This is a genomic window from Pseudomonas sp. ICMP 3272 (genome assembly GCF_001466905.1).
GTDB classification, from domain to species: domain Bacteria; phylum Pseudomonadota; class Gammaproteobacteria; order Pseudomonadales; family Pseudomonadaceae; genus Aquipseudomonas; species Aquipseudomonas amygdali.
In genome coordinates, this window is record NZ_LKEK01000044.1 from 1 (window position 1) to 106,242 (window position 106,242).

Consider the following 106,242-nt stretch of genomic DNA (forward strand, 5'->3'; position numbering starts at 1 on the left):
CAAAGCCCCGTAAAGTACAGGGCTCAGGCGGCAAGCTAAACCGTCCAACTTTTGGGGGGCAGTTCACGGAGCGTGCGGAACGATAACCTCAACTATCGTGCGACATTGAGCGTTAAAAGCTCGGTAAATGCCTTGGCCATTGGTGACTGTTCGTCCTTGCGCTGCACCAGCCATACCGCGCTGGTCGCGCCGGGGTCGAGGACGTTGCGATAGACCACGCTGTCGATGCGCATTCGGCGGTAGGACGCTGGCAGCACGGTGACGCCCAGTCCAGCTGCGACCAGGCCGATGATGGTCATCACTTCGCCCGCCTCCTGAGTGATCAGCGGGCTGAAACCCGCGGCGCGTGCCAGACTCAGAACCTGCGCATAAATGCCGCTGCCATAAGTGCGCGGGAAGAACACGAACGGCTCGGCGGCCAGTGCCGACATATAAATCCCGTCCTCGCTTTCTGCCGCCAGCGGATGGTCGGCACGCATGATCGCCACCAGCGGCTCGTTCAGCAGCTCAAACACCACCAGCGAATCGGGTAACGCCAACGGGCGCATGATGCCGACCTGAATGGTCTTGTCTTCAAGCCCTGCTGCCACTTCCTGGCTGGTGATTTCGGTCAGGGTCAGGTGCACATCCGGATAAGCCTGACGGAAAGCAAAAATCGCCTGCGGAATGCTGGAAGTGAACGGTGCCGACGACGTGAAGCCAATCTTCAGCTCGCCGATTTCACCCAGTTGCGCACGCCGGGCAACATCAGTGGCTTTATCGACCTGCGCCAGCACCAGACGCGCCTCATCGAGAAACAGCCTCCCGGATTCACTCAGTTCGACACGCCGGTTGGTGCGGTCAAATAGACGCGTGCCCAGCTCCTGCTCCAGCGTCTGGATCTGCTGGCTCAGCGGCGGTTGGGAGATACCCAGCGCCTGGGCTGCACGACCGAAATGCAGCTCTTCGGCAACCGCGATGAAGTAACGCAGATGACGCAATTCCATGCGGCCTCCATTAAGTCGTTTTACCTATCAAACAGGTCGAACAATATATTGGATGGAATGATTGGCGGGCTATATGATTTTTTCATTGCCTGCCCAATCGTGCTCCGAGGTCTACCTTGAATCCTGCCGTCGCCCCGTCCACCACAGACCTGAATGCCTCCGCTAAAACGTCTGGCGACACTTACATCGAGAAGAACACACCGCTTTTCAAACGCACCGCACTGGCGTTGTTCGCTGGCGGGTTCTCGACGTTCACCCTGCTGTATTGCGTCCAGCCGATGATGCCGACGCTGTCCGGCGAATTTTCCCTTTCAGCAGCCCAGAGCAGTCTGATTCTGTCCGTCGCCACGGCAATGCTCGCCATCGGCCTGCTGATTACCGGACCGATATCCGATCGGCTGGGGCGCAAATCGGTGATGGTCATGGCGCTGTTCTGTGCATCGCTGTTCACCATCGCCAGCGCACTTATGCCCAGTTGGGAAGGCGTACTTATCACACGGGCACTGGTGGGCCTGTCGCTGAGCGGTCTGGCGGCAGTGGCGATGACTTACCTGAGCGAGGAAATCCACCCCACGCATCTGGGCCTGGCAATGGGGCTGTATATCGGCGGCAGCGCGGTCGGCGGGATGAGCGGACGGCTGATCGTCGGGGTCATGATCGATTACGTAAGCTGGCACGCGGCGATGCTGGTGGTCGGTGGGCTGGCCCTGATCGCAGCTATGGTATTCTGGAAGATCCTCCCGGAATCGCGCAACTTCCGACCCCGCTCACTGCACCCTCGCAGCCTGCTGGACGGCTTTGTGGTGCAGTTCAAAGACGCCGGGTTGCCGCTGCTGTTTCTGGTCGGGTTCCTGCTGATGGGCGCATTCGTCACGCTGTTCAACTACATCGCCTACCGTTTTTTGAGCGCCCCCTACAATCTGAGCCAGGCAGTGGTCGGCGTGTTTTCCGTGGTGTATCTGTCGGGTATCTATAGCTCGGCAAAGATCGGCTCATTGGCCGACCGTCTTGGCCGCCGACGGGTGCTATGGGCCGTGATCGTGATGATGCTGGCTGGTCTGCTGCTGACCCTGTTCACACCGTTGCCACTGGTTATCGCAGGTGTGCTGATATTCACCTTCGGCTTTTTCGGTGCGCATTCGGTAGCCAGCAGCTGGGTTGGGCGCAGAGCCACAACAGCCAGAGGTCAGGCTGCTTCGCTTTACCTGTTCTGCTATTACGCGGGCTCAAGCGTGGCCGGAACCGGCGGCGGCGTGTTCTGGCATTACGCGGGCTGGAACGGCATCGGGCTGTTTATCGGGGTGTTGCTGTTGATTGCCCTCGGGGTAGCGTTGCGGCTGGCTAGGTTGCAGCCGCTAGGGGCGAAGGTTTAGTCACATATAGGGCGATGGCGGATAGAGTGAGCCAAGGTACACTGGCGCATCCGCCAGTTCTGGTAAAGGAAACCGACATGCGCCTCGACCATCTCCACCTGCAGAATTTTCGTTGCTACGAAGATGCTCATTTTGATTTCCAGCCGGGGTTCAATCTGGTGGTGGGGGTTAATGGCAGTGGGAAGACGTCGCTGTTGCTGGGGGTGGCGGGATGCTTCGGGAATTTACTTGGAAGCATTGGCGTCCATCAGCCATCGATAGCTGAGTCCGATGTTCGGTTCGCGTTAGTAAAGTTCGAAGACAGGATTCGTTTCGAACGCAGCTATCCTCTTGTACTGACTGCCCAAGGTGGCGCGTTTGAGCGTCAGGAATGGCACGTATCGCTAGAACGCAGCAGTCTTCAGACAAATTTCAGCGCGCTGAACAGTCTCGCGTTTTCGGAAAATCTAATTAGCATCGATGTAAGTACCCACGGGGATTTGCCTGTATTCGCCGTCTATCAAGCCAATCGACGCTGGCTGACGATGAGTGTAACCGCTGAGCTTGCTGCACAGAGCAAACCATCAAGACTGGATGCTTACACCTCTTGGTTCGATGCCGCCTCCAATTTGAAAAACTTTGAGACCTGGTTCATCGGCAAAACACTGGAGCGCTTTCAAAGGCTATCCCGAGCAGGTTCTTCCAGCGTTTTCAACGACGAACTGACCTGGATAAACTCAGCCATCCAATGCGCACTACCCGACGCCAAGGGAATAGAGTACGACATGGAGCTACGTGCGTTGGTAGTCGATATGGATGACCGAAAAATCCCGTTCAACGACCTGAGCGACGGACAACGCGGAATGGTCGCACTCTTCGCCGATATCGCTCGCCGTATATGCCTGCTCAACCCGCACATGGGGAAGGATGTGCTAAGCAAGACAAACGGCATCATCGTGATCGACGAACTAGACATCCATCTGCACCCCGGCTGGCAACGCACTATTGCTCCAGCGCTGAAAAAAGCATTTCCCAGCGTACAGTTCATCGCCGCCAGCCACTCCCCACAGGTCATCGGCAGCCTGCAACCGGGCGAGGTCATCCTGCTGAATAACCATGACGGCTCTCACCCAAGAGCAACCTACGGCCTGGACTCCAGCAGTATTCTGGAAGAAGTCATGGGGGTACCGCAGCGCGAGCCTGAAATTGAAGCACTGCTCGACGAGCTATTCAGCACACTGGAAAACAACGAACTTGAAAAAGCCAGACTGCAGCTTGATGCGTTAAAACAGAAAGCGCCCGATCTGCCCGAGTTCGCAGGTGCCGAAGCGTTGCTCAAACGCAAGGAGCTCATTGGCCGATGAGACGCGTTATCAAGGGAACTGAGCCTGCGTCACTCACCGAATGGAAAGCCAGCGCAAACGAAGACTGGACGCCCACCTATCCAAGCCTGCAGAACCCGCAAAAACGCGACTTGCATAATTGCTTGCTGCAAGAGCAGAACTTCTCATGCTGCTATTGCGGCAGGGAAATAGAGCTTGATAGCAGCCACATCGAACATTTCAGACCGCAGGATCATTATCTGCCATTGGCACTGGAATACAGCAATCTTCATGCGTCTTGCCTGCGCGAGACCACACCAGGAAACCCGTTGCACTGCGGCCACTATAAAGGCAACTGGTTCGATGAGGAGCTGCACATTTCCCCGACAGAGGACGATTGCGAACAGCGCTTCCGTTATCTGCTCACAGGGAAAATCCAAAGCACGTCCCACACAGATCTTCCCGCCACGACGATGATCGAAAAGCTGGCACTCGATATCGCGTATCTGACTAAAAGACGTCAGGAGGCCATAACGGGTGTGTTCGATGAACAATTCTTATCCAGCGCCAGCGATGCTGAGCTTAGGCACCTTCTGGAAAGCCTGCGATCGCAAGCTGCCAACAATCCGATCAGCTTTGGTCATGTGATTGCACGTTATGCGGAACAATTACTGGCGTAGAGGCAGTCAGTCCGGAAAGCAGGGCTAGGGAGACGCATTGCGCGTCCTCCCATCGGTCATTCACAACATTGGGCAAGAAATTTATTTTCATATATTTGTTTATATTTCTTTTTCGTGTAATTTATTTTCATCACGAAAACAGAGATAAAAATAATGAATACCTGTGATCGCCTCGAAACCTGCTTCACTCCTTTTCCTGCGTCATCCCTGCCGAGTACCCCCGAGTCGCCTTCCGGCTGACGGCTTCAGCCGTTGGTATTGCGCGCTCGCCTACCCATTCTGCAAGGAACCGCCGCTATGTCGCCGTCACCCGGTATTTCGCTGTTGGTCTACGCCGCTGTCGCCATCATTGCCTTGATCGTGCTGATCGCGCGCTATCGTCTCAATCCGTTTATTGTCATTACGCTGGTGTCGGTCGGTCTGGCGCTGGTTGCCGGGATGCCGGCCAGTGGCGTGGTCGCCTCTTACGAAGCGGGAGTGGGCAAGACGCTGGGGCATATCGCGCTGGTCGTGGCGCTGGGCACCATGCTCGGCAAGATGATGGCCGAGTCCGGTGGTGCCGAGCAGGTGGCGCGCACTCTGATCGACCGCTTTGGCGAACGTAACGCGCACTGGGCTATGGTCTGCATTGCGTTTCTGGTGGGCTTGCCGCTGTTTTTCGAAGTGGGTTTCGTTCTGCTGGTGCCGATTGCCTTTACTGTCGCGCGGCGTGTCGGGGTGTCGATTCTGATGGTCGGCCTGCCGATGGTCGCCGGTCTGTCGGTAGTGCATGCACTGGTGCCGCCGCACCCTGCGGCAATGCTCGCCGTTCAGGCTTATCAGGCGTCGGTAGGGCAAACCCTGTTCTATGCCATTCTGATCGGCATACCCACGGCCATCATCGCCGGTCCGGTATATGCCAAATTCATCGTGCCGCATATCCATCTACCGGCTGAAAACCCGTTGGCCAAGCAGTTTCTCGACCGCGAACCAAGAGCAAAACTGCCCAGTTTCGGCCTGACCATGGCGACCATTCTATTGCCGGTGGTGCTGATGCTGCTGGGTGGCTGGGCCAACCTGATCAGCACACCGGGCAGTGCGTTCAATGGCTTTTTGCTGTTCATCGGCAACTCGGTGATCGCCCTGCTGCTGGCCACCCTGCTGAGTTTCTGGACGCTGGGCATCGCTCAGGGATTCAATCGCGACTCGATCCTGAAATTCACCAATGAGTGCCTGGCACCGACCGCCAGCATCACGTTGCTGGTCGGTGCCGGTGGCGGTTTGAACCGTATTCTGGTCGACAGCGGTGTCACCAACCAGATCGTTGGTCTGGCGCAGGACTTTCACCTCTCGCCCTTGCTGATGGGCTGGCTGTTCGCTGCACTGATGCGTGTGGCGACAGGCTCGGCGACGGTAGCAATGACCACCGCATCGGGGATCGTTGCACCAGTGGCGATGGGCCTGGGTTATCCGCACCCCGAGTTGCTGGTGCTGGCGACAGGCGCAGGCTCGGTGATCTTTTCCCACGTCAACGACGGCGGTTTCTGGCTTATCAAGGAATACTTCAACATGACCGTAGCGCAAACCTTCAAGACCTGGACGGTACTGGAGACGCTGATCTCCATCGTCGCCTTTGCTTTGACGCTGGGACTGGCGCAGGTGCTCTGAGTGGACATTCTGTACCAGATACGTGCCCGTCAGGATTCACTCAGCGCGGGAGAAGGCCGGATCGCCAGGCTGGTGCTCAGCGATATCGCCTTCGCCGCAAGTGCCAGTCTGGACGAGCTGGCCAGCCGCGCCGAGGTCAGCAGCGCTACGTTGTCACGCTTCGCGCGCAGCATCGGTTGTCGGGACCTGCGCGACTTGCGCCTGCAACTGGCCCAGGCGAGCGGCGTGGGCAGCCGATTTCTCAACCCTGAACCGGCCCCGGAGCAGTCGGCCTTTTTCACCCGGATTGTCGGTGACATAGAAGCCACTCTGCATCAGCACCTGGCCGGGTTTGATGAGTCGCGCTTTGCCGCAGCCATAGCGTGCCTCAGCGATGCACGCATGATTCATGCGTTCGGCATGGGCGGTTGCTCCAGCCTGTGCAGCGAGGAGCTGCAAACCCGATTGGTACGTTTGGGCTACCCGGTGGCGGCCTGCCGCGACCCGGTGATGATGCGCATGATTGCGGCCACGCTTGGTCCGCAACACAGCCTGATTGTCTGCTCGCTCAGCGGGCGCACGCCGGAACTGCTCGACGCAGTAACTCTGGCGCGGAGCTATGGTGCTCGCGTGCTGGCCATTACCTTGCCCGACTCCCCTCTGGCGCAACTGGCCGAGGTGGTGTTGCCGTTGCAAATTGCTGAGACCAATTTCATTTATAAACCCACCGCCGCGCGCTACGGCATGCTGCTGACCATTGATGTGCTGGCCACTGAACTGGCGCTGCTGAGCCCTGAAGACAATCAGGAACGGCTGCGTCGGATCAAGCTTGCACTGGATGAATACCGTGGCGGCGAAGACGGCCTGCCGCTGGGAGACTGAAGCATGATTTACGACTTGATCATCCACGATGCGCTGGTCATCGATGGCAGCAATACGCCCGGAGTACGCGCCGATGTAGCGATTAGCGACGGACGCATCCAGCGCATCGGCAACCTGATCGATGCCACTGCGCAGGAAGAGGTCAACGCTGCCGGCCGCGTGCTGGCCCCAGGTTTTATCGACGTACACACCCATGACGACACGGTGGTGATTCGCAAGCCCGACATGCTGCCCAAGATCAGCCAGGGCGTAACCACGGTTATCGTCGGCAATTGCGGAATCAGCGCATCACCGGTCTCGCTGCGCGGCAACCCGCCTGACCCGATGAACCTGCTGGGCGACGCGGCAGCGTTTGTCTATCCGCGCTTCGCCGACTATCGCGCAGCCGTGGATAACGCCAGGCCTGCCGTGAATGTGGCCGCTTTGATTGGCCATACGGCCCTGCGCAGCAACCACATGGATGACTTGTTTCGCAGCGCCAGCCCGGAAGAGATCGCCGCGATGCGCGAGCAGTTGCGCGACAGCCTCGAAGCCGGCGCGCTGGGTTTGTCGACTGGCCTTGCTTACGCTTCGGCCTTCTCGGCCGAGACCAGCGAAGTCAAGCAACTGGCTGAAGAGCTCAGCGCTTTTGGCGCGATCTACACCACTCACTTGCGCAGCGAATTCGAGCCGGTATTGGAGGCGATGGCGGAGGCCTTCGACATAGGCCGCCATGCGCGCTCGCCAGTGGTGATTTCCCACATGAAATGCGCTGGCGCGGGTAACTGGGGCCGCAGCCCGCAACTGCTGGCGGCCTTGGAAAAAGCTGCGCAGGACCATCCGGTCGGTTGCGATTGTTACCCTTATGCAGCCAGCTCTTCGACGCTGGACCTGAAGCAGGTCACCGACGCATTCCGTATCACCATCACCTGGTCAACGCCGCACGCGGATCAGGGCGGCCGGGATTTACAGGACATTGCCGCCGACTGGGGGTTGTCATTGCTGGACGCCGCACGCAAGTTGCAGCCTGCGGGTGCGGTGTACTACGGCATGGATGAGGGCGACGTCGAACGCATCATGTCTCACCCGCTGTCGATGATCGGTTCTGATGGCCTTCCGGAAGATCCGTTTCCGCATCCGCGCTTATGGGGAGCATTCCCCAGAGTGCTCGGCCATTTCAGCCGCGACAAAGGGTTGTTTGCGTTGCACACCGCGGTACACAAAATGACCGGGCTTTCGGCAGCGCGCTTTGCCTTGCACGAGCGCGGCTTTATTCGTGAGGGCTATTGGGCGGATCTGGTGCTGTTCAACCCGCAAACCGTGCGCGATGTGGCAGATTTCAAAGACCCTCAGCGAGCGGCACAGGGCATTGACGGCGTCTGGGTAAACGGCCGATTGAGCTATGCCGAAGGCAAGCCGCAAGGCGAGCGACAGGGTAGATTCCTGCCGCGCAGCGGTTCGCTGCTGGAGGGCTTTACGGATGGAAAAGCGCCGACGTAAGCGTCGGCGCTGAAAAGAGCCGATGCGCCCTGATGTATCGACGCATCGTCAGCCGGACAATTACTGGTGATACTGCGCCGACAACTCATGTACTGCGTTGATGAACGCACCAGCATTGGCCGGGTCGACTTCAGGGGTGATGCCGTGGCCGAGGTTGAAGACGTGACCGGTGCCGCTGCCATAGCTGGCGAGGATGCGTGCGACTTCCTGGCGGATGGCTTCCGGGCGGGCGTAAAGCACGGTCGGGTCCATATTGCCCTGCAGCGAAACCTTGCTGCCGACACGCTGACGCGCTTCGCCGATGTCGCAGGTCCAGTCCAGGCCCAGAGTATCGGCGCCGATGTCGGCGATGCTTTCCAGCCACAGACCGCCGCCTTTGGTGAACACGATGACCGGCACCTTGCGCCCGTCGTTTTCGCGAATCAGGCCGTTGACGCTCTTGCGCATGTAGGCCAGCGAGAACTCCTGATACGCCGCCGAAGACAGGCTGCCGCCCCAGCTGTCGAAGATCTGCACGGCTTGCGCACCGGCCAGAATCTGGCCATTCAGGTAGGAGGTCACTGACTGCGCCAGCTTGTCGAGCAGCAGGTGCATCGCTTGCGGGTTGTCGTAGAGCATGGCCTTGGATTTGCGGAAGTCCTTCGAGGAGCCGCCTTCGACCATGTAGGTCGCCAGGGTCCACGGGCTGCCGGCAAAACCGATCAGCGGCACACGGCCGTTGAGTTCGCGACGGATGGTGCTGACCGCGTCCATCACATAGCCCAGGTCCTTCTGTGCATCCGGGATGGGCAGAGCTTCGATGTCAGCCAGCGTGCTGACGGTTTTCTTGAAGCGCGGGCCTTCGCCGGTCTCGAAGTACAGGCCCAGGCCCATTGCGTCGGGAATGGTCAGGATGTCGGAGAACAGAATCGCCGCATCCAGCGGGTAGCGATCCAGTGGCTGCAGCGTGACTTCACAGGCGAACTGCGGGTTCTTGCACAAGCTCATGAAGTCCCCGGCACTGGCGCGGCTGGCGCGGTATTCAGGCAGGTAACGGCCTGCCTGGCGCATCATCCATACCGGCGTGACGTCTACGGGTTGCTTGAGCAAAGCGCGAAGGAAACGGTCGTTCTTCAGGGCAGTCATGTCGGCATCCGCAATAAAAGTGCCGGTATTTTCTCAGAGCGCGACGCAAAAGGCACGGCAAGAGCCGTGCCTTTTGTCTATCGTGCCGATTTGCTGTGCCAATACAGCTCCGCGCCCGGCGTAAGACTGGGGCGGGCCTGCGCTATTTGTGGGGATCTATGACGTCAAACGCCTTGATAACGCCTTTTTCAGCCGGGGCAAGTATCAGGCGCCAGGCACCTCTGCCGGTGCTCCTGCCTATACCGGGAAGGTCCAGCGAGAACTGGCTTTTACCATACTTGTGCAGACTGCCATTGCCATCCAGCACATATCTATCAACTGCTTTTTTGACAGCAGCTTCAAGGTCATCGTTAGGGAGGTCATTTTCTGCATGCCTGAAACGCCTACTTGCAAAAAAGCCATCGGTGCCCACTTTGTATCTTTTTACCCGATTGCTATCCGAGGAATCGCCATCACTCCCCGAGCCGCTCGATGGTCTGCCTTTTAATCGTTTGTTGCCGCCGCGCAACCCTGCCGACGCATGTACCCAGACCCCTTGCCTATCAAGCTGAATCGGCAATTGATAATGCGCATCTGGCCGTCGGGGATCGATCACCCTCCATGCTGCGAAATCAACATCGTATCTGACGGCATAGGTCTTACCTTGTTGCACAGCATAAAAGCGGCTTGGCGCACCTTCATGAGTCTTTTCATAAACGCCGTTGTAAAACCCGCTGTCGAGCAGTTTCAATCCACCGGGTGTTTTGGCCACTGCTGTTTTCGGATCAAGGACAGAACGGCCGATTGATGTTGTCGACGATGTCTGGACCCTTCGTGCTCTGGGCAGCGTCAAACCATCAGCCAGCAGCAACGCCGCCTGGACAAAATACAAGGGGGCACCTTGCTCTTCACCGCCAGCTTTTGCGACGCCCTGCCAGATGGCATAAAAGCTGCGCAATGCTGCAATCGGCAGCCTTACCTTGAAAGGCGCGAAGGTGAGCACGATGTCGCCAACGACTTTGGTGATTTCCCAAGCACTTTCCCAATAGGTTTCCCAGTTGGTGTTGGTCTGTTCATCGACAGCAGAAATCACCCTCCCGACTTCAGAGTCATAGACTGCCTCAAGAAAACTTCCAGTGCAGGGCTGCAGTTCCATGAACAGCGTTTCACGGCGGACGGTCAGAATACGCCTGACATCGTCCCGGGAGGCCAAAGGCGCCCTGCCCACCAGATAGTCCAGCAAACCCGGTTCAAGCAGTATCCGCTGCTGAAACTCCTGCGGATCGCTCATTTCCCGGAAGCATATTCCGTCAGGAGCCTGCGGGGTAAAAACCACAAAAGCGGCGACGCTCGAGCGCGACTCTGCGCCGATCACCAGTACGCCGCTCAATGACACGTCATTGATGGATAACTGGCTGACCTGAATGCGATGCCCCTCTACCGTTGCGCGGTCATCACTGTCAGTTGGGTGATCGAGCACGGCAGCAACCCATTTGTAGCCCCTGCTCGCCAGCTCGGGAGGAAGTCCACCATGGCCCAGAAAGTCACCCGCCATCTTCGCCTCTATCACATCGAGGCGCATTTGCGCGCGCATGACGCGTGCATAACGTTCACGGTGCCATTGCCCTGACGCCGACGTGGACAGTACTGTGCGGAGGTATCTTGAATAATCTTCGCCAATGTTCAGATCACGAATCAGGCCGAACAGATAACCGGCGTTGAGGAAACTGACCAGTTGCCCCTGATCGTCAAACGCGCGGCTGGTGAGCAGAAAGTTGATATTGGTGAGTGCAATGTTTTCCAGCGACAGATCTGTAAGGCTGCGCTCATGCGTTTCATAATGCGGCTCCAGTTCTGAAGGGCCGATATATTCGTAATCGGTATCAATAATAATGCCTGGATCAATCTCGATGCTGACGGTATGCACGCTGATATGGTCAGGATCCACTGCAATACCGTGGTCGAGCAAAATCCGTTCCTGCAGCTTTTGCCGTGCATATTTGCGCAATTGGTCGGGCTGTGCGTAGCCGGAAGGATCCAGCAGGTCAGGTGCCTGAGCTTCGAGCAAGGCTTGGCTGTAGTCCTGCACCGCCATTTTCCAGCTTTGTTTTTCGGCAGCCGTCGCGTTCGCGAACCAATCAGGCAGAAACCCGCTTTCGATTTCGGTTGGTTTGCCGGGGTCGAACCAGCCGCGATTTTCCTCGATCGCGCGCCGCGTCAGAACGTCGCGAAAGCCCTGTACGTCCTGCTCGAATTGCATACCCAGCGATGCCCGCTCGTCAGCCTTCAATTGCGAACTGATTGCCAGATAGAAGCTGTCAGTGCCCTGTTTGAATGAAGTTATCTCACCGTTGCCGGTGTCCTTTGCGCTGTAATTTCCGTAGTTGTCGTGCAGCAGAATAATACGGTTATCGTCAGTATCTGCCGGGGCGTAATTGCTCGCACCAGCGTCGAAGATCAACACGTCCCGACCCGATTCGGCCGCCAGTAATTCCCGGACGATACTGCGGGCCAGCTCATCCGTGTACGAATTGAAGCTTCGCGTTCGCGACAGCCCGTCGATAGCCAGACTGTTGCTCCACTCATCCAGCGAAATGTTCATTGCCTCGCCAAAAGCGTCCGGCAGAACAAGATTGTTCAGGAAATCGGCCTCTTCCTGTTCTGTCAGCGGCATCTGCTGCAACAGCTCTTCGAGACGTCCTGCCGGAACCTCGGGGCATAAGGCGCACAGCACGCTCAGGGCCGGAGACAGCGGCGTCTGCTGACGAACCCAAAGAGGCAGGAAAGGATTGTGTTCGCGGGTATCCAGTTGGCCCTTTGAGGTGCCTTCATCAGCTGCAACCAGCGCATCGAATAACAGCGGTCTCTGGTCTTTTGCCAGCCCCGCTATTTGCTCACGCAGGGTAACGATTCGTCCGGCATCACTGCCACTGCCCGGAAAGTTACCCCCCATTCCAACGCTGGAACCTGCCGGCAACTGACTGAACACCCAGCGCAGTAACGGCTCGTCATCGGCGACCTGAACATTGTCCGGGACGATGTACGCGTCGCCATTTTGCGTCAGGACAATGCTGTCTTGAACGACGCTTTCATCACTGCCTTTAAGAAAAACCGCGAGTACTTCATCGTTTTCGTTGTGAATCCTGATGGACAGGTCTGCTGGCCAGTCTGGCAACTGAACCAGCAAGGAGAACAGCGCGCCTTCACCGTCTTCAGGAAAAAAATCCTTTTCTGTAAAGCGCTCGACGAACTGGTCGATTATCCGGTCTGCGCGTTCTCGGGTCCGGTGTTCGCGCACGGCAACCGTGCTGGGCGTAAACCTGTCCGGCCCGAGAGATTTCTGCTCATTGGATCGAGCAAGTTTGCCCATGGGTGCTGCTTTCAACATGGCTATTTCCTTATAGCGACATGGATGGCGGGAGTATCTAAGGCGATGAACTCCCCAAAAGGATCAGGAGCCTAAACCTTTTTAAGAGCAGGTACAGAGGGCGGAAAACAGCTGTAAACAATCGCTTGTCGCAGACGCCGGAACAGGCCTTGATCGGGACCTGGACAAGAGGGTTGAAACCTTGATGCGCCGCCTCTGGCGGGGCGACGCAACTTAATGAAAGGCGGTTGTAATACCGGGACCGGATTATTTCAAAACGTCACAACACCGTTTTCCGAGGCCCGCCCCTGACATCCAGGCCTGGCCTGCACCAGACTGGAATATGGAATCAATCAGCCTGGCTGATACCCGAATGAACCAAAGCTGCAGATGTTGCAAGCGCCTGTTCAAGTGCGTAGGCATAGCTCAGCAAAGCACCTTCATCCCAGGCAGTGGAAAGGAAATACAACCCTCTTGGCAGGCCATTCTCTTCGAGCCCGACAGGCACGGTTATTCCCGGATAACCTGCGATAGCGCCAACCGCTTTGAAAGAAACCTCTGACCAGTCAATGAGCACGTCGAGCGAGTGTTGCTGCAAGAGCCCATCAATCAATTGTCGATGAGCAGCACGCAAGTTGGTTGCAATCGACAGGTAATCCTCCTGATCTACAGACACGCTGGAGGAGTCAATCAATAAATCCTGATCATAGGCTTGCGCTCCAGGAAACGCGGTGTTGAATGCAATGATCTCATCCAGCGTGCTGACACCCAGCCCGGTGCGTGTGCTCAAGTAAGCGTTAAGCTCGCGCTTGAAATCATGCACCAGCACTAAATACTCTGAAGTGCTATCAATCGACGGAACATCGACGGGAACCAGTATCGCCCCGGCAGCACTCAGACGACGCTTCACCTTTTGGAATTCAGGATCGTCGTCCATTGGCATGCCGTCATGGGTGTGACTTGGATAGCCCAGGCGCTTGCCGCTCAAGGCGTCCGTCCTGAGGTGGTCGACATAGTTCACTACATCGGTGGAGGCTCGGGCGGTGGCTTCGTCGAGAGGGTCGTTGCCGCTCATCGCCGTCAGCAGGATCGCGGTATCCGTGACCGTTCGCGCCATTGGGCCGGGGGTGTCCTGACGACTGGAGAGCGGAATCATACCGGTACGACTGAGCAGACCCAGCGTAGGCCTAAGCCCTATGACACCACTCGTGGCGGCGGGTTGAATGATCGAACCATTGGTCTCGGTGCCTACCGCCAAAGGTGAAAATCCAGCTGCAAGACCCACTGCCGAACCTGAGCTGGAGCCAAGCGGATCAGCGCTCAAGTCATAGGGATGACGCGTCTGCCCGCCTCGGCCGCTCCAGCCGCTAGGTACCTCGTACCCACGGAAATGCGCCCATTCGCTGAGATTGGCCTTGCCGATAATGATCGCGCCGGCATCGCGAAGCCGCTGCACCACAAAAGCATCGCGTGGAGCAGGCAATCCGACCATTGAGAGAGCGCCCGCGGTGGTCTGCATCTGATCGCCCGTATCAAGATTGTCTTTTACCAGTATGGGGATGCCATGCAGCGGCCCACGTTTTTCCCCGCGAGAACGCTCCCCGTCCATTTGCGCGGCTATCTGCAGAGCGTCGGGGTTGATTTCAATGACAGCGTTGAGCGCCGGGCCATTTTTGTTCAGCACTTCGATGCGCTGGAGCAAGCCTGTCACCAGCCCGACAGAGGTCAGGTTGCCTGCACTCATGCGTCGCTGAAGCTCGACACCGGATTCAAAGTAAACGGCCTTGTTTTCGATGATCGAACCGAAAACGGGTCCATCGAAGTTGGCGGGTGTCTGGCTGGCAAATGCAAAGGGCGCTATCGAGAGCGCGAGGCAGAAACCAAACTGATTTTTCATGATGTCCTTCCCTGGTTGATAAAACGCTCGTCTTGAGCGAGTTACACCGAGCTTAGGAAGGAGGGCGCAGAAGGGATGTCAGAAGAGTCGGTAAATCACCCGTGATGGGTAGACGCCTGTTGTCAGAGCGCGCCTCAGTAACGGCGCGCTCTGGCAACACAAGGCTTAGACGCCCAGGTAATCCAGAATCCCTTCAGCCGCATTACGGCCTTCGAAGATAGCGGTCACCACCAGGTCGGAGCCGCGCACCATGTCGCCACCGGCGAAGATCTTCGGGTTGCTGGTCTGGTGCTTGTACTGTGCTTGTTCCGGGGCCACCACACGGCCCTGGCTGTCAGTACTGATCGTGAACTGCTCGAACCATGGCGCAGGGCTTGGGCGGAAGCCGAAGGCGATGACCACGGCTTCGGCCGGGATGATCTCTTCGGAGCCCGGAATCGGCTCCGGGCTGCGACGACCCCGAGCATCAGGCTCGCCGAGACGCGTCTCGACCACCTTCACGCCTTCGACCTTGCCATCGCCCACGATGGCGATAGGCTGACGGTTGTAGAGAAACTTCACGCCTTCTTCCTTGGCGTTTTTCACTTCCTTGCGCGAGCCTGGCATGTTCTCTTCGTCGCGACGATAAGCGCAGGTCACCGACTTGGCACCCTGACGGATCGAGGTGCGGTTGCAGTCCATCGCCGTGTCACCACCGCCCAGAACCACGACCCGCTTGCCCTTCATGTCGACGAAGTCTTCCGGGGCCTTTTCAAAGCCCAGGTTGCGGTTGACGTTGGCGATCAGGAAGTCGAGCGCATCGTGCACGCCCGGCAGATCCTCACCGGGGAAGCCGCCTTTCATGTAGGTGTAGGTGCCCATGCCCATGAACACCGCATCGTATTCTTCGAGCAGTTGATCGATGGTGACGTCCTTGCCGACTTCGGTGTTGAGCCGAAACTCGATGCCCATGCCGGTGAACACTTCGCGACGATGGCTGAGCACGGATTTTTCCAGCTTGAACTCGGGGATGCCGAAGGTCAGCAAACCACCGATTTCCGGATTCTTGTCGAACACCACCGGCGTCACGCCGCCACGCACCAACACGTCGGCACAGCCCAGGCCCGCAGGCCCTGCACCAATGATGGCGACGCGCTTGCCGGTCGGCACAACTCTGGACATGTCCGGACGCCAGCCCATGGCAAACGCGGTGTCGGTGATGTACTTCTCGACCGAGCCGATGGTGACCGCGCCGAAACCGTCGTTCAGCGTGCAGGCACCTTCACACAGGCGATCCTGCGGGCACACGCGGCCGCAGACTTCCGGCAGAGTGTTGGTCTGATGAGACAACTCCGCCGCCGCGAGAATATTGCCCTCGGCGACCAGCTTGAGCCAGTTGGGAATGAAGTTGTGCACCGGGCACTTCCACTCGCAATACGGGTTGCCGCAACCCAGGCAGCGATGCGCCTGATCGGCGGACTGCTGGGGCTTGAACGGTTCGTAGATTTCCACGAACTCCTTCTTGCGTTGACGCAGCAGTTTCTTCTTCGGGTCTTTACGTCCGACGTCGATGAACTGGAAGTCGTTACTGAGACGTTCAGCCATTCTCTGGAGCCTCTTTACGGCAGCTTCAGGTTACAAGCCTGAAGCTGCAAAAAATCGTGATCGCAGGCAATTCGCGCACTGCCGTTGGCTTGCGGTTTGAAGCTCACCGCTAGCAGCTGCTTTTACTGTGGATTCGCCCGAGTGCTGGAGAGCAGCGATTTCAGGTTGGCAGCCTTGGGCTTGACCAGCCAGAAACGACGCAGGTAGTCGTCCAGGTTTTCCGCAAGATTGCGGCCCCATTCGCTGTCGGTTTCAGCCACGTACTCGTTGAGAACGCTCTGCAAGTGAGTGCGATAGGCTTCCATCGACTCGCCGCTGATGCGCTGGATCTCGACCAGCTCATGGTTGACCAGGTCAACGAAGGTGTTGTCCTGATCGAGCACGTAGGCGAAACCGCCAGTCATACCGGAACCGAAGTTGTAGCCGGTCTTGCCCAGTACACAGACGAAACCACCAGTCATGTATTCGCAGCAGTGGTCGCCAGTGCCTTCCACAACAGTGTGAGCACCCGAGTTACGCACCGCGAAACGCTCGCCCGCCGTGCCCGCCGCAAACAGCTTGCCGCCGGTTGCGCCGTACAGGCAGGTGTTGCCGATGATAGCGCTCTCGTTGGTCTTGAACGGGCTGCCCTTGGGCGGCACGATCACCAGCTTGCCAGCGGTCATACCCTTGCCGACGTAGTCGTTGGCATCGCCTTCCAGATACATGTTCAGGCCACCGGCGTTCCACACCCCGAAGCTCTGACCGGCAGTGCCTTTGAAGCGGAAAGTGATCGGTGCCTTGTTCATGCCCTGGTTGCCGTGCAATCGGGCGATTTCACCGGAAATCCGTGCGCCAATGGAACGGTCGCAGTTGCAGATGTCCAGTTCATACTCGCCACCGCTGAGGGATTCAATGGCCGGCTTGGCCATCTCCACCATCTGCTCGGCCAGCAGGCCCTTGTCGAACGGCGGGTTGCGATCCACCAGGCTGAACTGAGGCTTGTCAGCCGGAATATGGTCGCTGCCCAGCAACGGTGTCAGGTCCAGATGCTGCTGCTTCTCGGTTTCGCCCGGCAGGATATCCAGCAGGTCGGTACGACCGATCAGCTCTTCCAGCGTGCGAACGCCCAGCCTGGCCAGCCACTCACGGGTTTCTTCAGCTACGTAGGTGAAGAAGTTGATCACCATGTCGACGGTGCCGATGTAGTGGTCCTTGCGCAGCTTTTCGTTCTGCGTCGCAACGCCGGTAGCGCAGTTGTTCAGATGGCAGATACGCAGGTATTTGCAGCCCAGCGCGATCATCGGCGCGGTGCCGAAACCGAAGCTTTCAGCACCGAGAATGGCTGCCTTGATCACGTCCAGGCCGGTTTTCAGACCACCGTCGGTCTGCACCCGGACCTTGCCGCGCAGGTCGTTGCCGCGCAGGGTCTGGTGAGTTTCGGCCAGACCCAGTTCCCACGGCGCGCCAGCGTACTTGATCGAGGTCAGCGGCGATGCACCGGTGCCGCCGTCGTAACCGGAAATGGTGATCAGGTCGGCATAGGCCTTGGCCACGCCAGCGGCAATGGTGCCAACGCCCGCTTCTGCCACCAGCTTGACCGACACCAGCGCCGCCGGGTTGACCTGTTTCAAGTCAAAAATCAGCTGCGACAAGTCTTCGATGGAATAGATGTCGTGGTGCGGAGGCGGCGAAATCAGCGTCACGCCCGGCACGGCATAGCGCAGCTTGGCGATCAGGCCATTGACCTTGCCGCCCGGCAGCTGCCCGCCCTCACCCGGCTTGGCACCCTGTGCAACCTTGATTTGCAGCACATCGGCGTTCACCAGGTATTCTGGCGTGACACCAAAGCGGCCAGTGGCAATCTGCTTGATCTTGGAGCTGCGGATGGTGCCGTAACGCGCCGGATCTTCGCCGCCTTCACCGGAGTTGGAGCGCGCGCCCAGACGGTTCATCGCCTCGGCCAGCGCTTCATGAGCCTCCGGCGACAAGGCACCCAGAGAAATACCGGCCGAATCGAAGCGCTTGAGGATTTCGCTCAGCGGCTCGATTTCGTCGATGTTCAGCGGCTGCTCAAGCGTCTTGACCTGCAGCAGGTCGCGAATCATCGACACCGGACGCTGGTCTACCAGCGAGGTGTATTCCTTGAACTTGCTGTAGTCGCCCTGCTGCACGGCGGCTTGCAGGGTGCTGACCACGTCCGGGTTGTAGGCATGGTATTCGCCACCAAACACGAACTTGAGCAGACCGCCTTGCTGGATCGGCTTGCGCGTGCTCCAGGCTTCGGCTGCCAGCGCTTTCTGTTCGGCTTCAATATCGACGAAACGCGCGCCTTTCAGGCGGCTCGGCACACCGCGGAAACTGGTGTCGCAAACTTCCTCGGACAGACCGATGGCTTCAAACAACTGCGCGCCACGGTAGGACGCAACGGTCGAGATACCCATCTTCGAGAGGATCTTGAGCAGGCCCTTGGTGATGCCTTTGCGGTAGTTCTTGAAGACTTCGTACAGATCGCCCAGCACTTCGCCAGTACGGATCAGATCGCCCAGCACTTCATAGGCCAGGAACGGATAGACCGCCGACGCGCCGAAGCCGATCAACACCGCGAAATGGTGCGGGTCACGCGCGGTTGCGGTTTCGACCAGGATGTTGCTGTCGCAACGCAGGCCCTGTTCGGTCAGACGGTGGTGAACCGCGCCGACCGCCAGCGAAGCATGCACCGGCAGTTTGCCCGGTGCGATGTGTCGGTCGCTCAGCACGATCAGGGTACGACCGGCACGCACGGCCTCTTCGGCCTGATCGGCAACGCTGCGCACAGCGGCTTCAAGACCCAGGCTTTCATCGTAGTTCAGGTCAATGATGTGGCGTTCGAAACCCGGACGCTCCAGGTTCATCAGCGAACGCCATTTGGCTGGCGAAATGACCGGCGAACTGAGGATTACGCGCGAGGCGTGCTCTGGCGATTCCTGGAAGATATTGCGCTCGGCCCCGAGGCAGATTTCCAGCGACATGACGATAGCTTCACGCAGCGGGTCGATCGGCGGGTTGGTGACCTGCGCGAACTGCTGGCGGAAGTAATCGTAGGGCGAACGCACACGACGCGACAGCACGGCCATCGGCGTGTCGTCACCCATCGAGCCCACAGCTTCCTGGCCCTGTTCACCCAGCGGACGCAGCACCTGATCGCGTTCTTCGAACGTGACCTGATACATCTTCATGTATTGCTTGAGCTGCTCGCTGTCGTAAAAAGCCGAACCGTGGTCGTTGTCTTCCATGGTGGCCTGAATGCGCAGGGCATTCTTGCGCAGCCATTGTTTGTACGGATGACGCGACTTGAGACGGTTGTCGATAGCGTCGGTGTCGAGGATCTGACCGGTTTCAGTGTCCACGGCAAAGATCTGCCCAGGACCGACGCGGCCCTTGGCGATAACGTCTTCAGGCTTGTAGTCCCACACGCCGATTTCCGACGCCAGGGTGATGTAGCCATTCTTGGTCGTGACCCAGCGCGCCGGGCGCAGGCCATTGCGGTCAAGCAGGCAGACGGCATGACGACCTTCGGTCATCACGATGCCGGCCGGGCCGTCCCACGGCTCCATGTGCATGGAGTTGTATTCATAGAAGGCGCGTAGATCCGGGTCCATGGTCTCGACGTTCTGCCACGCAGGCGGAATGATCATGCGCACGCCACGGAACAGGTCGATGCCGCCGGTCACCATCAGCTCAAGCATGTTGTCCATGCTCGATGAGTCCGAACCCACGCGGTTGACCAGCGGGCCCAGCTCGTCCAGGTCCATCAGATCGTTGGTGAACTTGGTGCGTCGCGCCTGCGCCCAGTTGCGGTTGCCGGTGATGGTGTTGATCTCGCCGTTGTGGGCGAGGAAGCGGAACGGCTGCGCCAGCGGCCATTTCGGCAGGGTATTGGTGGAAAAGCGCTGGTGGAACACGCAAATGGCAGTCTGCAGACGCTCGTCGCTCAGGTCCGGGAAGAAGGCCGTGAGATCGGCCGGCATCATCAGGCCTTTATAAATGATGGTCTTGTGCGAAAAGCTGCAAATGTAATGATCGGTATCTGCGGCGTTGGACACTGACGAACGGCGGCGTGCGCTGAACAGCTTGATGGCGAATTCCTGATCGCTCAGGCCTTCACCGCCAATGTACACCTGCTCGATTTTCGGCAGACGCTCCAGTGCCAGACGGCCCAGGACGCTGGTATCGATCGGCACCTGACGCCAGCCGACCAGTTCCAGGCCCTCGGCGAGGATCTCGCGGTTCATGTTTTCGCGTGCGGCGTCAGCCTTGGCGTCGTCCTGATTGAGGAACACCATGCCCACAGCATATTGGCGGGGCAGGTCGGCACCGAAGTGCTCTTTGGCCATCGCACGCAAGAAGCCATCGGGCTTCTGAATCAACAGACCGCAACCGTCACCGGTCTTGCCGTCGGCGTTGATACCGCCACGGTGGGTCATGCAGGTCAGGGCCTGAACGGCCGTCTGCAACAGGTGATGACTGGGCTCGCCCTGCATATGAGCGATCAGGCCGAAGCCACAGTTATCCTTGAATTCATCTGGTTGGTACAGACCTGCTTTCATAGACACTTTCTCACCAGGCTGCCTCTATGCGAGGCAAATTTCCTTTTAATTCAACCAATTACCTGTCACGCCGAACGTACGCCAGCTTCGGACAGGCAAAACGGAGGTCATTGTACACAGCGACACAAGGGCTAACAAATTTAACGACGACTGGTTGATAATCAATGTCGCAATTATGAAAGTTTTAAAACGGGTCGCTGTGCTAGTCAAAGCATTTCTTCAAGTATCTGACTGACGCGACGGGAGACTGTAAAGCGCTTGTAACGCAGACGCCGCAAGGCGCGCACCAATCAGGTGGCGCGCTTTGCGGGTTAAGTCAGGCTGGCTGGGTGAAGCGGCCCGGATAAGGCCGCTGCGACTTCAGCGACTGGCACCAAGCTCTTGTTGGACGCTGGCGACAGTACGGGGCCAAGGTTTACCAGCCTGAACCTTGGCTGGCAATACCTTGATGGCTGCCAGGGCGGCAGCACGGTCAGGAAAGTTGCCATACGTGATGACGTACAGCGGCTTGCCCTGCAGGGTTTTCTTGAAATAACGGTACTCGCCACCTTGCTCTGCGATGTAGGCCTGAGCGGTCGCTTCGGAGCTGGTGCCCAGAATCTGTACCACATAATGGCCTGGCGCCTGACTGCTGTACCAATTGCTACCGGCAGCCGGTTTGGCGGCTGCTGGCGCAGGTTTTTCCGCAGGCTTGGCGGCCGGGGCCGGAGCTGGCTTGGCTGTGGCGACCTGAGCAGGTGCAGGCGCAGGCGCTGGCTTGGCGGCTGGCGCAGGAATAGACGAGCGTGGCGTCTGGGCGGCAGCCTGACCGGCAGGCACGCCCGCAGGCGGCGCAGTGGTGGTCACGGTCGGCGGCTGGGCAGGCGAACCTGTCGGCACCGCGTCTTCGTCGGAATCAGTCGACCCGGCCGCTTCAGCCAGCGGGCCGCGCATCACCGGTTGCGAGTTGCCATTCATCGGCAGCGGCATCGGCTGGGAATTGCCCGCGAACTCGATGGCCGGGCTACCGTTGTTCGATTGCTGAGCAGTTGGCTTGCCCTCGCCCAGCGGCAATTGCGCCTGAGCAGAAGCAGGGGCATTGGCTGGTGTGCCCGTTTTGTCACCGCGACCCGGGATCAGCACTGCTGCTGCCACGGCCACTATGACGACGGCACCCAAGGCCAATACGTGTTTTTTCGGCATGTTGAACCCCACACTTGGACGCTTGACCGCGGAACGACTCGCGATCATCGCCTCGATCATTGAATCGCGGGCTACCTGGTTGATTGCCCCAGGCCAGCCATCGGACTGTTCATGAATATCGGTGATCTGGTCGGCAGTGAACAACGCGATTCCTTGCCCTGCACCCTCCAGACGCTGAGCCAGATACTCCCGGGTTTCCTCTTCCGTATAGGGTTGCAGCTCGATGACGTGAAAGCGTTCGCCTTCGACATCGCCCTGCAGGTCGGCACACATCTGATCGAGACGATCGAGCAGCGATGGCTCTCCGAACAGGAATACATGCGGACGCCCTTCAGGCGTTCCCGCAGCAAGACCCAGCAACGCTTCGAGCGCCGAATCGCCCAGTTGTTCCGCATCGTCAACCAGCAAGTAGACTTCCTGGCCGGTCAGCCCGAGCTGCACGACCTGCGACAGGATCGCCTGCATTTCAGCCTGGGCAACGCTCAGCGCCTGGGCAACCTGCTGCAGCACACCTGCCGCATCGCCGGCACCGCGTGCAGAAACCACAACGCTTTGCACCGATTGCTTGTTGGTACTTGCTACCAGCGCCTGACGCAGCAGGGTCTTGCCACTGCCCTGCGGCCCGGTCACTGCCAGCAATAACTGGCTGTAACGCGCCAGATGATGAAGCTGACCCAGTACAGGCTTGCGCTGGGCAGGAAAGAATTTGAAGCCAGGTACCCGCGCCGCAAAGGGGTCATGACTCAACTGATAATGGCCGAGGAAGGCCTCGTCGGCATGCAAACTAGTCATGGGTTTTCCGTTAACCTCTAAGCTGATCCACCAGGGCGCGATAGTCCGCAACCAGGGTGGCCTGTAATACTTCTTTTGGATAATCGTCCGTGATAACCGCTTCACCCATCTGGCGCAACAGCACCAGACGCAAGCGACCGTCGATGACTTTCTTGTCGATCGCCATGTGTTCGAGGAAATTGTCTTCCGTCATGTCCTGTGGTGGCACCACCGGCAGCCCGGCGCGCTGAAACAGGCGAATACCGCGATCCCGATCCTGCGTGCTGATCCAGCCCAGACGCGAGGACATTTCCAGCGCCATGACCGTACCGGCAGCTACTGCCTCGCCATGCAGCCAGACACCATAGCCCATATGCGTCTCGATGGCGTGACCGAATGTGTGACCCAGGTTCAATGTGGCGCGAACACCGGACTCACGCTCGTCGGCGCCGACCACCAGCGCCTTGGCCGCACAGGAGCGTTCGATGGCCACGGTCAGCGCTGCCTGATCCAGCCCGCGCAGCGCGTCGACGTGCTCTTCAAGCCAGGTCAGAAACGGCTCGTCGCAGATCAGGCCGTACTTGATGACCTCTGCCAGCCCGGCGGACAGTTCACGCTCGGGCAGGGTGTTGAGCGAAGTGGTATCGATCAGCACGACGCTTGGCTGATAGAAGGCTCCCACCATGTTCTTGCCCAACGGGTGATTGATGCCGGTCTTGCCGCCCACCGAAGAGTCCACCTGGGACAGCAACGTGGTCGGGATCTGGATGAAATTCACGCCGCGCTGATAACAGGCGGCAGCAAACCCGGCCATGTCGCCAATTACACCGCCACCCAGGGCGATGACCGTGGTGCGACGATCATGACGAGCGGTCAGCAGGCCATCGAAAATGGTCTGCAGGGTTTCCCAGTTCTTGAACGCCTCGCCATCGGGCAGAACAATCGGAAGAACGTTGTAACCGGCCAGGGTCTGCGTCAGACGCTCCAGATACAGCGGTGCCACTGTCGTGTTGGAAACGATAGCCACCTGACGCCCGACGATATGCGGGGTCAGGAGCTCTGGCTGATCCAGAAGGCCTTCGCCAATATGGATCGGGTAGCTACGCTCACCAAGCTCGACCTTAAGTGTCTGCATGTGTCCCCACATTGATTACCGGTTGGACGGTTTGTGCTTCAGCAGGTCATGACGCAAGGCCATGCACCGTCGCTGTTTTGCTGGTCGACGAGAATAGCGCATTTTCGCCCGCGCTTTAACGGGGAGGAAGCTCTGCAAGACGCGCCAATATCTCGAGAACCACCATTCGGGGCGGCCGCTCATCGGTTTCAATCACCACGTCGGCGATTTCCCGATACAGCGGGTCGCGGATAGCCAGCAATTCGCTCAGCACCCGGGCCGGATCGGCGGTACGCAACAAAGGACGATTTCTGTCACGCGCGGTGCGCCCGACCTGCTGTTCTATAGAGGCATGCAGATACACCACGCGCCCACCGGCACGCAGCGCCTGACGGTTTTCACTGCGCATGACGGCACCGCCACCGGTGGCCAGAACCAGGCCATCGGCTTCGCACAGCTCGGCAATCATGGCCTGCTCGCGCTCACGGAAACCCGGCTCACCTTCCTTGTCGAAGATCCACGGGATATTGGCACCCGTGCGCAACTCGATCTCCTTGTCGGAATCCTTGAACGGCAGTCGCAACTCTTTGGCAAGCAAACGGCCGATGGTGCTTTTGCCAGCACCCATCGGCCCCACAAGTATTAAATTTCGCACAAAATCAACGACTCACAGAAATCGCCTGGTTGTTCATGATACGCGGAGTCAAAAATACCAACAGCTCGGATTTGGACTCGGATACCACATCGCGCCTGAAAAGCCGGCCAAGATACGGTACATCGCCAAGAAATGGCACTTTATCGACAACTTTACTTTGCGTATTTGAGAACACACCACCAATGACGATGGTTTCGCCATCGGAAATAAGCACTTTGGCGTTGACCTCGTTTTTCTTGATCGGTGGTACGCCAAGCACCGCATTCAGGTAGTCCGGCTCATCCTTGGTGACCTTGACCTCCATGATGATGCGGTTATCCGGCGTGATCTGCGGCGTTACTTCAAGCGACAGCGAGGCTTCCTTGAAGCTCACCGTGGTTGCACCGCTGGAGCTGGATTCCTGATACGGGATCTCGGTGCCCTTGAGGATCTTGGCGGTTTCCTTGTCGGAAGTGACTACCTTGGGCTGGGAGACGATTTCACCGTTACCGGTCTTCTCCATCGCGCTCAGTTCAAGGTCCAGCAACGTATTGTTGGTGACGAAGCCCAGGCCAATGCCGGAGGTTGCGCCAGATGCGCCCATATCGACAAACGGCACGTTGGAGGTCACGTTGCTGCCAGTGTTACCTGCCTCATCGCCATTATTATCAAGGCCATAGGTTGTCCATTTTCCATTGCCGCTGGTGTTGGTCGAGCCGCCCCAGCGCACACCCAGTTGCTTGTTGTAATCGACGTTGGCCTCGACGATGCGCGCCTCGATCATCACCTGACGCACCGGAATGTCCAGTTGCGAGACGATGCGACGCAGTTCGTCGAGCCGGTCCTGGGTTTGATAGGCAATGATGTTATTGGTCCGGTCGTCCACAGTGATCGAACCACGCTCGTCGGTCTTGGACTCGGCGCTGGTCACCGACTGGAACAGCTTGGCGATATCGGCAGCCTTGGCGTAATTGACCTGCAGCAGTTCGCGACGCAGGGGCGCCAGCTCGGCGATCTGCTTGAGCGATTCAAGCTCCTGACGCTCGCGGGCAGCAATTTCATCGGCGGGCGCGACCAGCAGGACGCTGCCGACCTTGCGCTTGTCCAGGCCTTTGGTTTTCAGCACCAGGTCCAGCGCCTGATCCCATGGCACGTTCTGCAGACGCAGGGTAATACCGCCCTGAACCGTGTCGCTGGCTACCAGATTGAGGTTGGTGAAGTCGGCAATCAGTTGCAGCACCGAGCGTACGTCGATGTCCTGGAAGTTCAGCGACAGCTTTTCACCGGTGTACACCGGTTTGTCAGCGGCGCGGCGGTCCAGATCCTCATTGGTCAACGGCCGCACACTGATGGTCAGCTTGTTTTCGGTCTGAAACGCCGAGTAGTCGAAGGCACCCGACGGCTCGATCAGAATACTGGCCTTGTCACCCGTAGCCGACGCACTGACAAACTGCACCGGCGTGGCGAAGTCCTTGACGTCCAGCCGGACGCGCAGCGGTTCGGGCAGTTGGGTCTTGGCGAAGTCGACACGGATCTTGCCGCCCTGCTCCTGAATATCCGGGGCAATGCCGGGGTTGCTCAAGTCTATGATCACATTGCCTTCACCCAGCTCGCCGCGCTGGAAATCGACATTCCTGATGGCCTTGACGCCCGCAGGGATAAACGGTTTGGCAGATGCCGGAGTGGGTGGCGGCACCGCTACCCGTTGCGCGCCCATCGCGGTGGTTGGCTGGGAAGCCTGCGCAGCGGCTGCGCCCTGGCCGATAACCACGTACAGGTTGTTGCCGTCGACGCGGGAGCTATAGGGCGAAAGCGTGGTCAGGTTAATGATTACCCGCGTGCGGTCCTGAGCCTGTACAACGACCACGCTGCGTGCGTTACCGTTACCGAGTTCACGGCTTTTGGTCGCCAACTGACTGGTCACGCCCGGCAGGTCCAGCGCAATACGCGCAGGTTGCGCCGTGGTGTAACCGCGCGGCGCAGGCACCGGCGAGTCGAATGCCAGCTTGAGCTCGATGCGATCACCCGGCAGGGCGGCGACATCCAGAGTCTTTAGGTTGGCAGCCTGGAGAACCGGCGAAAGCATCGCGATGCATAACGACACGCCGATAATCGAGAAAATCCGGGTCATGATCAATTTCCGTTGAGCGCTACTGTGCATACTTGGCCTTGCCCACTTCATGAGCGTTCTTTGAGGGCGATAGTGCGCGGCCTTTCCAGCCAGGCCCCCTCTCCATCAGGAACAATTTCAATGACATCTACCTGCGCATCACCGATTGACACTACCCGGCCGTTGTTACGGCCCAGGTAATCGCCCACCTTGACGCGATGAACGCCTCCGGCACCGCGCAGCAGGGCAAATGTCCCTGACTCGTTGCCAATCGTGCCGACCATCTCGAACGACTCGATATTGAACCCTTCCAGGAACTGCCTGACCCGGTGCTCGTCCGGTGCTACCAGCCGCGAGCCCTTCTGGCGGTTGAGCAGGTCGATCTTGACCGGCGGCTGAAAAGGACTGCGCAGCGTTGAGGCGTTGTAGGTGAACGCTTCATACGGACGAAACTTCGGCAGGGCCTCGATAGTGCCGCTCGGGCGCGCTCTGGCCTGATCCATGAACGCCGACAGGTCGGCAAAATCATTGTCATTACCGCAACCGGCCAACCCTGTCATAACCACACTGACGCACAGCAATCGCGCCGCCCTCATTTCTTCAGCCCTTCATCGTTGTAGCGGTAGGTCTTGGCCAGAATGCTCATGCGCAACTTGGTCGGCACCTTCGGGTCGACCGGCTTGATCTCGAAATCGTGCAGCGTGACGATGCGCGGCAGGCTGGCGACACCGCTGACGAAGGTCGCCAGGTCGTGATAACCACCGACTACCGTGATCTGTATCGGCAGCTCGATGTAGAACTGCTGGACCGCCTCGGGCAGCAGTTTGATTTCCTCGAACTCAAGCCCGCTTCCCAGCCCGGTCCGGGTTATATCCTCAAGCAAGCCAGGCACTTCGGTGTCGCTGGGCAATTGCCGCAGCAGAGCACCGAAGGTGTTTTCCATTTCTTCCATCTGCTTCTTGTAAGGCTCAAGGTTGGCAGCCTGGAAGGCCTTGTTGGAAAACTGCTCCTTGAGCGTCACTTCACTGTTCTGTGCGCTTTCCAGCTGGGTTTCCAGATCCTGAATAAAGAAGAAGTAGCCCAGTGCGAAAATCAGTACCGCGACCAGCACGCCGGCAATGGCCTTGACCGCTGCGGGCCAGGAACCCAGGTTGTTCAGGTCCAGCTCGCTCAGGTCAACCTTGCGAAGCCCTTCCAGCCATTCAGACATATTCATGGCTTGGCTCCTGTAGCGGGCGTGGTTGCAGCGGGTGCAGCGGGTGCAGCCGCGGCAACCGGCGGCTGGGTCTGACGCACTGTCAACTGAAAGACGTTGGCCTGATCCACGGCCCCTGCAGTCGTGGCCTTCACTTCAGTCAGGCTCGGCGCTTCCAGCCAGTCAGAGGCTTCAAGGTTGCGCATCAGGTCGGAGACCCGGTTGTTCGATTCGGCAGCGCCACTGATGGCAATCAGCTTGTCGGTCATTTTGACCTGCGAGAAATAAACGCCATCCGGAAGAGTGCGCGCCAGTTGATCGAATACACGCCCTGTGATCGGGCGGTTGCCTTGCAGGTCCTGAATGATCTTCATGCGCTCAAGCAACTGTTTACGACGCGCCTTCAGGTCGCTGATCTCCTTAATGCGTATATCGAGCTGAGCGATCTGCGTCTGCACAAACGCGTTGCGCGCCATCTGATGCTCAATGGCGTTGCTGACGTAACGATCAATCAGAAACAGAATACCGACTGACACCACCAACACGCCGACCAGTGCGGTCAGGAAGCGCTTTTTACGTTCTTCGCGAAGCTCTTCGCGCCACGGTAATAAGTTGATCCGCGCCATCAGTCGAAGCTCCTCAACGCCAGACCGCACGCGATCATCAATGCGGGAGCGTCACTGGCCAGTGCCCCGGCATTGACCTTGGAGCTCAGGGCCATGTCGGCAAACGGGTTGGCGACCATCGTCGGGGTGCCGATGCGTCGTTGAATCAAATGCTCCAGCCCTGAAATCGAAGCCGTGCCGCCTGCCAGCATGATGTGATCCACGGAGTTGTATTGACCGGCCGCAAAAAAGAACTGCAAAGAACGGGAGACCTGCTGCACCAACGCATCCTTGAAGGGGTCCAGCACCTCGCTGACATAGTCGTCGGGCAACCCGCCCTGCTTCTTGGCAAGCCCGGCCTCCTCCATGGAAAGCCCGTAGCGACGCTGGATTTCGTCAGTCAGTTGGCGGCCACCGAACAGTTGCTCGCGGGTATAGATGATCCGGCCATGATGCAGCACGCTGAGGGTGGTCATGGTGGCACCGATATCGACCACCGCCACGGTAAGCTCGTCATGACCGTTACCCAGTTGCGCAGCCAGCAGGCCGAACGAGCGTTCAAGGGCGTAAGCTTCGACGTCCACCACGCGCGCGGTCAGCCCGGCCAGCGCCAGCGCTGCCTCGCGCACTTCGACGTTCTCTTTGCGGCAGGCAGCCAGCAATACTTCGACGCGTTCGGGATTGCGCACCGAGTAGCCCTGCACTTCGAAATCGATGGCGACTTCTTCCAGCGGATAAGGGATGTACTGGTCAGCCTCAAGCTTGAGCTGGTTTTCCATGTCGTCGTCGGAAAGACCGGCGTCCATTTCAATCGTCTTGGTGATCACGGCGGAACCGGCTACGGCGACCGCCACAATCTTGACGCTGGTCTTGGCCTTGGCGAGCACGCGAGACAGCGCCTGGCCAACCCCTTCGAGCTCGGCAATATTCTTTTCGACGACAGCGTTGGCCGGCAACGGCTCGACTGCGTAAGACTCGACCTTGTAACGAGTGCCGGAACGACTCAATTCCAGGAGTTTTACCGAGGTGGAGCTAATATCGATCCCTAGAAGGGTGTTGGCCTTCTTACTGAAGAGTTCGAACACAACCTGATTCCTATGAGTTTCCGCCACTTACGGAGTTATTTCGGGTCAACGTCACTGTCGACAGCCTTGACAGTAGCGCAAATCACGCTCGTGGACGAAAAATGCTTATAATGCCCAGCGATTTTTTCATTTAAGAAAGCTTCAAGGCGTGTTCATTTGTAAATGCCTGCGCTTAACCCATTATTTTTTCTGGAAATCCAAAAGCCTTGATACGCCTGCTGAAGTTTTTCTGGTGGTCCCTCGTCGCGGTATTCTGCTCGCTGTTGCTTGGCCTGAGTGGCGCGTTTCTCTACCTGAGCCCGACCCTGCCATCGGTTGAAGCGCTGCGAAGCATTCAACTGCAAATCCCCCTGCGCGTATTCAGCAGCGACGGCAAGCTGATTGCCGAGTTTGGCGAGATGCGCCGCACGCCGATTCGCTTCGCGGAAATTCCACCCAATTTCATCAACGCCCTGCTATCGGCCGAAGACGATAACTTTGCCAATCACTACGGCGTCGACCCGAGCAGCCTGATGCGCGCTGCCACACAACTGGTAAAAAGCGGCCATATTCAGTCAGGCGGCAGTACCATCACCATGCAGGTCGCGAAAAACTTCTTCCTGACCAGCGAAAGAAGCTTTTCACGCAAAACCACCGAGATTCTTTTGGCCTTGCAAATCGAGCGCCAACTTACCAAAGACGAGATTCTCGAGCTGTACGTCAACAAGATTTATCTGGGTAACCGCGCCTACGGAATCGAAGCGGCGGCGCAAGTCTACTATGGCAAATCGATTCGCGATGTAAGCCTTGCGCAAATGGCCATGATTGCCGGTCTGCCCAAGGCACCGTCACGCTTCAACCCGCTGGCCAACCCGACCCGCGCCAAGGAACGCCGCGACTGGATCCTCGGCCGCATGTACCGCCTGGGCAAGATTGACCAGACCGCTTACCAGACAGCCTTGAACGAACCGCTCAACGCCAGTTATCACGTGCCAACGCCGGAAGTGAACGCGCCGTACATTGCTGAAATGGCGCGCGCCGAAATGGTCGGCCGTTACGGCAGCGAGGCCTATACAGAGGGCTTCCGCGTCACTACCACGGTGCCGAGCGACCTTCAGGAACACGCCAACAAGTCCATCCAGCAGGGCCTGATAGATTACGACCAGCGCCACGGCTATCGCGGCCCGGAAAGCCGCTTCCCGGGCATGACCCGCGCCAACTGGGTACAGGAACTGACCAAACAACGCATGATCAACGGCCTCGAGCCCGGCATCGTGACCCAGGTCGACAAGACCGGCTTGCGCGTGCTGACCCGCAACGGCGAGAAAGAAGAAACGGTGGACTGGGCCACCATGAAGTGGGCGCGGCCTTACCTGAATACCAACAGTCTGGGGGCGAATCCGAAGCAGCCAGGCGATGTTGCGAAGGTGGGCGACCTCGTTCGTCTGCTGCGCCAGGACGACGGCTCGCTGAAATTCAGTCAAATTCCCGTCGCGCAGAGCGCCCTGGTCTCGCTTGACCCGCAAAACGGTGCCATTCGTGCACTGGTCGGCGGCTTCGCTTTCGAGCAGAGCAACTACAACCGCGCCATGCAGGCCAAGCGTCAGCCGGGCTCCAGCTTCAAACCGTTCATCTACAGCGCTGCACTGGATAACGGCTACACCGCCTCCAGTCTGGTGAACGACGCACCTATCGTGTTCGTCGACGAGTATCTGGACAAGGTATGGCGTCCGAAAAATGACACCAACACCTTCCTTGGCCCGATCCGCCTGCGCGAGGCGCTGTACAAGTCTCGCAACCTGGTATCGATCCGCCTGCTCCAGGCCCTCGGCATCGACAGCACCATCGACTACATCACCCGTTTTGGCTTCTCCAAGCAGGACTTGCCGCGCAACCTGTCGCTGGCACTGGGTACGGCTACGTTGACCCCGATGGAAATCGCCACCGGCTGGGCCACCTTTGCCAACGGCGGTTATAAGGTCAGTCCTTATCTGATCCAGACCATCGAGAACCGTGACGGCCAGACTCTGTTCGTCGCCAACCCGCCAAGCGTACCGGCCAACGACGTCAATACTGCGCCCAATACATCGACCTTTGCCGTGCATGACAGCCCGAGCGTGGTCGCAGGCCCACCGGGCACACCGGCCCAGCCGCAAGCGCCCGCCGTTGCAGAGCGCATTGTAGATGGCCGCACGACCTACATTCTGAACAGCATGCTGCAGGACGTAATCAAGCGCGGCACCGGGCGGCGCGCTCTGTCCATGAACAGGCCGGATATCGCCGGCAAGACCGGTACCACCAACGATTCCAAGGATGCGTGGTTCTCCGGTTACAACGCGGACTATGTGACAACTGTCTGGAGCGGCTTCGATCAGCCTGAAAGCCTTGGTCGTCATGAATTTGGCGGTACGGTCTCCCTGCCGATCTGGATGGACTACATGAGCGCTGCACTCAAGGACAAGCCACCGCATCAGCAGGCCGAACCGCCGGGCATCCTCAGCCTGCGAGTAGACCCGTTGAGCGGCCGCGCTGCCACACCTAGCACGCCGAACGCGTTCTTCGAACTGTTCAAAAGCGAAGACACACCGCCAAGCGTCAACGAACTGGGCGGCAGCAGCGCACCGGGCAGCCCGTTGCCAGCGGATGAGTCAGCACCGATCGATTTGTTCTGATAGCACTGCGCAGGTAAGTGACGCAGCGCGTCACATGGACCGTGAGGAACGATCATTTCAACTATCGTGCGACGCTCCGCGTCGCATGCCGTTCTGGACGCTCCGCGTCCTCTTTTGATTCAGCGGTGCCGCGCAGATTTGTGACGCAGAGCGTCACCCAAGGCATGCCCACGCTGGAGCGTGAGGAACGATAATCCCAACTATCCCGTTAATCCCAACTATCGTGCGACGCTCCGCGTCGCATGCCGTTCTGGACGCTCCGCGTCCTCTTTTGATTCAGCGGTGCCGCGCAGATTTGTGACGCAGAGCGTCACCCAAGGCATGCCCACGCTGGAGCGTGAGGAACGATAATCCCAACTATCCCGTTAATCCCAACTATCGTGCGACGCTCCGCGTCGCATGCCGTTCTGGACGCTCCGCGTCCTCTTTTGATTCAGCGGTGCCGCGCAGATTTGTGACGCGGAGCGTCACCCAAGGCATGCCCACGCTGGAGCGTGAGGAACGATGATCTCAATTCCAGGCATAAAAAAACCCCTGCATCGCTGCAGGGGTTTTTTATTGCGTCAAGGATCAGCCCTTGAACACATCATCCACGCTGGTCAGCGGGTAGTGCTTCGGATAAGGCAGGGTTGCAACACCGCTCTCGATGGCTGCCTTGGCAACTGCGTCGGCGATCAGGCCCAGCAGGCGGGTGTCCATTGGTTTCGGGATGATGTACTCACGACCGAATTCCAGTTTGATACCGCCGTAGGCATCGCTGACTTCCTGAGGAACAGGCAGTTTGGCCAGTTCGCGCAGGGCGTTGGCTGCAGCGATCTTCATTTCTTCGTTGATACGCTTGGCGCGAACGTCCAGAGCACCACGGAAGATGAAAGGGAAGCCCAAAACGTTGTTGACCTGGTTCGGGTAGTCCGAACGGCCGGTCGCCATGATCACATCGCTACGGGTGGCGTGAGCCAGCTCCGGGGAGATTTCCGGGTCCGGGTTCGAGCAGGCGAACACGATCGGGTCCTTGGCCATCAGCTTGAGGTTTTCAGCGCTCAGCAGGTTAGGACCTGACAGGCCCACGAACACGTCAGCACCATCCAGTGCGTCGGTCAGCGAGCGCTTCTCGGTCGCGTGAGCGAACACAGCCTTGTACTGGTTCAGGTCGGTACGGCCAGAGTGAATGACGCCGGTACGGTCGACCATGAAGATGTTTTCGATCTTCGCGCCCATGCTCACCAGCAGCTTCATGCAGGAGATGGCTGCAGCGCCAGCGCCCAGGCAGACGATCTTCGCGGAATCGAGGGTTTTGCCGACAATTTCCAATGCGTTGATCATACCGGCAGCAGTCACGATAGCGGTGCCGTGCTGGTCATCGTGGAAAACCGGGATGTCGCACTGTTCGATCAGCGCTTTCTCGATTTCAAAGCACTCAGGTGCCTTGATGTCTTCCAGGTTGATACCACCGAAGGTGATGGAGATACGCTTTACGGTGTCGATGAATGCCTGTGGGCTTTCGGAATCGACTTCGATATCGAAAACGTCGATACCGGCGAAGCGCTTGAACAGAACCCCTTTACCTTCCATGACCGGCTTGGAGGCCAATGCGCCCAGATCGCCGAGGCCGAGAATCGCGGTGCCATCGGAAATAACTGCTACCAGGTTGCCTTTGCCGGTGTACTTGTAAGCCAGCTCGGGGTCACGGGCAATTTCACGCACGGGTTCAGCAACGCCAGGGCTGTAGGCCAGAGCCAGGTCACGAGCGGTTGCAGTCGGCTTGGTGAGTTCGACGCTCAGCTTCCCCGGACGAGGATTGGCATGGTATTCGAGCGCGGCAGTTTTCAAATCTGACATGTATTGGATTCCGCTTTTTTTACTGTGGGACAGACGGACCGCCGAGGATACGCAAGATGCATAGTCCTAACAAGACTGACCAGTCACTGCTGTCAATAGGCACAGGATTAGACTTTACGCTTAGATACCTGAAACGTGAACACCCGGTCACCCATCGCCAGACAACTGGCCAGAAGGCAGTTTCTATCGACCTGAAGGGCTCAGCATCGCAGGGTGGGTCAGTGGCAGCAGCCAGCGTGCCTGCCCTGATTTCAGAGCACCGCGCCGGGACCGATCGACCACCCAGCCGCGCGCCTCGACCTGCCGGCCCTTGAGGCGCTCCAGCATTGCCGTGTCGAATGAGTTCACGTTAGCCGGGGCAACACGCAGGACCAGCGAGCCTTGCAACTCGATCCAGATACCGCCGCGATTGCGCTGCACGCTCTTGACCTGACCGGACACTATCGCAAAGCCGCTTTTGCTCAGCCTGGTCGAGGGCTGAACCGGCGAGTCGCGCCACACACCCAATTGCGCCTGCCGCGCTGCACGTTCGGCAACTTGCTGGCAATCGACCAGCGCAACATTGGGCGCAACGGCCACCAGATACCCCAACCCTTCGCTGAGCAACTGCGCCTCAAGGTTTGCACCCTTGCGATCGTAAACGTTGGCCAGAGTCCGACCGTAATGGTCCTTGCCCTGCTGGCCGACACGCAAACCGACCTGACCGCCGCTTTCATCCACCAGCGCCTGCAAGCGTCTTTTCGCAGCCTCGGCAAACGGCTCGGCAGACTGGCCTTTCTTGCCGGTCTCAGGCGTGTTGAGCCCGATCATCCGCACGCTGCGGCCATCACTCAGGCGCAGCGTGTCGCCATCGACCACGCGCTGCACCTGCGCAACCGGCAACGAGGCAGGTGCCGGGCAGAAGGCCTGCGCGCCGGAAACCCAAATCGCGGGCATAAAAAAGACGCCCACAAGGAGCGCCTTTTCAAGCAGCCTGGAGATGCCCATGGGGCAGCCAGTCTTACTTCGCTTTGGTAGCGCCGAACGCACCGAAACGGGATTTGAACTTGTCGACACGGCCGCCAACGTCAAGCGTCTTCTGCTTGCCGGTGTAGAACGGGTGGCACTCGTTGCACACGTCCAGGCTCAGCGGAGCGGCCAGGGTGGAACGGGTCTTGATGACATTGCCGCAGCTGCAGGTCGCGTCAATGGCTTCGTAAACTGGATGGATATCAGCTTTCATCGGTACTTCCTCGGTCTAACGCGCCGCCATCCAACACTATTGTTGAATACCGCACGGAAATAGGCTGCGGATAGTACCAGACAATTGCAACGACGCAAGCGAACCTTCACACCGGTCGTCTGCTAAGATCGCGCCTCCGTCATCACTCATCATCACAGGGAAACACCGCGTGCCCGACGCCATCCTGCGCCTTGCCCTGCCCTCGCCGCTTCGCCGCCTGTTCGACTACCGCGCTCCTGCGGGTGTGTCGCGCAGCGCCTTGCAGCCTGGCATGCGTCTGCGGGTGCCGTTCGGGCGACGGGAAATGATCGGCATTCTGGTGGAAGTGGTCGATCACAGCGAAGTGCCTGCCGACAAGCTCAAACCGGCCATTGCCCTGCTCGATAGCGAAGCGCCATTGCCGCCCGCGCTGTTCAAGCTGTGTCTGTGGACCTCGCAGTATTATCAGCACAGCCTGGGCGACACGCTGAGCTGGGCCTTGCCGGTGCTGTTGCGTCAGGGCGAACTGGCCGAAAGCCGCCAGGAACGCTTCTGGCACGTTGCACCGGGTGCCAGCGTCGATGACCCGCGCATCGCGCGAGCGCCCAAGCAACGCGAAGCGCTGACCACCCTCGCCCAGCATCCGCATGGCGTGGCGCATCAGTTGCTGAGCAAGCTGATGCTTAATAAAGACAGCCTCAACCTGCTGCTGGCCAAGGAGCTGGTATACGTTGAAGTGCGCAGTCACGCGCCCAGCGCACGCCATGAACACTGGCTGGCCCAGCCTGAATTGCCGCTCAACACCGAGCAGCGCGCTGCTTACGAAGCGATCCGTGCCGGGTTCGACAGCTTTCATGCGTTTTTGCTGGCTGGCGTCACCGGCAGCGGCAAGACTGAAGTCTATCTGCAACTGATCCGCGAAACGCTTGAGGCCGGCAAACAGGCGCTGGTGCTGATTCCGGAAATCAACCTGGGGCCACAAACCCTGGCGCGTTTCGAACAGCGCTTCAATGCCCGCATCGCGCTGCTGCATTCGGCAGTCAACGACCGCGAACGACTGGATGCCTGGCTGGCGGCTCGCGATGGCGAAGCCGACATTATTATCGGCACGCGCTCGGCACTGTTCACGCCGATGAAGAACCCCGGCCTGATCATCATCGACGAAGAACACGACGGCTCCTATAAACAGCAGGAAGGTCTGCGCTATCACGCCCGCGACCTGGCACTGGTGCGGGCGCGTCAGGAAAACATCCCGATTGTCCTCGGCTCGGCCACGCCTTCGCTGGAAAGCCTGCACAACGCCTACACCGGACGCTACGGCCTGCTACGCCTGAACCAGCGCGCAGGCGGTGCGCAACAGCCGCGTTTCATGCGCCTGGACGTCAAGAGCAGGCCACTGGACAGCGGCATCTCCGGGCCGATGCAACAGGCCATCGGCCAGACGCTCGCGGCAGGTCAGCAGGTGCTGGTCTTCCTTAACCGTCGCGGCTTCGCACCCACCTTGCTGTGTCACGACTGCGGCTGGATGTCTGGCTGCCAGCGCTGTGATGCGCGCATGACCGTGCACCAGCGCTCGGGCGAGCTGCGCTGCCATCACTGTGGGTATGTCGAACGTGTACCGCGCCAGTGTCCGTCCTGCGGCAAAGTGGATTTGCGCCCGGTAGGCGCGGGCACCGAACGTGCCGAAGAGCGCCTGGCGATTCTGTTTCCGGACTACCCCGTGCTGCGCGTGGATCGCGACAGCACCTCGCGCAAGGACGCCATGAATCAGTTATTTGCGACCATCCAGCGCGGCCAGCCGTGCATTCTGGTGGGTACGCAAATGCTCGCCAAAGGGCATCACTTCCCAAGGGTAACGCTGGTGTCGATTCTGGATGCCGACGGCGGGCTGTTTTCCGGTGACTTCCGGGCCAGCGAGCGCATGGCGCAGTTGATCGTGCAGGTTGCAGGGCGTGCCGGCCGCGCCGAAGAGCCGGGCAAGGTGATCATCCAGACTCATCTGGCCGAACACCCGTTGCTGATCCAGCTGACCGAGCAGGGTTATTTCGCCTTTGCCGAGCAGGCCTTGAGCGAGCGCCGCTCGGCTGGTTTGCCACCTTTTTCGCACCTCGCCCTGCTGCGCGCCGAAGCACACAAGCCGGGGCAGGCCGAAGCCTTTCTCGATCAGGCCTGCAGTGACGCCGAGCAACTGGTTGCGCAAATGGGCCTGGGCGGCATCGAGCTGCTGGGCCCGGTTCCGGCACCGATGGAACGCCGCGCCGGGCGTTATCGTGCGCAACTGCTGGTGCAGTCCAGCGCACGCGCGCCACTGCACAAATTACTTGCCACCTGGTTGCTCGCGCTGGAGCAAATGCCCAGCGGACGACAGGTCAGATGGTCGCTGGATGTGGACCCGGTGGATCTTTATTAAGTCACGCCGTTGGCAAGCAGGCTTGAGCAACGGATAATGCGGAGTTTTTCCACCCGCGCATCGAAGCGCCACCGCGCTTGCGGTCGAAGAGAGCACAATGAAAGACACCATTCGCCAGCTGATTCAACAAGCCCTGACCCGTCTCGTCACCGAGGGCGTCTTGCCAGAAGGGCTGACGCCGGCGATCCAGGTGGAAAACGCCCGTGACAAGACTCACGGCGATTTCGCCAGCAATATCGCGATGATGCTCGCCAAGCCTGCCGGGATGAAGCCGCGCGACCTGGCTGAAAAGCTGATCGCCGCCCTGCCTGCCGACGAGCAGGTCAGCAAGGTCGAAATTGCCGGTCCGGGCTTCCTGAACTTCTTCCAGAACACTGCCGCACTGGCTTCGCGCCTCGACGCAGCCCTGGCCGACCCGCAGTTGTCGGTACGCAAGGCGGGTGCCGGGCAGCGTGTGGTGGTCGACCTTTCGGCACCCAACCTGGCCAAGGAAATGCACGTTGGCCATTTGCGCTCGACCATTATTGGCGACGGCGTGGCGAACGTTCTGACGTTCTTGGGCGACACAGTCATTCGCCAGAACCATGTGGGCGACTGGGGCACCCAGTTCGGCATGCTGCTGGCCTATTTGCAGGAAAAACCGGCGACCAGCGACGAGCTGTCCGACCTGGAAAACTTCTACCGCGCCGCCAAGCAGCGCTTTGACGAGTCCGAAGAGTTCGCCGAGCGTGCTCGTGGTCTGGTGGTCAAGCTGCAGGCCGGCGATGCCGAGTGCCTGGCGCTGTGGACGCGCTTCAAGGACATCTCGCTGTCGCACTGCCAGGAGACCTACGAGCGCCTTAACGTCAAGCTGACCCCGGCCGACGTGATGGGCGAAAGCGCCTATAACGATGACCTGGCCAATGTGGTCAACGACCTGAAAGCCACTGGCCTGCTGGTCGAGAGTAACGGCGCGCAATGTGTGTTCCTCGAAGAATTCCGCACCGCCGATGACACGCCTCTGCCGGTGATCGTGCAGAAGGCCGGTGGCGGCTACCTGTATGCCACCACCGATCTGGCCGCCATCCGCGACCGCAGCAAAGTGCTCAAGGCTGACCGCGTGCTGTATTTCGTCGATCAGCGTCAGGCCCTGCACTTCCAGCAGGTATTCGAAGTCGCTCGCCGCGCAGGTTTTGTCCACGACGGCATGCAGCTGGAACACATGGGTTTTGGCACCATGAACGGCGCCGATGGCCGCCCGTTCAAGACCCGCGACGGCGGCACGGTCAAGCTCATCGACCTGCTCGATGAAGCCGAAGAACGTGCCTACACGCTGGTGAAGGAAAAGAACCCGGAAGTCGCCGAGGCCGAGCTGCGCAGTATCGCCAAGGCCGTGGGCATCAGCGCGGTGAAATACGCTGACCTGTCCAAGCACCGCGCCAGCGATTACAGCTTCAACTTCGATCAGATGCTGAGCTTCGAAGGCAATACCGCGCCTTATCTGCTGTACGCCTACACCCGTGTGGCCGGTGTATTCCGCAAGCTGGGCAGCGCGTTTGACGCCAGCAAGGGCCAGATTGTCCTGGCAGCACCGCAAGAGCAGGAACTGGCTGCACGTCTGGCGCAGTTCACTGAAACACTGAATAACGTCGCAGAAAAAGGCACACCGCACGTACTTTGTGCTTACCTGTATGACCTTGCGGGTCTGTTTTCGAGCTTTTACGAAAACTGCCCGATCCTTGGTGCGGAAAATCCCGATCAGCAGCAAAGCCGTCTGCGTCTGGCTGCCCTGACCGGCCGCACCCTCAAGCAAGGCCTGGACCTGTTGGGTCTGGAAACTCTGGAGCGTATGTAAGTTGGCAGTTGCAAAGAAGAAACCGGCACCCAAGCGGGGCGCCAGCCGTTATCAGGCACCCGCGAAGAAGCCGATTCCAGGATGGTTGTGGCTGGCGATTGGCTTGACCGTGGGCGCGTTCGTGGTCTTTCTGATGAAGCTTGAACCGGGCGGCGAAGACGTCAAGCGGGTCAAGGCGGACGCCAAGGCCGCGAAGATCGCCGAGGCGAATAAAACACCACCGAGCCCGACGGCTCCGGTCAAGCCGAAGTACGACTTCTACACATTGCTGCCGGAATCGGAAGTAATCGTGCCGAACGAAGCCGTGCCGGAGAAGACCCCGCCGCCTGTGGCACCGACCGCACCGGTCTCGCCGGAACAGGCTGCCAAGATCGACACGGCACGCGCCCAGGCAGCACTCAGCGGCCTGACGCCTCCGCCAGCACCACCGGTTGCCACGACCAAGCCGGCAGCGGTGACGACGTTCTTCCTGCAGGCGGGCTCGTTCCGCAAACAGGCTGACGCCGAGAAAGTCCGCGCGCAGATCATCCTGCTGGGCCAGACGTCTACCGTCGAGTCAGGCACTGTGAAGGATGAAACCTGGTACCGCGTACTGGTCGGCCCGTTCAGCAACCGCGAACAACTGACCACCGCCCAGAAACAACTGGCAAGCGGTGGATTTAGTAACCTGTTGTTGCAACAGCGCCAGAGCCGCTAGCTGAAACAGAGCGCGCAAAGCGCTCTGCGCTACAGGTGGGAGTGAGCTTGCTCACGAAGAGGCCGTTACAACTGCCGGAGATTTATGCCTCCGGCAGTCAGCTGCCAGTTATCCCCGCTGTTCATCCTCAAGGTTGAAATACTCACCCACACCCCCATATGAGTTTGCATCAGGGCATTTTCGCCCCGCAGTGTGGAGACTCTCCCTTGACCACCATCGTTTCAGTGCGCCGCCACGGTAAAGTCGTCATGGCTGGCGACGGCCAGGTTTCTCTGGGCAACACCGTCATGAAAGGCAACGCCAAGAAGGTGCGCCGTCTTTATCACGGTGAAGTAATCGCCGGGTTCGCTGGCGCGACCGCCGATGCATTCACGCTGTTCGAACGCTTCGAAGCCCAACTGGAAAAACACCAGGGGCATCTGGTTCGTGCAGCTGTCGAGCTGGCCAAGGACTGGCGTACCGATCGCTCGCTGAGCCGTCTTGAAGCCATGCTGGCCGTCGCCAACAAGGACGCCTCGCTGATCATCACCGGCAACGGCGATGTGGTCGAGCCCGAGGACGGCCTGATCGCCATGGGCTCCGGCGGCGCATTTGCTCAGGCCGCCGCACGCGCCCTGCTGCTCAAGACCGACCTGTCGGCCCGCGAAATTGCCGAGACTTCCCTGCATATCGCTGGCGACATTTGCGTGTTCACCAACCACAACATCACCATTGAGGAGCAGGACCTCGTCGGCTAAGCCGTTGCCGGGCCGCACAGTCTGCGGCCCCTTCGGCTTCACCGTACCAGAGGACCGTGAATTACCATGTCCATGACTCCCCGCGAAATCGTCCACGAACTTAACCGCCATATCATCGGCCAGGACGATGCCAAGCGCGCCGTCGCCATTGCCCTGCGCAATCGCTGGCGCCGCATGCAACTGCCCGAAGAGCTGCGCGTTGAAGTGACGCCCAAGAACATTCTGATGATCGGCCCGACCGGTGTCGGCAAGACCGAAATCGCCCGTCGTCTGGCCAAGCTCGCCAATGCACCGTTCATCAAGGTTGAAGCGACCAAGTTCACTGAAGTGGGCTACGTAGGCCGCGATGTAGAGTCGATCATCCGCGATCTAGCCGATGCGGCGATCAAGCTTCTGCGTGAACAGGAAATCATCAAGGTTCGCCATCGCGCCGAAGACGCGGCCGAAGACCGTATTCTCGATGCCCTGTTGCCGCCTGCCCGTGTCGGTTTCAACGAAGACCCGGCGCAGAGCAACGATTCCAACACCCGCCAGCTGTTCCGCAAGCGTTTGCGCGAAGGCCAGCTGGACGACAAGGAAATCGAAATCGAGATCAACGAAGCCGTAGGTGTCGATATCTCCGCGCCGCCCGGCATGGAAGAAATGACCAATCAGCTGCAGAGCCTGTTTGCCAACATGGGCAAAGGCAAGACCAAGAGCCGCAAACTCAAGGTCAAGGACGCGCTCAAGCTGGTACGCGAAGAAGAAGCGGGCCGTCTGGTCAATGACGAAGAGTTGAAGGCCAAAGCGCTGGAAGCGGTCGAGCAACACGGCATCGTGTTCATCGACGAAATCGACAAGGTTGCCAAGCGCGGTAATTCGGGCGGTGTCGATGTGTCCCGCGAAGGCGTACAGCGCGACCTGCTGCCGCTGATCGAAGGCTGCACCGTGAATACCAAACTGGGCATGGTCAAGACTGACCACATCCTGTTCATTGCATCTGGCGCGTTCCATTTGAGCAAGCCAAGTGATCTGGTCCCCGAGCTGCAAGGCCGTCTGCCGATCCGCGTTGAACTCAAGGCGCTGTCGCCGCAGGACTTCGAACGCATTCTCAGCGAGCCACATGCGTCGTTGACCGAACAGTATCGTGAACTGCTCAAGACCGAAGGCCTGAAGATCGAGTTCAAGCCTGAAGGCATCAAGCGTCTTGCCGAGATTGCCTGGCAGGTCAACGAGAAAACCGAGAACATCGGTGCCCGTCGCTTGCATACGCTGCTTGAGCGTCTGCTTGAGGAAGTCTCGTTTAGCGCTGGCGATCTGGCTATCAGCCCTGACGCAGCACCGATTGAAATCGATGCAGAATACGTCAACAGCCACTTGGGCGATCTGGCCGAAAACGAAGACCTCTCGCGGTATATCCTTTAAAACTGCAAGTGTTTAGCTACAAGCTGCAAGAGGTTCTCCACCCTTGCAGCTTTTTTGCTTCTGCCTGTAGCTTGTAGCTGCTCTTCCTTGAGGCTGCTTTCAATGCTCCCCACCGCCATCCAGCTGCACAAAGCTTCCAAAACCCTGACGCTTAAGTACGCGCCGGATGAGGAATATCATCTGCCCGCCGAATTTCTGCGGGTGCATTCCCCTTCTGCCGAGGTTCAGGGCCATGGCAGGCCGATCCTGCAATTCGGCAAACTGGGCGTCGGTCTGAGCAAGGTCGAGCCGGCTGGGCAATATGCACTGAAATTGACCTTTGATGATGGCCACGACTCAGGACTGTTCACCTGGGAGTACCTGTACGAACTGGCAAGACGCCAGGAGTCCCTGTGGGAGGACTATCTGCAAGAGCTGAAAAAAGCCGGCAAATCCCGCGATCCCTCCGAGCAAGTCATCAAGCTGATGCTCTGACCCCTGCCGCCCGCGCGATCCTCACAGAACATTCAAACCCGTGCAGCCTCACCGCTCGCCGTTTTAGGACGCGCTTTCTAATCGTTTTTGTTTCAATGTTCCGCGCAGCGGCCAATGAGTGGCTGACGCTGCTTGCGATTTTTTGAAATCTCGCGTAACCAATAACCTTGGCAAGTTCCCTGCATCGAAGTCGATGCGAGAAACAGCCTGCAAGGCATGAGTTACACGAGCAGTAGTGCTGGCTAACCGCCTGTGTCACTGGTTCACAGGCAAGGAATGTCAGTGTTCGCATCAAGACAATGGAGCGTCGTAGATGAGTAACGCGAAAGACGATGACCTGCAGCGCCAGGCTTCCGAGCACACCCTGGGCCTCAACCCGGTCGTTGGCCTGCGGCGCAAGGATTTACTGAGCACCGCGCGGATGGTTTTGCGTCAGGCTTTCAAGCAACCGATCCACAGCATCAAGCACGTCGCGCACCTTAGCGTCGAACTCGGCAACGTGATCTTCGGCAAATCTGCCTTGCAGCCAACACCGGAAGACCGTCGCTTCGCTGATCCGGCCTGGAGCCAGAACCCGCTGTATCGCCGTTACCTGCAGACTTACCTCGCCTGGCGCAAGGAACTGCATGACTGGATCGGTGGCAGCGATCTCACCCCGCAAGACATCAGTCGCGCGCACTTTGTGATCAACCTCATGACCGAGGCCATGTCACCGACCAACTCTGCCGCCAACCCGGCCGCCGTGAAACGCTTCTTTGAAACCGGTGGTAAAAGCCTGCTCGATGGCCTGTCGCACTTGGCCAAGGACCTGGTGAACAACGGCGGAATGCCGAGCCAGGTCAACATGGACGCGTTTGAGGTTGGCAAAAACCTGGGCACCACTGAGGGGGCCGTGGTGTTTCGCAATGACGTACTGGAATTGATCCAGTACAAGCCGATTACCGAGCAGGTTCACGAGCGACCGCTGCTGGTGATCCCACCGCAGATCAACAAATTCTATGTCTTCGACCTGAGCCCGGAAAAAAGCCTGGCGCGCTTCTGCCTGCGCAGTAACGTGCAGACCTTCATCATCAGTTGGCGCAACCCGACCAAGGCACAACGCGAATGGGGGCTGTCGACCTACATCGAAGCGCTCAAGGAAGCGGTCGATGTGGTACTGGCGATCACCGGCAGCAAAGACCTCAACATGCTGGGCGCCTGTTCCGGTGGCATTACCTGCACAGCGCTGCTGGGCCACTACGCAGCCCTGGGCGAAAAGAAAGTCAACGCCATGACCCTGCTGGTCAGCGTGCTCGATACCACGCTGGATACCGAGGTCGCGCTGTTCGTCGACGAGCAGACCCTGGAAACTGCCAAGCGTCATTCCTATCAGGCGGGTGTGCTGGAAGGTCGTGACATGGCCAAGGTGTTTGCCTGGATGCGCCCTAACGACCTGATCTGGAATTACTGGGTCAACAATTACCTGCTGGGCAACGAGCCGCCAGTCTTCGACATTCTGTTCTGGAACAACGACACCACACGCCTGCCCGCCGCCTTTCACGGCGACCTGATCGAAATGTTCAAGAACAACCCGCTGACCCGCGCCAACGCGCTGGAAGTCTGTGGCACGCCGATCGACCTCAAACAGGTCACGGCCGATGTGTTCTGCCTGGCCGGCACCAATGACCACATCACGCCATGGGCCTCCTGCTACAAATCAGCACGGCTGTTTGGAGGCAAGACCGAGTTTGTACTGTCCAGCAGCGGCCATATCCAGAGCATCCTCAACCCGCCGGGCAACCCCAAGTCGCGTTACATGACTCACGACGAGCTGCCAGCAGACCCGGCGGCCTGGCAGGAAAACGCTACCAAGCACACCGATTCCTGGTGGCTACACTGGCAAGAGTGGCTGGCCACGCGCTCGGGCAAGTTGAAAAAGGCGCCTGCCGGGCTTGGTAACAAAGCCTATCCGGCAGCCGAGGCAGCGCCCGGAATCTATGTTCACGAGCGTTAGACCCGTCAGTCTTGAAAAAACCCGGGGTGCGTTCCCGGCGGTTAAATCAACAGGGCTTAGCGCATGCCGCAACCGTTTGTTTTTCGCTCCATCGACCTGAACGGACACACTATTCGTACGGCGGTGCGCCCAGGCAAGAGCCATCTGACACCGCTGCTGATCTTCAACGGCATCGGTGCCAACCTGGAACTGGTGTTCCCGTTTGTTGAAGCACTGGACCCGGACCTGGAAGTCATCGCCTTCGATGTGCCGGGGGTCGGTGGTTCGTCGACACCCAATCGGCCTTATCGCTTTCCGGGACTGGCCAAGCTCGCAGCGCGCATGCTCGATTACCTCAACTACGGGCAGGTCAATGCGATCGGTGTTTCGTGGGGCGGGGCGCTGGCTCAGCAGTTCGCTCATGACTACCCGGAGCGCTGCAAGAAACTGGTGCTGGCCGCCACGTCGGCAGGCATGGCGATGGTGCCGGGCAAGCCTCGCGTGCTGTGGTTGATGGCCAGCCCGCGCCGCTACATTCAGCCGTCGCATGTGATCCGTATTGCACCGGAGATCTACGGCGGCGCGTTTCGACGCGATCCCAATCTGGCGGCCAATCATGCTGCCAAGGTGCGCTCGTCCGGCAAGCTGGGCTATTACTGGCAATTGTTCGCGGGCATGGGCTGGACCAGCATTCACTGGCTGCACAAGGTTCACCAGCCGACCCTGGTTCTGGCCGGTGATGACGACCCGCTGATTCCGCTGGTGAATATGCGCCTGTTGGCCTGGCGGATACCCAATGCCCAGCTACACATCATCGATGACGGGCATTTGTTCCTGATCACGCGTGCCGAAGCCGTGGCACCGATCATCATGGGTTTTCTGCAACAGGAACGGCAGCGCGCAGTCATGCACCCGCAGCCAACGCCGCCCAGAACGCGCTGATAGCGCCAGCACGCCCGTTAATATGAACAGCCCGAGAGAAACAGCGTCACCCACTGCGCAACACACTGGAGTTTTGACCGCGCAGAACGACGCCAGCCCCTTCGCAAGCGGACTGGCGCCAACCCATGAGTTGCCTGACGAAGGAGTGTTGCCCTCATGCAAGAAAAATCGGCAAAGGTTGCCAGCGCTGCACCCACAAACTTCATCAACGCGCAGAGCGCCATCACCGGCCTGCGCGGGCGAGACCTGTTTTCTACCTTGCGCAACGTCGCAGCCCAGGGTTTACGGCACCCGGTTCGCAGCGCTCGCCACGCGCTGGCGCTGGGCAAGCAGTTGGGACGAGTGGTGGTGCTGGGCGAAACACCCTATCCGCACAACCCCAAAGACCCCCGCTTCGCCGACCCGACCTGGAGCCTCAACCCGCTTTATCGCCGGGGTTTGCAGGTGTATCTCAGCTGCCAGCATCAGGTCAGGCAGTGGATCGATGACAGCGATCTGTCCACTGAAGACCGGGCGCGGGCGCACTTTCTGTTCACACTGATCAACGATGCGCTGGCCCCTTCCAATACGCTGCTCAACCCGCAGGCCGTCAAAGAGCTGTTCAACTCGGGTGGTACCAGCCTGATCAAGGGCCTGAGCCACATGGCCGATGATCTGTTGCACAACAGCGGGCTGCCCAGCCAGACCACCAAGGACGCTTTTGAGGTAGGCCGAACCGTAGCGACCACGCCTGGTGCGGTGGTGTTTCGCAACGAAATGTTCGAGCTGATCCAGTATCGGCCCATGAGCGAAAGGCAGTTCAGCCGACCGGTCCTGATCGTGCCGCCGCAGATCAACAAGTTCTACATCTTCGACCTCAGCCCAACCAACAGCTTTGTGCAATATGCGCTCAAGAACGGCCTGCAGACCTTCGTCATCAGTTGGCGCAACCCGGATGTCCGTCATCGGGAGTGGGGGCTGTCCAGTTATGTTGAAGCGACCGAGCAGGCGATGAATATCTGCCGGGCGATTAGCGCAGCACGCGAGGTCAATCTGGTGGGCGCCTGCGCGGGAGGTCTGACCGTTGCCGCGTTGCTGGGGCACTTGCAGGCCAAGCGCCAAACCCGCCGCGTGGCCAGCGCAACCTATATGGTCAGCCTGCTGGACAGCCAGATCGAAAGCCCGGCCACGCTGTTTATCGACGAGCAAACCCTTGAAGCTGCAAAGCGCCGCTCCTATCAGCGCGGCGTGCTGGAGGGCAGCGAGATGAATCGGGTGTTTTCCTGGATGCGCCCCAATGACCTGATCTGGACTTACTGGATCAACAATTACCTGCTGGGCAAATCGCCACCGCCGTTCGACATTCTTTACTGGAACAACGACACCACGCGCCTCCCCGCTGCGTTGCACGGTGATCTGCTGGACTTTTTCAAGCACAACCCGCTCAGCCATGCGGGCGGCCTGGAGGTCTGCGGAACACCCATCGACCTGCAGAAAGTCACGGTGGACAGTTTCAGCATCGCTGGCATCAACGACCACATCACGCCATGGGACGCAGTGTACCGTTCTACGCTTCTATTGGGTGGTGAGCGGCGCTTCGTGCTGTCCAACAGCGGCCATGTGCAGAGCATTCTCAACCCGCCGGGCAACCCGAAAGCCAACTATGTCGAGAACAGCAAGCTGAGCAGCGACCCGCGCGCCTGGTACTACGACGCGCAGCATCATGACGGCAGCTGGTGGCCGAACTGGCTGAAATGGGTTCAGGAGCATTCCGGGGCCGAGCACGACACCAGGATGGGGTTGGGCAACGCTACTTATCCGCCAATGGAGGCCGCGCCCGGGACCTATGTGCATGTGCGCTGAAACGCTGGATTGCGCCCTGCCCGATCAGGCAAAGCCGACCCTTTGACTTGTGAACAAGAAGACTGGATGAAAACCCGCGACCGTATCCTTGAATGTGCCTTGACGCTGTTCAACCAGCAGGGCGAGCCCAATGTTTCCATGCTGGAAATCGCCAATGAAATGGGTATCAGCCCCGGTAATCTGTATTACCACTTTCATGGCAAGGAGCCGTTGATTCTGAGTCTTTTCGAGCGGTTCCAGGCAGAGCTGGCACCGCTGCTCGATCCGCCTTCGGATGCCAGGCTTGAGGCCGAAGACTACTGGATGTTTCTGCACCTGATTGTCGAGCGATTGTCGCACTATCGTTTCCTGTTTCAAGACCTGTCCAACCTCGCCGGACGGCTGCCAAAGCTGGCCCGCGGCATTCGCAACCTGCTCAACTCGATCAAGAAAACCCTCGCCTCACTGCTGGCCCGTCTGAAATCGCAAGGGCAACTGGTCAGCGAAACCCAGGCGCTGGGGCAGCTGGTGGAGCAGATCACCATGAATCTGCTGTTTTCACTGGATTACCAACGCATTCTGGGTCGCGAGGGTAATGTGCGGGTGGTGGTCTACCAGATCATGATGCTCGTGACCCCACACCTGCTGCCCACCTCAAGGCAGGCAGCCGAACAGCTGGCGATGGAGTATCTGGGCAGGTAAACCCGGGCACGATAAGAAAACGCATCGACAGGCTGAACGCAACCCCTTGTGGGAGCGAACTTGTTCGCGAAAACGGTGGTTCAGGCGATACATATTCGCGGAATGTACAGGCCCCTTCGCGAACAAGTTCGCTCCCACGGCCTTCGGCCAGAAGCATTGGCAGGAGAGGTGTTCGGAATATCAAAAAAGCCCGGGCTGCTTGGCAGGCCGGGCTTCGATGTTGCAGCTGTCTGTCAGGACTGGCTGGCGGGTGTTGCCGATGCAGCGGTCGGGGCTGATGCAGCGGGGGCCGAACCGGTTGCCGGAGCCGCCGATGCAGCGGGCTTGGCGGCAGGCTTGGCAGCCGGTTTTCTGGCTGCTGGTTTCTTCGCCGCGGCCGGTTTGGCAACTGCCTTCGCCTTGCTGGCGGTGGCAGCAGCGGCCTTGCTGGCTGCATCGACCGGTTTGGCCGCAGCTTTCTTGACTGCTGGCTTGGCCGCTGCGGTTTTATCCGCTGTTTTGGCGACGGTTTTAGCCGCGGCCTTGACCAGCGGTTTTGCCGCAGTTTTCGGCGCAGGTTTGGCCGCAGCAGTACGCGAAGCGACCGGTTTGGCTTTCTCACCCGTCAACAGCTCGATCTGCCGGGTCAACTGGTCGACCTTACTGTGCAGCGCCTGAACCTCATTGCGGCTCGGCACGCCCAGACGCGAAATGGCACTGTTCAGGCGCTTGTCGAAGGCCCCTTCCAGCTCATTCCATTTACCCACCGCGAGGTCTTTTACGTCACCGACCCGCGACTTGGCGGTCTTGGCGGTGTCCTTGACCTCATCCAACTGCTTCTGCGCCTCGACCTTGGTCTGCTTCTCGGCTTTCTCGCCGTCTTTGACCAGTGTCTCGAAAAGCTTGCTGCCGTCATTGCTTATCTTGGAATAAGCGCCCAGGCCCGCCAGCCAGATCTGGCGAGAGTATTTCTCGACCTCACCAATCCATGAGCTGCCGTCTTTGTCGGTTTTTTTCTTGCCAGCCATCCTGCTCTCCTTATTGTCCAGACTCTGAACGTTCGAATCGTTTCGACCCGGAGCGTTCAAGCTTTTTAGGCACGACACGTTCAAGCAATGCCGTCAGCTCGTCGAGCTTGGCAGAGAGCGTGTCAACATCATGTTTAGACGGGATTGCGATGCGGTTCAAGGCTTTTGCGACACGACGGTCGAAAGCACTCTCGATTCTGCCGAGTTGCGCCTCTACACGACCTTTGGCGTAAGACACCTCGCCCTTGATCGAGTCGATTTCGCTGTTGGCCGCAAGACGTTTCTCATCGACCGTTTTGACGACTTCCTTTTCGGCCTGCTCGCCAGTCCTGATCAGGTCCCTGACGTACTGTGTGCCTTCTTCGTTGACCCTGGAATAGGCTCCCAGACCGGCCAGCCAGATCTTGCGGGCATACAGCCTGACGTCGGAAAGCGTGGAGGATTGCTGGTCTTCGATGTTTTTCTTCGTGTTCGCTCTGGCCATGGTGCACCTCATGCTCGAAAGTTGAAGGAACCGCCCAGCTATGGGCATAAGCGCAACGTTACGGAGAAAAATTAGAATGCTCACCCTAGGGCGAAGATTCAGGCGGCCAGTGCTTTATCCAGGACGCGCTCGACTTCAGTCTTGATGGAGCCGCTCATGGCCGACAGGATGAAGTTCAGCTCGATGTTGATACGGATCAACGCCTCTTCGACTTCAACCTTGCCCTTGGCCCCCTTGCCTTCCAGTTTTACGGTATCGCCTGCCCATTCGTGGGCCAGCCCGTATTTGTCGGAAAGCTTCTCGACCAGTTGCTCGGCCCTCTCGCGAGCCTTTTCCCGGCCCAGTGCGTGCCGGCGTTCAACGGTTATCTTGGCCATGCAGGCTTCCTTGATGATCAGATGAAATGCGGCGCAACTATATAGACCCGCCTGCATCCAAGAAAGCGTTGCCGGTGAGCCTTGTCAAGACAAAGCCGGCCCTGGCGATTAGAATGGCCCGCACTCTATTCCGGTGAAGCGATATGAACGATCAGCGCAAAGGCAGCGATGCCGAACCTACGACTCACTTCGGTTACAAAAATGTACCGGAAAGCCAGAAGGCAGAAAAAGTCGCTGAGGTTTTCCATTCGGTTGCAGCCAAATACGACCTGATGAACGACCTGCTGTCCGGTGGCATGCACCGTCTGTGGAAGCGTTTTGCAATCGAGCTTTCAGGCGTTCGTACCGGCAACCGCGTGCTCGACATTGCCGGCGGCACGGGCGACCTGACCCGTAAGTTCTCGAACCTGGTCGGCCCGACCGGGCAAGTGGTTCTGGCTGACATCAACGCCTCCATGCTCAAGGTCGGCCGTGACCGCCTGCTGGACCTTGGCGTGTCAGGCAACGTCGAGTTCGTCCAGGCCGACGCCGAGAAGCTGCCGTTCCCGGACAACCATTTCGACTGCGTGACCATCGCCTTCGGCCTGCGCAACGTGACGCACAAGGAAGACGCTCTGCGTTCCATGCTGCGCGTGCTCAAGCCCGGTGGACGCCTGCTGGTGCTGGAGTTTTCCAAGCCGACCAACAAGCTCATGTCCAAGGCCTATGACGCCTATTCGTTCGCGTTCATGCCGTTGATGGGCAAACTGGTCACCAATGACTCGGAAAGCTACCGCTATCTGGCCGAATCGATCCGCATGCACCCCAACCAGGAAACCCTCAAGTCGATGATGGTCGAAGCCGGTTTTGACCGTGTGACCTACCACAACATGACGGCGGGCGTCGTGGCCTTGCATCGCGGTATCAAACCCTGATGTTGCTCCGGGGGCTGCTCGCCAGTATCGAGCACGGCATCAATCGCGTGTTGCGCCTGGACAGCACCGCGCTACCGCGTATGGCGCGCTTGTCCGGGCATGTCATTGCCGTGGACTGTCGCGATCCGTCCCTGAAAATCTTTATCCTGCCCAGTGACGAAGGTCTGCTGCTGGCCGCAGACTGGGCTGCCGACGCCGACTGCACCTTGCGTGCGCCAGCCTCCAGCCTGCTGCGTCTGGCCCTGAGCAAGGACAAGACCGCCGTGCTACATGGCCCCGACGTCGAGCTGGACGGTGACAGTGGCGTACTGCTGGAACTGGTCGGCATTCTTCAGGACCTGGAACTGGACTGGGAACATGAACTGTCCAACTGGGTCGGCCCGGTGGCCACTCAGTTGTTCAGCAGCCGACTGCGTAGCAGTGGACGCTGGACACGTGAAAGTTTCACCAGCCTCAGCCAGAACGTTGCCGACTACCTCAGCGAAGAATCGCGTACGCTGGTGGGTAAGCACGAAGCCGAAGCACGATTCGCCGAACTCGATCAGATCAAACTCGATCTGGACCGTCTCGAGGCGCGCTTTGCCCGCCTCGCCCACTCCCTCAATACCAGCGATAACGCATGAAGCTGCTTGCCGTCCGCCGTCTGTTTCGCATTCAACGTGTCGTTATCCGCTATCGCCTTGATGACCTGTTGTTCGCCCTGCCCCTGCCCTGGTGGATGCTCGCGGTGCGTTTCGTGCTGCCCTGGCGCTGGCTGCCACGGCGTAAATCCGAGCTGAGCCGTGGCGTACGCTTTCGTCTGGCATTGCAGGACCTGGGGCCGATTTTCATCAAGTTCGGGCAACTGCTGTCTACTCGGCGCGACCTGCTGCCCGAGGACATCGCCGACGAACTGATGCTACTGCAGGACCGCGTGCCGCCGTTTGACCAGCAGGTGGCCATCAATCTCATCGAAGAACAGCTGGGCGCACGCATCTGCGACGTCTTCAGTCGCTTTGACGAAACCCCGCTGGCGTCTGCTTCGGTCGCCCAGGTGCATGCCGCCTGTTTGAAGACTGGCGAAGAAGTCGTGGTGAAAGTGGTACGCCCAGGCCTCAAGCCGGTCATTGGCCAGGACCTCGCGTGGCTGTTCATCCTTGCCCGCATGGCCGAACGCGTGTCAGCCGACGCACGCCTGCTGCACCCGGTGCAGGTGGTGATGGATTACGAAAAAACCATCTACGACGAGCTGGACCTGCTGCGTGAAGCCGCCAACTCCAGCCAGTTGCGTCGCAACTTCGAAGGCTCGGACCTGCTCTACGTGCCACAAGTCTACTGGGACTGGTGCCGCCCCAAAGTGCTGGTCATGGAGCGTATCTACGGCCTGCAGGTCACCGACATGGCCGGGCTGGCCGACCAGCGCACCGACATGAAACTGCTGGCTGAGCGCGGCGTGGAAATCTTTTTCACCCAGATATTTCGCGACAGTTTCTTCCACGCCGACATGCACCCCGGCAATATTTTCGTCAGCACGGTCAACCCGTGGAGCCCGAAATACATTGCTATCGACTGCGGCATCGTCGGCAGCCTGACGCCGGAAGATCAGGATTATCTGGCCCGTAACCTGTTTGCCTTCTTCAAGCGTGATTATCGTCGGGTTGCGCAGCTGCACATTGATTCGGGCTGGGTGCCGGCAGAGACCAAGCTCAATGAATTCGAAGCTGCAATCCGCACGGTCTGCGAGCCGATTTTCGAGAAGCCGCTCAAGGATATTTCCTTTGGTCAGGTGCTGATGCGCCTGTTTCAGACCGCGCGCCGCTTCAATATGGAAGTCCAGCCGCAATTGGTTCTGCTGCAAAAGACCCTGCTCAATATCGAGGGGCTGGGTCGTCAGTTGTACCCTGATCTGGACCTGTGGAGCACCGCGCAGCCTTATCTGGAGCGCTGGATGCGTGAGCGGGTCAGCCCGAAAACCTTGCTGGGCAATCTGCAATCACAGGTCGAGCAACTGCCGCATATCGCGGGCATGACCCGCGATCTGCTGGAGCGCATGTCTCGCCCGCATGCTTCGGATCCGCCACGTCCCTGGCAGGAGCGCAAGGACGAGCCGGTCCTGCGGCTTATCGGTGCAGCGTTATTGGTAGGTGGCGCGATACAGGGTTGGGTGATGAGCGAGGCAGCCACACAACTGCTGACGCTCACCGCTTGGCCAGCGGCGATCATGCTGATTGCCGGGCTGTATCTGATCGTTCGCCGATAGCCAGCAGCGAATGGCGCTGGCACACTGTTCAATCCGCCGGGCATGAACGCCGGCTGCCGGAGTAGATATGAAAGACTGGCTGGACGAGATTCACTGGAACAGCGACGGTCTGGTGCCTGCAATTGCTCAGGATCACAAGACCGGCCGGGTATTGATGATGGCCTGGATGAACCGCGAGGCCCTGAGCCTGACGGCGTCCGAGAACCGTGCCATCTATTGGTCGCGTTCGCGTGGCAAACTCTGGCGTAAAGGTGAAGAATCAGGTCATGTGCAAAAGCTCCATGAACTGCGCCTGGACTGTGATGCCGATGTCATTATCCTGATGGTTGAGCAGATCGGCGGCATCGCTTGCCATACCGGCCGCGAAAGTTGCTTCTATCGAGTGTATGAAAATTCAGGCTGGAAGACCGTCGACCCGGTTTTGAAAGATCCTGACGCTATTTACTCAGCAGGCCACTGAACATGACTGATACGTTATCCCGCCTGGCTGAGGTGCTGGAATCACGCAAGGACGCTGCTGCCGATAGTTCCTACGTCGCCAGCCTGTATCACAAGGGCCTGAACAAGATTCTGGAAAAGCTCGGCGAAGAATCGATCGAGACCATCATCGCTGCCAAGGACGCTGCAGTCAGCGGTGATTGCAGCGACGTAATCTATGAAACCGCAGACCTGTGGTTTCATAGCATGGTGATGCTCGCAGCGCTGGGTCAGCACCCACAAGCCGTGCTCGATGAACTGGACCGCCGATTCGGCTTGTCCGGCCACGCGGAAAAAGCCGCCCGCACGGCAGAATAACGCTCTCCCCTTTCAAGCTTGAAATCTTTTACGAGGACTGTTTCATGGGTATTTTTGACTGGAAACACTGGATCGTCATCCTGATCGTCGTGGTACTGGTTTTCGGGACCAAAAAGCTCAAGGGTCTGGGCAGCGACGTGGGTGAGTCGATCAAGGGCTTTCGCAAGGCGATGAATGACGACGACAAGCCAGCCGAACAGCCTGCACCTCAGCCGCAGCAGGCACAGGCTGCCCCTCAGGGCTCGCCATTGAACCAGCCGCATACCATCGACGCGCAGGCGCACAAAGTCGACGAGCCGATCCGCAAAGACCAGGTTTAAGCCCATGTTCGGTATCAGCTTCTCTGAACTGCTGCTTGTCGGCCTGGTTGCCTTGCTGGTACTGGGCCCCGAGCGCCTGCCGGGTGCGGCACGCACCGCAGGCCTATGGATCGGCCGGTTGAAGCGCAGCTTCAATGCGATCAAACAGGAAGTTGAACGTGAAATCGGGGCCGACGAAATTCGTCGGCAGCTGCACAACGAGCACATTATTTCGCTGGAAGACGAAGCGCGCAAAATGTTCGCGCCCAATCAGCCGCCCGAGAACGGCTCCGAGCCGGTAAACCCGTCGCCCGCACCGGCAGCAGCCGAAGCGGCAAGCCCCGCGCACGATGAAGCCGCACACCACGAAATCGGCCCGGCACAACCTGCGGCGCCGAAGACCGAGCTGTCGCTGGAGAAAACCGCGAAACCGGCTGACGCCGGCACACCGGTCCCGACGCCTCCCGCCCACGATTCGTCATTGCCACCGCGAGCACCATGAGCGCTGATATCCCGGAAAACGATCAGCAAATGCCGCTGATCTCGCACCTCACCGAGCTGCGTACACGTCTGTTGCGTTGTGTCGCGGCAGTGTTCCTGATTTTTGCCGGTCTGTTTTACTTCACGCAGAAAATCTACACGCTGGTGTCGGCCCCGCTGCGCGTCTACCTGCCTGAAGGCGCGACGATGATCGCCACCGACGTGGCCTCGCCGTTCATCACGCCGTTCAAGCTGACCATGATGGTCGCGCTGTTTCTGTCCATGCCGGTCATCCTGCACCAGATCTGGGGCTTTATCGCGCCAGGCCTGTACAAGCACGAGAAGCGCGTTGCAGTGCCATTGCTGGTGTCGAGCATCATCCTGTTCTACGCAGGCATGGCCTTCGCGTACTTTTTGGTCTTCCCGCTGATTTTCCACTTCTTCGCCAGCGTTACACCAGAAGGCGTGTCGATGATGACCGACATCGCCAGTTATCTGGACTTCGTGATGACGCTGTTCTTCGCCTTCGGCGTGGCCTTCGAAATCCCGGTGGCCGTGGTGTTGCTGGTGTGGATCGGCATCGTCGACGTCAAATACCTGAAGAAGATCCGCCCTTACGTGATCATCGGCTGCTTCGTGGTAGGCATGATCCTGACGCCGCCGGACATCTTCTCGCAGACGCTGCTGGCGGTGCCAATGTGGCTGCTCTTCGAGCTGGGCGTACTGTGCAGCAAGATGATCAAGAAGCGTGGCGAACATCCGGACGATCAGGCCGAGGACGCTGAAAAGCAGGATCAGCCGCCCGCGACCACACCGTGAACCTGCTGTTGCTTGAGGAAGCTGATTTCATTGCGGCTGACCGGGTGGTCCTGCGTGACCGCCGCCTGAAGCACATGCAGGAGGTGCATCGCGCAGAGATCGGCGACAGTCTGCGCGTCGGCCGCATCAATGGCCTGCTGGGCAGCGCCGAACTGCTGCGCCTTGAGCCTCATGAAGCAGAGCTGCGTGTTTCGCTGGATAGCGCCCCGCCGGTAAAACTGCCCCTCACCCTGTTGCTGGCACTGCCACGCCCCAAGATGCTGCGTCGGGTGTTCCAGACCATCGCAACCATGGGCGTGCCGAAAGTCATCCTGCTGAACAGCTACCGGGTTGAAAAAAGCTTCTGGCAGACGCCATTTCTGGAGCCCGAGGCCATTCGCGAGCAGTTGATTCTTGGGCTGGAGCAGGCACGCGATTCTGTGCTGCCGGAAATCGTCATCGAAAAGCGCTTCAAGCCTTTCGTTGAAGATCGCTTGCCGCAGATCGCGCTCGACACACTGGGCCTGGTTGGCCATCCCGGTGATTTCCCCGCCTGCCCTCGTGCGGTCACAGAGCAAGTCACGCTGGCCATCGGCCCTGAAGGGGGCTGGATACCCTACGAAATCGATCTGTTGCGTCAGTCAGGTTTGCAGCCCGTGCAATTGGGCGAACGTATCCTGCGCGTCGAAACCGCTGTAACGGCCCTTCTCGCCCGCTTGTTCTAAGCTGTCAGTGTCGACTCAATCGCTTCAGTTAACCGATAACTGGCCGATGCAATTGCATACTTAGAGCAAAAGACGTCAAGGAGTGATCATGTCTCGTGGGTTATCCAAAAGCCTCGCCAATGCGAGTGTCAGCCTGAAATTGGCGATCGGCTTTGGCCTGGTGCTGTTGATGACGCTGATGATTTCGGCCACCGGCTGGTTCAGCAATCAGGCCCTTATTGATCGTGGGGACCGTGTTACTGCGATTGCGCAGGTCAATGAGCTGACCCTTCAGTTGCGCATCAACCGTATGAGCTACGAGGCGCTGTACAACGCAGAGACCGCAGCGAAGGTCAGAAATACGCTCGATCAGCTGGACGCCGCGCTGCAAAGCGCCAGGAACCTGCTGCGATCCCCCGAGAACCTGCAATTGCTGGATGCCCAGATTCAGGCGACCCGCGACTACCGCCAGTCCTTCGAGGACATGAGCAAGGCGATCGAAACCCGCGAAGCGAGCCGCAGCCAGATGGGCGAAAACGCCGACAAGGCGGTGGATCAGGCCGACAGGATCGAAGCCGAACTGCTCAAGGAAGATAACATCCTGGCCTTCAATGGCATCGTCGGCGTCAGCAAGCTGATTCAGCAGGCGCGTTTTCAGGTACGTGGTTACACCTACAGCGGCCGTCCCGATTTCGAAAAAGATGCCAATAAGGCCATCGATGACGCGGTGACCGGGATCAACACGCTGGCTGGCGACATTTCTTCCACTTATTCGCCCATGCTGCAACAGGCCATCGCCGGGCTCAATGGCTACCGCGCGGCTGTGGGCCGCTACCGCGATGCCCAGGCCGCCTCCAAGGCCGCACTGGATAAAATGACCACGTTGGGCGTCAGCATGCTCGACACCAGCAACGACCTGATCATCCGGCAGAACAAGAGCCGTGACGCAGACAGCGCCAAGTCGGTCACGATGATCGCTGCCGCTACGGCGTTGGCGCTGATGCTGAGCATTCTCGCGGCGTGGGTCATCACTCGCCAGATCACCACCCCGCTGCAGGAGACCCTTGAGGTCGTAGAGCGGGTGGCCTCGGGCGACCTGAGCCGCAACCTCAACGTTGATCGCAAGGACGAGTTGGGCAAGCTGCAGGCCACGATCCAGCGCATGACCGTCAGCCTGCGCGAGCTGGTAGGCGGAATTCGCGATGGCGTGACCCAGATCGCCAGCGCGGCGGAAGAGCTGTCAGCGGTCACCGAACAGACCAGTGCCGGGGTCAACAGCCAGAAGGTCGAGACCGATCAGGTCGCCACCGCCATGCATGAAATGACTGCCACCGTTCAGGAAGTCGCGCGCAACGCCGAAGAAGCCTCTGAAGCAGCCGTCGCCGCCGACCAGCAGGCCCGTGATGGTGAGCGAGTGGTCAACGAAGCCATTGCGCAAATCGAGCGCCTGGCTTCTGCAGTGGGCAATTCCAGCGAAGCCATGGGCGCTCTGAAACAGGAAAGCGACAAGATCGGCAGCGTGCTGGACGTCATCAAGTCGGTCGCGGAACAGACCAACCTGCTGGCGCTGAACGCCGCCATCGAGGCCGCCCGCGCCGGTGAAGCGGGTCGGGGCTTTGCCGTGGTCGCCGATGAAGTGCGCAGCTTGGCGCAGCGCACGCAAAAGTCTACCGAAGAGATTGAAGCGCTGATCGCCCGTCTGCAAAGCGGCACACAGCAGGCCGCAACCGTCATGGACAGCAGCCGGGAACTGAGCACCAGTAGCGTTGAGCTGACACGTCGGGCCGGTGGCTCATTGGAAAACATCACCAAAACCGTCTCGGCTATCCAGGCAATGAACCAGCAGATTGCAGCGGCCGCCGAGGAACAGAGCGCGACCGCAGAAGAGATCAACCGCAGCATCATCAATGTCCGCGATGTGTCCGAACAGACATCTGCGGCCAGCGAAGAGACCGCGGCGTCCAGTGTCGAACTGGCAAGACTTGGCAACCATCTTCAGTTGCTGGTGAGTCGCTTTACTGTCTGACCTGGCAGCATCCAGCCCGCGCCAGCACTGAGCGCGGGCTTCTTTTCCCGCAAAAACGTGACACCTTTCACCCCTCTTTCGTGCTCGGAAATATCCTACGACCTTCTCAGGTCACGCAATGAATCACCACGCCGATGCGCTCACAACGCATGTTCTGACTCACCCGGAACATGCTTTTGTTCGCTCATTGCAGGAGATTCCAATGTTCCGACTGATCAATCACGCGCTCGGCAACATGAACGTCAGATTCAAGCTGTCCCTGGGTTTCGGCCTGGTGCTGCTATTGACGCTGATCATCACACTGACCGGCTGGCATGGCCTGTACACCATGATCGACCGCTCCGAGTCGCTCTCGGACATTGCCCAGCTCAACAGCCTCACCAAAGACCTGCGTGCCGAACGCATCACCGATCGCGTGGAAAAAACGCCAGAAAGCACGGCATTGGTGACAGACAAACTCAACGAAATGAAAGCCCAGCTCACAGCGCTGCACCGACAGAGCCTGGAGGCAGAAACCACTACGCTGCTCAACGGACAGTTTGAGACGGTAAGCAGACTCGAGAAAACCTTCGCCGACGTCCGGACCAACCGTCAGACCCGTAACCAGGTACGCACCCGCCTGGAGCAGACGTCAGAGCAGGCCTTGCAGGCCATCGCACTGGTTGAGAGTGAGGTGCTCAAGAGCGTAAGCCAGGAACAGGACAGCACTGAGCGGATGGAGGAATTCACCAACATTTCCCAGCTCAGGCAGCAGGTGCAGACCGCTCGTTATCAGGTACAGGCCTACACCTTCACCACTCGCGATGCCGATGAAGCCGCAGCCATTGTCGCCATCGACGAAGCACTCAAGGAAATCGGGCAGATCGGGCAGGACGAGGACAGTGAAAGCCTTCAGGGCCTGGCAGCCGCCACTACAGCCCTGCAAGGCTATCGGGAAAGGCTCAACGAGTTCAAACAGATACAGACCAAAGCCGAGGCGGACCAGGAACTTATGAGAAGTCTCGGCGAGCAGTTGCTGGACTCGGTCGCCGCGCTGAACCGTCTGCAAACCGCTCAGCGCGACAGCGAAGCAGTCAATTCCAGCACCACCCTGAGCAGTGTTGCGGGCCTGGCGCTGCTGATCGGGTTGCTGGCCGCCTGGGTCATGACCCGGCAGATCACCGTACCGTTACAGCAGACGCTGCTTGTCGCAGCACGCATCGCTCAGGGTGATCTGAGTCGGGACATGTCGGTGACCCGTCGTGACGAAATGGGTCAGTTACAATGCAGTATGCAGACCATGACGGTCAGCCTGCGCGAGCTGGTCGGCGGTATCAGCGAGGGCGTATCGCAGATCGCCAGCGCGGCCGAGCAGTTGTCAGCGGTGACCAAGCAGACCTGCATCGGGGTCACCAGTCAGAAAGACGAAACCGACCAGGTGGCCACAGCCATGAATGAAATGGCCGCGACGGTGCAGGAAGTCGCGCGCAATGCTCAGGAGGCTTCCCAGGCCGCGGCTCAGGCGGACCAACAGGCCCGCAGCGGTGACGAGGTTGTAGGGCGGGCAATCAGTCAGATCGAGCAACTGGCTCGCGAGGTGGTGAACTCTACCCAGTCGATGAGCGAACTCAAGCTGGAAAGCAACAAGATCGTCGGCGTTCTTGACGTAATCAAGTCTGTTTCGCAGCAAACCAACCTCCTGGCTCTGAATGCGGCCATTGAGGCAGCTCGCGCCGGTGAAGCCGGGCGTGGTTTTGCAGTGGTCGCCGATGAGGTACGTGGCCTGGCGCAACGCACGCAAAAGTCCACAGAAGAGATAGAGGAATTGATCGCCGCACTGCAAACCGGCACTCAGCAGGTCGCAACCACGCTGGACAACAGCCGCACCCTGACTGACAACACCGTTGAACTGAGCCGCCGCGCGGGAAGCGCGCTGGAGCAGATCACCCGTACGGTGGCGACCATCCAGCACATGAACGAACAGATCGCCACCGCCAGCGAAGAACAGAGCGTGGTTGCCGAACAGATCAACCGTAACGTCATCAGCGTACGCGACATCTCCGAACAGACCGCCGCCGCCAGCGAGCAAACCGCAGCCTCCAGCGTCGAACTCGCCAGACTGGGCACTCACTTGCAGACATTGGTGGGGAAGTTCAGGGTGAGCTGAACCACCATTGCACCCACAGGCGGCCCGGCGAACACCATCGTGCCCATGCTTCGCGTGGGCATGCCGGTCCGGACGCTCCGCCTCCTCTTGCGACGCAGAGCGTCGTGAACTGCATTCCAACGCTGGAGCGTGAGGAACGAGCGCCGTCAGGGATTCGTGCCCATGCTCCGCGTGGGCATGCCAGTCTNCCTCTTGCGACGCAGAGCGTCGTGAACTGCATTCCCACGCTGATGAAGCGTGAGGAACAAGCGTCGTCAGGTATAACACTATCGTGCCCATGCTCCGCGTAGGCATGCCGGTCTGGACGCTCCGCGTCCTCTGACGACGCAGAGCGTCTCTGGAGCGTGAGGAACGAGCGTCGTCAGGGATAACACTATCGTACCCATGCTCCGCGTGGGCATGCCGGTCTGGACGCTCCGCGTCCTATGACGACGCAGAGCGTCGTGAACTGCATTCCCACGCTGATGAAGCGTGAGGAACGAGCGTCGTCAGGGATAACACTATCGTGCCCATGCTCCGCGTGGGCATGCCGGTCTGGACGCTCCGCGTCCTCTGACGACGTAGAGCGTCGTGAACTGCATTCCCACGCTAGAGCGTGAGGAACGAGCGTCGTCAGGGATAACACCATCGTGCCCATGCTCCGCGTGGGCATGCCGGTCTGGACGCTCCGCGTCCTCTGACGACGCAGAGCGTCGTGAACTGCATTCCCACGCTGGAGCGTGTGGAACGAGCGTCGTCAGGGATAACACTATCGTGCCCATGCTCCAGCGTGGGCATGCCGGTCTGGACGCTCTGCGTCCTCTGGCGACGCAGAGCGTCATGAACTGCATTCCCACGCTGGAGCGTGAGGAACGAGCGGTGTTCTGGAGAACCCGTCTTGACCATGTCCTGTGCATTTATGTGCCACAAAGCCCAATAAAAAAGCCCCCGACGCGCTAAGCGGCAGGGGCTTTTTTCATAGCCGGGCAGTCTTAGACCGGGACCGGCTCCGACGCTTTACCTACAGGCTGCAAAGGCAGCAAGGGCGCATGTGGATCAGCTTCGATGGAAGCTCTCCAGGCAGCCAGCCACTCTTCGTGACCTTCGCTCCAGACGCGCTCGTGCAGGCGGCCAAGGGCGACCGGGTCACTCAGCAGCATCAGACGTTCCTGATTGCCGAGTTTGGCCGGGCCTACCTTCAGAGCCTGATCAACACGTTCCATACGCACGACTTCGATCGGCTGTGCCTGACGGTGACGCGAGGTTGCCAGGGCGCAGGCGAGAGCATTCTGGCGAGGATCTACCACAGCCCGAATGAAGCCTTGTTTCAGGGCGTGCCAGCGGTTCTCGTAGGTGTACTGATCCGTAGAGATCAGCTCTTGCGGCGGCTCGAACTCTTCAGGAATCAGGAAGAACTTCTCGTCACGCGCCTTGACGCCCAGATTGGTACGGCTGGAAATCACCGACACCGGAATCGACAGCATCAACGACACCACGATCGGCGCAAGCCACCACAGGAAGCTCGGGTTCAACCAGAACACCAGCAAGGCCCAGCATGCGCCCAGCAGTGTCTGTGGACCATGACGCTTCACGGCTTCGATCCACGGCGTGGAGTCGTCGTCGCGTTGCGGCGAGTTCCAGGTCGCGGCCCAGCCCAGGAAAGCGGCCAGTACGAAGCGGGTGTGGAACAGCATGCGCACCGGTGCCAGCAGCACCGAAAAGAGCATTTCCAGCAGCATCGAGACAGTGACCTTGAACTTGCCACCGAAGCCTTTCGCGCCCTTGGCCCAGATCAGAATGACGCTGAGCAGTTTAGGCAGGAACAGCAGGACGATGGTGGTCGAGAACAACGCAACGGCTTTTTCCGGGTGCCATTGTGGCCACAGTGGATACAGCTGACGCGGTTCAAGGAAGTAGGTCGGCTCCATCAGTGTGTTCACCGCCAGCAAGGCTGTGGACAGCACGAGGAAGAAGAACCACAACGGTGCCGACAGATACGACATCACGCCAGTCAGGAACACCGCACGGTGAACCGGGTGCATGCCCTTGACCAGGAACAGCCTGAAGTTCATCAGGTTGCCGTGGCACCAGCGGCGGTCACGCTTGAGTTCGTCCAGCAGGTTGGGCGGCAATTCTTCATAACTGCCCGGCAGGTCATAAGCAATCCACACGCCCCAGCCGGCACGGCGCATCAGCGCAGCTTCGACGAAGTCGTGAGACAGGATCGCACCGGCGAAGGCACCTTTACCCGGCAGCGGCGCCAGGGCGCAATGCTCGATAAACGGCTTCATGCGGATGATCGCGTTGTGACCCCAATAGTGGGATTCACCCAGCTGCCAGAAGTGCAGACCGGCTGTGAACAGCGGACCGTAGACTCGGGTAGCGAACTGCTGCATGCGTGCATACAGCGTGTCCATGCCCGACGCACGTGGCGCGGTCTGGATGATACCGGCGTCCGGCGTGGCTTCCATCAGGCGAACCAGACTGGTCAGGCACTCACCGCTCATGACGCTGTCGGCATCGAGCACGACCATGTAACGGTATTCACCACCCCAGCGACGGCAGAAGTCATCGAGGTTGCCGCTTTTGCGTTTTACGCGACGGCGACGACGGCGATAGAAGATCTTGCCGAAACCTTTGGTCTCGCGGCACACGTCCAGCCAGGCCTGTTGCTCGGCAACGGCGATGTCAGTCTCGTTGGTGTCGCTGAGCACGAAGAAATCGAAACGATCCAGATCACCTGTAGCGGCGACCGACTCGAACGTAGCGCGCAGACCGGCGAAAACCCGAGGCACGTCCTCGTTGCAGATCGGCATGACCAGCGCAGTACGTGCGCCCTTTTCGATCGGCTCGTTGCCAGCACTGGCACCCGAGATGCGATATTTGTCGCGACCGGTGAGCAGCTCCAGGAAGCCCATCAGCGCGGTCCAGAAACCGGCCGATACCCAGCAGAACAGAATCCCGAACAGCAACAGGATGCTGGTCTGCAAGGCATAAGGCATGACCTGCAAGGCGGTCTGCACGAAGGTCTGACGGGTGATTTCGTCGAGCGAAACCAGCGACCAGCCCTGATACGGCAGAATGCCCTTCATGTACCAGCCAGCCACAATCGTCTGACCCAGCATGAGGATCAGCAGGATATAGCGGCGGATCGAACCGACGGTACGCCAGCGCGCCTTGGGCAGATCACGAGGCAGATCGTCGTGCTCTGGCTTGGGCGGGTTGGTCTTGCCGGTCAGGCGACGCCAGCCGCGTACCAGAATGTTGGTGCGCCATGGCTCTGGCACGACCTTGGTCCGGCGAATCGGCGGTGTGGCCTTGAGGCACAGGCGACCGCTGGCATCGACGCCGAGCATCTCGGCGTCCTCCAGCTGGTCTGCGGTGGTCAGCGTAAGGCGGCGACCCACCGAAGCCTGAGCGGCCTCGGCAGGGTCATTGACCGGCTGCGCAGAAAGACGCTCATGCAACTCGGCGAAGGTCTTGCAGCCGGCAAGTTCTGCCCGCTGCTCGTCGCTCATCGGTAAATGCGCCAGGTACTCGTTCAGAGACACTGGCACCGGTAGAGAATTACTCATCGCTCGGCAACTGATAGCTCCAGGTCTCGGTCATGACTTGCAACGTCTTGGCCGGTTCCGGATGGGTGGGTGCTGCCTCGGTTTCAGGCTGCTGAATCTCTTTACCGTCCTTGTCCTTGGCTACGTCAGCCTTGGCTGCGTCGGCTTTGGCTGCATCGGCTTTGGCAACCTCGCCTTTACCTTTCGCAGCGTCGGCCTTGCCAGCTTCAGGCTTGGCGGTCTCGGGTTTGGCGGCTTCAGGCTTCGGCGCGTCGGCCTTGGCGATTTCTACCTGGTCGTTGGCAGATTCCTTGGCAACTGCCGGCTTGGCAGCTTCCTTGGCAGCAGCCTTTTTCTCTTCAGCTTTGTCTGCAACGAGCAGCGCAGGTTCCTTGCCCGGTTCGGCAGGGATTTCACGCAACAGGTAGGCGCGCATTTCGGTCGGCTTGCCGGAATCCTTGACCTTCACACGCAGGGTCAGGCGGTAGCCTTTGGTGACCGGGTTGTAGCGCAGGTTGTTTTCCACCAGCTCGACGTTGTCGTCAGTGGTCACCTGGCTGCGAATGGTCTTGTCTTCCGGCAATGCGGCCAGTACCGGGCCCACGAAGTCGACCAGGAAGGCAAGGCTGCCATCCGGCTGGCGGATCAGGTTGGACTGACGCACGTCACCGATGGAGCGTTGGGTCTGCTTGACCCAGCCCAGATCCGGCGAGTGGATCGAGTTTTCCTGCATGGTCCAGTGCAGACGGTAATCGAATGCCATTTCCTTGCCTGGCTCTGCGAGAGTCTCAGGCTTCCAGTAGGCCACGATGTTATCGTTGGTCTCGTCGGCAGTCGGAATTTCGACCAGCTCGACGGTGCCCTTGCCCCAGTCACCCTTTGGCTCTATCCAGGCGCTTGGACGCTTGTCATAGCGGTCATCCAGGTCTTCGTACTGACTGAAGTCACGGCCACGTTGCAGCAGACCGAAACCACGCGGGTTTTCGACCGAGAAGCTGCTGATAGACAGATGTTTAGGGTTGTTCAGCGGACGCCACAGCCACTCACCGTTGGCAGCCTGAATCGACAGACCGCTGGAGTCGTGCAGTTCGCGACGGTAGTTAGGCACACGCGAAGGCTGGTTGGCACCGAACAGGAACATACTGGTCAATGGCGCAACACCGAGCTTGTTGACCTTGTCACGCAGGAACATGCGCGATTTGACATCAACCAGAGTGTTGGTGCCAGGACGCAGGGTCAACTGATAAGCACCGGTAGCGCGCGGCGAGTCGAGCAGCGCGAAGATCACCAGATGGTTGTCATCCGGGCCCGGCTTCTCGATCCAGAATTCCTTGAAGCGCGGGAACTCTTCACCAGACGGCGATGCAGTGTCGATTGCCATGCCGCGTGCGGACAGGCCATAGACCTGACCCTTGCCGATCACGCGGAAGTAGCTCGCGCCCAGCATGGTCATGATTTCGTCCTGCTTGTCATCCTTGTTGATCGGATACAGGACACGGAAACCGGCATAACCCAGTTTCTCGGTGGATTTGGGGTCGATCTTCAGATCGCCGAAATCAAAACGGCTAGGGTCGTACTTGATTTCGTCTACGCTGGTGGCGGTCACTTCGTTGATCTTGACCGGCGTGTCGAAGTGCATGCCCTGGTGGTAGAAAGACACTTTGAACGGAGTCTTTTCGCCCGCCCATTCGGCCTTGTCATCACGGAAGCGAATCTTCTGATAGTCGGCAAACTTCATATCGCGAAGCTCGTTCGGCAGATTGCTCCTTGGAGCCTCGAACTTCTGCCCGGCCAGTTCTTTGGCTTTTGCCGTTACATCATCAAGATTGAACGCCCACAGTTGACCTGCACTGAACAGGCATACAAGGGCCGAGCTTGCCAGAAGTGCACTACGCAACCGCTTGACAGGTGTCTTTGGAGCATCACAGGGACTAACAATCACGAGCAACCCTCGCCGAAAAACAGATGAAAAAACCAACGGCCAGCTATCAATGCCGGGTTGGCGAGCATTGTTCCGACTCCGAATGGGCTTAATGATTCCCCAATCAGGTGTCAGAACCGCTTTTGTCATACCAAATGGACCAACAGTGTCGATCCCCGTAACGCGCGATTATCCAGCAGCGCGCGCCACAACGCATCAGGTATGGCAAAGAAATTTATTTCCCACTCGACCGGAAAATTCAGGGGAGAAACGATGAAATCGTAGCTTATGTATCGAACAAAAATGTCACTGGGCCATCATTTATCAGATGCACTTGCATGTCCGCACCAAATTGGCCCGCAGCCACAGCGGTATGCGCGATTCTGGCCTGACTCAATAGATAGTCGAACAGCTCGGCACCCAGCGCTGGAGCAGCGGCTTTCGAGAACCCCGCACGCAGCCCGCTTTTGGTATCCGCGGCCAGCGTGAACTGCGAAACCAGCAACAACCCGCCACCCACCTCGCGCAAGGATAAATTCATCTTGCCGTCGGCATCGCTGAACACTCGGTAATTGAGCAGCTTGTGCAGCAACTTATCGGCACTGGCGCGAGTGTCTTGAGGCTCTATGCCCACCAGCACCAGGATGCCTTGATCGATAGCGCCGACAACTTCGTTGCCCACCTCGACGCGTGCGTTTCGCACGCGCTGCAACAAACCTTTCATAAATGCCTTTCCAGACTCAAAACCAATACCAGACTACTGTCATGCTTCTTCGGGCGGGAGGTGGAGCAGGTTGCGCGCAACTTCTGCAGCGGCACGCACCAGCGCATCGGCGATACCGGATTCCGATGCCGAGTGGCCAGCCTCGCGAATGACCTGCAGTTCGCTGCCGGGCCAGTTCTGATGCAACTCCCAGGCATTATCCAGCGGGCAGATGACGTCATAACGACCGTGGACGATGATTGCCGGCAGGTGCGCGATCTTTGGCATGTCGCGAATCAACTGGTTTTCTTCAAGGAACGCCTTGTTCATGAAGTAATGGCATTCGATGCGCGCAATGGACAGCGCACGGTGCGGTTCGGCGAAGCGATCGACCACTTGCGGGTTGGGGCGCAAGGTTGCGCAACGCCCTTCCCAGGTCGACCAGGCTTTGGCGGCGTGCATCTGGGCGATCTGGTCCGGCCCGGTGAGCCGCTTGTGGAAGGCAGCCAGTATGTTGTCGCGCTCATCCAGCGGGATCGGCGCGACATAATCCTGCCAGTAATCAGGGAACAGACGGCTGGCACCCGCTTGATAGAACCAGTCGATTTCCTGCTGACGGGCCAGGAATATGCCTCGCAAAATCAGCGCGTGCACACGGTCAGGATGGGTCTGCGCGTAAGCCAGGGCCAGGGTCGAACCCCATGAGCCGCCGAACAGCACCCATTTGTCGATTCCGAGGTGCTCGCGAATCCGCTCCAGGTCTTCCACCAGTTTCCAGGTGGTGTTGTTCTCAAGGCTGGCATGCGGTGTGGAGCGACCGCAGCCACGCTGATCAAACGTTACGATGCGGTACAGGTTAGGATCGAAGTAGCAGCGACTGTGCGCATCACATCCGGAACCAGGGCCGCCATGAATGAATACCACTGGCAACCCTTCTGGCGAGCCGCTTTCATCGACGTAAAGCACATGCGGTTGTTCCACGGCCAGATCGTGCCGGGCGTAGGGTTTGATCTGCGGGTACAAAGTCTGCATAAGTGCTCCATAAGTCCAGTTCAGAGGCTTCTATTATTCTGCCGTTGGCATCATAAACCCGAAACGAAGAATCAGCATGCTGCACGTCATTGATCGGGATGGAACGATCGATGCAAGCGTTTTGCCAATTTGGTCAGCGCGCGAACCAGAGCCGTTGCACTGGGTCGAAGCGAGGGCGCTGCCTTCAATTATTTCTACTATTTTCAGGAAATAACTGACGACACGCCTACAGTCTAAGAATCCCGTTTTCCATTCGTCAGACTACTTGAGGTTGTACCGATGTCTCAGGAACCACTTGTTCGTGACGCTGATGTGGCTGCTTTCCGCGCCGCTGTGCTCGCCAAACTCACCTATTCGGTGGGCAAGGACCCCGACCATGCGTTTGAGCATGACTGGTTTGAAGCTGTTGCCCTTGCCGCCCGCGACCACATGGTCGAACACTGGATGGACCACACGCGGCAGATTTATCGCAAGGTCCAGAAGCGCGTTTACTACCTGTCTCTGGAATTCCTCATTGGCCGACTGCTCTACGACAGCCTGAGCAACCTCGGCCTGCTGGAAGTGGCTCGCGAAGCATTGACCGAGCTGGGTGTGGATATCGAACGTATCCGCTTGCTTGAACCGGATGCTGCGCTGGGCAACGGCGGCCTGGGTCGTCTGGCAGCGTGCTTCATGGAAAGCATGTCGACCCTGGGCATTGCCGGGCACGGTTATGGGATTCGTTACGAGCACGGGCTGTTTCGGCAGGGCATCGTCGACGGCTGGCAGCAGGAACAGACCGAAAACTGGCTGGACTTCGGCAACCCTTGGGAATTCGAGCGTCCTGAGGTGGTTTACTCCATCGGCTTCAGTGGCAGCGTCGACACCGTGGTGACCGAAGCGGGCGACTCGCGTCAGGTCTGGCGTCCGGGCGAAACCGTTCGGGCCATTGCTTACGACACCCCTGTGGTCGGCTGGCGTGGCAAAAGCGTCAACACCCTGCGCCTGTGGCGCGCCCGTGCGGTGGAAGACCTGCATCTGGAACGTTTCAACGCGGGCGACCACTTTGGCGCCGTCGCCGAAGTAGTGCGCGCCGAAAGTATTTCCCGCGTGCTGTACCCGAACGATGCAACCGAAGCGGGTCAGGAACTGCGCCTTCGCCAGGAATACTTCTTCGTTTCCGCATCGCTGCAGGATTTGCTGCGCCGCCATCTGAACCAGCACGCCACGCTGACCGATCTGCCAGACCATGCAGCGATTCAGATGAACGACACGCACCCGTCCATTGCGGTGGCCGAGCTGATGCGTCAGTTGATCGACAACCACAACATCCCGTGGGACACCGCCTGGAAAATCACCGTTGGCACCCTTGGCTACACCAACCATACGCTGCTGCCGGAAGCGCTGGAGACCTGGTCGGTCGGCCTGATGGAGCGGATGCTGCCGCGCCACATGCAGATCATCTACCTGATCAACGCACAACACATCGACACACTGCGCGCCAAAGGCGTCGACGACGTCAACGTGCTGCGTGCGGTGTCGCTGATCGAAGAAGACAACGGTCGCCGGGTACGCATGGGCAACCTGGCGTTCCTCGGCTCGCACAGCGTCAACGGCGTTTCGGCGCTGCATACCCAACTGATGCGCAAGACCGTGTTCGCCGAGCTGCACAAGATCTATCCGGAGCGGATCAACAACAAGACCAACGGCATCACCTTCCGCCGCTGGCTGTTCCAGGCCAACCCGAAACTGACCGAAATGCTCGTCGAAGCGCTGGGTGAGGACGTTCTGGACAATGCCGAGACGCGCCTCAAAGAGCTTGAGCCGTTCGCCGATAAGTCTTCGTTCCGCAAGCAGATGGCCGACCAACGCCTGCACAGCAAGCGCGCACTGGCCGCGATCATTCATGAACGCCTGGGTATTGCCGTCAATCCTGCAGCGATGTTCGACGTTCAGGTCAAACGGATTCACGAATACAAACGCCAGTTGTTGAACCTGTTCCATACCGTCGCGCTGTATCAGGCCATTCGAGCCGAGCCAGGCACAGACTGGGTACCGCGGGTGAAGATCTTCGCCGGCAAGGCGGCGGCCAGTTATCACTCGGCCAAACTGATCATCAAGCTGACCAACGATATCGCCCGGACTGTGAACAACGACCCGACGGTGCGTGGCCTGCTGAAAGTGGTGTTCATGCCCAACTACAACGTCAGTCTGGCGGAGAGCATCATCCCGGCAGCCGACCTGTCCGAGCAGATATCCACGGCAGGCCTGGAAGCTTCAGGGACCAGTAACATGAAGTTCGGCCTCAACGGCGCGCTGACCATCGGCACGCTGGACGGTGCCAACGTGGAAATGAGCGAGCAGGTCGGGCTGGAGCACATGTTCATCTTCGGCATGTCCTCGCAACAGGTCGAAGCCCGCAAGCGCGCAGGCGAATTCAACGCACATGGAGACGTGGCGGCATCGGGGCGTTTGAACGATGTACTGCAAGCGATTCGTGGCGGCGTGTTCTCGCCGGATGATCCGAACCGTTACGCGGGACTTATCGATCAGCTGCTGGATTATGACCGCTTCCTGGTCTGTGCCGACTTCGATTCGTACTGGGCAGCACAGGCCAAAGTCGAGGAACGCTGGCACGATTCCAAGGAATGGTGGCGCTCGGCGGTGCTCAACACCGCACGCATGGGCTGGTTCTCTTCGGACCGGACTATTCGCGAGTACGCCGGCGACATCTGGAAGGCGCTGGACTAACGTCAAAACCTAAAAAGCTCACAACCCCAGTGGGAGCGAGCTTGCTCGCGAAGAGGCCATTAAGGTCTCCGCAAAGAAGGCGCTCGAAACGACGCCTTCGTGAGCAAGCTCACTCCCACAAGCGCCACAAGGATCTGTCTCAGTCCTGCAGAGACTCTGGTGCCCCCGGTATAAAACATTACAAACGATGTCCGCCCGCCCCTATATACTGCGCTCGATGAACCTTCACACATCGAAAAGGATGTCGTCGCGTGCTTTGGATTTGTCTGGTGGTGGGCGGTGCAGCGCTGGGCTACGCGCTTAGCTATGACGAGTGGGCAGGTTCGCTGATCGGCGCAGTCATGGCCTGGGCCGTCTGGGGGGGCATCCGCATGCGCCTGCTTGGCAGGCAATCCGCCGACCAACTGCAACAACTGCTCGCAACCCGCCAATCCCTCGATGCCCTTGAGCAGCGCCTGAGCGCGCTCGAGCGTCAGTCCACATCCGGCGTGCCACCTGCGCAGGACGCCGCACCGCTCCCAGTGGATGCGATCATTATCGAGGCACCCACTGATGGCCCCGAGCTGATCTGGGACCTGCCAGACGAAGAGCCGCAGGCAACAGGGCCTGTCGAACCCGCCACCGAAATCCGTCAGCCTTCAAAGGCAGCACAGCCCAATCTGCTGGACAGCGCCATCAATCGCGCAAAAGACTGGCTGCTGGGCGGCAATACGGTACTGCGAGTGGGCGTAGTGGTGCTGTTTCTCGGGCTGGCCTTTCTGCTGCGCTACGCCACCGAAGGCATGGTCGTACCGATTGAAGCACGCTACGCCGCAGTCGCCGCCAGCGCACTGGCCCTGCTCGGCCTGGGTTGGTGGCTGCGTTTGCGCAACGGCCCTTACGCGCTGATGTTGCAAGGCGCAGGCGTGGGCGTGTTGTACCTGACCGTCTTTGCGGCGATGAAATTGCACGCCCTGCTCGATCCGGCACCGGGCTTTGTGCTGCTGGTAGCGATCACCGCTTTCTCGGCCATTCTGGCGTTGACACAGAATGCTCTGGCCCTGGCCTGCGCCGGCGCGCTGGGTGGATTCGCAGCACCACTGCTCGCGTCGACCGGGCAAGGCAGCCACATCTCGCTGTTCAGTTACTTTGCCCTGCTCAACGCGGGCATCATTGCCATCGCCTGGTTCAAGGCCTGGCGCATTCTCAACCTGATCGGTTTTTTCGGCACTTTCGGCATCGGTTTCGCCTGGGGCATACGGGCTTACACCCCCGAGCTGTTCTGGAGCACCGAGCCCTTTCTGATTCTGTTCTTTGTGATGTACCTGGCCATCGGTCTGCTGTATGCGCGTCGCAAGCTGCTGGAACTCACTGACGCGCCACCGGAGGCCAGTCGCGAAGCCCTGCTGCGCTGGTCGGCACGTCAGGGTGATTACGTCGACGGCACACTGCTGTTTGGCACGCCAATCGTCGGGTTCGGCCTGCAATACGCGCTGGTCGAACACCTTGAGTTCGGTGCCGCGTTCAGCGCGCTCGCGCTGGGCCTGATCTACATGGGGCTGGCACGCTGGCTGGCGGCACGTGCGACCGGCCGAACCGTTTTGTTGATGGAAACCTGCCTGGCGCTGGGCGTGGTGTTTGCCACCCTGGCCATCCCGTTGGGCCTCGGTTCGCAATGGACGACCTGCGCGTGGGCCGTGGAAGGCGCAGCGGTTTTCTGGCTGGGCCTGCGCCAGCACCGCAAGCTGGCACAGGTTTTCGGCCTGGTGTTGCAGGTGTGCGCCAGCGCAATGCTGATCAGTGATTCAGACAATTCCAGCTGGGCTGGCGACTACTGGACACCGATGATTCTGGCCATCGCGGCCCTGATCAGCGCCTGGAGCGTGTTCCGCTTCAACACCCTGATGATCATCGATCAGAAAATCGCCAGAACGGTACTGACGATATGGGGCGCGATCTGGTGGGCGGTTTCATTGATCAGCGTCGTGCAACTGTACGCACCGAACAGCGTGCAGACGCCACTGCTGTTGATCGCGGCTGCGCTCAGCGTAGCTATCTGGGCAGTGCTGGCCCTGCGTTTGCACTGGCCAGACCTCGCCGTATTGTGCAGCGTACTCACCCCAGTCAGCGCCCTTCTGTTACTGGGCTCGCTGAGTGAGCATTACCACCCGGCCGCGAACTGGGGCTGGCTGGCCTGGGCAGCCGCGTTCGCCGTACATCTGCTGACCTTGCTCTATCTGGCAGACACGCTGCCGATCCTCGCACAACGTATCGCTCACACCACGGGCTGCCTGTTGATCATCGCCGTACTGGCACTGGAATTGCGTTTCGGCCTGCTGCAGCTGTCCGAGTCTTACAACGCCTGGCGCTGGCTGGGCTGGGCGATTCTGCCTGGCCTGTTCCTGCTGGCGATGAGCTCAGAGCGTCAGTGGCCATGGCCGGTGAAGGCTTGCCCCGAGGCCTACCATGTCGGGGCCGCGGCACCACTGGCGGTATTGATGCTGGCGTGGTTCTGGCTGGCGAACACGTTCAGCGACGGTGCGGCGGAACCGCTGCCTTATATCCCGCTGCTCAACCCGCTGGAAATCGGCCTGTTGCTGGCTCTGGCCGGAGCATGCCTGTGGATGCGCAAGTACCTCACGCGCCCTCGCAATGCTGCCTTGCTGGTGGCAGGCGCTTCGCTGTTTGCACTCGTCACGGCAATGGTCATGCGTACAGCCCATCATTGGGCTCAAGTACCGTGGCACACCGAGGCGTTGCTTGAGTCGATGCGCGTTCAGGCCGGGTTGTCGATCGTCTGGACGCTGATGGCGCTGGCCCTGATGATCGGCGGTCATATGCGCAGCAACCGCGAGCTCTGGCTGGGCGGCGCAGCATTGATCGGCGTGGTGGTGATCAAGCTATTCTTCGTCGAGCTGAGCAACCGTGGCGGCATGGAGCGCATCGTCTCGTTCATCGGTGTTGGCATTCTGCTACTGGTGGTGGGATATTTCGCACCATTGCCGCCGAAACACCCTGCCAGAAAGGTCGGCGAAGAACCCGGCCCAGGCCCGACCGCCGCGCCGGATAAGCTATGAGGAAAACGTTCTTGAGTCATCCCGCCATGAAGATCGCCGTGCTTGGCCTGGCCTTGTGCACGGCGGTAACCGCCGTCGCCCAGGACAAGCCGACGGACTTTGCCAGCCAGACCCCACTGAGCCTTAGCGGCGACGGGCCTTGGTATCGCATCGAGTTACCGCTTGCCGTCCAGCTGAATGCCCGGCAGGGCGACCTGGGTGATGTGCGCGTGTTCAATGCCGAAGGCCAGCCGCAGGCTTATTCGATCACGCCGCGACAGCCTGCACGCGAGCAGGAACCCACGCCAATCCCGGTCAAATGGTTTGCCCTTTACAGCACGCAGGAAGCAGGCGATGCCGCGCCGGTCATCCGTATCGAGCGCTCAAGCAACGGCAGCGTGATCGAGGTCCAGCCGCAAAGCGATATCGAGGCTGGTGAAGAAGTGCTGCGCGGCTGGTTGCTGGACACCAGCGCGATCAAGGCGCCACTGGAGCAGCTGGTGATCGACTGGAGCACCGAGCGTGAAGGTTTCCAGAATTTCAGCATCGAAGCCAGCGATGACCTGCAGCACTGGCGCAACTGGGGCGAAGGGCAGGTTGCCCGGCTGTCATTTGCCGACGAAGTGATCGAGCAACGTGAAGTCGGCCTGCCCGGCCAGAGCGCCCGCTACCTGCGTCTGTTGTGGCGCGCTCCGCACAGCGCACCCCTGTTGATCTCCGCCCACCTGCTCAGCGCCAGCACTGAAAGCCCGACCCCGCCGCTGACCTGGTCGCCACCGGTCAAGGGCGTCGTCGAAAGCCCCAACGAATATGTCTGGCAACTGCCGAGCGGCTTGCCGGTAGGGCGCGTCAAGGTCGACATTGCCCAGCCAAACAGCCTCGCACCGGCGACGCTTTACGGTCGGATGGACGCGAAACAACCCTGGCAGCCGATCAGCAGTGGCCTGTTGTACCGGTTATCGCAGAACAACAGCGATGTCTTGCAGGACCAGCTGCAATTGTCCGGGCGCATCGTTCAACAGCTAAAACTGGTGGTGGATGATCGCGGCGGCGGGCTGGGCAGTGAAGCGCCGCAGTTGAGCGTGGCCGTGCCTGCCACGGAAATCGTATTCCTGGCACGCGGTGAAGGGCCCTTCACGCTGGCCATCGGCAACCCGAACGTCAAGGCGGCGAACCTGTCGCTGGCCACCCTGATCCCCGACTTGAGTCCGGAAAAACTGGCCTCGCTCGGGACAGCGGAACCCGCTACGGCATCTGTTGCCAACATGGCAGCTGCGCCGATAGCGGTGCCGCAGAGCATGGACTTCAAACGCCTCGGGCTTTGGGCTGTTCTGCTGCTCGGTGTACTGTTTCTGGGCTGGATGGCATTCAGCACGCTGCGCGCATCAAAACGCTGAAACACACAGGCTGTCGGGTGCGCTTTGCCCGACATCTGAACTGAAACAGTCATAAGCCAGTCTGATAGCAGTATTACGTCGCCACTCGCGTTAAACTGCGCGGGTTTTCATACCCCCTATTTCGGAGCTATCCATGTCCCGCGTTACACTAAGTCGTTACTTGATTGAGCAGACTCGCAGCAACAACACCCCTGCCGATCTGCGCTTCCTGATCGAAGTTGTGGCGCGCGCATGCAAGGAAATCAGCCACGCCGTCTCCAAAGGCGCGCTGGGCGGCGTACTTGGCAGCATGGGCACCGAAAACGTTCAGGGCGAAGTTCAGAAAAAGCTTGATGTGATCTCCAACGAGATCCTGCTCGAAGCCAACGAATGGGGCGGTCACCTGGCCGGCATGGCGTCCGAAGAAATGGACAACGCCTACCAGATCCCGGGCAAATACCCGAAGGGCGCGTACCTGCTGGTTTTCGACCCGCTGGACGGCTCGTCGAACATCGACATCAACGCTCCGGTCGGCACCATCTTTTCGGTACTGCGTTGCCCGAACGAATACCTCAGCCAGAACGAAGCGCTGAATGAAAAGGCCTTCCTGCAGCCGGGCACCGAGCAGGTCGCCGCCGGTTACGCCATCTACGGCCCGCAGACCATGCTGGTGCTGACCCTGGGCGACGGCGTCAAAGGCTTCACGCTGGACCGCGAAATGGGCAGCTTCGTGCTCACTCACGAAGACATCAAAATCCCGGAGTCCACCCAGGAATTCGCGATCAACATGTCCAACCAGCGCCACTGGGAAGCCCCGGTACAGCGCTACGTGAACGAGTTGCTGGCCGGCGAAGAAGGCCCGTTGAAAAAGAACTACAACATGCGCTGGGTCGCTGCGATGGTGGCCGACGTGCACCGCATCCTCACCCGTGGCGGTCTGTTCATGTATCCGCGCGACAGCCGCGAGCCTTCCAAACCGGGCAAACTGCGTCTGATGTATGAAGCCAACCCGATGTCCTTCCTGGTCGAGCAGGCTGGCGGCGCGTCCACCGACGGTCATCAGCGGATTCTCGACATTCAGCCGGAAGGCCTGCACCAGCGCGTAGCGGTGTACCTGGGCTCGAAAGAAGAAGTCGAACGCGCTACCGCGTATCACAAAGAGTAAGAAGGCTTGCTGTGCGCCAGTGGTGATTCGGCCCGTCTGAATCACCACCCGGCGACAGGCAAACGAGCATTCGATGTTGCGTTCGGCACAAGCCTGCGGGCCAACCATCTGATCTACGGCATAAATCCTTGCGCCGTCCGGGAACCAGATTCCCTTTTTCTCCTCTAAGCTTGCGGTACTGCGCCAGCCAGCCTCCGCTTGCACTGCGACGCGACCCACTTCCGTTCAGGAGCTACACCCATGTCCTTGCGCACTGTCGCGTTACTCTCGTTCTGCGTATTTCTGGCTGCCTGCAGCAAGATCACCCAGGAAAACTACTCGAAAATTTCCGCCGGCATGCCCAAGGCACAGGTCGAATCCTTGCTGGGCAGCCCGACGGAATGTTCCGGCGCACTGGGCATGTCCAGTTGCACATGGGGTGACCAGAACACCTTTATCAGCGTGCAGTATGCGGCAGACAAGGTTGTGCTGTTCTCGGGTCAGGGTCTGAAATAATCCATGATCAAGGTACTGGTACGTTTTGGAATTTGTGTCATGGCCAGCTTTCTGGCCATCGGTTTTGCCCACTCGGCTGACAACCTCGAACCAAGGACAGTCGACAGCGTCGACCTCAAGCAATATCAGGGCACCTGGTACGAGATCGCCCGCCTGCCAATGTTTTTCCAGCGCAAGTGCGCCCAGTCCGAGGCGCTTTACGCGCTCAAGGACGACGGCAACATTGCGGTGACCAACCGTTGCCGCACTATCGAGGGCAAGTGGGAAGAAGCAAAGGGCACTGCCTCGCCGCAAGTACCGGGCAAGACCGACAAGCTGTGGGTAGTGTTCGATAACTGGTTCTCGCGCCTGCTGCCGGGCGTTGCCAAGGGTGACTACTGGATTCTGGACGTCAGCGAAGGCTACCGGACCGCCGTGGTCGGCAACCCGGACCGCAAATACCTGTGGCTGCTGTCGCGCACACCGACCGTCTCCGCATCGGTCAGGGAAAACATGCTGAGCAAGGCTCGTCAGCAAGGCTACGACACCTCCCGCCTGATCTGGCGCGAAGATGATTCGAAGATCGGCAAGGGCGAGAAGTAAGCGGACTCCACTTACTGTGCTCACGCTTGATCATCGTGCGACGCTCTGCGTCGCATGCCTCTCTGGACGCTCCGCGTCCGATTTTCGATGGGCGGCGCGGCGCAGATTTGTGACGCGGAGCGTCACCCACGGCATTCCCACGCTGGAGCGTGAGGAACGATGAGCGTCGTGGCTCGAAAGTGAGGAACTCCAGACGTCCGCAAGAACACTATCGTGCCCATGCTCCGCGTCGGCATGCCGTTCTGGACGCTCTGCGTCCGATTTTCGATGGGCGGCGCGGCGCAGATTTGTGACGCGGAGCGTCACCCACGGCATTCCCACGCTGGAGCGTGAGGAACGATGAGCGTCGTGGCTGGAAAGTGAGGAACGCCAGGCGTCCGCAAGAACACTATCGTGCCCATGCTCCGCGTGGGCATGCCGTTCTGGACGCTCTGCGTCCTCTCTCGCATCAGCCCAGCAATTCCCTCAGCACCTGTGCAAACGCTCGACTGCTTTGCTCCTCTGCGGCGTGTCGCCCTTCACGTATGACCCAGCGTCCATTCACCGCCACGTCGCGAATCTGTCGGTCGCTGCCAGCGAACAGCCAGCGGTTGAGGATGGCGTCGCCCGAGGCCGTGGCGATGTACGGGTCGTTGTCATCCAGCACCAGCCAGTCAGCGCGTTGTCCCACTTGCAGTGCACCAACCTGCTGCCCCAGCGCCTGCGCGCCACTCGCGAGCGCGGCGTCGTACAAGGTGCGGCCAACCATCGGCTGATCACTGCGATACAGCCGGTTACGGCGCTGATCGCGCAGACGCTGGCCATACTCCAGCCAGCGCAGCTCCTCGACCACGCTGAGCGAAACGTGACTGTCCGAGCCAATTCCCCACCGGCCACCCTGGGCAACGTAGTCCACCGCCGGAAAGATACCGTCGCCCAGGTTGGCCTCGGTGGTCAGGCATAACCCGGCCACCGCGCCACTTTGCGCCATCAGTTGCACCTCATCTGCCTCGACGTGGGTCGCATGCACCAGACACCAGCGGTTATCCACAGGGGCATTTTCATACAGCCATTGCAGCGGACGACGACCGCTCCAGCTCAGGCAGTCATCGACTTCCTTCTGCTGTTCGGCAATATGAATATGCACAGGGCACTGCTGGTCGCTGGCCGCCAGTACTTCACTGATCTGCTGTGGCGTCACCGCACGCAGTGAGTGGAAGCACAGACCCAACTGCTGCGTGGGCTGAGCCGCCAGAAGCGGGCGTAGACGAGCCTGCAAATCCAGATAGCTGTCAGTGCTGTGAATAAACCGCCGCTGCCCTTCGTTGGGTGCCTGCCCGCCAAACCCCGAGTGGCTGTAAAGCACCGGCAGCAGGGTCAGGCCGATGCCGACCGAACTTGCCGCCTGACTGATCTGCACGGCCAGTTCGGCAGGATCTGCATAGGGTTTGCCGTCCAGGTCCTGATGCACGTAATGAAATTCGGCAACCGAGGTGTAACCGCCCTTGAGCATTTCGATGTACAGCTGGCGAGCGATAACGCCCAGTTGCTGCGGACTGATGCGCCCTACCAGGCGATACATGAGGTCGCGCCAGGTCCAGAAACTATCGTTGGGGTTGCCCGCCACTTCCGCCAGCCCGGCCATCGCCCGCTGAAACGCATGAGAGTGCAGGTTCGGCATGCCAGGCAGCAACGGGCCACTGACGATTTCGGCACCCTGCCGATCCGCATTGGCCTCGATGCGGGTCAAAACGCCTTCCTGGCTGACCTCCAGACGCACATTGTTGGCCCAGCCGTCGGGGAGTAACGCGCGCTCGGCAAAGAAGGCTGACATTGACTTCACACCTCATCACTGTAATTTGTATATACATATACAGACGTTTAAGCGACCGGTAAACCTTCGGCACGCTTGCCGAGCAGCAGGTTAATGGTTAGCGTGGCGCTCTCAGGCGTCTGAATCATCGTCAAAACGTCATTTCGAAAACAAGGACTCACTCGTGTCGACTCCGCCCGCCGTTTCTTCCCTGGCAGCCCAGATGGGCGAAAGTCCTGCACCCTTGTACGCCCGCGTCAAACACATGATCGCCCTGCAGATCCAGAACGGCACCTGGCCGCCGCACCATCGCGTACCGTCGGAAAGCGAATTGGTGACGCAACTGGGTTTCAGCCGCATGACCATAAACCGCGCCCTGCGTGAGCTGACCGCTGAAGGTTTGCTGGTGCGCATGCAGGGTGTTGGCACCTTTGTCGCAGAACCCAAAAGCCAGTCGGCACTGTTCGAAGTGCATAACATTGCTGACGAGATCGCCGCGCGCGGCCATCGCCATACCTGCAAGGTCATGGTGCTAAAGGAAGAAGCCGCAGGCTCCGAGCGCGCGCTGGCGCTGGACATGCGCGAAGGCCAGCGGGTGTTCCATTCGCTGATCGTGCACTACGAGAACGACATTCCGGTGCAGATCGAAGACCGCTTCGTGAACGCTCAGGTCGCCCCGGACTACCTCAGGCAGGACTTCACCCTGCAGACGCCTTATGCCTATCTCTCACAGGTTGCACCGCTCACTGAAGGCGAACATGTGGTCGAGGCGATCCTCGCCGAAGCCGATGAATGCACGTTGTTGCAGATCGATGCCGGAGAGCCCTGCCTGCTGATTCGTCGCCGTACCTGGTCAGGCCGCCAGCCCGTCACCGCTGCGCGCCTGATCCACCCCGGCTCCCGCCATCGCCTGGAAGGACGCTTTACCAAATGAGCCAGACCCGCCTCCTGCGCGCCGTCGACTACCCGCGCATGCCGTGGAAAAACGGCGGCGGCAGCACTGAAGAAATCGCTCGCGATGCAGGCCAGGACCTCGACGGTTTCGGCTGGCGACTGTCGATTGCCGATATTGAAACCTCAGGCGGTTTCTCGGTGTTCGCCGGTTATCAGCGCATCATTACCGTCTTGCAGGGCGCAGGCATGACACTGGACGTCGACGGCATTACCAGCCGCCCGCTGCTGCCATCGGATCCGTTCGCGTTCAGCGGCGACAGTGAAGTCAGTTGCACGCTGCTGGACGGGCCGATTCGCGACTTCAATCTGATCTATGCTCCTCACCGTTACACGGCACGCCTGCACTGGATAGACGTGCGTCATCCGCAACGACTGTTCAGTTCAGCCGGCACATTCGTGCTGTTCAGCATGGCCGAACAAGTAGCGATAAGCGTGAACGGCCAGCCGTGGGAAATTCTCGGTAAACTTGATTGCGCTCAGGTTGATAATTCTGGCGGTTTGCTGGAAGTCGAACTGCAATCACCTCGCGCCAGTCGTTGCTGCCTGATCGAACTTACTGCCACGGGCCTGTAGGCGCATTCCTGGCACTTCATTACAAAAACAGCCTTGCACTCAAGGATGACCATGACTCAACTTTTCAACCGGGAAACGCCCAGAGGCGTTGCCGTCCTCGCCCGTTTCCTCGCCTCCGAATCAGCAGGCGGCATCGTCTTGATGGCGGCAGCGCTGGCCGCCCTTATCGTCGCCAACTCCCCCCTCTCCGCCAGCTACTTCTCGATTCTGCACAGTGTCTGGCTGGGCCTGTCGGTGGAGCTGTGGATCAACGACGGGCTGATGGCCATCTTCTTTCTGATGGTCGGCCTGGAGATCAAGCGCGAAGTGCTGGCTGGCGGCCTGGCAACCTGGGGACAACGCGCCCTGCCCGGCTTTGCAGCGGCGGGCGGCATGCTGGTGCCTGCACTGATCTACATCGCGATCAATTGGGGCAATCCGCAAACCATGAGCGGCTGGGCGATTCCAGCGGCCACTGACATCGCCTTCGCCCTCGGCGTGTTGTCGCTGCTGGGCAATCGGGTGCCGACTTCGCTGAAAGTCTTTCTGGCCGCGCTGGCGATTCTCGATGACTTGGGCGCTGTGACCATCATCGCGTTTTTCTACAGCTCGGGGCTTAACCTGCCGATGCTGGCCGCCGCATTCGTGACTCTCGCCGTATTGATCGCGCTGAACCGCCTGAACGTCCGCCGCCTGCTGCCCTATCTGCTGCTCGGCGCGCTGCTATGGTTCTTCGTCCTGCAATCAGGCGTACACGCCACGCTGGCCGGTGTGGCGCTGGCGCTGTGCATCCCGATGGGCAAGCCCGAGGAGGAAGCACGCTCGCCGCTGCTGTTTCTTGAAGAAAAGATGCATTACTGGGTGGCGTTCGCCGTGGTGCCGATCTTCGGTTTTGCCAATGCGGGTGTATCACTTTCCGGCATCACCCTGGCAAACCTGATCGACCCGGTGCCGCTGGGTGTCGCATTGGGCCTGTTCGTCGGCAAGCAGATCGGTGTGTTCCTTGCCGCAGTGCTGGCGATTCGTGCCGGGCTGGCGACATTGCCGGAAGGCAGCAACTGGGTGCAGTTGTACGGCGTCGCTATTCTGTGCGGCATCGGCTTTACCATGAGCCTGTTCATCGGCAACCTGGCGTTTCCTGGTTCGCAGCACCTGATCGATGAAGTAAAAGTCGGCGTGCTGATCGGCTCGGGCCTCGCGGCAATCGCCGGTATTTTGCTGCTGCGCAGCCGTTTCAGCCGGCACTGAAAAAATATTTTCAAATCACTGCATCCAGATGGGTTTCTCGCGGGTAGTACATTCAGCAGCCACTTCGAGTTGCTGAGCGCGGTTAAACCCTCTGGAGATTTCTGCATGAACGCAAAACGCTTGCTCTGCCTTGCTGGTAGCACCCTGGCTTTCACTTGCCTGTCATCCATTGCCATGGCTCAGACTGACCTGCCCGAAAGCGTCCGGGTACCGGCCGGCAACAAAGTCAGCATGACCACCACCGGGGTTGGCGAGATCACTTACGAGTGCCGCGCCAAAGCCAACATGCCCAATGAGATGGAGTGGGCATTCGTCGGTCCCAAGGCCGTGCTCAATGACAAGAGCGGCAAACAGGTCGGCACCTACTACGGCCCACCGGCCACCTGGGAAGCCAAAGACGGCTCGAAACTGACCGGCACTCAGGTTGCTGTGGCGCCGTCGAGCGCAGGCAGCCTGCCGTACCAACTGGTCAAGGCCAACCCGGCTGAAGGCAAGGGCGCGATGACGGGCGTGACCTACATTCAGCGCGTAGCCTTGAAAGGCGGCGTAGCCCCGGCCAAAGCCTGTGCAGAGAGCAACAAGGGCGCGAAGGAAGTGGTCAAGTATCAGGCGGACTACCTGTTCTGGACCGCCAGCTGATCAATGCGCTTAATCAGGTGACCGTGCAACAGTAGGCTATGCTGCTGCACGGGAGCCTCGTGATGTCAGCGAGGCAGTAGTCTTCCTTTGATGGCGGATCATCTTGTCCTCGCACGAATCTCTCTTTGATTACGAAGCAACGTTGCAGGCCTGCGCTCGCGGTGACAAGCAGGCCTTGCAGCGTCTTTATCAACAGGAAAGCGCGCGGCTGCTCGGCGTCGCTCAGCGGCTGGTGCGTGACCGGGCGCTGGCTGAAGACATCGTGCATGACGCATTCCTGAAAATCTGGAACCACGCGGCCAGCTTCGATGCTTCGCGTGGGTCGGCACGCGGCTGGGTGTTCAGCGTGACTCGCCACCTGGCGCTGAATACGCTGCGCAACACGGCACGCGAGGTGCGCGTCAAGGATGACGGCAGCGAAGATCATCATGAACAGGCGACGCTGGAAGGCTGGCAGGAAACCGGCGATGCCTTCGATTGGCGGGTCAATCCGGGGCGCATCACCTCATGCCTGGAGCAACTTGAACCGGTGCGCCGCAACTGTGTTTTTCACGCTTATGTAGACGGCTATTCGCATCAGGAAATCGCGCAGAAAATCGGCGCGCCATTAGGTACGGTCAAAGCCTGGATCAAGCGCAGCCTGACGGCTTTGCGGGAGTGCATGGGATGACCCGACCTTCAGACGACAACCTTCATGACCTGGCGGGCGAGTATGTGCTCGGCACCCTGTCGGCGCAGGAAAGGCTCGACGTACAGCGTCGCCTGCCCCACGAGCCTGATTTGCAGGCGGCCATCGATGCCTGGGAACAGCGCCTGCTGCCTCTGACAGAATTGGCCGAACCGGTTACGCCATCGCCCGGTCTGTGGGATCGCATCGAGCGTAACTTGCTGGAGCTGGCAGCGCCTGCCCAAGCGCCGCACAGACAGCGGGTGCGCTGGTGGGACAACCTGTCGGTCTGGCGCGGGCTGGCGGGGGCTGGATTAGCGGCGTCGCTGGTGCTGGGCATGACGCTGCTGACCCGCGCACCGGCGCAACCGTCTTATCTGGTGGTACTGGTCGGGCCGCAGGACAAGGCGCCCGGCTGGGTTGTGCAAGCCAGCAACTCGCAGGAAATCCAGCTTATTCCGCTTGGCGTGTTCGAGGTTCCGAACGACAAGGCGCTGGAGTTCTGGACCAAGGGTGACGACTGGCAAGGCCCGGTCTCGCTCGGGCTGGTCAAGCCGGGTCAGAGCCTGCATGTTCCGCTGGACAAACTGCCGCCGCTGCAACCCAATCAGCTGTTCGAACTGACCCTGGAAAAATCCACCGGCTCGCCAATCGGCAAGCCCACCGGGCCGATCCAGTTCATCGGCCGGGCGGTGAAGGTGATCTGATAACGGAGCGATCTCACTTCTTGCTGCAATCATCCTGTTGCAGCAGGTTGGCCTGGGTCAGGTTGCAGTCTGCCGGTACGCTGCGCGTCAGCCAGACATTGCCGCCGATGGTCGAACCCTTGCCAATGGTGATGCGCCCCAGAATGGTCGCACCCGCGTAGATCACCACGTCGTCTTCAACGATTGGGTGCCGTGCATGGCCTTTCTGCAACTGGCCGTCCTCGTCCGACGGGAAGCGCTTGGCGCCCAGGGTCACGGCCTGATATATCCGCACCCGCTCGCCGATGATCGCGGTTTCGCCAATTACCACGCCTGTTCCATGATCGATAAAGAAGCTCGGGCCGATCTGCGCGCCCGGATGAATGTCGATACCGGTCGCCGAATGGGCGATCTCCGAGCTGATACGTGCCAGCAACGGCAAACCGGCGCGATACAAATGGTGCGCCAGACGATGGTGGATCACCGCCAGAATGCCGGGGTAGCACAGCAGCACTTCATCGACGCTGCGCGCAGCCGGGTCGCCGTGGTAGGCGGCCAGGACGTCGGTGTCCAGCAACAGACGAATACCCGGCAGGGCCATGGCGAAACCCTGAATCAGCTCGAGCGCTCGTGCATCGATGCTCTTCAGGTCACCGCCCTGCTGATGGGCCACATAGCGCAGCTCCAGGCGGGCCTGGGCCAGCAGCGCATTGAGTGCCACATCCAGCGTATGCCCAACGTAGAAATCTTCGCTTTCTTCACGCAGGTCCACCGGGCCAAGCCGCATCGGGAACAACGCCCCGCTCAGCGCTTCAAGAATTTCCCCCATGGCTGCACGCGAAGGCAGTTCGCGCCCGCCGTGCTCGCCGCTTACCCGACGGTTGCGCGCTCGCCAGTCTTCACGCGCGCCGCGCAACTGGCTGACGATCCGCTGCAACTGCCAGTGGCTGGAGCTGCCGTCGGCGGATGCTTCTGGAATATCGCTCACGCTTGACTCTCCTTGATGTGAAGGGTGGCGACCGACAGTGCTGGCCGCTGCTGTTGCCACTCTACGGCAAACATTCAGACGAAAAAAACAACAATTTCTGTAGGAATACGCCAGCAGTGCCGTGAGCACAGATAAGTTGCCGTGCAGGAAACGTCTGCCTATAGTCCGGTGACTCTTTACACGGCTTACCGACCACCATGATCAAAAATCAGCTTGCCCGTTTCAATCGCCTGGACCTGATCAGCGCGCCGACGGCTCTGGAAAAGCTTGAGCGCCTGTCGATCTGGGCAGATCGCGATATCTACATCAAGCGTGATGACACCACCACACTGGCGCTGGGCGGCAACAAGGTCCGCAAACTCGAGTACCTCGCCGCAGACGCGCTGGCCCAAGGTGCCGACACGCTGATCACTGCGGGTGCCATCCAGTCCAACCATGTTCGCCAGACCGCGGCCCTGGCGGCGCGTCTGGGCCTGGGCTGCGTGGCGCTGCTGGAAAACCCCATCGGCACCGAAGACCCCAGTTACCTGAAAAACGGCAATCGCCTGCTGCTGGAGCTGTTCGATGCGAAAGTCGAGCTGGTCGAAAACCTCGACAACGCCGACGAACAACTGCACGCGCTGGCTGCGCGTCTGCGCTCCAGCGGCAAGAAGCCTTATCTGGTGCCCATCGGTGGCTCAAGCCCGGTCGGTGCGCTGGGTTATGTTCGTGCCGGGCTGGAACTGGCTGAGCAGATCAAGCAGACCGGCATCGACTTTGCGGCGGTTGTTCTGGCCTCCGGCAGCGCGGGCACCCACAGCGGCCTGGCGTTGGCACTGGCTCACGAGTTACCGCAATTGCCGGTTATCGGCGTGACCGTTTCGCGCAGTGAAGAAGCACAACTGCCCAAAGTGCAGGGCTTGGCCGAGCGCACGGCAGAATTACTGGATATCGCCCTGCCGGAGCATTTCAAGGTTGAACTGTGGGACGAGTATTTCGCTCCGCGTTATGGCGAACCGAACGCCGGTACGCTGGCGGCGATCAAGCTGGTGGCCAGCCACGAAGGGCTGTTGCTGGACCCGGTTTATACCGGCAAGGCCATGTCCGGCTTGCTGGATGGCATTGGCCGTCAACGCTTCAACGACGGCCCGCTGATCTTTCTGCACACTGGCGGTGCTCCGGCGCTGTTTGCCTACCCGGATGCGTTCGATCAGTAACTTTTCAGCCGGCGCAGCTTTTATGCCTTTTGATAGGAAAAATAACTTTTTTTGTTATTTTTCCTCATAAGCAGATGGCTATATAGTCGCGCCCGGCAGGCAACAACTCTGATGCAACACCTGACGTAACTGCCTGAAAAAAAGCTGAATAATCAGCACGATGTTGCTTGAGTCGGGTCAGAAAATGGCCAGACACTTCCATACCAACAAGGGGCTCGCATGAACATTTCCGCTATTCGTCGCACGTTTCTTTTCTCGGCACTGGGCTTGATGCTCGGTACCGGTATCGCCGGGCAAGCCATGGCTGGCGAGCAACTGCAGAAAATCAAGGATAGCGGCACGCTTAATGTGGGCCTTGAAGGCACTTACCCGCCGTTCAGCTTCGTCGATGAAAACGGCAAGCTCACCGGCTTCGAAGTCGAGTTTTCCGAAGCGCTGGCCAAGGAACTGGGCGTGAAAGCCAAGATCCAGCCATCGAAATGGGACGGCATTCTGGCCGCTCTGGATTCCAAGCGTCTGGATGTGGTGATCAATCAGGTGACCATCTCCGAGGAGCGCAAGAAGAAGTACGACTTCTCCGAGCCCTACACCGTTTCCGGCATTCAGGCGCTGGTTCTGAAGAAGAATGCAGACACCATCAAGACAGCCAAGGACCTGACCGGCAAGAAGGTTGGCGTGGGGCTGGGCACCAACTACGAACAATGGTTGAAGGAAAACGTCCCGGGCGCAATCGTCAAAACCTATGACGATGACCCGAGCAAAATTCAGGACCTGAGTGTAGGCCGTATCGACGCGATTCTCGTTGATCGCCTGGCAGCTCTGGAAATGGCCACCAAGACCAAAAACAAACTGGTGCCCGCAGGTGACGCGTTTTCCCGTCAGGAGTCTGGCATTGCCCTGCGCAAAGGCGAACCCGAGTTGCAGGCAGCTATCGACAAGGCCATCGACAAACTGCGTGCCGACGGCACCCTGGAAAAACTGTCGAAGAAATACTTCAACGCTGACGTCACCAAATGATCGAAGAGAGCCTTCAGCTCGCGCTGGACTCCGCGCCCTTTCTGCTCAAGGGCGCGTATTACACCGTCTTCCTCAGCCTGGGCGGGATGTTTTTCGGGTTGCTGCTGGGCTTCGGCCTGGCATTGATGCGCCTGTCGCGCTTCAAGCTGGTGAACTGGATTGCACGCATCTACGTGTCGTTCTTTCGCGGTACGCCCTTGCTGGTCCAGCTGTTCGTGATTTATTACGGCCTGCCGGAACTGGGTATCCAGCTTGAACCCCTGAGCGCGGCACTGATCGGCTTTTCGCTGAACATGGCCGCCTATGCCTGCGAGATTCTGCGCGCGGCTATCAGTTCGGTGGAGCGTGGTCAGTGGGAAGCTGCCGCAAGCATCGGCATGACCCGCTGGCAGACCATGCGCCGGGCCATACTGCCGCAAGCAGCACGCACGGCCTTGCCGCCACTGGGCAACAGTTTCATTTCGCTGGTCAAGGACACCGCGCTGGCCGCCACCATTCAGGTGCCGGAGCTGTTCCGCCAGGCGCAATTGATCACCGCCCGCACCTTTGAAATTTTCACCATGTACCTGGCCGCCGCACTGATCTACTGGATCCTTGCCACGGCGCTCTCGCACCTGCAAAACAAGCTGGAAGCCAGGGTCAACCGGCATGATCTGGAGACCTGACGCATGATAGTCGTTGAAAAACTCATCAAGGAATTCAAAGGCAATCAGGTGCTCAAGGGCATCGATCTGCGTATCGAAGCCGGGGAAGTCGTCGCCATCATCGGTCCCAGCGGCTCGGGCAAGACCACCCTGCTGCGCTGCCTGAACCTGCTGGAGACGCCAGACAGCGGCAGGATCAAGGTGGGTGACATCGAGATCGATGGCACACGTTCCATGAACCAGCAACAAGGGTTGATTCGCCAGTTGCGCCAGCAGGTAGGGTTCGTGTTTCAGAACTTCAATCTGTTTCCACATCGCACCGCGCTGGAAAACGTCATTGAAGGCCCGGTGGTGGTCAAAAAGGTCGCGCGGGAAGCCGCCGAGGCGCTGGGTAGGAAACTGCTTGCCAAGGTCGGCCTGACTGGCAAGGAAGACGCCTACCCGCGTCGTCTCTCGGGCGGGCAGCAGCAGCGCGTGGCGATTGCACGGGCGCTGGCGATGGAGCCGCAAGTGATTCTGTTCGACGAGCCAACCTCGGCACTGGACCCGGAACTGGTTGGCGAGGTGCTGACCACTATTCGCGCCCTGGCCGAAGAAAAGCGCACGATGGTGATCGTCACCCACGAGATGAGCTTTGCACGAGAGGTCGCCAACCGGGTGATCTTCATCGACAAGGGGGTGATCGTGGAGCAAGGCGAAGCCAAAGCACTGTTCGCCAACCCCAAGGAAGAGCGCACACGGCAGTTTCTTGAGCGCACTCGTCACTGATCATGCCGGTAGGCACCTAAAAAAAGCAGCGTCCATCAACGACGCTGCTTTTTTCTTACATTTCAGAGGGCGTTAATCGTTCAAGATCCTTGCTCAATTCCCGCGTAATTTTCCGAAAAATCATCGAAATAATAAAATCGGCCTACGTCAGCTCTCATACCTGATTCGTAGTCGGCTGGCCTGAAGCAGACGCACCTTGCCGAATACCCTCTTCCGAGCCCTCCTCTGTCGGTTACTGCCTGTTGCTATGGGTACTTTGTGGTAGGACGATTGTTTATCGCGAAGTAAACAGTTCCAAATAAACCGTGTAGGAAGTCTCCGGTTTTCAAGTAAAACACTAGCAAACGTCACCCGCATATTGACAAGTGCCCGCAAAGCCCATTAGCTCACACACATCATTCAGTTAGTGAGACACCAAAGTTTCAAGCCCCCTTTTCATACCATTTGTAATGTTTGCCATAAGTTGGATATTTAAGGTACTTATCCCACCGTCTTAACCGCACCTCTTATTCCTTCAACATGACAATTTATGACGAATCTTTACTTGAACTATTGATTATCAGGAGCACCTGTACATGAGCCAAATCATTTGCAAACCGACCCCTCTGGGCCTGTCCGCCCCTTCCATACCGCTGGCCAGCCGACATGGCATAGGCGTGAGAGGCGCCTCTCAACTGCTTGTTCATGTGGAACCCTACGACAGCATGGACGAGGGAGACCTGATCGAACTGTTCTGGGACGGCTGTTACGTCGCGTCAAAAATATTGAAGGCATCCGACATCGGCAAACCCGTTGTCCTACGTGTGCCGGAAAGCTTTCTACAGAACGGCAAGGCAAGAACTTACTACCGGGTCATGAAAATAGGCGGTGTGCCCGTCACCTCGCCCTGCCGCAAGCTGTGGGTGAAGCTGAACGCCCCAGGCGGACAATTGGTCAGCACCAACACGGAAGAAAACCAAGGGCTGGCACCGCTGTATGTTGTGCCATCGGTGATACGTCGAGGACTGTCGCGCAGGCACTTGGAAGGCGGTTTGCCGATGACCATCGAGCCGTACCTGAACATGGCTGTTCACGACGAGATCACTGTGCGCTGGGGCGATTTGCGTATGGACCTGCCACCGCTTGTTGCCGAAGACGTCGGTGAACCTGTCGACCTTGTCGTGCCGCCCGAGCTGATACTGGAAGGCGGAGAGGAACAACAACTGGAAGTGACTTACTGTGTTATCGACCGCGTGGGTAACAACTCGCTCTGGGCTCCGCCACGGGTAATAAGGGTTCAGCCACTGGGCCATTCAACTGATTGAATACGACGAATCGAATAATCGAGGCTCCTTAAAAAATCACCAGCAAAATGGCCGGCACGGTAATAGCAGTCATCAATAAAATAAACATTGGTAACTTATGTCCGCTACTTTTTAAACCTCTGCCGAGCGTGCAATAAACGGCGAAATCATTCAGGCGTCAACGGTGTTCATCTCGCACCTTGGTCTGGCACCTCGGATGACGTCGGTTGAGGCACTGAACGAACGCAGACGACTGACAATTACTGTCTATGCTTATTCCAAAAATCACGTTTTAAAAATTTTTATACACGCTTAGGGTATATATACCGGACCACCGGACATCGTGATGTTTTCCAGCCGCACTTGATGCGGTCTACTGCTACGAGGTTCCGATGGTCCCTTTCACAACTACCCCTGTGGATAAACCCAGGGCTGTACCTACTGACGGTGAGCGACGCGAGTCTGATCCAGCGGCGGTAGCGGCCCACCACGTCCAGGCTTCACAAGAGCCTGACGTCGCTCCCCGCCTGCTTGCGGCCAAGGTGTTGCAAAACGACGCCGAGGCCATTGCAGCCGCTCATGAACTGGCAGCGGCAGCCAGGATCAACGCTGCAAACCGCGATCGGCAACGCGCTTTGCCGTGGGCTGAAATCGAACAATTCACCCGTAGCGGACTGGGCAGCATATCCATCCCGCGCGCGTACGGCGGGCCGCAAGTATCGTTCGTCACGGTGGCCGAGGTGTTCAGGATCATTTCTGCTGCCGACCCCGCATTGGGACAAATTCCGCAAAATCAGTTTGGCATCCTGCACCTGCTGCAGGGCAGCGCTACCGAACAGCAGAAAAAAACACTGTTTCAGAGCGTGCTGGACGGCTGGCGCATCGGCAACGCCGGGCCGGAGCGTGGCACCAAAAACACGCTGGAACTCAAGGCACGGATCACCGCCAATGGCGACCGCCTGACCATCACCGGACAGAAGTTCTATTCCACCGGCGCATTGTTTGCGCATTGGGTCGCGGTCAAGGCGCTGGATGATCAGGGCCGACAGATCATGGCCTTCGTCAAACGTGGCACACCGGGCCTGCGCATCGTCGATGACTGGTCGGGCTTTGGCCAGCGCACCACCGCGAGCGGCACCGTGCTGCTCGACAACGTTGCGGTCGACGCCGGGCAGGTGGTCGACAACTGGCGTCTGGCCCTGACGCCCAATATTCAGGGTGCGGTATCGCAGTTGATCCAGGCCGCGATAGACGCGGGCATTGCTCGCGGTGCAATTGATGATGCGATTGCGTTCGTTCGCGAGAAATCCCGTCCGTGGATCGACGCCAACGTCGAGCGTGCCAGCGACGATCTCTACGTGATTGCCGACATCGGCAAGCTAAAACTTGAGCTACACGCCGCCGAAGCCTTACTGCGCAAGGCGGGTCAGGAACTCGACGAAATCAACGCTGCGCCCATTGATGAACATTCGGCAGCCCGCGCCTCCATCGCCGTGGCGCGTGCCAAGGTACTGACCACCGAAATCTCCTTGTTGGCCAGCGAAAAGCTGTTCGAACTGGCAGGCAGCCGCGCGACCCTGGCCGAGTTCAATCTCGACCGCCACTGGCGTAACGCACGCGTCCATACCCTCCACGACCCGGTGCGCTGGAAATACCACGCAGTCGGCACCTGGCATTTGAACGGCACTCTGCCTGCTCGCCATTCCTGGATCTGAACCAGACCACTGGAGAACACCTTTGATGAGTTCCAACCTTCAGGCGCGCGACCACGCAGCGCTGATTACCAGTGACGCTCAGGCCCTGCAAACAGCCCGCGAACTGGCCCTGCACTTCAAGACCAACAGCGCGCAACGCGACCGCGAGCGTCGTTTGCCTCATGCCGAACTCGACCTGTTCAGCCAGTCCGGTCTGTGGGGCATCAGTGTCCCGAAGGCCTTTGGCGGCGCGGGTGTTTCAAACGTTACGCTGGCCAAGGTGATACAACTGATTTCCGAAGCCGATGGCTCGCTGGGCCAGATTCCGCAAAACCATTTCTATGCCCTTGAAGTGCTGCGCGTGAACGGCAACCCGCAGCAACAGGCGCAGCTGTATGCCGAGGCGCTGGCTGGCGTGCGGTTCGGCAACGCACTGGCCGAACTGGGAACCAAAACGGCACATGACCGCACCACTCGCCTGAGCCGCGACGGGGACGGTTATCGCATCAACGGCCGCAAGTTCTATGCGACCGGCGCGCTGTATGCGCAACGTATTCCCACCTCGGTGATCGACGACGAAGGCGTGCAGCAACTGGTTTTCGTCGCGCATGACAGCGAAGGCCTGACTGTCATCGACGACTGGAGCGGTTTTGGGCAGCGCACCACGGGCAGCGGCTCGGTGGTATTCGACAACGTGTACGTCCGCGCCAACGACATCGTGCCGTTCCAGAGCGCTTTCCAGCGCCCCACTACAGTCGGGCCGCTGGCGCAGATTCTTCATGCCGCGATTGACACCGGCATCGCCCGCGCAGCCTTTGAGGACGCCCTGACCTTCGTGCAGACGCGCACCCGGCCGTGGATCGACTCGGGTATCGAAAAGGCCGTGGACGACCCGCTGACGCTGCACAGCTTCGGCAAGCTGGGTATTCGCCTGCACGCCGCCGAAGCACTGCTGGAGCGGGCCGGGGAGTTTCTCGACGTTGCCCAGGCAGACAGCAATGCCCGCACCGTGGCCGCCGCCTCGATAGCCGTGGCCGAAGCCCGCGCCATCAGCACGGAGATTTCCCTGGCGGCTGGCAGCACGTTGTTCGAACTGGCTGGCAGTCAATCGACACTGGCTGAACACGGCCTGGATCGCCACTGGCGCAATGCGCGCGTTCATACGCTGCACGACCCGGTACGCTGGAAGTTTCACGCCATCGGCAATTACTACCTCAACGACACCAATCCTCCGTTGCGGGGGACGATCTGATGGCGCGTAAAAAGATCCTCCTCAACGCGTTCAACATGAACTGCATCGGCCATATCAATCATGGTCTATGGACGCATCCGCGTGATACCTCAACGCAATTCAACAGCCTGGAATACTGGATCGAGCTGGCGAAACTGTTGGAGCGTGGTCTGTTTGACGGTTTGTTCATCGCCGACATCGTGGGCGTGTACGACGTCTATCAGAACTCGGTGGACGTCACCCTCAAGGAAGCCATCCAGTTGCCGGTCAACGACCCGCTGCTGCTGGTTTCGGCAATGGCTGGCGTGACCAGACACCTGGGCTTCGGCCTGACGGCCAACCTGACCTACGACGCGCCCTATCTGTTCGCCAGACGCATGTCGACACTCGATCATCTGAGCCGTGGCCGGGTGGGCTGGAACATCGTGACCGGCTACCTCGACAGCGCGGCGCGGGCGATGGGTCTGACCGAGCAGAACGAGCACGACCGCCGTTACGATCAGGCCGATGAATACCTGGAGGTACTCTACAAGCTCTGGGAAGGCAGCTGGGAAGACGATGCCGTCATCAACGACCGCGAACAGCGCGTCTATGCCCAGCCGGGCAAAGTGCACAAGGTACGGCACCAGGGCGAGTTCTATCAGGTCGAGGGCTACCACCTGTGCGAGCCGTCACCGCAACGCACGCCGGTGCTGTTTCAGGCTGGCAGTTCGGAGCGCGGCCTGCAGTTTGCCGGGCAGAACGCAGAATGCGTGTTCATCAGCGGCCAGAACAAGACCGCGACCCGCGAGCAGGTAGACAAGGTGCGCGCCAGCGCAGTGAAGGCCGGGCGCAACCCGGAGGACATCAAGGTGTTCATGGGCCTTAACGTCATTGTCGCCGCGACCGAGGCGCTGGCTCGGGAGAAACACGCCGAGTACCGCCACCATGCCAGCGCCGAAGCAGGCGTGGCGCACTTTGCGGCATCGACCGGTATCGATTTTGCCGAATACGAACTGGACGAACCCATTCAATACGTGAAGAGCAACGCCATTCAGTCCGCGACCAGAAACCTGAAAAACAACGACTGGACCCGCCAGAAACTGCTCGATCAGCACGCGCTGGGCGGCCGTTATATCACCCTGGTCGGCTCGCCTGAACAGGTCGCTGATGAGCTGGAATCGTGGATTGCAGAAACCGGCCTGGACGGTTTCAACCTGACCCGCATCGTCACGCCAGAGAGCTACGAGGACTTCATCGATCTGGTAATCCCGGAGCTGCAACGCCGCGGGTCCTACAAGACCGCTTACGAAGACGGCAGCCTGCGCAAAAAACTATTTCCGGAAGGCACGGATCGATTGCCGCAACGGCACGCGGGAGCGGGCTTCAGAGCTTGATTATCGTACCAATGCTCCGCGTTGGCACGCCGTTCAGGACGCTCCGCGTCCCTTGTGACGCAGAGCGTCACGACATGCATTCCCACGCTGGAGCGTGAGGAACGAGACTTTATTAAAGGACCGCACCATGAGCAAAACCCTCGCTGCACTGGCCCTCGGGCTGTTGACCCTGACCGCTTACGCTGACGACAAGCCCTTGAAAGTCGGCACCACGGCAGCCTTCGCCATACCGCTTGAAGCCGCTGTCGAAGAAGCTGGCAAGCAGGGCCTGAAAGTCGAGCTGGTCGAATTCACCGACTGGATCGCGCCCAACGTCACCCTCGCCGCAGGCGATATCGACGTGAACTACTTCCAGCACATCCCTTTCCTGACCAACGCCAATGAAGCCGCCGGTTTCGGCCTGGTGCCCTATGCGCCGGGGATCATCAACAACGTGGGTCTGTACTCGAAAAAGTACAAAAGCTTTGATGAGCTGCCGACCGGCGCTACCGTGGCCATTGCCAATGACCCGATCAACAGCGGACGCGGCCTGCAATTGCTGGCCAAGGCCGGGCTGATCACCCTCAAGCAAGGCGTCGGCTACAAGGCGACCGAGGAAGACATCACCGTCAACCCGAAAAAGCTCAAGATCATTCAGGTTGAAGCCGTGCAACTGGTGCGCGCCTACGATGACGCCGATCTGGTACAGGGCTACCCTGCCTATATCCGTCTGGCCAAGACCTTTCCCGCCGACTCGGCCATCCTGTTCGATGGTCTGGACCACCCGGAATACGTCATTCAGTTCGTGATCAAACCTGATCATAAAGATGATCCGCGCCTGGCGAAATTCGTCGATATCTATCAGCACTCGCCCGTCGTCCGCGCTTCGCTCGACAAGGTCAACGGCAAGCTTTACCAGGCGGGATGGAAAGAATGACCGCAACCGCGCAACGCCAACTGCCAATCAACACCCCGAGCGCAAGCACACTGGCGCAACAGGCCGAGCTGCACCCGGAGCTGAATCGCGCCCATGTGCGGTTCATCAACCTGGGCAAGACCTATCACGGCAAGCAAGGCCCCGTTGAAGCGCTGGGCAATATCGACCTGGCTGTCCAGCGCGGCGAGATCTTCGGCATTATCGGCCGCAGCGGCGCAGGCAAGTCCTCGCTGATCCGCACTATCAATCGCTTGGAACAACCCAGCAGCGGCCGGGTGCTGATCGATCAGGTGGACATCGGTGAGTTCGACGAAGACAAACTGGTGGAGCTGCGCCGACGCATCGGCATGATCTTCCAGCACTTCAACCTGATGTCGGCCAAGACCGTCTGGCAGAACGTCGAACTGCCGCTCAAGGTCGCCGGTGTGCCCAAGGAGCAACGCGCGCGCAAGGTCGCGCAGTTGCTGGAACTGGTGGGTTTACAGGACAAGCACAAGGCGTACCCCGCGCAACTGTCCGGCGGGCAGAAACAGCGTGTCGGCATCGCCCGCGCGCTGGTACACGACCCGGCGATTCTGTTGTGCGACGAAGCCACTTCGGCGCTGGACCCGGAAACCACCCAGTCGATCCTCGGCCTGCTGCGCGAGATCAACCAGCGCCTGGGCCTGACCATCGTGCTGATCACCCATGAAATGGCGGTTATCCGTGATATCTGCCACCGCGTGGTGGTGCTGGAACAGGGGCGAGTCGTCGAGCAGGGGCCGGTATGGCAGGTGTTTGGCGACCCGCAGCACGACGTCAGCAAAACCTTGCTGGCTCCGCTGCAAACCGGGCTGCCCAAGGAGTGGGCCGAGCGTCTGAGCGATCAGCCGCAACGGCCTGATGCAGCCCTGTTACTGGATGTGCATTTTACCGGTGCCAGTGACCAGGGGCCTGATCTGGCCTCGCTGTTTGCCGCGCTTGGCGGCAAGGTGCAATTACTGCAGGGCGGGGTCGAGCGCATTCACGAGCGGGCCATCGGCCACTTGATTCTGTCGGTCGCCGGCTCGCCGCACAGCCGGGACGAACTGCTGGTACGCGCCCGTCAACTGGCGCCACGCGCGGAGGTATTGGGTTATGTGGGTTGATCGCTTGCTGCAAGGCACCCTCGACACGTTTCTGATGGTCGGTGTGTCGTCATTGATCGCACTGCTGCTGGGCATCCCGCTGGCAGTGATTCTGGTCACCAGTTCCAAAGGCGGCATCTATGAAGCACCGGGGATCAACCGCGTGCTGGGTGCCTTCGTGAACCTGTTTCGCTCTATTCCCTTCCTGATCCTGATGGTCGCGCTGATCCCGTTCACGCGGATGATCGTCGGCACCACGTATGGTGTCTGGGCAGCCGTCGTGCCGCTGACCATTGCTGCCACGCCGTTCTTTGCACGGATCGCCGAAGTGAGCCTGCGCGAGGTCGATCACGGCCTGGTCGAAGCGGCGCAAGCGATGGGCTGTCGGCGCTGGCACATCATCTGGCACGTATTGCTGCCAGAAGCGCGCCCCGGCATCGTCGGCGGCTTTACCATCACGCTGGTGACGATGATCAACTCATCGGCCATGGCCGGTGCCATCGGCGCAGGCGGGCTGGGCGACATTGCCTATCGCTACGGCTATCAGCGCTTCGATACGCAGGTGATGCTGACCGTGATCGTCTTGCTGGTGGCGGTCGTAGCGCTGGTGCAACTGGGCGGTGACCGGCTGGCGCGCAGCTTCGACAGGCGCTGAGCAGGCGCAACGCAGCGAGGGTATATTGGCGGTCTTCCTTTACCGGACCGCCCCTGATGAAACTCGACCCTCAGACGCTTGCGCAGATTACCTCGACCACCGTCAGCCATTACAACAGCGTGGCCGACGAATTTCGCGAAGGCACACGCGACCACGACGTCAGCCAGAATATCGATGCCCTGTTGCGGCATATCGAAGGCCCGGCACCGTGGCAGATTCTCGACTTCGGCTGCGGGCCGGGGCGTGATTTGAAGACGTTCACAGCGATGGGCCATGTGGCGGTCGGGCTAGACGGCTCCGAACGTTTCGCCGAAATGGCACGCGCCGAGACCGGTTGCGAAGTGCTACAGCAGAACTTCCTCGAACTCGACCTGCCGCAAGGCCGCTTCGATGGCCTCTTCGCCAACGCAGTGCTGTTCCACATCCCCAGACAGGAACTGCCACGCGTGCTGCGCGAACTGTATGCCACGCTCAAACCGGGCGGCGTGCTGTTCAGCTCCAACCCGCGTGGTGAGAATCAGGAAGGCTGGAACGGCGAGCGTTACGGCGCGTACCACGACCTCGAAACATGGCGCGAACTGCTGACCGAAGCCGGGTTTAGCGAGCTGGAACACTACTACCGCCCCGCCGGGTTGCCGAGAGATCAGCAGCCTTGGCTGGCAAGCGTCTGGCGGCGTCAGTGATGTGCGGCGCTGCGCAGTTCGTGTGCTGGTACTTCTGACAGTATCGTTCAGCAACCGGTGCGCCTTAGGATAGATTCAGCCACTTAAACAGGCGGCTTGTATCCCTCCGAATCGATCAAAGGAACTGATCATGGCGACCGAATATCTGAAAAATGGCGATTTCAGCGACAATCTTACTCACTGGACAGCCCCAGCGGGCTTTGAGCCAGATTTCAAGCCCATGGAAGGTGAAGGTCAAAGCATCAAGCTGAATACCGGAGTGACCGTAAGCCAGTCGATTATTGAACTGCCCCCCCAGCGTCTGCATCTCGAGTTCGACGTTCATAACGCAGAGAACGTAGGCGAGGTGTTTTTCGTTGTAGTCGTGGGCGGCTACAACATTGAGGGCGCGATTAATCTGACGCAGGTCGTAAACTTCGCAACTCAGGAATGGGTGCATTATTCTGGCGACTTCGATTTCCAGGCGCAGCTCAGGAAATGCTTCTTGAATATATCTGCCCCGGCGGACACCTCCAGCTTTTCGCCTTCAGGCCTGACAAAGGCCTCGCCGTTCGGCCCAGTGCGGTTCGCCAACCTTAGCCTGACTTTGTCCGACTAATTACCGCACCAGCGACTCTGCCACCCGTTAAAGGTGGCAGAACACATATTACTCAATGCGCAAGCCGTACCTGCTCATCGTCATCCTTGTCCGCCGCTTCGCGACGCTGTTCGTCGGTTGGTTCCTTGATGCGGTACCAGGCCACGTACAACGCAGGCAGGAATAGCAGGGTCAGCAACGTGGCGATGATGATGCCACCGATCATGGCGTAGGCCATCGGGCCCCAGAACACTTCCCGCGCAATGGGGATCATGCCCAGGCTCGCCGCGGCCGCGGTCAGCAAAATCGGGCGGCGGCGGTGCTCGGTGGCTTCGACTACGGCGTCCCACGGCAGGTAGCCGCTCTTTTCATAGGCATCGATCTGGGTCACCAGAATCACCGAGTTGCGGATGATGATGCCGATCAGCGCCAGTACACCGAGAATCGCCACGAACCCCAGTGGCGTCCCTGTCGGAATCAGCGCCAGCACCACGCCGATCAAGCCCAGAGGCGCGACACTGGCCACCAGAAACATCTTCTGAATGCTGTGCAACTGAATCATCAGGAACGTTGCCATGAGGAACAGCATCAGCGGCGCAACGCTGGCAATCGGCCCCTGCGCCTTGCTGCTTTCTTCGACCGTGCCGCCCGTTGCAACCTTGTAGCCGACCGGCAGGCCAGCGGCGAACTTGTCGATTTCAGGTTGCAGCTGTTTGACCAGATCGGTTGGCTGAATCGCGTCCCGTACCGCGCCTTTCACGGTGATGGTCGGCATGCGATCGCGGCGCCAGACCAACGGCTGCTCCAGCTCGTAACCAACGGTGGCGAACGCCAGCAGCGGAATGGATGTTCCAGTCTGGGTCACGATTTGCAGGTTCTGCAGGGTTTCCGGCGTGCCGCGTTCTGCGTCTTCAGCACGTCCGATCACGTTGATCAGATAGATATCATCACGCACCTGGGTCACGGTAGAACCGCTGACCACGCTGTTCATAAGCTTGGCGACGTCTTCCGACGACAGGCCCAACTGCCGGGCCTTGTCCTGATTGATATCGATGCGCAGCACCTTGCCCGGCTCGTTCCAGTCGTAGATCACTTCGCCCACATGCGAGTTGTGATCGAGCAGTTTGGCCAGCTCGATGGCGTGCTGGCGCACCTTGTCGATGTTCTCGCCGCTGACGCGATACTGCAACGGACGACCTACCGGAGGGCCCATCTCCAGCGCCTGCACATACGAACCGATGCCGACGAAGTCATCACGCAAGCGTTTTTGCAGACGGGCAGTCAACGCGCCCCGCTCCTCCAGGCCTTTGCTGACAATCACCAGCTGGGCGTAGAACGGGTTTTCCAGCTGCTGATCGAGTGGCAGGTAAAAACGCAACGCGCCCTGGCCGATGTAGGTGCTCCAGCGCTCGATGTCCGGATCGTCCTTGAGGCTCGCTTCAAAGCGATCCACCACCTTGCGCGTTTCGTTGATTGAGGCGTTCTGCGGCAGGTTCAGGTCGACCAGAATTTCCGGGCGGTCCGAAGACGGGAAGAACTGGTTCTGCACGAACTGCATGGAGAACAGCGACGCGGCGAACAACCCTACCGTGATGGCAATTGCCAGCCAGCGATGACGCATGGCCCAGAGCATGCTGCCGTTGAATGCCCGGCCGATGCGGCCCGGCTCTTCGGACTTCGGCTTGATGTTGGCGCTCAGAATGTGCACGCCGATCACCGGTGCGAACAGAACGGCGACCAGCCACGACACCAGCATCGCCACGGCAATGACAGCAAACAGCGTGAATGTGTATTCCCCCGCAGAGCTGTTGTTCAGGCCGATCGGCACAAAGCCGGCCACGGTCACCAGCGTACCGGTGAGCATCGGGAACGCTGTCGAGGTATAGGCGTACGTTGCGGCCTGCTCCTTGGAGTCCCCCATTTCCAGCCGTGTAACCATCATTTCCACGGTAATCATGGCGTCATCCACCAGCAGGCCGAGGGCGATGATCAGCGCGCCGAGGGAAATCCGTTGCATGGTAATGCCGCTGTATTCCATGAACACGAACACCATCGCCAACACCAGCGGAATCGAACACGCGACCACCAACCCTGCGCGAAACCCGAGGCTGACGAAGCTGACCAACAGCACGATAATCACTGCCTCGAACAACGCGCTGGTGAAGCCGCCCACAGCCTTGTTCACCACCTCGGCCTGATCCGACACCTTGTGCACGCCAATGCCGACTGGCAGCTCCGCTGTGGTAGCGTCCATACGTTCGTGCAGCGCCTTGCCGAACGACTGGATATTGCCGCCCTTCTGCATCGCGATGGCCAGGCCGATCGCCGGTTTGCCATCGAAGCGGAACAGCGGCTTGGGCGGGTCGGTGTAGCCACGGGTTATGTCAGCAATGTCGCTCAGACGATAAAAACGGTCATTGATGCGCAGATTGACTGCAGCCAGATCCTTCTCGGACGCGAACTGGCCGGAGGTACGCACCGAGATCCGCTCCGGCCCGGCTTCTATCACCCCGGCAGGCGTCACCGCGTTCTGCGATTGCAGGCTTTGCACCACCTGGCTCTGGTCGATGCCCAATGCTGCGAGCTTGCGTGTCGAGAAGTTCAGGTACACCACTTCGTCCTGCTGACCGATCATCTCGACCTTGCCCAGCCCGGGCACGTCGCGGATGTCGGCGCGGACCTTCTCGACGTAGTCCCGCAACTGACGCATCGAGAAACCGTCTGCGGTAAACGCATAGATCGAGCCGTACACATCGCCGAACTCGTCGTTGAACGACGGGCCTTGCAGCCCCTGCGGGAACTGGCCACGGATGTCATCGACTTTCTTGCGCACCTGATACCAGATCTCCGGTATCGCCTTGGCGCTGGTGGTGTCACGCAGGTAGACGAAGACCGTGGACTCGCCCGGTCGGGTATAGCTCTTCACGTAGTCCAGCGAGTCCAGCTCTTCGAGCTTCTTCTCGATGCGGTCGGTGACTTGCTCGAGAGTCTCGTCCACCGTCGCGCCCGGCCAGCGGGTCTGGATAATCATGGTCTTGATGGTGAAGGACGGGTCTTCCTCGCGCCCAAGCTTCATGTAGGAAAACACGCCCATCAGCAGCGCGACAAACATCAGATACCAGACAAACGATTGATGCTTGATGGCCCACTCAGACAGATTGAAATTCCCTTTCATCGCGGGCTTTCCTCATCGACTTTGACTTTCTGGCCCGGCTTGAGGCTGTTGACGCCCGCGCTCACCACTTTTTCACCTGCCTTGACGCCATCGGCCAGCACGAAACTGTTGCTGTCACGGCTGATAATGCTCACAGCCCTCGGGTTCACCGTCTGGTTTTGCGGGTCGACGATCCATACCTGGCTTTTGCCATCGGCCTGCTGCAAGGCATTGATCGGCAAACGCATGCGCGGCGTGATGGTCGAGCTGAGCGTCACGCTGATGGCCGTGCCCAGCCGGAACGCCGCTGGCGTTTGCGCCAGCGTCAGACGTGCACGGCGGGTACGTGTGGTGCGGTCGGCCTGAGGTTCGATTTCACGAATGGTGGCGGTGGTATTCACTTCCGGATTCAACTGACTGGCTACCGTGAATACCACGTCGGACGGCAGCTGGTCAGCCAGTGTGTCAGGGAGGTCGATCACCGCTTCCTTGATGTCCGGCCGCGCCAGGGTCACGACTTCCTGCCCGGCCGTAACAACCTGACCGGCTTCGACTTTCCATTCGGTGACCACAGCATCGTGATCACTGCGCAGCTCGCTGTAGCTCAATTGATCGCGGGCCTGTTGTGCAGCGGCTTTGGCCTGTTCCTGCGACGAGCTGGCGGTCTTCAGATCGGTCAGGGCGATGTCCAGTTGTGCCTGGGCACCGACGCCGCGATCAAACAGCTCCTGCTGGCGGCGGGCGTTGGCCTGAGCGTTGATCAACTGCGCCTGCACATTGGCCAGGTCGCCCTGCCGGGCACGCACTGTATTCTGCTGATCGGTCGGATCAAGGGTGGCGAGCAAATCGCCTTTCTTCACTTCAGCGCCTACGTCGACGTTGCGCCGGGCAATACGTCCCGCCACACGAAAACCCAACACGCTCTGATAACGCGCCTGAATATTGCCGGCAAAACGCCCGAAATCCTGATTTGACTCAGGCTTGGCTTCGACGAACACGACAGGACGCACCGGTTCCGGAGGGGCCTCGTCCTTGCCGCAGCCACTCAACAGAAAGCCACTGGACAGAAGGCCACCCAACAACAGGCATGACGACAAACGCTTCATGGCTGCACCTGCGCGTTCTGCTGTTTGGGCTGTTCGGCAATCTCGACCTGCATGTCCGGGTGTAACAACTGTCCGCCTGCCACCACGACTTTCTCTCCACTTTTAAGCCCGTCGCCGATGATGACTTTGGCGGTCAGATAACGAGTAACGGTGACCCTGCGCAAATTGACTTTGCCCTGCTCGTCCACCACCCACACGGCGGGCTTGCCCAACTGCTCGCCAAGGTCCTTGGTCAGCGCCGCCCAAGGCAGCTCGACACTGGCATTGGCCGGTGCGCTCAGCGCCACGCTGACTACCGAGCCCAGGTCCATGCCTTCAGGCAGCGGATCGAGCGCGATCTTGACCTGTAAAGTGCCGGTTTGCGCCGAGACTGCCGGGGTCACTTCGCGTACTTTGCCGCTGACCTTGATGTCCGGGTTGTCGAGCAGCGTGACCTGCACAGGCTGATTGGTCGGCGGCTGAACGAACAGGGACTCGTAGACATTGAACACCGCATCCCGATCACCGTCGCGTGCCAGATCGAAAATCGGCATCGTGGCCTGCACCACCTGCCCGACTTCAGCCTGACGCGCGGTGATCACACCCGGCGCATCCGCGACCAGTGCGGTATACCCCAATTGTTCACGGGCATTGGCCAGTTGCGCTTGCGCAGCCTTCAACGAGCTTTCGCTGCCGCGCAAGGCGGCCTGGGCCGAGTCATATTCACTGCGGCTGGTATAGCCCTTGGGCAGCAGCTTTTGTTGCCGGACGAAAGCAGCGCTGGCCTGATTCACGCGGGCCTGCTCGGCGGCCACAGAGGCTGCGGCCGAATCGACATTGATCTGCAAATCCTTCGGATCAAGCCGGGCCAGCACCTGCCGGGCAGTGACCCGGTCGCCCACATCGACATTACGCTGAATGATCTTGCCATTGACCCGGAATGAAAGCCGGGTCTGCACCCGCGCCTGAACATCACCGGTCAGGGCGACACTGGCGGCGAAGTCGGCACTTTTTACCGTTTGCACATAAACCCTGGGCAGTTCGGGCGCCGCCGGTTTTTCCTCGCCACACCCCGTTAACATCGCCAAGGCAGCAGCGAGACCGAATGTAACCAGTCTAGAAGGAAGAACGGGCATGCAGACTCCTTGTGCGGCTGCCGGATGCGGGCGCGATAGGGCGAGAGAATAGCGTGACTATGCGACTGTGCGCGAGAGGGAGGGTTCATTAACTGGGCAGAGGTTGCGCGGGAGAGGCCCGCAGCAGCTTTCTTTTGAATGTGGTCAGTTCAAACTCCTGCAGAGACACTGTCTTGAATGTCTCTGCCGAACTTGAACATAGTGTATATATCAAACCACCGATTCATGCCCCCCACGGATTGAATGCGAGGGCTGTTCAGATATAGTTGGCATCCTATCTACTTCATACAAATACTCTTGAAAAACAGGCCTTCTTATATTTCGGTATTTAGGATAGCCCGTTCTGCGAATAGTAGCCGACCGTGTCGGCGCGACGCTTGATGGTAATAGCCGTGGTCGTGGTAATGCAAAGGATGCGGCCGGTAAATCAGCACTGGATTGCGGAGGGCGTTGATTTGGAAATAGTAGCGAATTTCTGCCTGCCGGACGCTGGTTCTGTCTAGCAAGCCCGAAACTCTCCAGCCTGGAGGTTGAACGCCCCACTCCAGCAGCCTTCTTTACAATTGAACTCAGAGCAAAACCAACGCCCGCAACAGCTAACACACTGCCCACGCCGATAAGCACCCCACTGAGCGTTGGATTCGATTCTTTTACGTGCGTAGACACATAAATTGACCCACCTCCAGTGAGCAATAACCCAGCCGCCAAAACCCCACTTAAGAAAGACGAAAAATGCCCGGTCGGGTCTATGTATTTGATCGGATTGTTTAGCCCATACGCATACGCATTCAACCCACCGTCACCAAACGGGCTAAAACTGTCCGGGCTGTTAAAGCGCATCAGCACCGGGTTGTAGGCGCGATAGCCATTGCCGAGCAGGTAATGGCCGGTTACCAGGTCAGGCTGCTCGCCGTTGAAACCGGGTAGTGCTGCGACTGTCTGCTCGGCTTGACGATGCCCGAACGGCGTATACGCGATATCAACCTGCCTCCCGTCTTCGCTCGCGTGCAGAACGCTGTTGTGCAGGTCACTGGCGATCATCGTCGTCACGACCTCTTCGCCCTCGCGACTCTGCTGCGCCAGTAACTGGCCGCCTGCGCGGATACAGGTTCGTTGCCTGTCGCCCAGTAACTCGGTCATCAGTTGCTCGCCGTTATAGAACCGACTGGAGAGGACCTGAGCCAGCGGGTTCAATGTGGAGACACGGTCCAGCGGGTCGTAGGTGTACGTGCAGAGGAGAGCCATGATCGATCCTTGATGATGGAGTAAGCGTTCAGGTGAATCAGGCTGGAGAAATCATGTACAGATAAACGTATCAGTACATCATGCGACTCAATTCGTCTGCCCGATCACCCCAAGGGCGTGTTTCTCGAATGGCGCTAGCGGTATCAGCGAACTCACTTTTTAAACTTGAACGCCTATCATTGAGCAGTTTTATATCTGCCCCTGCATCCTCCCAACGCTTGATGCGCGGGTTGAATGTCCGAACGGCCAGCACTGGAATCACAATGCCTATTGCAGTCGCGAGCAAAACATCCTTGGCAGGGCCGTCAGGGTCGACCGCGTTGATTACACGGCTTACGGTAAACACGGTGCTCGCTGCGATCTGGCCGAGTGCCGAGGAAGCTGTCAGTTTCGTCGATAGCGAAGCATTGCCCTTGGCGACAGCCTTTATCGCAGGAACAGCCGCCTTTACACCCAGGTAAGCACCGAACAAACCGAGCCCTATCCACACAAATGAAAGTATCTGACTCTCATCTATCTTATGCCCGGTCGGATCAGACCGATTAACCGGATCACCCGCGCAGTACGCATAGGCATTCATACCGCCCTTGCCAAACGGGCTCAGGCTGTCCGGGCTGTTGAAGCGCATCAGAACGGGGTTGTAGGCGCGATAACCATTGCCCAACAGATAATGACCGGTCAATGGGTCGGGGCGCTCACCGTTGAAGCCTGGCAGTTGGTTCAACGCTTGCCTATGCCCATAGGGGGTGTAAGCGATAGGGTCAGACAAGCTGGCCGATACGGTGTGGAGCACGCTGTGCTGTTGATCCGAGCCGATCAACAGCGTGGCCAGCGCTGACTGCGTGGCCAGCAACTGACGGTCGCGATGCAGGAACCGAACGTGTTCTGCCCCCTGAATCTCGCTGACCAGGGTGCCGGACTGATAGAACGAGCGGGCAATGGTCCCTGCCACAGGCGTGCGAGCCGCAAGCCGGTCAAGCGCGTCGTAGCGGTAACGGCACAGGGTAGTTTGCTGGCGCATGGTGAGTAACCGGAGTGGTCTTGATCGGCGAGGCAGGCCTCTTCAGGCACACAATGCATTGCGGGGACCGCAGCGGCTACTCGTAGAACTGCTAGGTTGCGTCAGGGGCTGTCAGTGGCTCTGAACACATTCCAGCGAGCGCTCCAGCTCGGCCTTGGCCATGTTGATCAGATGCACCACCGAGAACGCAAGATCACGTTTCAGGCCCTCGAGGTTGTCACCGGTTTCAGAAGCGGTGACAGAGGCACAGCGCAGTATTTCGCTGACCTGTATCAGGGAATCTTCAAGAGAGTTGGGGAGCGGTGGAGACGGGGTCGAGTTGATCATCGCTTATTCCTTTAGCTGACAAGACCACCAGATGCCTGCTGCTAAACAAACAAGGGTGGCGACTTTGACGCGGGTTAGCAGACCGGTGTGGAACAAGCGCAAGCAACCGGCGCACCCGAAGGTGCCCCACGCAAAGCCGCCATAAACGGCACTTGCGCCACTTGTAATCCACAAACAGGCTGCTAAACCCGGTCGCTGACTCGCAGCGACCGACGCAGCCTAGTGTGCGGATTTGGCAGGCGCAAGGGCCCGGGATTTTCTAGGAAAGGTCATACGCAGGAAAGAGAAAATACTGAAGGAAAGGTCCTGCAGGACAGGTTTTTCGTGAGCGGAAGTAACCTGATTCTTTCAGAAGAGGACGCAGAGCGTCCAGAACGGCATTCCCACGCGGAGCGTTGGAACGATAAGTGATCCTCCGGACAACCTGCCGTTCGTGACGCTCTGCGTCGCCAAGAAGACGCGGAGCGTCGCACGATAGTTGAGATTATCGTTCCGCACGCTCCAGTGAACTGCCCCCCAAAAGTTGGACGGTTT

General features: G+C 59.3%; 85 protein-coding genes and 1 pseudogene. 54 read left to right on the top strand and 32 right to left on the bottom strand.

All coding sequences use genetic code 11. From position 1 onward, the window contains the following. Positions 1–92: 92 nt before the first annotated feature. A complete protein-coding gene (locus AO068_RS09795; RefSeq protein ID WP_058408257.1) occupies positions 93–986 on the bottom strand; it encodes a LysR family transcriptional regulator in 894 nt (297 codons plus the stop codon). 116 nt (positions 987–1,102) lie between these two features. On the opposite strand from AO068_RS09795, the gene AO068_RS09800 reads away from it, so the two are divergent. The 6 genes from AO068_RS09800 (at position 1,103) to AO068_RS09825 (ending at position 8,327) form a co-directional block, all read left to right on the top strand. Beyond that, positions 1,103–2,359 carry an MFS transporter gene (locus AO068_RS09800; protein ID WP_058408258.1) on the top strand — a complete coding sequence of 419 codons (1,257 nt, stop codon included), beginning with the start codon at positions 1,103–1,105 and terminating at the stop codon, positions 2,357–2,359. A gap of 77 nt (positions 2,360–2,436) precedes the next feature. Next, entirely contained in the window at positions 2,437–3,702 is a 1,266-nt protein-coding gene (locus AO068_RS09805; RefSeq protein ID WP_058399812.1) for an AAA family ATPase, read from the top strand. After that, positions 3,699–4,340, top strand: coding sequence for a retron system putative HNH endonuclease (locus AO068_RS09810; RefSeq protein ID WP_058408259.1), 642 nt, complete (start codon positions 3,699–3,701; stop codon positions 4,338–4,340). The genes AO068_RS09805 and AO068_RS09810 overlap by 4 nt, the downstream gene beginning before the upstream one ends. A 297-nt stretch (positions 4,341–4,637) precedes the next feature. After that, positions 4,638–5,987: a GntP family permease gene (locus AO068_RS09815; protein ID WP_058408260.1), complete on the top strand. Its 1,350-nt coding sequence runs from the start codon at positions 4,638–4,640 to the stop codon at positions 5,985–5,987. Next, positions 5,988–6,848 (top strand): MurR/RpiR family transcriptional regulator, encoded by an 861-nt coding sequence (locus tag AO068_RS09820; protein ID WP_058408261.1) that lies wholly within the window; start codon positions 5,988–5,990, stop codon positions 6,846–6,848. Between the two features lie 3 nt (positions 6,849–6,851). Then, positions 6,852–8,327, top strand: coding sequence for an N-acyl-D-amino-acid deacylase family protein (locus AO068_RS09825; protein WP_058408262.1), 1,476 nt, complete (start codon positions 6,852–6,854; stop codon positions 8,325–8,327). 60 nt (positions 8,328–8,387) lie between these two features. Here the strand turns inward: AO068_RS09825 and hemE are convergent, their stop codons facing one another. From hemE to AO068_RS09890, 13 genes are all read right to left on the bottom strand, one after another. Continuing rightward, entirely contained in the window at positions 8,388–9,452 is a 1,065-nt protein-coding gene (hemE, locus tag AO068_RS09830; RefSeq protein WP_058408263.1) for a uroporphyrinogen decarboxylase, read from the bottom strand. A gap of 142 nt (positions 9,453–9,594) precedes the next feature. Then, positions 9,595–12,819, bottom strand: a complete 3,225-nt coding sequence (locus AO068_RS09835) for a dermonecrotic toxin domain-containing protein (RefSeq protein ID WP_058408264.1) — start codon at positions 12,817–12,819, stop codon at positions 9,595–9,597. A 328-nt stretch (positions 12,820–13,147) separates the two neighbouring features. Further along, positions 13,148–14,695, bottom strand: coding sequence for an amidase family protein (locus tag AO068_RS09840; protein ID WP_058408265.1), 1,548 nt, complete (start codon positions 14,693–14,695; stop codon positions 13,148–13,150). Positions 14,696–14,860: 165 nt separating this feature from the next. Next, on the bottom strand, positions 14,861–16,279 hold the full coding sequence (locus tag AO068_RS09845) for an FAD-dependent oxidoreductase (protein WP_002551661.1): 1,419 nt from the start codon (positions 16,277–16,279) through the stop codon (positions 14,861–14,863). Between the two features lie 122 nt (positions 16,280–16,401). Beyond that, positions 16,402–20,847: a glutamate synthase large subunit gene (gene gltB, locus AO068_RS09850; RefSeq protein WP_058408266.1), complete on the bottom strand. Its 4,446-nt coding sequence runs from the start codon at positions 20,845–20,847 to the stop codon at positions 16,402–16,404. A gap of 360 nt (positions 20,848–21,207) precedes the next feature. Continuing rightward, complete coding sequence (locus AO068_RS09855) at positions 21,208–22,821, bottom strand: SPOR domain-containing protein (RefSeq protein ID WP_058408267.1); 1,614 nt, start codon at positions 22,819–22,821, stop codon at positions 21,208–21,210. 10 nt (positions 22,822–22,831) lie between these two features. Then, positions 22,832–23,935: a 3-dehydroquinate synthase gene (aroB, locus tag AO068_RS09860; protein WP_002551658.1), complete on the bottom strand. Its 1,104-nt coding sequence runs from the start codon at positions 23,933–23,935 to the stop codon at positions 22,832–22,834. 115 nt (positions 23,936–24,050) lie between these two features. After that, positions 24,051–24,569 (bottom strand): shikimate kinase AroK, encoded by a 519-nt coding sequence (gene aroK, locus AO068_RS09865; protein WP_057420647.1) that lies wholly within the window; start codon positions 24,567–24,569, stop codon positions 24,051–24,053. Between the two features lie 4 nt (positions 24,570–24,573). Next, a complete protein-coding gene (pilQ, locus tag AO068_RS09870; RefSeq protein ID WP_005743117.1) occupies positions 24,574–26,679 on the bottom strand; it encodes a type IV pilus secretin PilQ in 2,106 nt (701 codons plus the stop codon). Positions 26,680–26,726: 47 nt separating this feature from the next. Then, positions 26,727–27,254: a type 4a pilus biogenesis lipoprotein PilP gene (gene pilP, locus AO068_RS09875; RefSeq protein ID WP_002551655.1), complete on the bottom strand. Its 528-nt coding sequence runs from the start codon at positions 27,252–27,254 to the stop codon at positions 26,727–26,729. After that, positions 27,251–27,874: a type 4a pilus biogenesis protein PilO gene (pilO, locus tag AO068_RS09880; protein WP_002551654.1), complete on the bottom strand. Its 624-nt coding sequence runs from the start codon at positions 27,872–27,874 to the stop codon at positions 27,251–27,253. Before pilO ends, pilP begins: the two co-directional genes overlap by 4 nt. After that, positions 27,871–28,479, bottom strand: a complete 609-nt coding sequence (locus AO068_RS09885; protein ID WP_058408268.1) for a PilN domain-containing protein — start codon at positions 28,477–28,479, stop codon at positions 27,871–27,873. Before AO068_RS09885 ends, pilO begins: the two co-directional genes overlap by 4 nt. Further along, positions 28,479–29,543: a pilus assembly protein PilM gene (locus AO068_RS09890; protein WP_002551652.1), complete on the bottom strand. Its 1,065-nt coding sequence runs from the start codon at positions 29,541–29,543 to the stop codon at positions 28,479–28,481. Before AO068_RS09890 ends, AO068_RS09885 begins: the two co-directional genes overlap by 1 nt. 209 nt (positions 29,544–29,752) lie before the next feature. Here AO068_RS09890 and AO068_RS09895 point away from each other — a divergent pair, with 209 nt between their 5' ends. Continuing rightward, a complete protein-coding gene (locus AO068_RS09895) occupies positions 29,753–32,194 on the top strand; it encodes a penicillin-binding protein 1A (protein ID WP_371875224.1) in 2,442 nt (813 codons plus the stop codon). 570 nt (positions 32,195–32,764) lie between these two features. On the opposite strand, the gene AO068_RS09900 is transcribed toward AO068_RS09895, so the two are convergent. From AO068_RS09900 to rpmE, 3 genes are all read right to left on the bottom strand, one after another. Then, on the bottom strand, positions 32,765–34,033 hold the full coding sequence (locus AO068_RS09900; RefSeq protein WP_058408270.1) for a malic enzyme-like NAD(P)-binding protein: 1,269 nt from the start codon (positions 34,031–34,033) through the stop codon (positions 32,765–32,767). A gap of 183 nt (positions 34,034–34,216) precedes the next feature. Further along, positions 34,217–35,020, bottom strand: coding sequence for a thermonuclease family protein (locus AO068_RS09905; RefSeq protein ID WP_054072297.1), 804 nt, complete (start codon positions 35,018–35,020; stop codon positions 34,217–34,219). A 13-nt stretch (positions 35,021–35,033) separates the two neighbouring features. Beyond that, positions 35,034–35,255, bottom strand: coding sequence for a 50S ribosomal protein L31 (rpmE, locus tag AO068_RS09910; protein WP_002551648.1), 222 nt, complete (start codon positions 35,253–35,255; stop codon positions 35,034–35,036). Between the two features lie 169 nt (positions 35,256–35,424). Between rpmE and AO068_RS09915 the strand changes: the two genes are divergently transcribed. From AO068_RS09915 to AO068_RS09960, 10 genes are all read left to right on the top strand, one after another. Next, a complete protein-coding gene (locus AO068_RS09915) occupies positions 35,425–37,644 on the top strand; it encodes a primosomal protein N' (RefSeq protein WP_058408271.1) in 2,220 nt (739 codons plus the stop codon). Between the two features lie 97 nt (positions 37,645–37,741). Beyond that, the gene (gene argS, locus AO068_RS09920; RefSeq protein ID WP_058408272.1) at positions 37,742–39,478 is read left to right on the top strand and encodes an arginine--tRNA ligase; all 1,737 of its coding nucleotides are present in this window, start codon (positions 37,742–37,744) and stop codon (positions 39,476–39,478) included. A gap of 1 nt (position 39,479) precedes the next feature. Further along, positions 39,480–40,175 (top strand): SPOR domain-containing protein, encoded by a 696-nt coding sequence (locus AO068_RS09925; protein ID WP_002551645.1) that lies wholly within the window; start codon positions 39,480–39,482, stop codon positions 40,173–40,175. 206 nt (positions 40,176–40,381) lie between these two features. Then, complete coding sequence (gene hslV / locus AO068_RS09930; RefSeq protein WP_002551644.1) at positions 40,382–40,912, top strand: ATP-dependent protease subunit HslV; 531 nt, start codon at positions 40,382–40,384, stop codon at positions 40,910–40,912. 66 nt (positions 40,913–40,978) lie between these two features. Beyond that, a complete protein-coding gene (gene hslU / locus AO068_RS09935) occupies positions 40,979–42,316 on the top strand; it encodes an ATP-dependent protease ATPase subunit HslU (protein ID WP_002551643.1) in 1,338 nt (445 codons plus the stop codon). Between the two features lie 102 nt (positions 42,317–42,418). Then, positions 42,419–42,790, top strand: coding sequence for a gamma-butyrobetaine hydroxylase-like domain-containing protein (locus AO068_RS09940; RefSeq protein ID WP_002551642.1), 372 nt, complete (start codon positions 42,419–42,421; stop codon positions 42,788–42,790). 313 nt (positions 42,791–43,103) lie between these two features. Continuing rightward, complete coding sequence (gene phaC / locus AO068_RS09945) at positions 43,104–44,783, top strand: class II poly(R)-hydroxyalkanoic acid synthase (RefSeq protein ID WP_058408273.1); 1,680 nt, start codon at positions 43,104–43,106, stop codon at positions 44,781–44,783. Positions 44,784–44,846: 63 nt separating this feature from the next. Beyond that, positions 44,847–45,704: a poly(3-hydroxyalkanoate) depolymerase gene (phaZ, locus tag AO068_RS09950; RefSeq protein ID WP_004654231.1), complete on the top strand. Its 858-nt coding sequence runs from the start codon at positions 44,847–44,849 to the stop codon at positions 45,702–45,704. A 156-nt stretch (positions 45,705–45,860) separates the two neighbouring features. Then, positions 45,861–47,546 carry a class II poly(R)-hydroxyalkanoic acid synthase gene (phaC, locus tag AO068_RS09955; RefSeq protein WP_058408274.1) on the top strand — a complete coding sequence of 562 codons (1,686 nt, stop codon included), beginning with the start codon at positions 45,861–45,863 and terminating at the stop codon, positions 47,544–47,546. Between the two features lie 66 nt (positions 47,547–47,612). Continuing rightward, on the top strand, positions 47,613–48,227 hold the full coding sequence (locus tag AO068_RS09960) for a TetR/AcrR family transcriptional regulator (protein ID WP_058408275.1): 615 nt from the start codon (positions 47,613–47,615) through the stop codon (positions 48,225–48,227). Between the two features lie 233 nt (positions 48,228–48,460). Here AO068_RS09960 and AO068_RS09965 read toward each other — a convergent pair whose 3' ends face one another. The 3 genes from AO068_RS09965 to AO068_RS09975 all read right to left on the bottom strand — a co-directional run bounded on the left by AO068_RS09965 (position 48,461) and on the right by AO068_RS09975 (position 50,095). Continuing rightward, the gene (locus AO068_RS09965; RefSeq protein ID WP_058408276.1) at positions 48,461–49,234 is read right to left on the bottom strand and encodes a phasin family protein; all 774 of its coding nucleotides are present in this window, start codon (positions 49,232–49,234) and stop codon (positions 48,461–48,463) included. Between the two features lie 10 nt (positions 49,235–49,244). After that, positions 49,245–49,718 carry a phasin family protein gene (locus AO068_RS09970; RefSeq protein WP_005778662.1) on the bottom strand — a complete coding sequence of 158 codons (474 nt, stop codon included), beginning with the start codon at positions 49,716–49,718 and terminating at the stop codon, positions 49,245–49,247. Between the two features lie 98 nt (positions 49,719–49,816). Beyond that, entirely contained in the window at positions 49,817–50,095 is a 279-nt protein-coding gene (locus AO068_RS09975) for a polyhydroxyalkanoic acid system family protein (RefSeq protein WP_058408277.1), read from the bottom strand. A 143-nt stretch (positions 50,096–50,238) separates the two neighbouring features. Between AO068_RS09975 and ubiE the strand changes: the two genes are divergently transcribed. The 12 genes and pseudogenes from ubiE (at position 50,239) to AO068_RS29715 (ending at position 60,496) form a co-directional block, all read left to right on the top strand. Continuing rightward, positions 50,239–51,009, top strand: a complete 771-nt coding sequence (ubiE, locus tag AO068_RS09980) for a bifunctional demethylmenaquinone methyltransferase/2-methoxy-6-polyprenyl-1,4-benzoquinol methylase UbiE (protein ID WP_002551635.1) — start codon at positions 50,239–50,241, stop codon at positions 51,007–51,009. Continuing rightward, the gene (locus AO068_RS09985; RefSeq protein ID WP_058402817.1) at positions 51,009–51,632 is read left to right on the top strand and encodes a ubiquinone biosynthesis accessory factor UbiJ; all 624 of its coding nucleotides are present in this window, start codon (positions 51,009–51,011) and stop codon (positions 51,630–51,632) included. The genes ubiE and AO068_RS09985 overlap by 1 nt, the downstream gene beginning before the upstream one ends. Further along, on the top strand, positions 51,629–53,248 hold the full coding sequence (ubiB, locus tag AO068_RS09990; RefSeq protein WP_057401435.1) for a ubiquinone biosynthesis regulatory protein kinase UbiB: 1,620 nt from the start codon (positions 51,629–51,631) through the stop codon (positions 53,246–53,248). Before AO068_RS09985 ends, ubiB begins: the two co-directional genes overlap by 4 nt. 67 nt (positions 53,249–53,315) lie before the next feature. Then, positions 53,316–53,708, top strand: coding sequence for a phosphoribosyl-AMP cyclohydrolase (gene hisI / locus AO068_RS09995; RefSeq protein WP_002551632.1), 393 nt, complete (start codon positions 53,316–53,318; stop codon positions 53,706–53,708). A gap of 2 nt (positions 53,709–53,710) precedes the next feature. After that, positions 53,711–54,043 carry a phosphoribosyl-ATP diphosphatase gene (locus tag AO068_RS10000; protein WP_002551631.1) on the top strand — a complete coding sequence of 111 codons (333 nt, stop codon included), beginning with the start codon at positions 53,711–53,713 and terminating at the stop codon, positions 54,041–54,043. A 44-nt stretch (positions 54,044–54,087) separates the two neighbouring features. Continuing rightward, positions 54,088–54,363: a twin-arginine translocase TatA/TatE family subunit gene (locus tag AO068_RS10005; protein ID WP_002551630.1), complete on the top strand. Its 276-nt coding sequence runs from the start codon at positions 54,088–54,090 to the stop codon at positions 54,361–54,363. A 4-nt stretch (positions 54,364–54,367) separates the two neighbouring features. Beyond that, positions 54,368–54,844 carry a Sec-independent protein translocase protein TatB gene (gene tatB / locus AO068_RS10010; RefSeq protein ID WP_058408278.1) on the top strand — a complete coding sequence of 159 codons (477 nt, stop codon included), beginning with the start codon at positions 54,368–54,370 and terminating at the stop codon, positions 54,842–54,844. Beyond that, positions 54,841–55,641: a twin-arginine translocase subunit TatC gene (tatC, locus tag AO068_RS10015; RefSeq protein ID WP_058402815.1), complete on the top strand. Its 801-nt coding sequence runs from the start codon at positions 54,841–54,843 to the stop codon at positions 55,639–55,641. Before tatB ends, tatC begins: the two co-directional genes overlap by 4 nt. After that, complete coding sequence (locus AO068_RS10020; RefSeq protein ID WP_058408279.1) at positions 55,638–56,345, top strand: 16S rRNA (uracil(1498)-N(3))-methyltransferase; 708 nt, start codon at positions 55,638–55,640, stop codon at positions 56,343–56,345. Before tatC ends, AO068_RS10020 begins: the two co-directional genes overlap by 4 nt. A gap of 169 nt (positions 56,346–56,514) precedes the next feature. Then, positions 56,515–58,350 (top strand): methyl-accepting chemotaxis protein, encoded by a 1,836-nt coding sequence (locus AO068_RS10025; RefSeq protein WP_404944478.1) that lies wholly within the window; start codon positions 56,515–56,517, stop codon positions 58,348–58,350. Positions 58,351–58,585: 235 nt separating this feature from the next. Then, positions 58,586–59,638 (top strand): annotated as a pseudogene (locus AO068_RS29710) (methyl-accepting chemotaxis protein); the annotation flags it as partial. Positions 59,639–59,779: 141 nt separating this feature from the next. Then, entirely contained in the window at positions 59,780–60,496 is a 717-nt protein-coding gene (locus AO068_RS29715; protein ID WP_371911682.1) for a methyl-accepting chemotaxis protein, read from the top strand. 971 nt (positions 60,497–61,467) lie between these two features. Here the strand turns inward: AO068_RS29715 and mdoH are convergent. The 4 genes from mdoH to pip form a co-directional block, all read right to left on the bottom strand. Continuing rightward, complete coding sequence (gene mdoH / locus AO068_RS10035; RefSeq protein WP_004666504.1) at positions 61,468–64,050, bottom strand: glucans biosynthesis glucosyltransferase MdoH; 2,583 nt, start codon at positions 64,048–64,050, stop codon at positions 61,468–61,470. Further along, positions 64,043–65,971 carry a glucan biosynthesis protein G gene (locus AO068_RS10040; protein ID WP_058402810.1) on the bottom strand — a complete coding sequence of 643 codons (1,929 nt, stop codon included), beginning with the start codon at positions 65,969–65,971 and terminating at the stop codon, positions 64,043–64,045. The genes mdoH and AO068_RS10040 overlap by 8 nt, the downstream gene beginning before the upstream one ends. A gap of 265 nt (positions 65,972–66,236) precedes the next feature. Continuing rightward, on the bottom strand, positions 66,237–66,674 hold the full coding sequence (dtd, locus tag AO068_RS10045; RefSeq protein WP_058408282.1) for a D-aminoacyl-tRNA deacylase: 438 nt from the start codon (positions 66,672–66,674) through the stop codon (positions 66,237–66,239). Between the two features lie 39 nt (positions 66,675–66,713). Continuing rightward, on the bottom strand, positions 66,714–67,685 hold the full coding sequence (pip, locus tag AO068_RS10050) for a prolyl aminopeptidase (protein WP_058408283.1): 972 nt from the start codon (positions 67,683–67,685) through the stop codon (positions 66,714–66,716). A 279-nt stretch (positions 67,686–67,964) separates the two neighbouring features. On the opposite strand from pip, the gene AO068_RS10055 reads away from it, so the two are divergent. The 6 genes from AO068_RS10055 (at position 67,965) to AO068_RS10080 (ending at position 77,068) form a co-directional block, all read left to right on the top strand. Beyond that, positions 67,965–70,415: a glycogen/starch/alpha-glucan phosphorylase gene (locus AO068_RS10055; RefSeq protein WP_057403108.1), complete on the top strand. Its 2,451-nt coding sequence runs from the start codon at positions 67,965–67,967 to the stop codon at positions 70,413–70,415. A gap of 251 nt (positions 70,416–70,666) precedes the next feature. Further along, positions 70,667–73,471 (top strand): DUF2339 domain-containing protein, encoded by a 2,805-nt coding sequence (locus tag AO068_RS10060; protein WP_058408284.1) that lies wholly within the window; start codon positions 70,667–70,669, stop codon positions 73,469–73,471. Positions 73,472–73,497: 26 nt separating this feature from the next. Continuing rightward, entirely contained in the window at positions 73,498–74,847 is a 1,350-nt protein-coding gene (locus AO068_RS10065; RefSeq protein ID WP_005743138.1) for a DUF3999 domain-containing protein, read from the top strand. A 133-nt stretch (positions 74,848–74,980) separates the two neighbouring features. After that, on the top strand, positions 74,981–75,991 hold the full coding sequence (locus AO068_RS10070; RefSeq protein ID WP_004666507.1) for a class 1 fructose-bisphosphatase: 1,011 nt from the start codon (positions 74,981–74,983) through the stop codon (positions 75,989–75,991). Positions 75,992–76,231: 240 nt separating this feature from the next. Beyond that, positions 76,232–76,486 (top strand): outer membrane protein assembly factor BamE domain-containing protein, encoded by a 255-nt coding sequence (gene bamE / locus AO068_RS10075; RefSeq protein ID WP_002551616.1) that lies wholly within the window; start codon positions 76,232–76,234, stop codon positions 76,484–76,486. Positions 76,487–76,489: 3 nt separating this feature from the next. Beyond that, entirely contained in the window at positions 76,490–77,068 is a 579-nt protein-coding gene (locus AO068_RS10080) for a lipocalin family protein (protein ID WP_058408285.1), read from the top strand. Between the two features lie 448 nt (positions 77,069–77,516). Here the strand turns inward: AO068_RS10080 and AO068_RS10085 are convergent, their stop codons facing one another. Continuing rightward, positions 77,517–78,881 (bottom strand): formimidoylglutamate deiminase, encoded by a 1,365-nt coding sequence (locus AO068_RS10085; RefSeq protein ID WP_058408286.1) that lies wholly within the window; start codon positions 78,879–78,881, stop codon positions 77,517–77,519. 202 nt (positions 78,882–79,083) lie between these two features. On the opposite strand from AO068_RS10085, the gene hutC reads away from it, so the two are divergent. From hutC to AO068_RS10115, 6 genes are all read left to right on the top strand, one after another. Further along, a complete protein-coding gene (gene hutC, locus AO068_RS10090; protein WP_161794677.1) occupies positions 79,084–79,794 on the top strand; it encodes a histidine utilization repressor in 711 nt (236 codons plus the stop codon). After that, positions 79,791–80,387: a HutD/Ves family protein gene (locus tag AO068_RS10095; protein WP_058402806.1), complete on the top strand. Its 597-nt coding sequence runs from the start codon at positions 79,791–79,793 to the stop codon at positions 80,385–80,387. Before hutC ends, AO068_RS10095 begins: the two co-directional genes overlap by 4 nt. A 51-nt stretch (positions 80,388–80,438) precedes the next feature. Then, positions 80,439–81,614 (top strand): Na+/H+ antiporter NhaA, encoded by a 1,176-nt coding sequence (gene nhaA, locus AO068_RS10100; RefSeq protein WP_058408287.1) that lies wholly within the window; start codon positions 80,439–80,441, stop codon positions 81,612–81,614. A gap of 105 nt (positions 81,615–81,719) precedes the next feature. After that, positions 81,720–82,253, top strand: a complete 534-nt coding sequence (locus AO068_RS10105; RefSeq protein WP_058408288.1) for a DUF3455 domain-containing protein — start codon at positions 81,720–81,722, stop codon at positions 82,251–82,253. Positions 82,254–82,356: 103 nt separating this feature from the next. After that, entirely contained in the window at positions 82,357–82,923 is a 567-nt protein-coding gene (locus tag AO068_RS10110) for a sigma-70 family RNA polymerase sigma factor (protein ID WP_058408289.1), read from the top strand. Continuing rightward, positions 82,920–83,627, top strand: coding sequence for an anti-sigma factor (locus AO068_RS10115; RefSeq protein WP_058408290.1), 708 nt, complete (start codon positions 82,920–82,922; stop codon positions 83,625–83,627). The genes AO068_RS10110 and AO068_RS10115 overlap by 4 nt, the downstream gene beginning before the upstream one ends. Before the next feature lie 13 nt (positions 83,628–83,640). On the opposite strand, the gene epsC is transcribed toward AO068_RS10115, so the two are convergent. Then, complete coding sequence (gene epsC / locus AO068_RS10120; RefSeq protein WP_057434071.1) at positions 83,641–84,594, bottom strand: serine O-acetyltransferase EpsC; 954 nt, start codon at positions 84,592–84,594, stop codon at positions 83,641–83,643. Between the two features lie 197 nt (positions 84,595–84,791). Here epsC and AO068_RS10125 point away from each other — a divergent pair, with 197 nt between their 5' ends. The 13 genes from AO068_RS10125 (at position 84,792) to AO068_RS10185 (ending at position 97,761) form a co-directional block, all read left to right on the top strand. Next, complete coding sequence (locus tag AO068_RS10125; protein ID WP_002551606.1) at positions 84,792–85,790, top strand: D-cysteine desulfhydrase; 999 nt, start codon at positions 84,792–84,794, stop codon at positions 85,788–85,790. Positions 85,791–86,009: 219 nt separating this feature from the next. Next, positions 86,010–86,807 carry a cystine ABC transporter substrate-binding protein gene (tcyJ, locus tag AO068_RS10130; RefSeq protein ID WP_005778615.1) on the top strand — a complete coding sequence of 266 codons (798 nt, stop codon included), beginning with the start codon at positions 86,010–86,012 and terminating at the stop codon, positions 86,805–86,807. Next, the gene (gene tcyL, locus AO068_RS10135) at positions 86,804–87,472 is read left to right on the top strand and encodes a cystine ABC transporter permease (protein WP_080394778.1); all 669 of its coding nucleotides are present in this window, start codon (positions 86,804–86,806) and stop codon (positions 87,470–87,472) included. The genes tcyJ and tcyL overlap by 4 nt, the downstream gene beginning before the upstream one ends. A 3-nt stretch (positions 87,473–87,475) precedes the next feature. Continuing rightward, on the top strand, positions 87,476–88,219 hold the full coding sequence (gene tcyN / locus AO068_RS10140) for an L-cystine ABC transporter ATP-binding protein TcyN (protein WP_058408291.1): 744 nt from the start codon (positions 87,476–87,478) through the stop codon (positions 88,217–88,219). Positions 88,220–88,794: 575 nt separating this feature from the next. Then, positions 88,795–89,523 (top strand): hypothetical protein, encoded by a 729-nt coding sequence (locus tag AO068_RS10145; protein WP_058402801.1) that lies wholly within the window; start codon positions 88,795–88,797, stop codon positions 89,521–89,523. A 521-nt stretch (positions 89,524–90,044) separates the two neighbouring features. Beyond that, entirely contained in the window at positions 90,045–91,217 is a 1,173-nt protein-coding gene (locus tag AO068_RS10150) for an SfnB family sulfur acquisition oxidoreductase (protein WP_004654156.1), read from the top strand. Positions 91,218–91,242: 25 nt separating this feature from the next. Then, on the top strand, positions 91,243–92,448 hold the full coding sequence (locus AO068_RS10155) for an SfnB family sulfur acquisition oxidoreductase (RefSeq protein WP_058408292.1): 1,206 nt from the start codon (positions 91,243–91,245) through the stop codon (positions 92,446–92,448). Continuing rightward, positions 92,448–93,803 (top strand): LLM class flavin-dependent oxidoreductase, encoded by a 1,356-nt coding sequence (locus tag AO068_RS10160; protein ID WP_058408293.1) that lies wholly within the window; start codon positions 92,448–92,450, stop codon positions 93,801–93,803. The genes AO068_RS10155 and AO068_RS10160 overlap by 1 nt, the downstream gene beginning before the upstream one ends. A 127-nt stretch (positions 93,804–93,930) precedes the next feature. Further along, positions 93,931–94,719, top strand: a complete 789-nt coding sequence (locus AO068_RS10165) for a MetQ/NlpA family ABC transporter substrate-binding protein (RefSeq protein WP_058402798.1) — start codon at positions 93,931–93,933, stop codon at positions 94,717–94,719. After that, positions 94,716–95,846 (top strand): methionine ABC transporter ATP-binding protein, encoded by a 1,131-nt coding sequence (locus tag AO068_RS10170; protein ID WP_058402797.1) that lies wholly within the window; start codon positions 94,716–94,718, stop codon positions 95,844–95,846. The genes AO068_RS10165 and AO068_RS10170 overlap by 4 nt, the downstream gene beginning before the upstream one ends. Beyond that, positions 95,836–96,480 carry a methionine ABC transporter permease gene (locus AO068_RS10175; protein WP_002551596.1) on the top strand — a complete coding sequence of 215 codons (645 nt, stop codon included), beginning with the start codon at positions 95,836–95,838 and terminating at the stop codon, positions 96,478–96,480. The genes AO068_RS10170 and AO068_RS10175 overlap by 11 nt, the downstream gene beginning before the upstream one ends. Before the next feature lie 56 nt (positions 96,481–96,536). Next, on the top strand, positions 96,537–97,163 hold the full coding sequence (locus AO068_RS10180) for a class I SAM-dependent methyltransferase (RefSeq protein WP_058402796.1): 627 nt from the start codon (positions 96,537–96,539) through the stop codon (positions 97,161–97,163). Positions 97,164–97,293: 130 nt separating this feature from the next. Then, positions 97,294–97,761: a hypothetical protein gene (locus AO068_RS10185; protein WP_058408294.1), complete on the top strand. Its 468-nt coding sequence runs from the start codon at positions 97,294–97,296 to the stop codon at positions 97,759–97,761. Between the two features lie 52 nt (positions 97,762–97,813). On the opposite strand, the gene AO068_RS10190 is transcribed toward AO068_RS10185, so the two are convergent. From AO068_RS10190 to AO068_RS10215, 6 genes are all read right to left on the bottom strand, one after another. Continuing rightward, positions 97,814–100,915 carry an efflux RND transporter permease subunit gene (locus tag AO068_RS10190; protein WP_058408295.1) on the bottom strand — a complete coding sequence of 1,034 codons (3,102 nt, stop codon included), beginning with the start codon at positions 100,913–100,915 and terminating at the stop codon, positions 97,814–97,816. Beyond that, positions 100,912–102,000 carry an efflux RND transporter periplasmic adaptor subunit gene (locus AO068_RS10195; protein WP_058402793.1) on the bottom strand — a complete coding sequence of 363 codons (1,089 nt, stop codon included), beginning with the start codon at positions 101,998–102,000 and terminating at the stop codon, positions 100,912–100,914. The genes AO068_RS10190 and AO068_RS10195 overlap by 4 nt, the downstream gene beginning before the upstream one ends. Then, positions 101,997–103,115 (bottom strand): efflux RND transporter periplasmic adaptor subunit, encoded by a 1,119-nt coding sequence (locus tag AO068_RS10200; protein WP_058408296.1) that lies wholly within the window; start codon positions 103,113–103,115, stop codon positions 101,997–101,999. Before AO068_RS10200 ends, AO068_RS10195 begins: the two co-directional genes overlap by 4 nt. A gap of 210 nt (positions 103,116–103,325) precedes the next feature. Beyond that, entirely contained in the window at positions 103,326–104,360 is a 1,035-nt protein-coding gene (locus AO068_RS10205; RefSeq protein WP_058408297.1) for an RHS repeat-associated core domain-containing protein, read from the bottom strand. Between the two features lie 70 nt (positions 104,361–104,430). Further along, a complete protein-coding gene (locus tag AO068_RS10210; RefSeq protein ID WP_058408298.1) occupies positions 104,431–105,381 on the bottom strand; it encodes an RHS repeat-associated core domain-containing protein in 951 nt (316 codons plus the stop codon). A gap of 111 nt (positions 105,382–105,492) precedes the next feature. After that, the gene (locus AO068_RS10215; RefSeq protein WP_058408299.1) at positions 105,493–105,708 is read right to left on the bottom strand and encodes a DUF6124 family protein; all 216 of its coding nucleotides are present in this window, start codon (positions 105,706–105,708) and stop codon (positions 105,493–105,495) included. Positions 105,709–106,242 lie beyond the last annotated feature (534 nt).

Coding starts and splice junctions, on each gene's coding strand:
- AO068_RS10125 (WP_002551606.1), top strand. CDS start 84,792: ATGATCAAAAATCAGCTTGCCCGTTTCAATCGCCTGGACCTGATCAGC.
- AO068_RS09845 (WP_002551661.1), bottom strand. CDS start 16,279: ATGGCTGAACGTCTCAGTAACGACTTCCAGTTCATCGACGTCGGACGT.
- AO068_RS09905 (WP_054072297.1), bottom strand. CDS start 35,020: ATGGGCATCTCCAGGCTGCTTGAAAAGGCGCTCCTTGTGGGCGTCTTT.
- AO068_RS10200 (WP_058408296.1), bottom strand. CDS start 103,115: ATGCCCGTTCTTCCTTCTAGACTGGTTACATTCGGTCTCGCTGCTGCC.
- nhaA (WP_058408287.1), top strand. CDS start 80,439: ATGACTCAACTTTTCAACCGGGAAACGCCCAGAGGCGTTGCCGTCCTC.
- tcyJ (WP_005778615.1), top strand. CDS start 86,010: ATGAACATTTCCGCTATTCGTCGCACGTTTCTTTTCTCGGCACTGGGC.
- AO068_RS10185 (WP_058408294.1), top strand. CDS start 97,294: ATGGCGACCGAATATCTGAAAAATGGCGATTTCAGCGACAATCTTACT.
- AO068_RS10170 (WP_058402797.1), top strand. CDS start 94,716: ATGACCGCAACCGCGCAACGCCAACTGCCAATCAACACCCCGAGCGCA.
- AO068_RS10155 (WP_058408292.1), top strand. CDS start 91,243: ATGAGTTCCAACCTTCAGGCGCGCGACCACGCAGCGCTGATTACCAGT.
- AO068_RS10165 (WP_058402798.1), top strand. CDS start 93,931: ATGAGCAAAACCCTCGCTGCACTGGCCCTCGGGCTGTTGACCCTGACC.
- tatB (WP_058408278.1), top strand. CDS start 54,368: ATGTTCGGTATCAGCTTCTCTGAACTGCTGCTTGTCGGCCTGGTTGCC.
- gltB (WP_058408266.1), bottom strand. CDS start 20,847: ATGAAAGCAGGTCTGTACCAACCAGATGAATTCAAGGATAACTGTGGC.
- AO068_RS10005 (WP_002551630.1), top strand. CDS start 54,088: ATGGGTATTTTTGACTGGAAACACTGGATCGTCATCCTGATCGTCGTG.
- phaC (WP_058408274.1), top strand. CDS start 45,861: ATGCAAGAAAAATCGGCAAAGGTTGCCAGCGCTGCACCCACAAACTTC.
- hemE (WP_058408263.1), bottom strand. CDS start 9,452: ATGACTGCCCTGAAGAACGACCGTTTCCTTCGCGCTTTGCTCAAGCAA.
- hisI (WP_002551632.1), top strand. CDS start 53,316: ATGAAAGACTGGCTGGACGAGATTCACTGGAACAGCGACGGTCTGGTG.
- mdoH (WP_004666504.1), bottom strand. CDS start 64,050: ATGAGTAATTCTCTACCGGTGCCAGTGTCTCTGAACGAGTACCTGGCG.
- pilO (WP_002551654.1), bottom strand. CDS start 27,874: ATGAATATGTCTGAATGGCTGGAAGGGCTTCGCAAGGTTGACCTGAGC.
- bamE (WP_002551616.1), top strand. CDS start 76,232: ATGTCCTTGCGCACTGTCGCGTTACTCTCGTTCTGCGTATTTCTGGCT.
- AO068_RS10055 (WP_057403108.1), top strand. CDS start 67,965: ATGTCTCAGGAACCACTTGTTCGTGACGCTGATGTGGCTGCTTTCCGC.
- AO068_RS09815 (WP_058408260.1), top strand. CDS start 4,638: ATGTCGCCGTCACCCGGTATTTCGCTGTTGGTCTACGCCGCTGTCGCC.
- phaC (WP_058408273.1), top strand. CDS start 43,104: ATGAGTAACGCGAAAGACGATGACCTGCAGCGCCAGGCTTCCGAGCAC.
- argS (WP_058408272.1), top strand. CDS start 37,742: ATGAAAGACACCATTCGCCAGCTGATTCAACAAGCCCTGACCCGTCTC.
- AO068_RS10160 (WP_058408293.1), top strand. CDS start 92,448: ATGGCGCGTAAAAAGATCCTCCTCAACGCGTTCAACATGAACTGCATC.
- dtd (WP_058408282.1), bottom strand. CDS start 66,674: ATGAAAGGTTTGTTGCAGCGCGTGCGAAACGCACGCGTCGAGGTGGGC.
- aroB (WP_002551658.1), bottom strand. CDS start 23,935: ATGCAGACACTTAAGGTCGAGCTTGGTGAGCGTAGCTACCCGATCCAT.
- tcyL (WP_080394778.1), top strand. CDS start 86,804: ATGATCGAAGAGAGCCTTCAGCTCGCGCTGGACTCCGCGCCCTTTCTG.
- AO068_RS10205 (WP_058408297.1), bottom strand. CDS start 104,360: ATGGCTCTCCTCTGCACGTACACCTACGACCCGCTGGACCGTGTCTCC.
- AO068_RS09855 (WP_058408267.1), bottom strand. CDS start 22,821: ATGACTAGTTTGCATGCCGACGAGGCCTTCCTCGGCCATTATCAGTTG.
- pilP (WP_002551655.1), bottom strand. CDS start 27,254: ATGAGGGCGGCGCGATTGCTGTGCGTCAGTGTGGTTATGACAGGGTTG.
- ubiE (WP_002551635.1), top strand. CDS start 50,239: ATGAACGATCAGCGCAAAGGCAGCGATGCCGAACCTACGACTCACTTC.
- AO068_RS10175 (WP_002551596.1), top strand. CDS start 95,836: ATGTGGGTTGATCGCTTGCTGCAAGGCACCCTCGACACGTTTCTGATG.
- AO068_RS09835 (WP_058408264.1), bottom strand. CDS start 12,819: ATGTTGAAAGCAGCACCCATGGGCAAACTTGCTCGATCCAATGAGCAG.
- AO068_RS10000 (WP_002551631.1), top strand. CDS start 53,711: ATGACTGATACGTTATCCCGCCTGGCTGAGGTGCTGGAATCACGCAAG.
- hutC (WP_161794677.1), top strand. CDS start 79,084: ATGGGCGAAAGTCCTGCACCCTTGTACGCCCGCGTCAAACACATGATC.
- AO068_RS10145 (WP_058402801.1), top strand. CDS start 88,795: ATGAGCCAAATCATTTGCAAACCGACCCCTCTGGGCCTGTCCGCCCCT.
- AO068_RS09805 (WP_058399812.1), top strand. CDS start 2,437: ATGCGCCTCGACCATCTCCACCTGCAGAATTTTCGTTGCTACGAAGAT.
- AO068_RS09810 (WP_058408259.1), top strand. CDS start 3,699: ATGAGACGCGTTATCAAGGGAACTGAGCCTGCGTCACTCACCGAATGG.
- AO068_RS10195 (WP_058402793.1), bottom strand. CDS start 102,000: ATGAAGCGTTTGTCGTCATGCCTGTTGTTGGGTGGCCTTCTGTCCAGT.
- AO068_RS09885 (WP_058408268.1), bottom strand. CDS start 28,479: ATGGCGCGGATCAACTTATTACCGTGGCGCGAAGAGCTTCGCGAAGAA.
- AO068_RS10070 (WP_004666507.1), top strand. CDS start 74,981: ATGTCCCGCGTTACACTAAGTCGTTACTTGATTGAGCAGACTCGCAGC.
- AO068_RS09985 (WP_058402817.1), top strand. CDS start 51,009: ATGTTGCTCCGGGGGCTGCTCGCCAGTATCGAGCACGGCATCAATCGC.
- rpmE (WP_002551648.1), bottom strand. CDS start 35,255: ATGAAAGCTGATATCCATCCAGTTTACGAAGCCATTGACGCGACCTGC.
- AO068_RS09825 (WP_058408262.1), top strand. CDS start 6,852: ATGATTTACGACTTGATCATCCACGATGCGCTGGTCATCGATGGCAGC.
- AO068_RS09840 (WP_058408265.1), bottom strand. CDS start 14,695: ATGAAAAATCAGTTTGGTTTCTGCCTCGCGCTCTCGATAGCGCCCTTT.
- AO068_RS09960 (WP_058408275.1), top strand. CDS start 47,613: ATGAAAACCCGCGACCGTATCCTTGAATGTGCCTTGACGCTGTTCAAC.
- phaZ (WP_004654231.1), top strand. CDS start 44,847: ATGCCGCAACCGTTTGTTTTTCGCTCCATCGACCTGAACGGACACACT.
- AO068_RS10115 (WP_058408290.1), top strand. CDS start 82,920: ATGACCCGACCTTCAGACGACAACCTTCATGACCTGGCGGGCGAGTAT.
- AO068_RS09970 (WP_005778662.1), bottom strand. CDS start 49,718: ATGGCCAGAGCGAACACGAAGAAAAACATCGAAGACCAGCAATCCTCC.
- AO068_RS10210 (WP_058408298.1), bottom strand. CDS start 105,381: ATGCGCCAGCAAACTACCCTGTGCCGTTACCGCTACGACGCGCTTGAC.
- AO068_RS09795 (WP_058408257.1), bottom strand. CDS start 986: ATGGAATTGCGTCATCTGCGTTACTTCATCGCGGTTGCCGAAGAGCTG.
- pilQ (WP_005743117.1), bottom strand. CDS start 26,679: ATGACCCGGATTTTCTCGATTATCGGCGTGTCGTTATGCATCGCGATG.
- AO068_RS09900 (WP_058408270.1), bottom strand. CDS start 34,033: ATGTCAGATTTGAAAACTGCCGCGCTCGAATACCATGCCAATCCTCGT.
- AO068_RS10190 (WP_058408295.1), bottom strand. CDS start 100,915: ATGAAAGGGAATTTCAATCTGTCTGAGTGGGCCATCAAGCATCAATCG.
- AO068_RS09965 (WP_058408276.1), bottom strand. CDS start 49,234: ATGGCTGGCAAGAAAAAAACCGACAAAGACGGCAGCTCATGGATTGGT.
- tatC (WP_058402815.1), top strand. CDS start 54,841: ATGAGCGCTGATATCCCGGAAAACGATCAGCAAATGCCGCTGATCTCG.
- AO068_RS10215 (WP_058408299.1), bottom strand. CDS start 105,708: ATGATCAACTCGACCCCGTCTCCACCGCTCCCCAACTCTCTTGAAGAT.
- AO068_RS10080 (WP_058408285.1), top strand. CDS start 76,490: ATGATCAAGGTACTGGTACGTTTTGGAATTTGTGTCATGGCCAGCTTT.
- AO068_RS10065 (WP_005743138.1), top strand. CDS start 73,498: ATGAAGATCGCCGTGCTTGGCCTGGCCTTGTGCACGGCGGTAACCGCC.
- AO068_RS29715 (WP_371911682.1), top strand. CDS start 59,780: ATGAATGAAATGGCCGCGACGGTGCAGGAAGTCGCGCGCAATGCTCAG.
- AO068_RS10180 (WP_058402796.1), top strand. CDS start 96,537: ATGAAACTCGACCCTCAGACGCTTGCGCAGATTACCTCGACCACCGTC.
- tcyN (WP_058408291.1), top strand. CDS start 87,476: ATGATAGTCGTTGAAAAACTCATCAAGGAATTCAAAGGCAATCAGGTG.
- AO068_RS09940 (WP_002551642.1), top strand. CDS start 42,419: ATGCTCCCCACCGCCATCCAGCTGCACAAAGCTTCCAAAACCCTGACG.
- AO068_RS09975 (WP_058408277.1), bottom strand. CDS start 50,095: ATGGCCAAGATAACCGTTGAACGCCGGCACGCACTGGGCCGGGAAAAG.
- AO068_RS10025 (WP_404944478.1), top strand. CDS start 56,515: ATGACGCTGATGATTTCGGCCACCGGCTGGTTCAGCAATCAGGCCCTT.
- AO068_RS10085 (WP_058408286.1), bottom strand. CDS start 78,881: ATGTCAGCCTTCTTTGCCGAGCGCGCGTTACTCCCCGACGGCTGGGCC.
- pip (WP_058408283.1), bottom strand. CDS start 67,685: ATGCAGACTTTGTACCCGCAGATCAAACCCTACGCCCGGCACGATCTG.
- AO068_RS10105 (WP_058408288.1), top strand. CDS start 81,720: ATGAACGCAAAACGCTTGCTCTGCCTTGCTGGTAGCACCCTGGCTTTC.
- AO068_RS10095 (WP_058402806.1), top strand. CDS start 79,791: ATGAGCCAGACCCGCCTCCTGCGCGCCGTCGACTACCCGCGCATGCCG.
- ubiB (WP_057401435.1), top strand. CDS start 51,629: ATGAAGCTGCTTGCCGTCCGCCGTCTGTTTCGCATTCAACGTGTCGTT.
- hslU (WP_002551643.1), top strand. CDS start 40,979: ATGTCCATGACTCCCCGCGAAATCGTCCACGAACTTAACCGCCATATC.